The organism is Pusillimonas sp. ANT_WB101, assembly GCF_008369125.1.
Taxonomy (GTDB): Bacteria; Pseudomonadota; Gammaproteobacteria; order Burkholderiales; family Burkholderiaceae_B; genus Allopusillimonas.
Genome location: NZ_VOAY01000002.1, coordinates 514,800 through 627,702, shown reverse-complemented (window position 1 = coordinate 627,702; position 112,903 = coordinate 514,800). Strand labels below are relative to the sequence as shown.

At 55.1% G+C, this 112,903-nt stretch carries 106 protein-coding genes (2 of these 106 only partly in view); 57 read left to right on the top strand and 49 right to left on the bottom strand.

From position 1 onward, the window contains the following. Nucleotides 1-1,463 carry the 3' portion of an MFS transporter gene (locus FQ179_RS11845; RefSeq protein WP_149397481.1) on the top strand. 979 nt of this gene lie to the left of the window's left edge, so 1,463 of the gene's 2,442 nt are visible here — the last part of the coding sequence; the start codon falls outside the window, past its left edge; the stop codon is at nt 1,461-1,463. Here FQ179_RS11845 and alr read toward each other — a convergent pair. Genes alr through FQ179_RS11830 form a run of 3 tightly spaced genes read right to left on the bottom strand, consistent with a single transcriptional unit; the run spans nt 1,453 to nt 4,860 of the window. Further along, nucleotides 1,453-2,613: an alanine racemase gene (gene alr, locus FQ179_RS11840; protein WP_188074593.1), complete on the bottom strand. Its 1,161-nt coding sequence runs from the start codon at nt 2,611-2,613 to the stop codon at nt 1,453-1,455. The genes FQ179_RS11845 and alr overlap by 11 nt on opposite strands. 19 nt (nt 2,614-2,632) lie before the next feature. Further along, entirely contained in the window at nt 2,633-3,070 is a 438-nt protein-coding gene (locus tag FQ179_RS11835) for an ATP-binding protein (protein WP_149397479.1), read from the bottom strand. A gap of 17 nt (nt 3,071-3,087) precedes the next feature. After that, nucleotides 3,088-4,860 carry a solute carrier family 23 protein gene (locus FQ179_RS11830; RefSeq protein WP_149397478.1) on the bottom strand — a complete coding sequence of 591 codons (1,773 nt, stop codon included), beginning with the start codon at nt 4,858-4,860 and terminating at the stop codon, nt 3,088-3,090. A gap of 347 nt (nt 4,861-5,207) precedes the next feature. On the opposite strand from FQ179_RS11830, the gene FQ179_RS11825 reads away from it, so the two are divergent. Both FQ179_RS11825 and FQ179_RS11820 read left to right on the top strand, forming a co-directional pair. Beyond that, entirely contained in the window at nt 5,208-5,564 is a 357-nt protein-coding gene (locus FQ179_RS11825) for an STAS domain-containing protein (RefSeq protein ID WP_149397477.1), read from the top strand. Between the two features lie 41 nt (nt 5,565-5,605). Beyond that, nucleotides 5,606-6,814, top strand: a complete 1,209-nt coding sequence (locus FQ179_RS11820; protein ID WP_149397705.1) for an IS256 family transposase — start codon at nt 5,606-5,608, stop codon at nt 6,812-6,814. Nucleotides 6,815-6,878: 64 nt separating this feature from the next. On the opposite strand, the gene purT is transcribed toward FQ179_RS11820, so the two are convergent. Further along, on the bottom strand, nt 6,879-8,081 hold the full coding sequence (purT, locus tag FQ179_RS11815; RefSeq protein WP_149397476.1) for a formate-dependent phosphoribosylglycinamide formyltransferase: 1,203 nt from the start codon (nt 8,079-8,081) through the stop codon (nt 6,879-6,881). 138 nt (nt 8,082-8,219) lie between these two features. Here purT and FQ179_RS11810 point away from each other — a divergent pair, with 138 nt between their 5' ends. Beyond that, nucleotides 8,220-8,645 carry an OsmC family protein gene (locus FQ179_RS11810; protein ID WP_149397475.1) on the top strand — a complete coding sequence of 142 codons (426 nt, stop codon included), beginning with the start codon at nt 8,220-8,222 and terminating at the stop codon, nt 8,643-8,645. A gap of 120 nt (nt 8,646-8,765) precedes the next feature. Here FQ179_RS11810 and FQ179_RS11805 read toward each other — a convergent pair whose 3' ends face one another. From FQ179_RS11805 to FQ179_RS11795, 3 genes are all read right to left on the bottom strand, one after another. Beyond that, the gene (locus tag FQ179_RS11805; RefSeq protein ID WP_149397474.1) at nt 8,766-9,278 is read right to left on the bottom strand and encodes a thioesterase family protein; all 513 of its coding nucleotides are present in this window, start codon (nt 9,276-9,278) and stop codon (nt 8,766-8,768) included. A gap of 71 nt (nt 9,279-9,349) precedes the next feature. Continuing rightward, the gene (locus tag FQ179_RS11800) at nt 9,350-9,958 is read right to left on the bottom strand and encodes a DNA-3-methyladenine glycosylase (protein WP_188074592.1); all 609 of its coding nucleotides are present in this window, start codon (nt 9,956-9,958) and stop codon (nt 9,350-9,352) included. Nucleotides 9,959-10,041: 83 nt separating this feature from the next. Further along, nucleotides 10,042-10,464, bottom strand: coding sequence for a YchJ family protein (locus FQ179_RS11795; protein ID WP_149397472.1), 423 nt, complete (start codon nt 10,462-10,464; stop codon nt 10,042-10,044). A gap of 13 nt (nt 10,465-10,477) precedes the next feature. Between FQ179_RS11795 and FQ179_RS22310 the strand changes: the two genes are divergently transcribed. Together FQ179_RS22310 and brnQ are read left to right on the top strand one after the other, a co-directional pair. Then, nucleotides 10,478-10,717: a hypothetical protein gene (locus FQ179_RS22310; RefSeq protein WP_188074591.1), complete on the top strand. Its 240-nt coding sequence runs from the start codon at nt 10,478-10,480 to the stop codon at nt 10,715-10,717. A 137-nt stretch (nt 10,718-10,854) separates the two neighbouring features. Beyond that, nucleotides 10,855-12,162, top strand: coding sequence for a branched-chain amino acid transport system II carrier protein (gene brnQ, locus FQ179_RS11790; RefSeq protein WP_149397471.1), 1,308 nt, complete (start codon nt 10,855-10,857; stop codon nt 12,160-12,162). 160 nt (nt 12,163-12,322) lie between these two features. Here brnQ and FQ179_RS11785 read toward each other — a convergent pair whose 3' ends face one another. Next, a complete protein-coding gene (locus FQ179_RS11785; RefSeq protein ID WP_223146250.1) occupies nt 12,323-13,918 on the bottom strand; it encodes a gamma-glutamyltransferase family protein in 1,596 nt (531 codons plus the stop codon). A gap of 315 nt (nt 13,919-14,233) precedes the next feature. Then, nucleotides 14,234-15,733, bottom strand: coding sequence for a helix-turn-helix transcriptional regulator (locus FQ179_RS11780; RefSeq protein ID WP_149397470.1), 1,500 nt, complete (start codon nt 15,731-15,733; stop codon nt 14,234-14,236). A gap of 115 nt (nt 15,734-15,848) precedes the next feature. On the opposite strand from FQ179_RS11780, the gene FQ179_RS11775 reads away from it, so the two are divergent. Further along, nucleotides 15,849-16,175, top strand: a complete 327-nt coding sequence (locus tag FQ179_RS11775; RefSeq protein WP_149397469.1) for a hypothetical protein — start codon at nt 15,849-15,851, stop codon at nt 16,173-16,175. 98 nt (nt 16,176-16,273) lie between these two features. On the opposite strand, the gene FQ179_RS11770 is transcribed toward FQ179_RS11775, so the two are convergent. The 3 genes from FQ179_RS11770 to FQ179_RS11760 all read right to left on the bottom strand — a co-directional run bounded on the left by FQ179_RS11770 (nt 16,274) and on the right by FQ179_RS11760 (nt 18,573). Continuing rightward, on the bottom strand, nt 16,274-16,492 hold the full coding sequence (locus tag FQ179_RS11770) for a dodecin (RefSeq protein WP_149397468.1): 219 nt from the start codon (nt 16,490-16,492) through the stop codon (nt 16,274-16,276). A 61-nt stretch (nt 16,493-16,553) separates the two neighbouring features. Continuing rightward, nucleotides 16,554-17,600 (bottom strand): cyclase family protein, encoded by a 1,047-nt coding sequence (locus tag FQ179_RS11765; RefSeq protein WP_149397467.1) that lies wholly within the window; start codon nt 17,598-17,600, stop codon nt 16,554-16,556. A 67-nt stretch (nt 17,601-17,667) separates the two neighbouring features. Beyond that, a complete protein-coding gene (locus tag FQ179_RS11760; protein WP_149397466.1) occupies nt 17,668-18,573 on the bottom strand; it encodes a LysR family transcriptional regulator in 906 nt (301 codons plus the stop codon). A 127-nt stretch (nt 18,574-18,700) separates the two neighbouring features. Here FQ179_RS11760 and FQ179_RS11755 point away from each other — a divergent pair, with 127 nt between their 5' ends. Beyond that, nucleotides 18,701-19,567, top strand: coding sequence for a pirin family protein (locus tag FQ179_RS11755; RefSeq protein ID WP_149397465.1), 867 nt, complete (start codon nt 18,701-18,703; stop codon nt 19,565-19,567). Nucleotides 19,568-19,595: 28 nt separating this feature from the next. Here FQ179_RS11755 and FQ179_RS11750 read toward each other — a convergent pair whose 3' ends face one another. The 5 genes from FQ179_RS11750 to FQ179_RS11730 are packed head-to-tail and all read right to left on the bottom strand — an operon-like array spanning nt 19,596 to nt 25,110. Next, nucleotides 19,596-20,477 (bottom strand): hypothetical protein, encoded by an 882-nt coding sequence (locus tag FQ179_RS11750; RefSeq protein ID WP_149397464.1) that lies wholly within the window; start codon nt 20,475-20,477, stop codon nt 19,596-19,598. After that, complete coding sequence (locus FQ179_RS11745; RefSeq protein ID WP_149397463.1) at nt 20,461-22,392, bottom strand: iron-containing redox enzyme family protein; 1,932 nt, start codon at nt 22,390-22,392, stop codon at nt 20,461-20,463. The genes FQ179_RS11750 and FQ179_RS11745 overlap by 17 nt, the downstream gene beginning before the upstream one ends. Nucleotides 22,393-22,404: 12 nt before the next feature. After that, nucleotides 22,405-23,364, bottom strand: coding sequence for a fatty acid desaturase (locus FQ179_RS11740; RefSeq protein ID WP_149397462.1), 960 nt, complete (start codon nt 23,362-23,364; stop codon nt 22,405-22,407). An 8-nt stretch (nt 23,365-23,372) separates the two neighbouring features. Continuing rightward, nucleotides 23,373-24,158: a sterol desaturase family protein gene (locus FQ179_RS11735; RefSeq protein ID WP_149397461.1), complete on the bottom strand. Its 786-nt coding sequence runs from the start codon at nt 24,156-24,158 to the stop codon at nt 23,373-23,375. Nucleotides 24,159-24,192: 34 nt separating this feature from the next. Then, nucleotides 24,193-25,110 (bottom strand): LysR family transcriptional regulator, encoded by a 918-nt coding sequence (locus tag FQ179_RS11730; protein WP_149397460.1) that lies wholly within the window; start codon nt 25,108-25,110, stop codon nt 24,193-24,195. Nucleotides 25,111-25,223: 113 nt separating this feature from the next. Between FQ179_RS11730 and FQ179_RS11725 the strand changes: the two genes are divergently transcribed. The 6 genes from FQ179_RS11725 to FQ179_RS11700 all read left to right on the top strand — a co-directional run bounded on the left by FQ179_RS11725 (nt 25,224) and on the right by FQ179_RS11700 (nt 30,339). Then, the gene (locus tag FQ179_RS11725) at nt 25,224-26,222 is read left to right on the top strand and encodes a D-cysteine desulfhydrase (protein ID WP_149397459.1); all 999 of its coding nucleotides are present in this window, start codon (nt 25,224-25,226) and stop codon (nt 26,220-26,222) included. 17 nt (nt 26,223-26,239) lie between these two features. Continuing rightward, nucleotides 26,240-27,139, top strand: coding sequence for an amino acid ABC transporter substrate-binding protein (locus tag FQ179_RS11720; RefSeq protein WP_149397458.1), 900 nt, complete (start codon nt 26,240-26,242; stop codon nt 27,137-27,139). Nucleotides 27,140-27,157: 18 nt separating this feature from the next. Continuing rightward, nucleotides 27,158-27,916: an amino acid ABC transporter permease gene (locus FQ179_RS11715; RefSeq protein WP_149397457.1), complete on the top strand. Its 759-nt coding sequence runs from the start codon at nt 27,158-27,160 to the stop codon at nt 27,914-27,916. Next, complete coding sequence (locus tag FQ179_RS11710; RefSeq protein ID WP_149397456.1) at nt 27,913-28,602, top strand: amino acid ABC transporter permease; 690 nt, start codon at nt 27,913-27,915, stop codon at nt 28,600-28,602. The genes FQ179_RS11715 and FQ179_RS11710 overlap by 4 nt, the downstream gene beginning before the upstream one ends. A 24-nt stretch (nt 28,603-28,626) precedes the next feature. Beyond that, complete coding sequence (locus FQ179_RS11705) at nt 28,627-29,361, top strand: amino acid ABC transporter ATP-binding protein (protein ID WP_149397455.1); 735 nt, start codon at nt 28,627-28,629, stop codon at nt 29,359-29,361. Between the two features lie 249 nt (nt 29,362-29,610). Next, nucleotides 29,611-30,339 carry an aspartate/glutamate racemase family protein gene (locus FQ179_RS11700; protein WP_149397703.1) on the top strand — a complete coding sequence of 243 codons (729 nt, stop codon included), beginning with the start codon at nt 29,611-29,613 and terminating at the stop codon, nt 30,337-30,339. Nucleotides 30,340-30,588: 249 nt separating this feature from the next. Here the strand turns inward: FQ179_RS11700 and FQ179_RS11695 are convergent, their stop codons facing one another. The 5 genes from FQ179_RS11695 to FQ179_RS11675 all read right to left on the bottom strand — a co-directional run bounded on the left by FQ179_RS11695 (nt 30,589) and on the right by FQ179_RS11675 (nt 36,876). Then, complete coding sequence (locus FQ179_RS11695; RefSeq protein ID WP_149397454.1) at nt 30,589-31,611, bottom strand: NADP-dependent oxidoreductase; 1,023 nt, start codon at nt 31,609-31,611, stop codon at nt 30,589-30,591. 153 nt (nt 31,612-31,764) lie between these two features. Next, entirely contained in the window at nt 31,765-34,161 is a 2,397-nt protein-coding gene (locus FQ179_RS11690) for a catalase (protein WP_188074590.1), read from the bottom strand. Nucleotides 34,162-34,269: 108 nt separating this feature from the next. Then, nucleotides 34,270-34,836, bottom strand: coding sequence for a helix-turn-helix domain-containing protein (locus FQ179_RS11685; RefSeq protein WP_370459864.1), 567 nt, complete (start codon nt 34,834-34,836; stop codon nt 34,270-34,272). Nucleotides 34,837-34,927: 91 nt separating this feature from the next. Then, on the bottom strand, nt 34,928-35,710 hold the full coding sequence (locus FQ179_RS11680; protein WP_149397452.1) for an aldolase: 783 nt from the start codon (nt 35,708-35,710) through the stop codon (nt 34,928-34,930). A gap of 197 nt (nt 35,711-35,907) precedes the next feature. Further along, nucleotides 35,908-36,876: a tripartite tricarboxylate transporter substrate binding protein gene (locus tag FQ179_RS11675; protein WP_149397451.1), complete on the bottom strand. Its 969-nt coding sequence runs from the start codon at nt 36,874-36,876 to the stop codon at nt 35,908-35,910. Nucleotides 36,877-36,960: 84 nt separating this feature from the next. Between FQ179_RS11675 and FQ179_RS11670 the strand changes: the two genes are divergently transcribed. The 4 genes from FQ179_RS11670 to FQ179_RS11655 all read left to right on the top strand — a co-directional run bounded on the left by FQ179_RS11670 (nt 36,961) and on the right by FQ179_RS11655 (nt 40,791). After that, nucleotides 36,961-37,824 (top strand): LysR family transcriptional regulator, encoded by an 864-nt coding sequence (locus tag FQ179_RS11670; RefSeq protein WP_255474962.1) that lies wholly within the window; start codon nt 36,961-36,963, stop codon nt 37,822-37,824. Between the two features lie 202 nt (nt 37,825-38,026). Beyond that, nucleotides 38,027-38,830 carry an aldolase gene (locus tag FQ179_RS11665; protein WP_149397449.1) on the top strand — a complete coding sequence of 268 codons (804 nt, stop codon included), beginning with the start codon at nt 38,027-38,029 and terminating at the stop codon, nt 38,828-38,830. A gap of 22 nt (nt 38,831-38,852) precedes the next feature. Further along, a complete protein-coding gene (locus FQ179_RS11660; RefSeq protein ID WP_255474961.1) occupies nt 38,853-40,202 on the top strand; it encodes an MFS transporter in 1,350 nt (449 codons plus the stop codon). Then, a complete protein-coding gene (locus FQ179_RS11655) occupies nt 40,189-40,791 on the top strand; it encodes a 2-hydroxychromene-2-carboxylate isomerase (RefSeq protein ID WP_149397448.1) in 603 nt (200 codons plus the stop codon). The genes FQ179_RS11660 and FQ179_RS11655 overlap by 14 nt, the downstream gene beginning before the upstream one ends. 200 nt (nt 40,792-40,991) lie before the next feature. Here FQ179_RS11655 and FQ179_RS11650 read toward each other — a convergent pair whose 3' ends face one another. The 3 genes from FQ179_RS11650 to FQ179_RS11640 form a co-directional block, all read right to left on the bottom strand. Beyond that, nucleotides 40,992-42,500, bottom strand: coding sequence for a TAXI family TRAP transporter solute-binding subunit (locus tag FQ179_RS11650; RefSeq protein WP_149397447.1), 1,509 nt, complete (start codon nt 42,498-42,500; stop codon nt 40,992-40,994). Nucleotides 42,501-42,502: 2 nt separating this feature from the next. Then, the gene (gene gltS, locus FQ179_RS11645; RefSeq protein ID WP_149397446.1) at nt 42,503-43,693 is read right to left on the bottom strand and encodes a sodium/glutamate symporter; all 1,191 of its coding nucleotides are present in this window, start codon (nt 43,691-43,693) and stop codon (nt 42,503-42,505) included. A 313-nt stretch (nt 43,694-44,006) separates the two neighbouring features. Continuing rightward, the gene (locus tag FQ179_RS11640) at nt 44,007-44,951 is read right to left on the bottom strand and encodes a hypothetical protein (RefSeq protein ID WP_255474960.1); all 945 of its coding nucleotides are present in this window, start codon (nt 44,949-44,951) and stop codon (nt 44,007-44,009) included. A gap of 297 nt (nt 44,952-45,248) precedes the next feature. Between FQ179_RS11640 and FQ179_RS11635 the strand changes: the two genes are divergently transcribed. The 6 genes from FQ179_RS11635 (at nt 45,249) to FQ179_RS11615 (ending at nt 51,086) form a co-directional block, all read left to right on the top strand. Beyond that, the gene (locus FQ179_RS11635) at nt 45,249-45,467 is read left to right on the top strand and encodes a hypothetical protein (RefSeq protein WP_149397445.1); all 219 of its coding nucleotides are present in this window, start codon (nt 45,249-45,251) and stop codon (nt 45,465-45,467) included. A 471-nt stretch (nt 45,468-45,938) separates the two neighbouring features. Further along, nucleotides 45,939-46,106, top strand: coding sequence for a hypothetical protein (locus FQ179_RS22305; RefSeq protein WP_188074589.1), 168 nt, complete (start codon nt 45,939-45,941; stop codon nt 46,104-46,106). Beyond that, nucleotides 46,099-46,923, top strand: a complete 825-nt coding sequence (locus tag FQ179_RS11630) for a DUF3348 domain-containing protein (RefSeq protein WP_370459863.1) — start codon at nt 46,099-46,101, stop codon at nt 46,921-46,923. Before FQ179_RS22305 ends, FQ179_RS11630 begins: the two co-directional genes overlap by 8 nt. Before the next feature lie 5 nt (nt 46,924-46,928). Next, nucleotides 46,929-49,805 carry a DUF802 domain-containing protein gene (locus FQ179_RS11625; protein WP_149397444.1) on the top strand — a complete coding sequence of 959 codons (2,877 nt, stop codon included), beginning with the start codon at nt 46,929-46,931 and terminating at the stop codon, nt 49,803-49,805. After that, nucleotides 49,802-50,548, top strand: coding sequence for an OmpA family protein (locus FQ179_RS11620; RefSeq protein WP_149397443.1), 747 nt, complete (start codon nt 49,802-49,804; stop codon nt 50,546-50,548). Before FQ179_RS11625 ends, FQ179_RS11620 begins: the two co-directional genes overlap by 4 nt. Further along, the gene (locus FQ179_RS11615; protein ID WP_149397442.1) at nt 50,535-51,086 is read left to right on the top strand and encodes a DUF2894 domain-containing protein; all 552 of its coding nucleotides are present in this window, start codon (nt 50,535-50,537) and stop codon (nt 51,084-51,086) included. Before FQ179_RS11620 ends, FQ179_RS11615 begins: the two co-directional genes overlap by 14 nt. A gap of 192 nt (nt 51,087-51,278) precedes the next feature. On the opposite strand, the gene FQ179_RS11610 is transcribed toward FQ179_RS11615, so the two are convergent. Beyond that, a complete protein-coding gene (locus FQ179_RS11610; RefSeq protein WP_149397698.1) occupies nt 51,279-52,055 on the bottom strand; it encodes a biotin/lipoate A/B protein ligase family protein in 777 nt (258 codons plus the stop codon). A gap of 8 nt (nt 52,056-52,063) precedes the next feature. After that, on the bottom strand, nt 52,064-52,375 hold the full coding sequence (locus tag FQ179_RS11605; RefSeq protein WP_149397441.1) for a biotin--protein ligase: 312 nt from the start codon (nt 52,373-52,375) through the stop codon (nt 52,064-52,066). Nucleotides 52,376-52,677: 302 nt separating this feature from the next. Between FQ179_RS11605 and FQ179_RS11600 the strand changes: the two genes are divergently transcribed. Then, complete coding sequence (locus tag FQ179_RS11600) at nt 52,678-53,217, top strand: ureidoglycolate lyase (RefSeq protein ID WP_149397440.1); 540 nt, start codon at nt 52,678-52,680, stop codon at nt 53,215-53,217. A 94-nt stretch (nt 53,218-53,311) separates the two neighbouring features. On the opposite strand, the gene FQ179_RS11595 is transcribed toward FQ179_RS11600, so the two are convergent. Together FQ179_RS11595 and FQ179_RS11590 are read right to left on the bottom strand one after the other, a co-directional pair. Next, nucleotides 53,312-54,256: a PDR/VanB family oxidoreductase gene (locus FQ179_RS11595; RefSeq protein ID WP_149397439.1), complete on the bottom strand. Its 945-nt coding sequence runs from the start codon at nt 54,254-54,256 to the stop codon at nt 53,312-53,314. Between the two features lie 86 nt (nt 54,257-54,342). After that, on the bottom strand, nt 54,343-54,837 hold the full coding sequence (locus FQ179_RS11590; RefSeq protein WP_149397438.1) for an MOSC domain-containing protein: 495 nt from the start codon (nt 54,835-54,837) through the stop codon (nt 54,343-54,345). A 355-nt stretch (nt 54,838-55,192) separates the two neighbouring features. Here FQ179_RS11590 and FQ179_RS11585 point away from each other — a divergent pair, with 355 nt between their 5' ends. Then, nucleotides 55,193-55,795, top strand: a complete 603-nt coding sequence (locus tag FQ179_RS11585; RefSeq protein ID WP_255474959.1) for a glutathione S-transferase family protein — start codon at nt 55,193-55,195, stop codon at nt 55,793-55,795. 113 nt (nt 55,796-55,908) lie between these two features. On the opposite strand, the gene FQ179_RS11580 is transcribed toward FQ179_RS11585, so the two are convergent. Beyond that, entirely contained in the window at nt 55,909-56,382 is a 474-nt protein-coding gene (locus FQ179_RS11580; RefSeq protein WP_149397436.1) for an Lrp/AsnC family transcriptional regulator, read from the bottom strand. A gap of 453 nt (nt 56,383-56,835) precedes the next feature. Further along, complete coding sequence (locus tag FQ179_RS11575) at nt 56,836-57,804, bottom strand: tripartite tricarboxylate transporter substrate binding protein (RefSeq protein ID WP_255474958.1); 969 nt, start codon at nt 57,802-57,804, stop codon at nt 56,836-56,838. A gap of 723 nt (nt 57,805-58,527) precedes the next feature. Here FQ179_RS11575 and FQ179_RS11570 point away from each other — a divergent pair. The 5 genes from FQ179_RS11570 to FQ179_RS11550 are packed head-to-tail and all read left to right on the top strand — an operon-like array spanning nt 58,528 to nt 63,141. Continuing rightward, a complete protein-coding gene (locus FQ179_RS11570) occupies nt 58,528-59,571 on the top strand; it encodes a branched-chain amino acid ABC transporter permease (protein ID WP_223146249.1) in 1,044 nt (347 codons plus the stop codon). A 19-nt stretch (nt 59,572-59,590) separates the two neighbouring features. Beyond that, nucleotides 59,591-60,838 (top strand): ABC transporter substrate-binding protein, encoded by a 1,248-nt coding sequence (locus FQ179_RS11565; RefSeq protein WP_149397435.1) that lies wholly within the window; start codon nt 59,591-59,593, stop codon nt 60,836-60,838. Further along, on the top strand, nt 60,835-61,695 hold the full coding sequence (locus tag FQ179_RS11560; RefSeq protein WP_149397434.1) for a branched-chain amino acid ABC transporter permease: 861 nt from the start codon (nt 60,835-60,837) through the stop codon (nt 61,693-61,695). The genes FQ179_RS11565 and FQ179_RS11560 overlap by 4 nt, the downstream gene beginning before the upstream one ends. After that, nucleotides 61,692-62,450: an ABC transporter ATP-binding protein gene (locus FQ179_RS11555; protein ID WP_149397433.1), complete on the top strand. Its 759-nt coding sequence runs from the start codon at nt 61,692-61,694 to the stop codon at nt 62,448-62,450. The genes FQ179_RS11560 and FQ179_RS11555 overlap by 4 nt, the downstream gene beginning before the upstream one ends. Then, complete coding sequence (locus FQ179_RS11550) at nt 62,440-63,141, top strand: ABC transporter ATP-binding protein (protein ID WP_149397432.1); 702 nt, start codon at nt 62,440-62,442, stop codon at nt 63,139-63,141. The genes FQ179_RS11555 and FQ179_RS11550 overlap by 11 nt, the downstream gene beginning before the upstream one ends. A 90-nt stretch (nt 63,142-63,231) precedes the next feature. Here the strand turns inward: FQ179_RS11550 and FQ179_RS11545 are convergent, their stop codons facing one another. From FQ179_RS11545 to FQ179_RS11530, 4 genes are read right to left on the bottom strand one after another with little or no spacing between them, the layout of a single operon-like run. After that, nucleotides 63,232-64,080, bottom strand: a complete 849-nt coding sequence (locus FQ179_RS11545) for a carbohydrate ABC transporter permease (RefSeq protein ID WP_223146248.1) — start codon at nt 64,078-64,080, stop codon at nt 63,232-63,234. 2 nt (nt 64,081-64,082) lie between these two features. Continuing rightward, entirely contained in the window at nt 64,083-65,003 is a 921-nt protein-coding gene (locus FQ179_RS11540; protein ID WP_255474957.1) for a carbohydrate ABC transporter permease, read from the bottom strand. 3 nt (nt 65,004-65,006) lie between these two features. After that, on the bottom strand, nt 65,007-66,110 hold the full coding sequence (locus FQ179_RS11535) for an ABC transporter ATP-binding protein (RefSeq protein ID WP_149397431.1): 1,104 nt from the start codon (nt 66,108-66,110) through the stop codon (nt 65,007-65,009). A 12-nt stretch (nt 66,111-66,122) separates the two neighbouring features. Next, entirely contained in the window at nt 66,123-67,613 is a 1,491-nt protein-coding gene (locus FQ179_RS11530) for an ABC transporter substrate-binding protein (protein WP_188074588.1), read from the bottom strand. A 291-nt stretch (nt 67,614-67,904) separates the two neighbouring features. Here FQ179_RS11530 and FQ179_RS11525 point away from each other — a divergent pair, with 291 nt between their 5' ends. After that, nucleotides 67,905-68,882, top strand: coding sequence for a tripartite tricarboxylate transporter substrate binding protein (locus FQ179_RS11525; protein WP_149397429.1), 978 nt, complete (start codon nt 67,905-67,907; stop codon nt 68,880-68,882). 177 nt (nt 68,883-69,059) lie between these two features. On the opposite strand, the gene FQ179_RS11520 is transcribed toward FQ179_RS11525, so the two are convergent. After that, nucleotides 69,060-70,958 (bottom strand): SLC13 family permease, encoded by a 1,899-nt coding sequence (locus FQ179_RS11520; RefSeq protein ID WP_149397428.1) that lies wholly within the window; start codon nt 70,956-70,958, stop codon nt 69,060-69,062. Nucleotides 70,959-71,328: 370 nt separating this feature from the next. On the opposite strand from FQ179_RS11520, the gene FQ179_RS11515 reads away from it, so the two are divergent. Next, nucleotides 71,329-72,591 (top strand): FAD/NAD(P)-binding oxidoreductase, encoded by a 1,263-nt coding sequence (locus FQ179_RS11515; protein WP_149397427.1) that lies wholly within the window; start codon nt 71,329-71,331, stop codon nt 72,589-72,591. 12 nt (nt 72,592-72,603) lie between these two features. On the opposite strand, the gene FQ179_RS11510 is transcribed toward FQ179_RS11515, so the two are convergent. After that, nucleotides 72,604-73,287 carry a DUF1971 domain-containing protein gene (locus tag FQ179_RS11510; RefSeq protein ID WP_149397426.1) on the bottom strand — a complete coding sequence of 228 codons (684 nt, stop codon included), beginning with the start codon at nt 73,285-73,287 and terminating at the stop codon, nt 72,604-72,606. Nucleotides 73,288-73,395: 108 nt separating this feature from the next. After that, nucleotides 73,396-74,109 carry a Crp/Fnr family transcriptional regulator gene (locus tag FQ179_RS11505; RefSeq protein ID WP_149397425.1) on the bottom strand — a complete coding sequence of 238 codons (714 nt, stop codon included), beginning with the start codon at nt 74,107-74,109 and terminating at the stop codon, nt 73,396-73,398. Between the two features lie 58 nt (nt 74,110-74,167). Here FQ179_RS11505 and FQ179_RS11500 point away from each other — a divergent pair, with 58 nt between their 5' ends. Genes FQ179_RS11500 through FQ179_RS11490 form a run of 3 tightly spaced genes read left to right on the top strand, consistent with a single transcriptional unit; the run spans nt 74,168 to nt 76,642 of the window. Further along, nucleotides 74,168-75,160: an ABC transporter substrate-binding protein gene (locus FQ179_RS11500; protein ID WP_255474956.1), complete on the top strand. Its 993-nt coding sequence runs from the start codon at nt 74,168-74,170 to the stop codon at nt 75,158-75,160. A gap of 5 nt (nt 75,161-75,165) precedes the next feature. Beyond that, the gene (locus tag FQ179_RS11495) at nt 75,166-75,942 is read left to right on the top strand and encodes an ABC transporter permease (RefSeq protein WP_255474955.1); all 777 of its coding nucleotides are present in this window, start codon (nt 75,166-75,168) and stop codon (nt 75,940-75,942) included. Further along, complete coding sequence (locus tag FQ179_RS11490; protein WP_149397424.1) at nt 75,935-76,642, top strand: ABC transporter ATP-binding protein; 708 nt, start codon at nt 75,935-75,937, stop codon at nt 76,640-76,642. Before FQ179_RS11495 ends, FQ179_RS11490 begins: the two co-directional genes overlap by 8 nt. A gap of 50 nt (nt 76,643-76,692) precedes the next feature. Here FQ179_RS11490 and FQ179_RS11485 read toward each other — a convergent pair whose 3' ends face one another. Then, complete coding sequence (locus FQ179_RS11485; protein WP_149397423.1) at nt 76,693-77,535, bottom strand: IclR family transcriptional regulator; 843 nt, start codon at nt 77,533-77,535, stop codon at nt 76,693-76,695. 111 nt (nt 77,536-77,646) lie between these two features. On the opposite strand from FQ179_RS11485, the gene FQ179_RS11480 reads away from it, so the two are divergent. The 3 genes from FQ179_RS11480 (at nt 77,647) to FQ179_RS11470 (ending at nt 81,804) form a co-directional block, all read left to right on the top strand. Continuing rightward, the gene (locus tag FQ179_RS11480; protein ID WP_149397422.1) at nt 77,647-78,615 is read left to right on the top strand and encodes a tripartite tricarboxylate transporter substrate binding protein; all 969 of its coding nucleotides are present in this window, start codon (nt 77,647-77,649) and stop codon (nt 78,613-78,615) included. Nucleotides 78,616-78,765: 150 nt separating this feature from the next. After that, on the top strand, nt 78,766-80,361 hold the full coding sequence (locus FQ179_RS11475; RefSeq protein ID WP_149397421.1) for a gamma-glutamyltransferase family protein: 1,596 nt from the start codon (nt 78,766-78,768) through the stop codon (nt 80,359-80,361). A 78-nt stretch (nt 80,362-80,439) separates the two neighbouring features. Beyond that, nucleotides 80,440-81,804, top strand: coding sequence for an aspartate aminotransferase family protein (locus tag FQ179_RS11470; RefSeq protein WP_149397420.1), 1,365 nt, complete (start codon nt 80,440-80,442; stop codon nt 81,802-81,804). A 35-nt stretch (nt 81,805-81,839) separates the two neighbouring features. Here FQ179_RS11470 and FQ179_RS11465 read toward each other — a convergent pair whose 3' ends face one another. Then, the gene (locus FQ179_RS11465; RefSeq protein WP_149397419.1) at nt 81,840-82,526 is read right to left on the bottom strand and encodes a GntR family transcriptional regulator; all 687 of its coding nucleotides are present in this window, start codon (nt 82,524-82,526) and stop codon (nt 81,840-81,842) included. A 58-nt stretch (nt 82,527-82,584) separates the two neighbouring features. On the opposite strand from FQ179_RS11465, the gene FQ179_RS11460 reads away from it, so the two are divergent. From FQ179_RS11460 to FQ179_RS11430, 7 genes are all read left to right on the top strand, one after another. Further along, nucleotides 82,585-84,033, top strand: a complete 1,449-nt coding sequence (locus tag FQ179_RS11460; RefSeq protein WP_223146247.1) for an NAD(P)H-dependent oxidoreductase — start codon at nt 82,585-82,587, stop codon at nt 84,031-84,033. Nucleotides 84,034-84,090: 57 nt separating this feature from the next. Then, a complete protein-coding gene (locus FQ179_RS11455) occupies nt 84,091-85,095 on the top strand; it encodes a tripartite tricarboxylate transporter substrate binding protein (RefSeq protein WP_149397418.1) in 1,005 nt (334 codons plus the stop codon). Nucleotides 85,096-85,134: 39 nt separating this feature from the next. Further along, nucleotides 85,135-85,614 (top strand): tripartite tricarboxylate transporter TctB family protein, encoded by a 480-nt coding sequence (locus FQ179_RS11450; protein WP_149397417.1) that lies wholly within the window; start codon nt 85,135-85,137, stop codon nt 85,612-85,614. Between the two features lie 9 nt (nt 85,615-85,623). Beyond that, nucleotides 85,624-87,144: a tripartite tricarboxylate transporter permease gene (locus FQ179_RS11445; RefSeq protein WP_149397416.1), complete on the top strand. Its 1,521-nt coding sequence runs from the start codon at nt 85,624-85,626 to the stop codon at nt 87,142-87,144. Nucleotides 87,145-87,167: 23 nt separating this feature from the next. Continuing rightward, nucleotides 87,168-88,436, top strand: coding sequence for a 3-oxo-tetronate kinase (gene otnK / locus FQ179_RS11440; protein WP_149397415.1), 1,269 nt, complete (start codon nt 87,168-87,170; stop codon nt 88,434-88,436). A 6-nt stretch (nt 88,437-88,442) separates the two neighbouring features. Then, nucleotides 88,443-89,126, top strand: coding sequence for an aldolase (locus FQ179_RS11435; RefSeq protein ID WP_149397414.1), 684 nt, complete (start codon nt 88,443-88,445; stop codon nt 89,124-89,126). Nucleotides 89,127-89,312: 186 nt separating this feature from the next. Further along, nucleotides 89,313-89,717, top strand: coding sequence for a PaaI family thioesterase (locus FQ179_RS11430; RefSeq protein WP_149397413.1), 405 nt, complete (start codon nt 89,313-89,315; stop codon nt 89,715-89,717). Nucleotides 89,718-89,878: 161 nt separating this feature from the next. Here FQ179_RS11430 and FQ179_RS11425 read toward each other — a convergent pair whose 3' ends face one another. Further along, a complete protein-coding gene (locus FQ179_RS11425; protein ID WP_149397412.1) occupies nt 89,879-90,943 on the bottom strand; it encodes a LacI family DNA-binding transcriptional regulator in 1,065 nt (354 codons plus the stop codon). A 103-nt stretch (nt 90,944-91,046) separates the two neighbouring features. On the opposite strand from FQ179_RS11425, the gene FQ179_RS11420 reads away from it, so the two are divergent. The 6 genes from FQ179_RS11420 (at nt 91,047) to FQ179_RS11395 (ending at nt 97,261) form a co-directional block, all read left to right on the top strand. Then, nucleotides 91,047-92,060, top strand: coding sequence for a TRAP transporter substrate-binding protein (locus tag FQ179_RS11420; RefSeq protein WP_149397411.1), 1,014 nt, complete (start codon nt 91,047-91,049; stop codon nt 92,058-92,060). 81 nt (nt 92,061-92,141) lie between these two features. Further along, on the top strand, nt 92,142-92,675 hold the full coding sequence (locus FQ179_RS11415; protein WP_149397410.1) for a TRAP transporter small permease: 534 nt from the start codon (nt 92,142-92,144) through the stop codon (nt 92,673-92,675). Beyond that, nucleotides 92,672-93,952, top strand: a complete 1,281-nt coding sequence (locus FQ179_RS11410) for a TRAP transporter large permease (protein ID WP_223146246.1) — start codon at nt 92,672-92,674, stop codon at nt 93,950-93,952. Before FQ179_RS11415 ends, FQ179_RS11410 begins: the two co-directional genes overlap by 4 nt. A 35-nt stretch (nt 93,953-93,987) precedes the next feature. Continuing rightward, complete coding sequence (locus FQ179_RS11405) at nt 93,988-94,527, top strand: VOC family protein (protein WP_149397409.1); 540 nt, start codon at nt 93,988-93,990, stop codon at nt 94,525-94,527. A 49-nt stretch (nt 94,528-94,576) separates the two neighbouring features. Continuing rightward, nucleotides 94,577-95,842, top strand: coding sequence for a ribulose-bisphosphate carboxylase large subunit family protein (locus FQ179_RS11400; protein ID WP_149397408.1), 1,266 nt, complete (start codon nt 94,577-94,579; stop codon nt 95,840-95,842). A gap of 3 nt (nt 95,843-95,845) precedes the next feature. Continuing rightward, nucleotides 95,846-97,261 carry a four-carbon acid sugar kinase family protein gene (locus FQ179_RS11395; protein ID WP_149397407.1) on the top strand — a complete coding sequence of 472 codons (1,416 nt, stop codon included), beginning with the start codon at nt 95,846-95,848 and terminating at the stop codon, nt 97,259-97,261. Between the two features lie 122 nt (nt 97,262-97,383). Here FQ179_RS11395 and FQ179_RS11390 read toward each other — a convergent pair whose 3' ends face one another. Then, a complete protein-coding gene (locus tag FQ179_RS11390; protein ID WP_149397406.1) occupies nt 97,384-98,829 on the bottom strand; it encodes a deoxyribodipyrimidine photo-lyase in 1,446 nt (481 codons plus the stop codon). A gap of 321 nt (nt 98,830-99,150) precedes the next feature. On the opposite strand from FQ179_RS11390, the gene FQ179_RS11385 reads away from it, so the two are divergent. Together FQ179_RS11385 and FQ179_RS11380 are read left to right on the top strand one after the other, a co-directional pair. After that, nucleotides 99,151-100,008, top strand: coding sequence for an alpha/beta hydrolase (locus FQ179_RS11385; RefSeq protein ID WP_370459871.1), 858 nt, complete (start codon nt 99,151-99,153; stop codon nt 100,006-100,008). Between the two features lie 17 nt (nt 100,009-100,025). Next, nucleotides 100,026-100,703, top strand: coding sequence for a TIGR04283 family arsenosugar biosynthesis glycosyltransferase (locus tag FQ179_RS11380; RefSeq protein ID WP_149397405.1), 678 nt, complete (start codon nt 100,026-100,028; stop codon nt 100,701-100,703). A 22-nt stretch (nt 100,704-100,725) separates the two neighbouring features. Here the strand turns inward: FQ179_RS11380 and FQ179_RS11375 are convergent, their stop codons facing one another. From FQ179_RS11375 to FQ179_RS11350, 6 genes are all read right to left on the bottom strand, one after another. Continuing rightward, the gene (locus FQ179_RS11375; protein WP_149397404.1) at nt 100,726-101,358 is read right to left on the bottom strand and encodes an ATP-binding cassette domain-containing protein; all 633 of its coding nucleotides are present in this window, start codon (nt 101,356-101,358) and stop codon (nt 100,726-100,728) included. A gap of 12 nt (nt 101,359-101,370) precedes the next feature. After that, complete coding sequence (locus tag FQ179_RS11370) at nt 101,371-103,020, bottom strand: ABC transporter permease (RefSeq protein ID WP_149397403.1); 1,650 nt, start codon at nt 103,018-103,020, stop codon at nt 101,371-101,373. Continuing rightward, nucleotides 103,004-104,194: an ABC transporter substrate-binding protein gene (locus FQ179_RS11365; RefSeq protein WP_223146244.1), complete on the bottom strand. Its 1,191-nt coding sequence runs from the start codon at nt 104,192-104,194 to the stop codon at nt 103,004-103,006. The genes FQ179_RS11370 and FQ179_RS11365 overlap by 17 nt, the downstream gene beginning before the upstream one ends. A 187-nt stretch (nt 104,195-104,381) precedes the next feature. Beyond that, the gene (locus tag FQ179_RS11360) at nt 104,382-106,562 is read right to left on the bottom strand and encodes an FAD-dependent oxidoreductase (protein ID WP_188074587.1); all 2,181 of its coding nucleotides are present in this window, start codon (nt 106,560-106,562) and stop codon (nt 104,382-104,384) included. Next, a complete protein-coding gene (locus FQ179_RS11355; protein WP_149397401.1) occupies nt 106,555-107,700 on the bottom strand; it encodes an FAD-dependent oxidoreductase in 1,146 nt (381 codons plus the stop codon). Before FQ179_RS11355 ends, FQ179_RS11360 begins: the two co-directional genes overlap by 8 nt. Beyond that, on the bottom strand, nt 107,697-108,341 hold the full coding sequence (locus FQ179_RS11350; RefSeq protein ID WP_149397400.1) for a TIGR04282 family arsenosugar biosynthesis glycosyltransferase: 645 nt from the start codon (nt 108,339-108,341) through the stop codon (nt 107,697-107,699). Before FQ179_RS11350 ends, FQ179_RS11355 begins: the two co-directional genes overlap by 4 nt. Before the next feature lie 842 nt (nt 108,342-109,183). On the opposite strand from FQ179_RS11350, the gene FQ179_RS11345 reads away from it, so the two are divergent. Beyond that, the gene (locus FQ179_RS11345) at nt 109,184-110,656 is read left to right on the top strand and encodes a SulP family inorganic anion transporter (RefSeq protein WP_188074586.1); all 1,473 of its coding nucleotides are present in this window, start codon (nt 109,184-109,186) and stop codon (nt 110,654-110,656) included. 458 nt (nt 110,657-111,114) lie between these two features. Further along, nucleotides 111,115-111,900 (top strand): MipA/OmpV family protein, encoded by a 786-nt coding sequence (locus tag FQ179_RS11340; RefSeq protein WP_149397399.1) that lies wholly within the window; start codon nt 111,115-111,117, stop codon nt 111,898-111,900. 7 nt (nt 111,901-111,907) lie between these two features. On the opposite strand, the gene FQ179_RS11335 is transcribed toward FQ179_RS11340, so the two are convergent. Beyond that, nucleotides 111,908-112,501 (bottom strand): TetR/AcrR family transcriptional regulator, encoded by a 594-nt coding sequence (locus FQ179_RS11335; protein WP_149397398.1) that lies wholly within the window; start codon nt 112,499-112,501, stop codon nt 111,908-111,910. A 155-nt stretch (nt 112,502-112,656) separates the two neighbouring features. Between FQ179_RS11335 and hdhA the strand changes: the two genes are divergently transcribed. Further along, nucleotides 112,657-112,903, top strand: partial view of a 7-alpha-hydroxysteroid dehydrogenase gene (gene hdhA / locus FQ179_RS11330; protein ID WP_149397397.1) — the start only. It continues 521 nt past the right edge of the window; 247 of the gene's 768 nt are visible here — the first part of the coding sequence; its start codon is at nt 112,657-112,659; the stop codon falls past the right edge of the window.

The following is a 112,903-nucleotide window of genomic DNA, read 5'->3' as shown; positions in this document are numbered from 1 at the left end:
TGCGAGACCCTTTGGTTTTTCCGCTCAGGGCAGACTCTCAAGGCCCTGTCCTGGCCACGCTTCAGATCGGCCTCAATGAAGCGCAGATATCAGCGGGAGTGCGCGCGCGCGTTCTGGATGCGGCAACCGTGGTTGCCGTTGCCATGGTGGTGGCCATAGAGCTTTTGCTTTTGCTTGCTCTGCTCATGGATCGTGCGTTTTCAACGCGCATGTCCGGTAAAAGTGGCGAACCCATAGGGCTGGACGACCAAACCAATGTTGGCGCCCTTGTACGGCCCGTGATGTTCGGATTCTTGTTCGCCATGGCGCTGCCGCTTAGCTTCTTGCCCCTTTATGCAAAGTCTTTACTGACGAGTGTCGAGCCTGACCAGAGCGCAGCGCTGTTGATGGCGCTGCCCATTGCCGTCGAAATGGGTTGCGGCTTGCTGACCGCCTTGTTGGCAGGACGCTTGACGGATAGACGGGGTTGGCAGTGGCCGGTGCTTGCAGGCCTGCTGGTGGCCGTGCTGGGAAATCTGTTTTGTGCGCTGGCGGGCTCATTGGCATGGTTCACCCTTGCCAGGGGGCTGGTGGGGCTGGGGTACGGGCTGACCTGGATGGGCTTGCAAGGCTTTATCGTATTGCGGAGCCCGGCGGCCTATCGCGGCAGAAACATGGCCACGGTCATCGCCGGTCTGTTTGCCGGGCATTTGTCGGGTGCTGCGGTGGGGGCCATGCTGGTGCAACAGGTGGGAGCGGCAGCGGTGTTTGCCATCGGTGCGTTGCTGTTGGTGCTGCCGACGCTGGGTGTCTTTACGTTGATGTGGCCATACCGGCATATGGCGGCGCAAAAAGTGGCTGCCTTTGTGGTGTCGCCCGTGGTGCGCTCCTGGCGGGCAGTGGGCGCTTTGCTGGGTACACGCGACTTTGGCATGCTGCTTGCCGGGTGTGTGATTCCGTTTTCCATTGCCCAGGTGGGTCTGCTGACCTATGCGCTGCCCTTGTATATGGAGGAGCAGGGTGCTACGTCGGCGAGTGTCGGTCGTATTTTGATGCTTTATGGGTTTTGCGTGATTTACATTGGGCCCTGGATGGGCCGCATGGCAGACCGCAGTGCTTATAAAAAACAGTGGATTGTGCTGGGGGGCATTGTGGGAAGCGTGGGGCTGCTCAGCATGTATTTTGCCAACGGTGTACTTGCTGCTGCGGTGGCGGTGGTACTGCTGGCGCTGGCGAGCTGTCTGGCTGGTGGTGCGCAGACCGTGTATATGCTGTCGCTCGATAGCGTGCACCACTACGGTGCCGGTGGTGCGACCAGCGTCATGCGTGCGGCTGACAAGTTCGGCCAGATGCTGGGGCCACTTGCGGTAGGCGGGTTGTTCGCGTCTGTGGGAATATCGGGAGGCCTTGCCGTGACGGGTGCGTTTTATCTATTGGCGACCCTGGCTTTCTTGCTGGTGGCACCCAGGCAGGTCAAGGCATAGCCAGGCGCGGCACGCGCGCTGTAAGTGCTGTACACAGCTGGGCAGGAATGGTATTAGCCTGACGTGCTACGGTTTCTATCGGGAGCTCATGTGTGCCCCACAGGGTCACCATGGCATTGCAGCCGACGTCAGGATGGTCGCTTAAGTCTATGGTGAGTGTGTCCATGGATACCCTGCCGATAATCGTGGCTTTGCGCCCATATACCATGACTTCGCAGCCTTCAGCTAGCCCGCGCGGGTAGCCGTGGGCGTAGCCGCAGCGAACCAGCCCCACGCGTGTTTGCCGGGTAGCCTGAAAACGGCTGTTATAGCCCAGAAACTCGCCCGCCCCCAGAACCTGAATTCCATAAACAGGTGCTTGCAGAACCATGGCGGGCCGCAAGCCCAGATCATGGCCGCTCATGCCATGCAAAGGGCTGATACCGTACACGGCGATGCCGCTGCGTACCCAGTCTGTTGCGGCTGCGGCTGCGGCAGCGTGGTCTGAGAGTAGCGCTGCCGAATTCTCGGTGCATACCGGGCCTGGCATGCCGCAGATCAGCGCCTGAAAGACCTGTCGCTCTTTGCGCAATTGCTCGGCAATTTCGGCGCTGGCATAGTGTTGCAGATGCCCCAGCCCCGCCAGACGGCCCTCGCGCAGGGCCGTCTGCAAAAATGCGTAGGCCTTGCGATAGTCAGTCTGGTCGAAGCCTGCATGGTTCAGGCTTGCTCGAAACCGCAACCATACGTGCGGGGCAAAGCGAGGATTGAGGGCTGCGAGGTGCGCAAGCTGTTCAGCGTGATCGATGATGAGATGCAGCGGATACAGAGCAGGGTCTTTAAGCTCTGCCCGAGTGACCTGGGGGCTCATGGCCAAAATGGGGCCCGTCCAGCCCAAGGCCCGGCAGTGTCGCACGTCGTCGAGCGTGAGTACGGCCAGGCCATCGGCGCTGCACAGACCAGGGTAGGCAAGTTCCAGGGTATGGCCGTAGGCGTCCGCCTTGGCAACCGCCCATATGTGCGGAGCGTGGTTCGACTGGCCTTTGGCAAGCAGTTGGCGCAACCGTGCGATATTGTGCTTGATCGCAAGGTGATCAATCAGTGCGACAGGCGAAGCATGACACGAATAGCTGTCCGCAGTGTTGGTGCAAGTGTGCGTATCGGTGGCCATGGCGTGTGTTTTCTTCCTGTTACTGGCCATTGGCGTCGAGGGCGGCAACCAGGCGCAGATGGTTGTGCTTCTCGGTTCGACGATACTCAATGTCTTGCAGATAATGTCGCATCAGGCGTAGGCCATGGCCCCCAACGGCGGTCTCATCCAGTGAGGTCGCCAGCGGCGGCACCTCTTCCAGCGTTGGGTCAAATGGCAGGCCGTTATCGGTAACTTCGATCAGCAGCGTGTCTTCGGTTTGCAGCACTGTAAGTTCTATGCGGTTGTCAGTATTGTTTTCTCTGCCCTTGAAACCATACTGCACCACATTGGTCAAGGCCTCGTCCAGGCACAGCCCCAGCGTAAACCCTGTTCTAGGAGGCCATTGCTGTTGTATGGCGACCGCTTCAAGCCACGCCAGCGCCTGCGTGACGGTGTTTGGTCCTGATACAAGTGACAACGAAGCAATTGTCTGCATGGGCGTTCTTGGAGAGGTTAGTGGTCAAAATGTAATCGAAGGTAGGCGGTTTTACCGATTGTTCCGCTGCTTACGCGATCTGCCATGCGTTTGAGCAGCACTTCAGGCAGGCCGGCAAGCGCATGGTTCAATGCTTCTTCGAAGGCAGCGCCGTCTATATCCAGCAGGTTGGTGGTATCGGCGGTGGCTTTTGCCACCAGACTCAACGGGTCTCCGGTGTGGATAAGCTCCAGGTCAAGATTGAACTCATCAAAGCCGCCCTGTATGGCCAGCAGTCGACGGCTCGTGTCGGCCTGCAGGGCCTCGGTGGCCTCAAGCGCTGCTGTGGCCGCGCGACGTACGACTTCGCGCCGGGCATTCCAGATGGCGCCTTGTTGCTCTACGAAGCCGATGGCTAGTCGGGCCACATCGGCGGGGGCGATGTCTTGGCTTATTTCGAGTCGCGCGCGCTTCGAGGTGCCCATCTGGAACAGCAGGTTAAGGATGATGGCGGTGAGCCCTGCGACGATAATGCCGTTCTTCATCAAGAACTGTATGCTCTGGGGCGCTTGCTCAGCCAGTTCGGGTACGAACATGGTGCCTATACCCGTAATGAAAGACAGACCTACCAGGAAGATACCGCGCGAATCCATGGCGCGTGAAGCAATCAATTCAATGCCCGAAACGATCAAGTAGGCTGCCGCGTAAAGTTCGACCGCCCCGATGACGGGGGTGGGGATCAGGGTGAGACCTAGCGATACTTTCGGCAGAAAGGCAGCAAGTGCCAGCAGACCGGCGGTGGCCAGCCCTATCCAGCGTGATGTGGAGCGGCTGATGTGTGCCAGGGCGATGTTGGCCGACGACACGGCATTGGGGTACGCGCCCAGCCACGAAGCCAGCAAGTTGCCCAGGCCGTTGGCCCGTATGCCGCTGCCAGCCTTGTTCATGTCAGCGCGGCGCCAATCGGCATCGTTCATTTTCTGCAGCAGGACAACGCTGCCGAAGGTATCAAGCTGGGTCATAAGCGCGAGTAGCGCCACAGCCAACAGCACGCCAGGGTCAAGGTTAAAAGCGGGCATGGGAGGGTGTGGCAGACCGAAGAGGGGTGTGTGTCTCAGCTGCTCGAGGCCGTCAATTTTGTCAAACGTGGCTGTCAGAATGATACCGACGAGCAACCCTGTGAGCAGCGCCAGCAGCTTGGTGCGCTGACTGCCCCAGATTGACATGCCAACGATGACACCCAGTGTGATCAGGCCGATTAAGGTGTCGACCATGTTGATGGCGCCGCTCGTGCCCATGTCGGTGGTGTGCCGCAACGCAGGCGCAACAAGCGACAGCCCTGCCACACAAATGACAATGCCCGCAACGGCGGGAGGAAATACAGAACGCAATCGGGGAATAATATAACCGGCACAGATCGCTACGGCGCCATTAACCACGCCCAGCAAGAACATGCCACCCAGCCCGAACTCCGCCACCACCATCCCCACGATGATAACCAGCAGCGGGTCGGGCATATGCACCAGCAACGCGCCCGCGCCCAAACGCCCACCCCAGGACTGCAGAAAGGTGGAGATTGCCATACCAATAATGGTTGCCGTGACCATGTTGCGCGTCGTTTCTGCGTCCAGGTTTCCTATTTTTGCTGCTGCGAGGACGTAGGCGATCAATGCCAATGCCGTGGCCATATGCTGGAAGGCCAGGCCTCCGAGCGCAGCGCCGGGCACTCTTTCGTCGGCGGCATAAAGCAAATCGGGCGGACGCCTGAGAACGGGCGAGCGGGGAAATGAAATTCTGGAAAGAAAAGACATAGTTATGCTCTGGAAAGAAACCCGAAAGTGATGCCGGAGTAGTTGTTGCCGCTGAAGTGCTTTGCGTGTGTTCTGAAACGATGCGCTAAACGGACAGGCGAGTGGGCTTGATTACACTCTGAAATATGATTTGATACAACATGTGATCTTCCAAATTGCTTGACGCTGTATTGTGTAGGCAGCAAGCGATCTTGTATCTGCAATGTACGTAGTCACAGAGCGTATGCGCCGAAGCAATTTCTTTTGGGTGCAGCTTTCGCGGGATGTCGGTGTGGCAAGTTGGAATAGGCCTTCCATGTTTCCATGCAACCGCTACAATCAATTACTTTTAATGCAACGGTTACTTCATGAGTCTCTCAAGCGAAAAAATCGGCGAGGTTCTGGTGATATCCGCCTCAGGCCAGATCAACAGCGCCAATGCGGCGCAAGTCGAGTCAGGGTTACTGGCCTATGTTGAGCAAGGGGAACGCTTGTGCGCGCTAGATTTAAGCGGCCTTGACTATATCTCCAGCGCTGGCCTGCGTGTTGTTTTAATACTTGCCAGAGGCTTGAAACAAAAATCTGGGCAACTGGTTTTATGCGGCCTGCAGCCTCAAGTGCATGAGGTGTTCGATATTAGCGGGTTTCTATCGATTTTAACGGTGGTTGCCAGCCGTAGTGAGGCGGTAAGCCGGATGGGGGAGCCTGTAAATAAAACTGTGTAAACCGCCTATCATAAAACCCTGCATGGGTAAGGATAGGCATGATGAACAAGAAAGAACTGGAAGCCTTCGCACGCGAGGCGGCAAAAGGCATCAAGACCGAGAAGGATCTGAACGAATTTAGCCAGATGCTGACCAGAATCACGGTCGAGGCGGCTCTGAAGGCCGAGCTCGATGAGCACCTGGGCTACAGGCGGCACGAATCGTCTGAGAACGCCAACAGCCGCAATGGCTACACCACCAAGACCCTGAAGACGGAGGACGGCCAGTTCGATCTGAACACGCCCCGTGATCGCGAGGGCAGCTTTGAGCCGCAGTTGGTGAAAAAGAGCCAGACACGCTTTACCTCGATGGATGACAAGATCCTGAGTCTTTATGCCAAAGGCATGAGTACCCGGGAAATTGTCGCCACGTTCAAGGAGATGTACGACGCCGATATCTCACCGACCCTGATTTCCAGGGTGACCGAAGCGGTCATAGAAGAGGTGGTGCAGTGGCAGTCTCGCCCGCTGGACCCGGTCTATCCTATCGTCTATCTGGACTGCATCGTGGTCAAGATCCGCCAGGACAAGCAGGTGATCAACAAGGCGATTTACCTGGCTCTGGGTGTGAATCTGGATGGCCACAAGGAGCTACTGGGCATGTGGCTCTCCGAGAATGAAGGTGCCAAATTCTGGTTGGGAGTTCTCACTGAGCTGCAAAACCGTGGTGTGAAGGACATCCTCATCGCCTGCGTGGATGGACTCAAGGGCTTTCCCGATGCCATCAGTACCGCGTATCCACAGGCCCAAATACAGCTGTGCATCGTTCACATGGTGCGCAACTCAATGAAGTATGTGCCCTGGAAAGACTACAAGGCTGTGACGGCAGATCTGAAGCGCATTTACCAATCAGCCACGGAGGAAGAGGCGCTGCAGGCGTTGGACCAGTTCGGGCAGCGTTGGGACGAGAAGTACCCGCACATCAGCCGCTCATGGCGCAACCATTGGTCCAATCTGAACACGCTGTTCCGCTACCCCCAGGACATTCGCAAGGCCATTTACACGACGAACGCGATCGAATCACTGAACAGCGTCATCCGCAAAGCCATCCAAAAGCGCAAGCTCTTCCCGACCGACGATTCAGCACGCAAGGTGGTCTATCTGGCGATCATGGATGCATCAAAGAAATGGTCAATGCCGATCCGCAATTGGAAGGCAGCGCTGAACCGGTTTATGATCGAATTCGAGGATCGTATCAGCGACTACGTATAACCCCGGGCGGTTACACAGAATTATTTACACCCTCGGATGGGGGGGTAACCCCGCCCGGCCTTCCTTACGCTTTTTTGCCCTTTACGCAAGCGGCTGCCTGTCGAGCCCGCTGACGCGCGCCGTCGATGTTGTCGTCATACCCAAGCGCTACGCCCATGCGCCGACGCTCATAGCTTTCGGGTTTGCCAAATAGCCTGAGATCGGTCTGCGGCACGCGCATGGCGGCGTCTACGCCATCAAAAACGATGTTCTCTCCGTCGACACCACCATAAATGACAGCACTGGCGCCGGGTGTGCGCAGGCGAGTGTCAACAGGCAGGCCTAAAATGGCACGGGCATGCAGTTCAAACTCGCTTTGCCATTGCGAAATCATGGTGACCAGGCCGGTGTCATGTGGGCGCGGGCTCACTTCGCTAAACCACACCTCTTCGCCTTTAATGAACAACTCTACGCCAAACACGCCTTGCCCACCCAGATTGTCGGTAACGGCCTGGGCAATGTGCTTTGATTGCTGTAGCGCACGCGGGTGCATGGGCTGGGGCTGCCAGCTTTCGATGTAGTCGCCGGCTTCCTGCAGATGACCTATAGGCTCGCAGAAATGCGTTTCAATTTGGCCATCTTCGCCACGGGCGCGTACGGTAAGCAACGTGATCTCGTAATCGAAATCGACAAAACCTTCGACAATAATGCGCCCATGGCTGACGCGCCCGCCCGACATGGCGTATTGCCAGGCGGCTGCCACATCGGCGGGGCCATCAATTTTGCTCTGGCCCTTGCCTGAACTGCTCATGACCGGCTTTACCACGCAGGGGTAGCCTATGCCACCATCGATGGCGGCCTGCAGCGCTTCAAGTGAATCGCAGAACGCATATGGGCTGGTTGGCAGGCTCAGGGTTTCAGCCGCCAGGCTACGTATGCCTTCGCGGTTCATGGTCAGCCGGGTGGCGCGTGCTGTGGGAATCACCCGTGCCAGGCCAGCAGACTCGAGCTCTTCGAGCGCCTCTGTAGCGATGGCTTCGATTTCGGGTACGACGAGATCGGGCTTTTCGGCCTTGATCAGCGCCTTTAACTGGTCAGGGTCGCTCATGGTAATGGTGTGCGCATGATGCGCAACCTGCTGACCGGGAGCATTGGCGTATCGGTCTACGGCGATGGTTTCGACGCCCAGACGCTGCAGCGCAATAATGACTTCTTTGCCAAGCTCGCCAGAGCCCAGCAACATGACGCGGGTAGCCGTCGGAGATAAAGGTGTGCCTAATTTGCTCATGTCGGGGCGCTTGTGCTCATAACAAAGATACTGAATTGTATAGGTTGTAGTTACGGCTTGTAGCCCCGGGGACGAGGCTTATCCGTTATCGTTAGTTTCTGAGCTTTTTTCAACACCAATTGAACAAGAGGAGTCGACATGAGCAAGAAAGCATCTGCAGAATGGAAAGGCGGCATCAAGGACGGCGGCGGCACCATCTCTACCGAGACAGGTGTACTGAAGCAGGCACCCTATGGTTTCAAATCACGGTTTGAGGACGGTAAAGGTACCAACCCTGAAGAGTTGATTGCAGCAGCCCACGCGGGTTGTTTCTCCATGGCATTGTCGCTAATGCTGGGTGAGGCGGGTTTCACCCCTGACCGCATCGCCACGCAGGCCGCCGTAACCATCGAGAAGAAAGATGGCGGTTTTGAAATCACGACCAGCCACCTTACGGTTCAAGCAAGTGTGCCAGGTCTGGATGACGCCCAATTCCAGAAAATTGCGGGTCAGGCCAAAACAGGTTGCCCTGTTTCAAAAGTGCTTAATGCCAAGATCACCATGGAGGCAACGCTGGCAGCCTAAAGTTTGCACAGGCGAAGCGCGCCATGCTTGTGCATCACGAGCCGAGCGTGGCCAACATGTGTGAGCCAGGCATGGGTTGACGTAAACGGGCCGGCGGGCAGGGTTGCCCGCAACGGCCCGTTAAACGGGTTTTTTAGGCCTTAGCAGCGACAGGCGCGATATATGGCGCTCCGGCATGGGTATGGCAGCATGCGCAATGGCGACGGCCTGGAGCTGCTCGGTAATGTCAGCCGGAAATGCCGTAGCACGCCGCGTGCCAAGATCAACATGAACAGAAAGCTGTTCCATGGTCGCGGCCAAATAGCCGTCATCAGTTTGGTATAGCTCCATCAGGCATAGCAAGCGCTTGTGGTCGGCAGCCAGTACGCGTAGCCGCAGCTCAAGGGGTGCATTCACAAGCAGTTCGCGGCGGTAATTTACGGCAATGTCCACGGTGTAGATGCCGCAGTTCGTCGCAGCCGTGTAGCTCTCGCCCACGCCCAACTGGCCCAGCAGCTTGTAACCTGTATGGTCGAATACACCCACGTATTCGGAGGCATTCATGTGGCCATATAAATCAATCCACTCTGGCGAAACGGTGAGTGTTGTGTTGAGCTGGGCGGTGGCGGTGCTTAGGTTTGTTGTCTCTGGCATGGTTGTTTTCGTATAAAGTGTCAGGAAGGGTTCAGAGCCCAACGCTACCACAGCGGGGTTTTGTGCGCTGTTCACTCATCCAGCGATCGCCATAAATACCATGAGGCCACAGACCGGTAGGGTCGCCAACTGTCGCTTACGCCTTCAAGCGTGGCTGTTTCGCCAAAAAGTAGACGCACAGCACGTTGGAGGCCTACATCGTCCAGCGCCAGTACGTCGGGCCGCTTCAGACCAAAAATAAGAAACATCTCAGCAGTCCAGCGCCCAACCCCCGGAAGGTCTGTCAGTGCAGTAATGACGTCTTCATTATTTTGCTGACGCAGGTGGCGAAAGTTGAATCGCCCGTCTTGCAGCCGTTGCGCCAGCTCGGTCATGTAGCGAATTTTTGCCGACGAAAGACCAGCAGTACGCAGCGATTCGGGTGACAGGCTGAGGATGCCGGCAGGCGTAAAGCCTGGAGACAGCGCAATGACGCGTTTTTTTATAGTGCTGGCCGCTCGGGCAGACAACTGCTGGCTAATAATGGAAGATGCCAGTGTCTGGAAAGCGGTATTTCGTCGCCGCAGAATGCCGCAGGGGCCATATCGCTCGACCAGGTGCGCCATGACGCTACATGAGGTGCACAGATGAAGCTCTGCTTCTTCAGATAGCAGCGTTAGCGTGATGGGTTGGACGGGCATGGTTCCATTCCTCCTCATTTCAATCTGTTGCCGCATAGGGTGTGGGAGGCGTCCATTTCATTCTCCTCAATAAGCGCCTTGCTTTACCTCTGCTTTTTTTCTATGAACTCGCCATCGATATACAGCCATTTTTCGTCTTGCCTGATAAAACGGCTGATCTCGTGCATGCGTATTGCCCGACCTGCCAGCCGATGGCGTGCCACAAATTCAACCGTAGCATGGTCATTATCTTGCTGCTTGAAATTTTTGATCTCAAGGCCCAGCCACTTTATATCGGGTGGGTTAGGTTCGAGCATGGTTGGCCGCGTTTGCGGGTGCCAGGTGTCCAGCAGGTAGTCGTGCAGGTCAAGTACAAACGCACTGTAACGTGAGCGCATCAAGGCGCGCGCGTCAGGAGCCTGCAGACGTTGGGCGCCATGATGCCACCGTCCGCAACACTGTTCATAGAGTGATTGGCTGCCACACGGGCACGTTGTCTTCATAAGTGAATGCTCATGACGTTTCATCAGGGTTTTGAGAATGTTTCATCATAATCGTTGGCAGACGTGCAGACGTGCAGACGTGCAGACGGTCAAGAGCAAGGGCAAGGGCAAAAGCAAAAGCAAAGGCAAGAGCAAGAGCAAGGGCAAGAGCAAGGGCAAGGGCAAGGGCAAGGGCAAGGGCAAGGGCAAGGGCAAGGGCAAGGGCAAAAGCAAAGGTAAGAGCAAAGGTAAGAGCAAAGACAAAGAGGCACACGCACAAAGCCCTCGGAGATACTGAAATGCGTGGCGTGAACGCGCTCACATTGCAGCGCAAGTAACTGCAATACGCTAAAGGGCTATGCATGTAGCCATGGTTCTCTGGGATAAAATATCGCGCGCCACCTTTTTGCGGCCGAACTCTACGGTTTTACCCATATGCAAAAACTTTCGCTTCCGGACATTATCGCGCTGGGCTTCATGACATTCGCCCTGTTTCTGGGCGCCGGCAACATCATTTTTCCGCCCATGGTCGGTCAGGCTGCGGGCGAGCATTTCTGGCTGGCGGCCGTTGGTTTTTTGCTGACCGGTGTCGGCTTGCCGTTATTGACTGTTGTCGCACTGGCTCGCGTGGGTGGCGGCATGGACATACTTACCGCCCCTATAGGCCGGGTTGCAGGCACGCTGCTTGGCGTGCTGGTGTACCTGACCATAGGCCCACTTGTGGCCACGCCACGTACTGCCACGGTTTCTTTCGAGGTTGGCTTTGCGCCGTTCGTCGCAAATCACCCCAGCAGCCTGTTTATTTACACCGTTGTTTATTTTTCGCTTGCTCTGCTGGTGTCGCTGTTTCCGGGCAAGCTTATTGATAACGTAGGTAAATACATTACGCCAGCGCTTATTGTGTCGCTGGCTGTTCTGGCGGGCGCGGCGCTACTCTGGCCAATTGGTGGGGCCATGCACAGCGCAGGTCTGTACCAGAGCGCACCGCTATCACAAGGCTTTGTGCAGGGCTACCAAACCATGGACGCATTGGGTGCGTTGGTGTTTGGTATTGTCATTGTTAATGCCATTCGCGACCGCCGGGTTACCGATGCAGGTCTGCAGACACGCTATGCAATTATTGCAGCGCTCATTGCGGCCACTGGCCTTGCTTTGGTTTATCTTTCTTTCATCTACTTGGGTGGCACCAGCGGCAGCATCGCACCGCATGCACACACTGGCGTGCCCATACTTACAGGTTTTGTGCTTCAAACGTTTGGTACTGCTGGTGAAGTGCTGCTGGCGGTCGTCATCACACTTGCGTGCTTCACGACAGCTGTGGGCCTAATTTCGGCGTGTGGCGAGTATTTCAGCAGGCTGTTGCCCGTTTCTTACCGTACCGTGGTTATTGCGCTCAGCCTTGTCAGCCTGGTGGTCGCCAATCAGGGGCTGGCCCAGTTGATCGCGGTTTCGGGGCCCTTGCTTGTAGGCATCTACCCCGTCGCCATCTCGCTGGTTGCATTAAGCCTGCTCTCGGCGTTATGGAGGTCACCTACACGCGTGTTTGTACCGGTTATGCTGGTGGCAGTGGCCATGGGGCTGGCTGACGCATTGCGCGTCGCGGGCGTTCAAGCGTGGGCACCCGCGTGGCTTGAGGCCTTGCCGGGTGCAAGTCTGGGTATGGGGTGGACAGCACCCGTGGTGGTCGCGTTGCTGATTGCGGGTGCTGCAGACAGGTTGTGCGCCAGGCCACGTTCAGCCTGATGTGGCTGCAGGTTAAAGTGGCTTCAGATGGAGGTGGCTGCAGATTGAAGTGGGCATCAGCGCCTGTGCTCTGATGCCCTGCAGCCACGGGGGCGGGGCGCCTATTTAATACCCCAGCCTGTATCCCGGAGCGTCGCCTTGACGCCTGGCAGAGGGCCCTTCAGTAACCCACGGCCTGGCCATCGCGGCGAGGGTCTGACGCGGCAATATAGCCACCATGCTCTTGCCGCATGATCACTTGGGCCGCACCGAACTCAAGGCTGTCATAGGGTTGCATCTCTATGGGTTGGCCGCAGGCCTTTAAGTGCTCGATAACGGCGGTTGGGGTGTGCGCCTCAAGCATGACGATTGGCCCCGCCTCAAGGCGAAACCGTGGTGCATCAATGGCGGCTTGGGGGTTATGCCCCAAATCAACCAGGTGCTGCATCATTTGCACATGGCCTTGTGCCTGCATGTTTCCACCCATAACGCCAAAACTGGCCAGAGCTTGGTTTTTGTGGGTAATAAAGCCAGGAATAATCGTATGAACAGGCCGCTTACCGGGTGCGACCTGGTTGCGATGCCCTGGCCTTAACGAAAAGCTGCGGCCTCGGTTATGCAGCGCGATACCTGTGTCGGGTACGACCACGCCCGACCCAAACCCCTGATAGTTAGACTGAATAAACGAAACCATCATGCCACTGCTATCTGCCGCCGTCAGGTAGACGGTGCCGCCATGGCCAGGTATGCCGGCTGTGGGCGTACATACGGTTGAAGCATTTATTAGCTGCGCACGTCGCCTGAGGTAATCGCGATCCAGCAGTTGGGTTGTCAGGTCGCCCATGCTGATGGGATCACTCACGTGCTCATGCAAATCGGCAAAAGCCAGTTTCATGGCTTCAATAGGCAGGTGGAAGCGATCTGCAGGGTGGTCAGGGCGGGGAGGGTCAAAATTGTCGAGCATGCCCAGTGCCATCAGGGCTGCAATACCCTGACCATTGGGCGGGATCTCGTGCAAGGCGTAGTCGCCGCGATAGGTCATGGATATGGGCTCCACCCAGTCGCAGGTACTGGCAGCGAGGTCTGCCTTGGTAATGGTGCCTCCGGTGCGCGCCGCAAAAGCGGCAATCTTGTCGGCCAGCTCACCTTCGTAAAAATCACGCCCCATGCTTTCTGCAATGCGCTTCAGTGTTTTTGCCTGTGCTTTGAAACGCCAGATTTCGCCTGCGCGGGGAGCCACGCCTGCGGTCAAGAATGCGTCGGCAAAGCCAGGCTGATCTTTGAATTTTTCACCTTGGATAGCCCACTGACGCGCAATCGTCGGCGAGACCGCAAAGCCATGTTCTGCGTACTCAATGGCAGACTCGAACAGACGTGCAAATGGCACGGTGCCAAAACGCTGGGAAAGCTCGATCCATCCTGCAATCTGTCCGGGCACGGTTACCGTGTCCCAACCCATTTCGGGCATGACGTCTTTACCGGCAAAGTGTTCGGGCGTCCAGGCCTGTGGCGATCGACCTGAGGCGTTCAGACCGTGCAGTTTTCCTTGATCCCAGATTAATACAAACGCATCACCGCCAATACCATTCATGACCGGCTCGACAACAGTGAGCGCAATGGCCGTAGCGAGCGCGGCATCCACTGCATTGCCGCCAGCCTGCAAGATTCGCAAGCCGGCCTGTGCGGCAAGCGGCTGGGTTGTGCAGACGGCATTGGCGGCAAGTACCGGCATGCGTCGGCTCATATGGGGGAATTCCCAGAATTGATTGGCAGACATGATGGTTTCTCGGAAAAAGTGGGATATTGATCAGTGCGTACGGGTTTCCAGCTAGAGCTGGCTTGGTGAATAGAATACCAGCCATTTTCGCAGTGCCTGTTAATGCATGGGCAGCAAGGCGGAACAAGGCATAGGGCAGCTCGCTCGCATACAGACCACTATTGGGGCTGTCTTACCGGAAAAGTGGCTAACACTTACGCAAGCCGAGCGACCGCGCGTGTCTAGGTATAGAAACAGACCAGGCAGATCGCTGATTTACGTGCATGAGCTGGGGCCCGCCTCAGGTCGGCCTGACGGGCGCGGACCCTTTACGCATTACGTACGTGGGCTGGTCCCTGATATTTTGCGGCTTGCAAGAAACCCGCGTTCGCGACCCCAGATCACAGCATCGCTGCGTCGGCTGACCCCGATTTTGTTATAAATATTAGCCACGTGATTGCGTACCGTGTTGCGCGACAGCGACAACGCGCTGCTTATTTCGGCGTCGTTATGCCCCTGGCAAATAAGGCCCAGCACTTCGCGTTCGCGAGGCGTTAGCTCAAGCGCTTTCTGCGTATGGGTGTCGTGGGCGGGTTGGCGTACGCGTGCCAGTTGGTCCATGACTTTGCGACTGAACCATGATGTATCTTGCATAACCGCATCCAGCGCCGTCAGCAGTTCGCCTTCTGTATGTTTACGCTCGGTAATGTCCTGTATTACCGCCAGCATGCATGCCTGACCGCCTATGGTGACCAAATCGGCTGACAAAATACAGTCTAGCGTTTCGTCATCTTTAGTACGCATCTGGATATCCACACCTGACAGTCCTGAGTGCTCACCCATGCTCGCCTGAAGCGACGTTATCTGTTGTGGGTGGGGCCAGATGCCCAGCTGGGTTATCTCGCGCGCTTCGGTGTCGCCCCGCTGCAGGCCGGTCATATCAAGAAAGCTGTCATTCACTTCGAGCATCTGCAAGTTTTTCAGATCGCAAAGCAGCATAGGTACGGGTGCCAGCCTGAAGGCAATCGAGAAGCGCTCTTCTGACTGACGCAAGGCCTGTTCGGCCAGCTTGCGAGGTTGCAGATCAATAAAGGTGAACAGCATATAGGGTTCGCTGGCATCTTCCAGTGGTTGGCCTGCTACGATCACATCCTTGCTTGATCCATCTGGAAGCGGGACGGTGCTTTCCATTTGTAAAATAGTCTGGCCTTCGTGAAGATTGGTAATAGCCTGTGACTTGCCGTCTGCGTCAGCGAGTATGTCGAGCTCATAAACCGTGCTGCCCACTACATCTTGATGGCGATAGCCCGTCATGGCCAGAAACCCAGCGTTAACGCGTGTGTAGCGCAAGTCTGAAAGCCGGCAGATAAGCGCAGGTGCAGGGTTGGCATTAAAGGCGCGTTCGAAACGCTGCTCGGCGGCATGCTGTTCCGTCAAATCTTCAATAATTAACACATGAGCCAGCGGCTCGTTTTCGTCATCGTTAAGCGTAATGCCGCGCAGGCGGTGCATGCGCAGTTCGCCCTCGCCTTTGCGCGGCGTGACTTCGACAACGACACCGTCAAACTGTTCTCCACGAGCGAGCCTGAACATGGGGTACTGCGCCCGGGTGAGTTCATGGTGGTTGCGATACTTCAACAACCAGCGCCGAAAGTAGGCCGTTACAGTGTGCCCAAGATCTTCGGTGGAAGCCACCCCATGTATTTTTAGGGCTGACTCATTGGCCCATGAAATGCGTTGGTCGGCCTCAATGAAGATGACACCGTCTATCAGGCCGCCAATAATGCTGCGCAGATGTTGATGTGTAATGCTTGTCGGGCCACTACGCTTGACCATGCGGTCTCCTCTAAAAATACCAGTGCGTCTAGTACGCCAATATCTATTGCGGATGCCAGACACTCTCTAGAATCTGGGCACGATGTATCGATAAACCCTTACAGGGACGCACCTGGTGGACTACAGCGATTTAATAAAACAATTGGGGTCTGGGCTGGGTCGAGAGATTCTGGCGTTTGACTATAGCGAAGAGCTGGGCGGCTGTCTCATTTATTTAGTGACACCTAATGGCTGCACACTTCTGATTCCTGACGAAATCATTGAACACAAGTACGACGATGTGCTCAGCATGCTTCGGGCCAGATTAAAAAATGATAATGCAGGCGTATCGCACGAAATACTGACCGACGTGAATGACGAGCTTGAGTTTATGCCTGCACCCTCTAAAACCACGCTGAACGATGCTGTGCGCGACCAGGTAAAACCTGGCCAGTGCGGATAGTGAGGTCATTCAAGATCGCAAACTCCATGCCGTCCATTTCGCCGAAAGTCGCTGAGGTCACTGAAGCCAATTAAGCTGGTGAGATGATGGCCGCGGGCTCACTGCGCATCATCGAGTCGAAGCCCTATTTTTATCGCCACTTGCCAGTAGGCCACCTTGCCGTCCTTCACATGCCCCCGTGTCTGCATTACTTCAAACCATTCGAGGTTACGCAGCGTGCTTGATGCCCGAGCGATAGCCTGTGAAATGGCATCATCCGAAGAAATCGTGGAAGACCCTACGATTTCGATCTGTTTGTAGACATGGTCATTCTGCATGGTCCGCTCCTTGGTTGGTGAAACACAAAGGCAGCAAGAAGCGGGCCTGAGCTTTACAGGCTTATACCGTGGCAATCGGCGTTACGGGTGAACCGACAGCCCCAGGAAGACGTAATGGCGGGGCGGTGAGGAAAAACCGTGTTCGCTGATGTTGTTTTAGCCAGGTGGCCAGTTCAGTGAGATGCCACAGTTCGGCCAGTGGCAGGCCCAGCTTGAACAGACAGTGATGATGCAGCGGCAGAACAGCGCAGCAGTCGTTTGGAAATGCTGACGGATGTGTCTCCACGGCGTAATTGTCTGCCGCAATCGCTGCAATATTGCTGTCGGTAATCCATTGGCGCAGCCGCGTATCATTGCCATCTAGCGTGGCACACATGTTATGCACTTTCTGCGGGTCGGGGTTTTTCTCCATTTCAAGTAAACATTGGGCAAACTCGGTGTGAATGACCAGAATGTCTCCCGACTCAATTTTTATGTTGTCTTTCTCCATGACCCGCATCAACGTGTCGTAGTCAACGGACTTTGCCTCGCGCCCAAAGTGTCCGGCCAGATCAACCATTACACCTCGGCCCTGTATGCCATGCCGGGCCATGTTTGTGATGTCCAGGGCCTTTGCATTGCTGTGTTTGAGCCCGGTCAGTGATTCTTTGAAACCGTTGTGCTCGTCGTAGTCCATCAAGCCTTCAATGTCTATGTTGGGGCGAAAGCCGTTGTAGTAGACGCGTTCGGCATGGCCGTCGCCGTCAGCATCAAACAGGGCACCCACATGCGCCAGTGAGTCCCATTGGGTCGAGTACTGCAGGCTTAACGTGACTTTGTCGTCGCTGAGTACGTCTCTGGCGCCAGGGTTCAGGCGTGCCAAAGGAAAGTTGGTGTACTGCATGCCGTCCCGCTGTGTGGGGCTTAGCTCGGGTGGATGCCGGCGTATATTGAGTGCGTTACCACCGGGAAAATCAAGTGGTAAAGAAAGGCAAAAGGTGCGGCCTTCTTTAATCTCCAGCGCGGCTTGTCTTACTTTTTCGGGGGTTATCAGGTTCAGGCGCCCCAATTGGTCGTCTGGCCCAAAATCGCCCCAGTTGGATCCTTCAGGCCTGTTTTTCCAGCGCATAGATGCTCCTTTGGTTTATGAGTATTGGTGTTGTGTGTATTGGTAAATTACTCTGTTTTGAGTACCATTACGCCTCTTCCAGCTGTTCAAATTGGCCTGCCAGAAAATCCACCAGCGCCCTCACGGCAGGCAGCATGCCTCGCCTTGAGGCAAACACCACGTGGATAATTTCTGATCTTGGTGCCCACTGGGGCACCACCTGTACCAGTTCACCCTCAGCAAGTGCCTTCTCCATCATCATGCGCGGCAATTGTGCGACCCCTATGCCTGCCATGGCGGCAGACCTGAGCGCGAACATGCTTTGTGTGATTAAACGGGGTGAATGGCGTATGGCGGCGTGCGCGCCGTCAGGCCCTTTCAGGTCCCAGATATACTCTTGTGCGGGCAAGCCCAGAGCCAGGCTGGGAAGCTGTGCCAGACCAATTGGGGCATGTGGCGTGCCATATTGCTTCAGGAAAGCAGGGCTGGCCACCAGACACTGAACCCGGTCAGCCAGTACCCGCATGACAAGTTCGCTGTCTTCAATCGGTGCAGGTCGCACGCGAATGGCCAGATCAACGCCTTCGCCCAGTACATCAACGCGCCGGTTGGTTTCTTCGAGATGAATGTGTACGCGGGGGAAGCTGGCCATAAAGGCCGAAATCATGTCGGCCACGCGCGCCTCCAGCAATGCCACAGGGCAGGTGAGGCGAACAATGCCGCACGGCTCTGCGTGGGTAAGCGCAATGGCTTCTTCGGCAGCATCGGCTTCAACCAGCATGGCTTTGCAGTGATCGTAATAGGTATTGCCTATATCCGTGACGGAGAAGCGGCGGGTTGAGCGCTGTATCAATCTCACCCCCAGGCGCTCTTCCAGCAGTGCAACACGCCGACTAAGCTTGGATTTGGGTACGCCCAGTGCTCGCCCCGCCGGTGCAAAGCCGCCGTGGTCCACAACCTGCACGTAGTAATAAAGATCGTTTAAGTCTCGCATAATGCGCTCATTGTTCATGAAATAGGACGCTGCAGGCAAATAATACGGTCTACCGCGGGTATTGTTACGCAAGTATGATGGTTTTCATGCAGACAGGGTATGGCCCTGTGCTAACGGAGAAATCATCATGAAGAAAATCAGCGGCGTATACAGTGCACCCCGCCCCCATTGGGTGGGTGATGGGTTTCCCGTGCGCTCCATGTTCAGTTATGACAGCCATGGTGCACCCATGAGCCCGTTTTTGTTGCTGGATCATGCTGGCCCTGCTAATTTCGAGCCGGCCAGCCGCCCGCGCGGTGTGGGGCAACATCCGCATCGAGGTTTCGAGACAGTGACCATTGTGTACGAAGGCGAGGTTGCCCATCGAGATTCGACCGGAGCCGGAGGCCTGATTGGGCCGGGGGACGTGCAGTGGATGACGGCAGCAAGCGGTATATTGCACGAAGAGTTTCACTCACAGGCATTTACCGAGAAGGGCGGCGCGCTGGAGATGGTGCAGCTATGGGTTAACTTGCCGGCAAAAGACAAGATGGCAAATCCTGGTTATCAGACTTTGCTTGATGCTGATATTCCATCGGTCAACTTGCCCGAAGATGCTGGCCGGGTGCGTGTCATCGCAGGCGAGTATCTGGGGCATCGGGGGCCGGCGCGTACGTTTACCCCCATGGACGTGCTGGATGTGCGATTGCATCAGGGCAGTAAAACAGGCTTTGATACGCGGGATGGCTACACCGTGGCGCTTGTGGTGTTGCATGGCACTGTCATGGTAAATGGCGACACAGTAGTGCGAGGCGGCCAGTTTGTGCTGTTTCATCGTGAGGGGCAGGGTATTGAGGTTGAAGCCAATAGCGATGCCACCATGCTTTTACTGTCAGGTGAACCTATCGAAGAGCCTATCGCGGGGTATGGGCCGTTCGTGATGAACAGCCAGGTGGAAATCGAGCAGGCAATTAATGATTTTCGCAGCGGGCATTTTGGAGAAATTCCCACCTGAGTCGGGCCGGCGCACTGCGGTGCGCCGGTTACGCAATTGGTTGCGCCGCATCGTTTTTCATCTGCGTCAGCAACGCATGCAGCATTTCCGACGACAAGCCGTGCAGCACCAGTCTGTGCCCGGCACGCAAGGTTGAAAGCGGTATGAGGGGGTGGCTGTTGTTGACCAGAATAAGATGTTGTGGCGCCTGAAGAATCTGGGCTGTGTAAATGCCTATGGTTTCGTCAAGCTGCAATGAGTTTGCTGCACGCCAGAAATCGTTGTCGGTCAGTAGCAATTGATAGACCGGGGTAAACAGCTCGATGGCGCTTTGCAGGTCGAGTACGTTGCTGCGTTTGTTGGGAAAAGATTGCAAACTCACATCGGGCTCGTGAATCATCGAAAAATCAACCTGTGCGGGTGGGCCCATTAGCTTGTCCGCATTGCGCAATGCCTGATTCAGACGGATTACAAAGTTGAACAGATTAAGGTCGTGTTTGACGAAGACGTGGTCGCGCAAATCGTCCAGCGTGTGAGGCGTTAACGGGTTCGTGGAAATGGGCACAGGTGAGTTGGCGGCAATAAATGCCAGTATCTGTGAGCCCAGATGAAAGTGCCGCATGATGAGCCAGTTGGCCTCGGGGCGTACAAAGCGTTTCAGGCCCCAGACCAAGATGCGGTGCAGCAGGCCTGAGTGCGACCAGCGTTTGGGCAACACGGTCTTGATAACTTGTATAAGAATAATCAGCACCCTGCAAATGGGCCGCAGAAACGGCAGCAGATACTGGCGCGACCTCGAGCTTGAATCATTCAGCCAGGCGGTCTTTACCTCGTCGGGCAGAGGTGTGCTGCGATCCAAATATAAAGCCAGCCAGGGGCTGGGGTCTTCGGGGTTGTGCGTGCCAAACGCGTGATCAGGAGTTGGTTGCATTGTTGTCGTTCTCTTTGACGTGCTGAAACTGCATCAGATAAAGGGCGGCGGTGCGTCGGGCGGTGTTGACGATGGCGCGTTCGGCTTTGCCAGAGTCATCGCATTCAAGCGCAATGCTTACAGCAGTCAGCCAGCGTGCCAAATGATGCTCATCGTTATGCCCGTGGTATTCAAGAAAGCGGAAGGCGTCGGGTGGCAGTGACAGGCTGGTCTTCAAAAGCGGCAGTAGCGCCGGCACGATACGCTGGCCAGTACCCTCAATAATATAAATAGCCCCCAGCAGCCCTATGGGGTCGGGGTTCGCAGCCATGGCATGCAGGTAGGCATTAAGCGCCTCACCGCCGGGGTTGCGGCGCAGATCGTCAACGCTGTCGGCGGTTCCGCCAGCCTTTTTGTAATCATCGAACAGTATCTTGAAATCATCCTGCTCTTCACCGGCGTGTAGGGTAATCAGTGCTGCCAGTGGACCGTAGGTGTCTGACAGCGATGCAGTCGCCTCGCGCATCCATCGTGTTCCTTCCCGAACCTGGGGAATCCAGCTTTCCATCCAGCTTATGTAATCATTGGTCTGAAACCGCCGCTCACGCAGCGTGTGTACAAGTGGCGTGCGCCACACTCTTGACCGGTAGTCATGCCAGATTGCTGCCAGCTCGGTCAGCAGCGAGCTAAGGCCTTCGGGTGCGTGTTCAGGATCATGCGGCGGGGCAATGCCCTGGGCATCCAGCGTTTGTTCAGACACCGTCTGGCGAAGGCCGCGCACGGTCGTGACAGGCGTGTCGGTCGTGTCGGCTTCCACTTCCAACAACATATAGGCCGTGGTAAATCGCCCTGATTCAGGCACATAGCAAAGAATCTGTTCGCCGGGCGTGAGTGTGCGGGTTTCCAGAAATTCAGCCAGCATAACCATAATCGAGGCCGCACCCGTATTGCCGCGCCATGCCAGGTTGCTGAACCAATATTCTTTGGGGATGGCAAGCCCTGCCTTGCCCATGAGGTCTTCAACAACGGGTATGAACTTCTCGGACGAGTAGTGACACAGAAAATGGCGAATGCGGGTGGGGTCTACCCATTTGTCTCGTACCAGCTGCACATACTCATGGATGCCGATGTCAAACAGATGTGGCAGCAGGCGGATGTCTTGGCGCAGCGCGAGTGCACCGTCTGCTTCGGCATCTTTCCATGAGGGGTAGTCAAGATGACTGCGCGCGCGATCCTCGGTAAGGCCCAGCTGCATGCAGACCGGGTAGTCGCCGGAAAATGACTTTTGGTGCACCCATTTAAGGCGCAGCCTAAGGCCGTTGGCGGTGCGGCCAGGCGTGTCGGCGTTGCCCAGCAATACAGCGCCAGCGCCATCGGACAGCATCCAGCGCAAAAAATGCGAGTCAAAATCGGCATCATAGTCGCGCGCCGTAAAGCGTGACTGGCGAAACATTCGCGACGGCATCTCGCTGGCCACGGCCAGGCCAGCCTGGTGTCCGCCAAGCTCAATGCCTTGCGCAACCGCTTGAATAGCGCCGACGCCAGCCGCGCATATGCCGTGCACCGATACCGTTTCCAGCGGTGGCGCTGCTAGCTCGCCCTGAATCATATTGGCAAAGCCGGGCATCAGCGCATCGCCGCCCGAAGATCCGCTGGCCAGCATGCCTACACTGCCAAGACCCAGCCCGGCCTTTTGCAGGCAGGCCCTGATTGCTTCCGCAGCCATCCCTGCGTTTGAAATTGTCGGGTTACCTTCTGTGTCGATGGCGTAGTAGCGCTGCTGTATGCCGTTCTCTGACAATATGCGCTGCTTGATGCGGCGTGACATGCGGTTAAGCGGCGCAATGAACGCGTCCATGTGCTCATTGTCGACGGGGTCACCCGGCATGAAATAAGCGGCGTTTTTCAGGTAGACACGGTCAAAGGCGATAGGCATAGGCGAGGCTTTTCAGGAAGATCTAAATGAGGTGGAAGTGTCTTCGTTGCGCCGAGGCACGGACGAAGCCATGAGGGGCACACTGCGATATTTTCGGCGGATTGCCCCCATGATGAACACGCGAGCCATATAGGGCAACAGCCCCGGCTCGTTCAACTGGGGTGTTACACGCTGGCGATAGTATTGCCAGTGCAGGCCAGTAAGTGCAGACCAGTGTGCCCGTGAATGCTGGTGGTGGGCCGTGTGCAGGCCAATATTGAACAGCAGGGGGTTTACCAGCCCCTCAAAATTGCGGGCGTAATTCAGCATGGGCTGACCACGCAGGCTTTCAGGCGAGCCGTCGGCGTGCGCGTGCTGCAGATAATTGGTAACGAGTAACCAGTGCAGGCCATGCAGTTGCGGGATAATCACGTACAGCAGGCCTTTTTGCACATCAATGGCCAGCACGGTGGCCCACAACCCCAGCCAGGCGCCATACTGCAGCATGCAGTAGCGCCAGACGCCAGGGTAATGACGTCGCATGCGCACTAGCCACGAAAATACTGTCGGATAAAGCACACGCGCTGCCTGAAAAGGATGCACCAAGTAGCCATAAAGATGGTTGGTGTCGCCGCCGGTAAATCGATAAGTGCGGGCCACGTCATGCTCACCATGCTTGTAGCGGTGGTGGTTGGTGCAATGCGTAGGCCAGAACACAAAACTCGGGTGGCCCTGACACAGGGTGATGTAAAAGTCGGTGATGCGGTTTGCTGTGCGTCCCTGCCACATACGTAAATGGGTGTGGTTGTGGTGAATGACCCCCACGCCCAGCGTAAGAAACAGCTGTAAGGCATACAAAGGCCACGAAAACCCATGCAACCATTGCCAGATGATCAGTGCGGGGAAGGCGGCCAGATAGGCCAGGCTTTGCCAGTCTTGCACGTGCCGCAAACGCAAAAACCGCCTGTTACGGCCAACGAGCGTGGAAGCCATGGCCATAATTAGTGCGGCCCTGCCTGTGCGGATGGTCGGTGCTCAAATGCATCAAGGCGAGACTGCGCCGCATCAGCCTTGAGCCGAGTACCAAACAGCCGGTCCATAAACGTAAACTGAAAACCGAAGTTTCCGTTGTAACAGGCATGATGCAAATGATGGCGTCGGCTTGCGGCAAACCAGTGTGAGTACGACACGCGTGGGAAAAAATCGTAGTTGGAATGACCAATGCAGTTAAAGAACAGGCTGAACAGTGGTACAGAAAGCAGCGACCAGAAGCTGAAGTCATGCACCACCATGGGCAGCAAAATAACATTGCCAAGCATTAGCGCTTCGACCGGATGAAAGGCGTAGGTGGAAAAAGGCGTGACAACGATAGTGCGGTGATGGGGCAGGTGAAAACGCCGCAGCCATTTGGTGTGCAGCAGGCGGTGGTTAACCCAGAAGTGCACGTCATTCCATGCCATCAGGGCCAGTATTTCGAGCACAATCTGTGTGGCACTGGCACTGGCATTGGGGGCAAGCGTTGCCCAGCCCAGTTGTATGAAGCCCCACGGAAAGATCATCCCCAGACCAAAGATAAGTATGGACAGGCCTGACAGGGTAAGTTCGCGCCGCAATTGACCGGGCCCAAGTGGGCGAGGATCAAGAGGGCGCCCCACGCCAAGCGCTGGCAGCACATAATGGGTAAGTAACCACGTCGTGCAACCAAACAGAATATAAATGCCGCTAAAAAATGCCAGGCCCCATAACATGACCTCGCCTGCAGACAACGATGTAAATACTTCGCTCACGCTTATCACGACCACTTAATAATCACCAGGGATGCTAGCACACGCTGTCTGGTTCGTTATTGAACAGTTGCCACACCCGCTCCATGGCTTTCGGATCAGAAGGCTGCATGCCGCGATACAGCCCCAGCTCAAGTCTCACACTCTTAAGGCCACCGGCCAGTGTTGTCAGTGTGCCGGCTTTCAGCTCACGCTGCACCAGGCTTGCAGGCAGCCATGCCATGCCAAGCCCTGCCAGCACCATTTCTTTTATGCCCGCTAGAAAGACAGACTCGTGTACAAGTTCTACATGACAGCGCTGGGCGAGCGCAGCAACGCACTCTTTGTACATGATGCGGCCCAGAAAGCTGTCAGGTGGAAACCCCAGTAATCTCAGCAAGGCGCCCCTGCGTGGCACGTGCAAAGACTTGCCATTGGCGGCGAGCGCGCTGACGGGAACGAAGGTTTCTGCTCCCATGGGCAGGCGAATGCTGTTGGGAAAAGAAGAGAGCAGCAAGTTGTCTGGTTCTTCCATGCACAACAACAGGTCGGCATGGCCTTCCATGAAAAGCGTAACGCAGTCATCGCGGTTTTCGGAGCGCACATTGAAATCAATGCGCGGCTGTTGTTCATCGGCTGTCACCCGTTTGATGAGCGGAGGAAGATGCGTCATGGTTAGCGAGTGCTGGGTAACAAGTAATACGCGTGCGGTGCTCTGGCTCTGGGCGCGGATGCGGCTGCGTAACTGATGCAGATCGTGAAGTAATCGCCGGAACTCCCCGATATGTTGCTGCGCTGCAGGAGTTAGCTGCATGGGAGTTACCCGGCGGTCTACCAACTGAACATCGAGCCAGGTTTCAAGCAGTTGTATGCGGCGCGAAAAGGCGGGTTGTGTAATGTTACGCAGCGCCGCCGCCCTTGAAAAATTGCCTGCTTCCGCCAGCGTGAGCAGGTCTTCCAGCCAGGCGAGTTTCATTGTTGTCTCCAGCGTTATGCAAAAAAAGCATGAGCCTCCAAGAATATAGTATTGGGCAAAGCCTGTGTGTGTGAGTACGATAAAAAAACACTTATCGATCAGGAGCTTGTGCCATGCAGTTTGCAGCCTTTCCTCGTGTACGTCTGGGCCATTTTCCTACGCCATTAGAGCCCATGCCTCGTCTTAGTGCCCATCTTGGTGGCCCCAACCTGTTTATCAAACGTGATGATTGCACTGGCCTCGCGACGGGTGGCAACAAAACCCGCAAGCTGGAGTTTCTGGTGGCTGAGGCGCTTGCTCAGGGCGCCGATACGCTGATCACACAGGGGGCGGTGCAGTCTAACCATGCCAGACAAACGGTTGCGGCTGCCGCGTATGTAGGCATGCAGGCCAAAATTCTTCTTGAACAGCGTGTGCCACATGCCACTGATGAATATGAGTGGTCTGGCAATGTGCTGCTCGATCAACTGCTGGGGGGTGAGATTGTCGCCAAGTTGCCGGCCGGTACAGACATGGCTGCTGAAATGGAAAAGCTGGCGCAAGCCCTGCGTGATGACGGCAAAAAGCCTTACATCATTCCAGGAGGGGGCTCCAACCCCGTTGGCGCGCTCGGTTATGTAGCCTGTGCGCATGAATTGCTGCAACAAGCCTATGAGACTGGGTTACGCATGGATCATGTTGTTCATGCTACCGGCAGTACAGGCACGCAGGCTGGCCTGGTTGTAGGCTTTCGTGGCAGCAACAGCGGTGTGCCGGTTTATGGCGTTAGCGTGCGCGCGCCTAAAGATAAACAGGAGGAAAATGTCTGGAAGCTGGTGCGGGCCACGGCAGACTACATGGGGTTACCAGCCAGTGCAGTAGAGCGGGCCGATGTGGTGGCCAACTCTGATTATGTGGGAGACGGCTACGGCATACCCACTGAATCCATGATCGAGGCGCTGCGGCTTACGGCCCAGCTAGAAGGGATATTGCTTGATCCGGTGTATTCCGGAAAAGGCATGGCGGGTCTGATAGGGTTGATCCGTGCAGGGCATTTCAAAAAAGATGAAAACGTGGTCTTCATACATACCGGCGGTTCCGTTGGCCTGTATGGCTACCGAGAGATTTTCTAAAGACAGGAGACAAATTCATGAAAAAATCCACCATTGCACTATTTACGACTGTCGCGGTCGTTGCCTCGGCACCCACGTGGGCAGATGGCCGTCTGGACAAAATAAAGTCGACCGGTGAAATCTCATTAGGGCACCGCGACTCTTCTATTCCTTTTTCTTACCTGGATGACAACCAGAAGCCCATCGGGTATTCCATGGATATCTGCCATGAAATCGTACAGGCAGTTGAGAAGAAACTGGGCATGAAAGACATAAAGGTTAAGCTCGTACCAGTAACCTCGTCCACGCGTATTCCCTTACTGGCCAATGGCACGGTTGACCTTAACTGTGGCTCTTCTACCAACACCAAAGAGCGACAGGCACAGGTGGCATTTGCCCCGACCACATTTGTGACGGCAACCCGCTTTGTTTCCAAGAAATCTTCTGACCTGAAGAATCTTAATGATCTCAAGGGCAAGACTGTCGTCTCGACGGCCGGCACCAGCAATATTCGCTGGGTCACAGATGCCAACGACAAAGAGAAGCTGGGCATGAATATTATTCCCGCCAAAGATCACGCCGAGGCCTTGCTAACGGTAAACAGTGGCCGTGCTGCAGCGTTCTTCATGGACGACATCCTGCTGGCCGGGCTGGTTGCCACCTCACATGATCCAGCGGCCTGGGTAATTAGCAAAGACGCTTATACCATCGAGCCTTACGCCATCATGGAACCCAAGGGTGACCCAGATTTCAAGAAGGTGGTCGACGACACCATAATTGGCATGATGAAAGATGGTCAGCTTGATGCCTTGTACAAAAAATGGTTTGAGTCGCCTGTACCACCCAAGAACGTCAACCTGAACTGGCCAATGAGCGATCAGCTCAAGAAGGCGATTGCCACCCCCACTGACTCGCCTGATCCAGAAGTCTATCGCTAGCGCGTTGCAGGAAGGCGCATGAACTACAACTGGAACTGGCATGTTTTGCTGGAGACAGCGCCCGGAGGCGGAACTTATCTTGAAAGCCTCCTGGGTGGGCTGGCCTGGACAATAGGTACAGCGATTCTGTCGTGGGCTCTGGCTTTAAGCATGGGCACGCTGGTAGGCGTGGCGCGCACCACGCGTATTGCGTGGCTGCGCGCTGTGGGAACAGCCTATGTTGAGATATTTCGCAATGTGCCGCTGCTGGTACAGATGTTTTTGTGGTATTTCGTCATGCCGGAACTGGTGCCCCTGGAGTTGGGTAATGCCATCAAGCAGATCCCGCCTCCATGGGGTATTTTTATACCTGCGGTGTTGTGCCTGGGCTTTTACACCTCTTCTCGGGTGGCCGAGCAGGTCAGGGCGGGCATAGAATCTTTGCCGCCTGGCCAGCGTATGGCGGGCACGGCATTGGGGCTCAAACCATGGGAAGTTTACTGGCACATCTTGCTGCCGACGGCATTCCGCGTCATTTTGCCGCCGCTGTCGTCCGAGATGCTCAATCTCATTAAGAACACATCTGTGGCCTTTACGATAGGCTTGTTTGAACTGGTAGGGGCGGCCCGTTCCGTGCAAGAGTTCAGCTTTCAGGTGTTTGAGACGTTCGCCGTGGCGACCTTGTTTTACCTGGTGCTCAATCTTGTTGTCGTGTATGGCATGTCATTGATAGAGCGACGCCTTGCCGTGCCAGGGTTCATGGGCCCAGCGGTCACAATTACTGCGGGGCCGCCATGAGTGAATTTGATTTTGACGTCATACAGCGATCATGGGTGTATCTGTTTCGCGATGGCATGACCTTTACGTTGAAACTGACCTTCTTGTCGACCATGGGCGGGCTGTTTCTGGGCACCTTATTGGCTTTGTGTCGCGTGGCAGCCGTCAAGCCGTTTTCCACCCTGGCGGCGGTCTATGTAAACCTGTTGCGCGCGCTACCTCTGATCCTGGTGATTTTCTGGTTTTATTTTTTGATGCCGTATATAGGTGCCTGGTTAACGGGTGCTGACCGACCTGTTTCTGTGGGTGGCTTTACCTCTGCACTGATCACTTTTACGTTATTTGAGGCTGCCTATTTTTGTGAAATTATGCGTGCAGGCATACAGTCTGTGCCGCGAGGCCAAGTGGCTGCCGGGTATGCGTTGGGCTTTACCTACTGGCAGGTCATGCTCCACGTCGTGCTTCCGCAGGCCTTCCGCAATATGACGCCTGTTCTGTTGACGCAGGTTATCGTGCTGTTTCAGGATACTTCGCTGGTCTATGTGCTTTCGCTAACCGATTTTCTGGGTGCCGCCGTGAAGGTGGCGCAGAGAGACGGCAGGCTGATTGAAATGTATATGTTTGTCGCGGTCGTGTATTTTATTATGAGCTATGCGGCATCCTTGCTGGTGCGCTACCTGCGCCGACGCACCGCCATCGTGACATGAACGACCGCTTATGCAGGAGACTAAATGATTGAAATCAAGGATGTCAGCAAGTGGTATGGGCACACCCAGGTGCTTGATGGCTGCAGCACCCAGGTCGCCGATGGTGAAGTGGTGGTGGTGTGCGGCCCCTCAGGTTCGGGCAAATCTACCTTGATCAAAACCGTTAATGGTTTGGAGCCGTTTCAAAAGGGAGAGATCCTGGTTGACGGCGTGTCGGTGGGCGCCAAAACCACCAATCTGCCCAAGCTTCGCGCCAGCATAGGCATGGTGTTTCAAAGCTTTGAACTGTTTCCGCATCTTAGCGTCATGAAAAACCTGTCTATCGCACAGCAGAAGGTGCTGGGGCGCAGTGCTCAGGAAGCCGGCAGCCGCGCCGAAACACTGCTCGCGCGTGTAGGGCTTGCAGCCCACCGTGACAAATTCCCCGGCCAGCTTTCGGGTGGGCAGCAACAGCGGGTTGCCATTGCGCGGGCGCTGGCCATGGACCCCGTCGCCATGCTTTTTGATGAACCCACATCAGCGTTGGACCCTGAAATGGTTACCGAGGTGCTCGATGTAATGGTAGATCTGGCCAGTGAGGGCATGACCATGATGGTGGTGACGCACGAAATGGGCTTTGCCCGCAAAGTGGCTGATCGCGTCATTTTCATGGACGTTGGCAAAATTGTTGAAGACTGCAGTAAAGACGCGTTTTTCGGGCAACTTGAAGAAAGATCAGAGCGCGCGCAGCTGTTTCTTTCCAAGATACTTCCACACTAAGCCGGCTGTCTGCTTTTCACCAGGTTACTTCTCCACCGAGCCTGCAAGATGTTTCTTTCCTGAATGCAGCCACAATCAGCGTATGGCCTTTTTTCCCAAGATATTTCTGCAGGGAGTTTGAGCGGCTGCATGGACTTCAGAACATCACCCGTTCAAAGCTGTATGGGCAGTGTGTATTCAAGTGGCAGCCGCGCCGGAAGGGGCGGCGTTTTGTCTAGCACGTGAGCTAATCTTTATGGAGCGTAAATGATGGCGGGGCAGCAGTTCGAAGGGCGGTTTCTTGGCGTTCTGGGTGGAATGGGGCCTATGGCGAGTGCAACATTTATGGCGCGGCTTACTGCATTAAAGCGTGCGTCTACCGAACAAGAACACATACCTGCCATACTCTGGAGTGACCCACGCGTACCGGGGCGGCCTGAGGGCTATGCAAAACGTGGCCCTGATCCCTTACCCTGGATGATTAACGGCTTGCATTGTCTTGAGCGGGCGGGGGCCAAAGCCATGGTGATCCCCTGTAATACCGCCCATCTTTGGTATGACGACATGGCGGCTGCCATAGGGGTGCCTATTTTGCATATTGTGGGCGCGGTAGTTGCCGATCTACGTCGGCAAGGCGTGAACAAGGGCCCGGTAGGGATCATGGCTACCGAAACCACCCTGAAGCTCAGGCTGTATCAGCGTCAGCTTGAAGCGCTAGGTTATGACTGTCTGGTGCTGGATGCTGATTTGCACGCAAAGTATTGTGCCGATCCTATTGCATTGGTGAAAGAAAATCGCTTTGATGAGGCTCTGGGCCCCGTTGTTGATGGTGTGAATGTGCTCAAAAGCCAGGGCGCAGAGGCTGTGGTATTGGCCTGTACCGAGCTGCCGCTTGCCCTACCTTTAGGCCAGCGTGCTGATTTGAGCGTTGTTGTAAGTGATTCGATTGATGCGCTGGCCCTGACAGCAATTGACTGGTACGAGGGGCGCGGCGGGTGAGTGGCAAGCGGCCCCCCGCACTGGCACTACCGCCTCGTGCTAAATGAAATAATGCTGATCTGATCTGGCGATCATAGGCACGTTTTTCATAACGGAACCTCTTTTTACGTTACCTTAACTTCGTGTCCAGTTTTTCGTCGCCTGTTAAAACCGCCCCCAAGATAATGCGCCCCCTCTTTTTGAGGGGGGAGTTCAATTTGGATGAGCTCATCTTGGTGCTAGGTTAGCTGTGCTCTTGGTCCAAGATGATTAATCGTCAGTAAGCTTTACAATTAGTTTGCCGAAATTCTTGCCTTCAAGCAGCCCCATAAACGCTTCAGGTGCGTTTTCCAGCCCTTGAACTATATCTTCTTTAAAGCGTACCCGTCCTTCACTAATCCAGGTGGAGACCTCTTCCAAAAATAAAGGCCGCTGCTCCACAAACTCTCTTTGGATAAAGCCACGCAGGGTCAGGCTTTTTGATAGCACTTGGCGCATGGTGGCGGGCAGATGGTCGGGGCCGGAAGTATCAGCGCTGTTGTATTGCGCGATCAGCCCGCAAACGGGCACGCGGGCAAACTCATTGAGCAGGGGCAGCACAGCCTGCCACACGGCGCCGCCGACGTTCTCGTAATACACGTCAATGCCGTGAGGGCAGGCATGCGCAAGCTGTTCGGCAAAGTCTGGGGCCTTGTGATCTATGGCTACGTCAAAACCCAGCTCATCCTTCAGAAAGGCACATTTTTCGGGTCCGCCAGCGATGCCGACCGCGCGCGCACCCTTGATTTTGGCGATCTGCCCAACCATGGAACCTACGGGCCCGGTGGCGGCGGCGACGACAACGGTTTCCCCAGCCTGGGGCTTGCCGATATTGCGCAGGCCAGCATAAGCGGTAAACCCGGGCATGCCCATGACACCAAGGGCTGTCGTTATTGGTTTGAAGCGCTGATCAAGCACGGTTAGGCCCTTTCCATCAGACACCATGTGGCTGCGCCAGCCCGATCGCGAAAGCACGATGTCGTTTTCCTTAAAGCTGTCATTGCGCGAAGAAACCACGCGCGCAATGCTTTCACCTTCCATGACACCGTCGACGGGCGTTGGCGGCGAATACGATTTGCGATCATCCATGCGACCACGCATGTAGGGGTCAAGTGATAGATACTGCACTTGAAGCAGAAGCTCGCCATCGTTGATCTCGGGCAGTGTCACTTCTTCAAGACGAAAGTCGGAAGGCTCCGGCCGGCCCTTGGGGCGGGCTGCGAGGACGATCTGGCGGGATAGTTGCTGAGCCATGAAACCTCTCTGTAATGATGACATGAATGCGTGGCGGCCGGCAGGGCACACCTTCAACTTGAGTGTACCCTTTGACCGCCGACCGCCGACCGCCGACCGCCGACCGCCGGCCGCCATCTCCGGCTCTCGCCCCTGGCCTTTCCTTTAAAGGGCCTATAACTTAGCTTGCGCTACCTCCCGCTCGAAATGCCTGTGCTTGGCCAGTGCCTCCATAAATTGTTTCGCCGCTGCGGCCGCGTCACCGTCCATCACGAGCAAGCCTGCGTCGTGCTTGCTGTTCAGATCGATTCCCGCCTTCTCCAACAGCGTCGCGGCGCTACCCATTGCAAGTATCGTTTTGCAGTGACGGTATTGATCGTGCACGAAATCGCGCGCGAGGTCGTTCTTGGCAAGTGTTTTGATCGCTTCGTCGCCGTCTGGCAATACCAGGCCGTCAAACAATACGCCAGGCTGATTTTCCAACGAGGCATCAGCATCAATGTGTTCACCTTCTGCGGTGGCAGTCGGGCCGATACGCGGGCCTACAAATCGCACGACAGCGCCTTGATTCTGCAAGGACTTGGCGATTTCCCAGGCCACGGTGCCATTGCTGCCCGGCGCAATCATGATGGCTACTTTTCGCGTACGTATGCCGCCGTCGCCAGGCCGGGCAGTAAGCGACAGGCTAGGTGATTGCTCTATCTCTGGAGAAGGAGGTGTTTCGAGCGCCTTGGGCATGGCATCGGGCAAGGTCATTCCCAGTCCGTCGGCAACCTTGCTGGCCAACTCTTCCGACGCATTGCGCAGCATGGAAACTACACGCTCACGTACGGCTGCAACGGTTACCTTGCTAAGTTCGAAGCGGAAGGCGTCCGCGATATGCTGTTGCTCGAACGGAGCTTGGCTTTCATAAAACAGTCGTGCCTGGTTGAAATGCTCGGCAAATCGTTCAGGCTTGCCGCGCACTTCATCCTGTTCTACCGGCTCGGGAAAGGATACAAACCCCGCCGTCCCGGCCTGAAACGGACAGCCGCCACCCAGAGAGTTGGGTTCGTACGCGACGCGTCCGCGATGGATGGCTTGCCGGTGCATGCCGTCGCGCTGATTGTTATGTACGGGGGCGAGCGGCGCATTAATGGGTAATTCGTGAAAGTTTGGCCCACCCAACCGCGAGATCTGCGTGTCTATATATGAATGGATACGCCCCGCCAACAGCGGATCATTGGAGAAATCAATACCCGGTACAACATGCGCGGCACAGAAGGCCACTTGTTCGGTTTCTGCGAAGAAATTGTCTGGGTTGCGATTAAGCACAATACGACCTACAGGCTTTACCGGCACAAGCTCCTCAGGCACAAGCTTGGTGGCGTCCAGCACGTCGAAGCTGTACTTTTCTGCGTCTTCCTCGGTAAAAATTTGTACGCCCAATTCCCATTCAGGGTATTCGCCCGCGTCAATGGCTTCCCACAGGTCGCGCCGGTTAAAATCGGGGTCAGCACCGGAGATCTTGACCGCTTCATCCCAGACCAGAGAGTGGGTGCCTAGTTTTGGGCTCCAGTGAAACTTCACAAATACCGATTCTCCCGCATCGTTCACAAACCGGAACGTATGTACGCCAAACCCCTGCATCATGCGAAAACTGCGCGGGATCGCACGATCAGACATTTGCCACATCAGCATATGGGTTGACTCAGGCATCAGCGACACAAAATCCCAGAAAGTATCGTGCGCTGATGCCGCTTGCGGCATGGCGTGGTGGGGTTCAGGCTTTACTGCATGGACGAGATCCGGAAACTTCATGGCATCTTGTATAAAAAAGACCGGCATATTGTTGCCGACAAGATCCCAGTTGCCTTCGTCTGTATAAAACTTGATCGCAAAACCTCGCACATCACGTGCGGTATCTTTTGAGCCTCGTTCGCCGGCGACGGTTGAAATCCGAATAAACAAGGGTGTAATTTTTCCCTTCTCGGCAAAAATCGATGCGCGGGTATAGCGCGTGAGTGGCTCGTAACACTCAAAATAGCCATGCGCCCCTGAGCCGCGAGCGTGAACGACTCGCTCTGGAATGCGCTCGTGATCAAAATGGGTCAGCTTTTCACGCAGGATGAAGTCTTTCAGAAGCGCTGGTCCACGTAAGCCGGCCTTGAGCGAGTTCTGGTTGTCGGAGACTGCCACGCCCTGGTTGGTGGTGAGTGTCTGCCCTGCAGAGTCTGCCCGTACGCGGTTGAGCGACCCGCCTGCCGCATTGACGCCCGGTTTTGCCGCTTTGCCATATTTTGACGTCTCGTTTTCTTCGGAAAGCGTGCTTGCCAGTGCCTCACGGGTGGCTGGCGACGTAGCGCCCTGTACGGGCGACAACGCGTTGTCATGGCCGTGTTCATTGGGTTTGGTGGGGTTGTATGGCATTTCTTTTGCCATGCGGGCGGTATCACTCGCCTTGCTGACTGCGGGGTCGGTGTTGGAGGGGTCGGGAGGCAGGGCGGGGCCACTGTCCGTGTTTTTGAAGGCGCTGTCTGCTGCCTGCGGATTTGCGCCTGTGTCTTTGCCGGGGGTTGGCTTTTTTGACATGCTGATCTCCTGGTCTGGCGGGTGTTTGCGGGCGCTGCTCGCATTGCAAAAAGCAATGGGCCGCCCGCGAGTTTCAGATAGGAGCCTGTAGCAAGTGGTGGGCCTGAGTTAGTGGGACTTGGATGCCACTACCAGGACTTCAGCGTTTTCTTTGCTGGTTGTGTGTAGTTGGTGCGGTAGTTCAGAGTCGAAATAGACTGAGTCGCCTGCGCTCAAATCAAAAGATTTGCTACCGACTGTAAAGTGCACGCTGCCTTTCAGGATAAACATGAATTCTTCACCGCGGTGAGGAAACGCTACAGGACGTGCTGCATTTTTTCGAGGGGGATGAACGATGAACGGATCCATCGCCTTGAGTAGTCTTTTTCCGGCGATGGCCTCATAGCGATAGCCATCTTCGTTGCCATGCCGGGTTAGCGGCTCGCGCTCGGCCTGGCGCACAACGCTGACTGAGTCATCTTCGCCGTCTTCTGAGCTTCCGATAAGCCGGGAGACGCCAATGCCGTATGCGTCTGCCAGCTTAAGTACAGTAGAGATTGAGGGCTCGCTCAGACCTCGTTCGAGCTTTGAGAGGTAGCTCTTTGTGAGACCAGTTTGTTCACCCAGTTTTTCAAGTGAGAGATTATGTTGGCGACGAAGGGCGCGCAGCCGGTGTGGCAGGTCTTCCATAAGCATGGCGTCTGTTTTTTTTTGGTGAAGGTAGTAGTCTTTCGCATTCTACCTCTACGCACAAAAATAGCGTTCAAGACCACCTTCTGCCGGGGCTTTAGTTCAATACGTCGGAGTGGTTGCGCAGAGCTTTGCGTACCAAATACTCAAAGCCTACCTGGGAGCGGCGCGGCCGCAGCAGCCAATCATGGGCTTCTCGTCCCAGTTCAGGAGCAATGGGCTTTATGGTGCCAGCCGACATAGCCAGTATCTGCATTTTTGCAGCGCGCTCGAACTGTACAGCAAGCACACACGCCTCTTCGACGCTTTGGGCGGCAATCAGCATGCCATGGTGGGCGAGCAAAATAGCCCGCTTGTCGCCAAGCGCCTTTGCAATAATGTCTCCCTCTTCATTACCCACGGGTACTCCGGGCCACTTTTCGAGGAAGGCACAATCGTCATACAGAGAGCAGTTGTCCATATGTGAAACCTGTAGCGGTGTCTCAAGCATGGACAGTGACGCCGTGTACAAGGGATGAGTATGAACAATGCAGTTCACATCCTCTCGAGCACGGTAAACCCATGAATGAAAGCGGTTGGCAGGGTTGGCCATGCCTTCGCCATCAAGCACATTGAGGTCTTCGTCAACTTTCAGGATATTTGAAACAGTGATCTCGTCGAAGCCAACGCCCAGTTGCTGCGTGTAGTAGGTACCGGGTACATCACCTCGAGCGGTGATCTGACCAGCCAATCCGGAGTCGTGGCCACCGTCAAACAAAATGCGACATGTCAACGCAACTTTTTCCCGCAGCGAGCGCTCAGTAATATCGAATTTTTGTTGCATCTGCGCTTGCGCACGCGAGATCAGTTCGGATTTGCTCAAGTTCATGGTGTCGGACATACGAAAGCCTTTTGTAGAGAAACAGTTTGATGCGGGTAAACGGCGTGCTGGGAAAAGTGACGAGCGACACCCGCGTTGTCTGTAGGTTTCGCTCGCCGAAGCCAGGTGTTTTTCAATGAAGTAAGGACAGGCTGAGCTTCCATGCGATTACGCGTTTCACAGAGCTCACGGCAGAATCAGCCAGAGTGATGCCCGCCTTACTGCTGAATAGAAATATTGGCTTCCTTTACGATGCGTTCCCATTTGCTGCGCTCTTCTGTGATGAAGCGGTTGTATTCACTTTCGCTGCCGGTATAAACCTCTGTACCTTGATTGTTCAGGGTCTTTTGGAAGTTCTCATCTGCCAGAGCCTTACGCAGCGCTTTTTGCAATACAGCCACCACGTCATCCGGCGTACCGGCCGGTACGTAAAGTGCGTTCCATGAACTAATCTTCACTTCTGCCTGCCCAGCCTCGGCAGTAGTCGGAACATCAGGTGCAGCAGGCGACCGGTTCTCTGCAGCCAACGCCAGGGGGATGAGTTTGCCGCTTCGTACGTGAGGCATTACCACCGGGATTGCATCCATTACCAGATCAGTCTGATCTCCGGCCGTGGCATTTACCGCCTCACCGCCGCTTTTGAAAGGTACGTGGACCATGTCGATTCCGGCTGTAAGCTTCAACAGCTCAACGCCTAGCTGTGGTGAACTGCCGACGCCGGCAGAACCAAAGTTGAGTTGTCCTGGTTTTTCTTTCGCAAAGGCGACAAACTCTTCCATGGTTTTCGGGCCGAGTGTGCTGCGTATAGCGGCAACATAAGGTGAACCAGAGATCATGCCGACGGGTACAAATTCATCAGGGTTGTAATTGAGCTCTTTCATGATCAACCGGTTGACCACTTGTGTGCCTACAGTGCCCAAGAAGACGGTGTAGCCATCGGGTTTCGCGATAGAGAGCTGATAAGCACCAATTGCTCCGCCGGCTCCCGCTTTGTTCTCCACCACAATAGTTTCATCCAAGACCTGGCCCATTTTTTGGGCTAGCTGTCGGGCAATGATGTCCGTAATGCCGCCAGCGCCAAACGGCACGATCATTTTCACTGGTCCAGCAGGGTACTGGGCTGCAATCGATGTTGCGGTTGCTGCCATCAATGCCGCTGCTATACCCAAGCGTTTTATAAACATCATGTCTCACTCCTTTATATTGTGAACCTTCAAGTTGCGACTATAATTTCATATAGGACACTTTGTGTCAAATAGGAAATTGATTCCATGGATCGACAGCTTCGTTACTTTCTCAAGATTGCCGAGCATTCTTCACTATCCAAGGCTGCAGATGAGCTGGATGTGAGTCAGTCAGGGCTTAGCCGGCAGCTCAGCGCACTGGAGGCTGAACTCGGTCATGCCTTGTTTTCGCGTACTGGTCGTGGCGTGGCATTAACTGAAGTGGGGAAGAAATTGCTGGAGGGAATTCAGCGCCCATACGGGCAGGTTGATGCAATTATTGATGCGCTGAAAGAGCATGAGGGGGTTGTGGAAGGTAGCCTGAAAGTGGCAACCATCCATACGCTTAGTCAATATTTTGCCTCTGAACTGCTGTCCAGATTTGTGGCCCAGCATAGGCGCGTAAACCTTTCTGTATTGGCCCGCAGTTCACCCGACGTGGTGGAGCTTGTCGAGAAAGGACGTGCCGATATTGGCTTTGTTTACGACTCAGCAGTCTCAACGCCCGTGCTGGACTCCGTGCCTTTGTTCGATGATCGCATGTGCTTCGTGGTTAAAAAACAGGGTGGCCATCACCCGGCCATAGATTTGCTTGAAGAGAGGCCTGCCCTGGTGGGTTTTCCACAGCATTACGCACTGAGAAAAATGTTGATTAGCGCGGGGCTGGATGATCTTGTGGTCGCTGAAGCCAACACCATTGATGGCATGCTCAGACTCGTGTCGCTGGGCATAGGAGGATGCGTGCTGCCAGAACACACGTCTGATCGTCTGTTGGCGGAGGGCGGGCTGGTTAAGTTGGCCATTGCTAGCCCCTCATTGCAACGCCGGGTGGTTGCTGTCGTGCGCAATACATCGTCGGTGCCGGTCTTTGCCCGCCAATTACTCGAAATGGCCCGAAACTTCACCGCGTAATACACGTGTGCTGGCGCTCCCTGCCGGTCGTTCTTGCTGACCCATTTGTCTTATATTTTCGCTTCTGCATAACAGCTATGACTTGTGCTGCATGGCTTGCGGCGCAGTGCGTTCGTAGAATTGATTTGCATCAGATTCGAAGGAGACCTTCTCGGCAATGCAGCCGGGAACGTCCACGTGTTGCCACATAAAGGAGTGAAAAATGGATACGCAGTTACGCGCAAAAGAATATTTTGATGAACGGGCTACAAAGGAGATGCGTCAGCATTTTAGGCCGGTGCAGCGTTCGGTGCAGGAGTCGTTGTCTTATACCTGTCGTATCCTGGCTGCGACAGGCCAGGAAGCAGGCTTGGCGGGACAGATAAGCGCACGCTCTGAGCGGCCGGGAGCATACTGGACCTTGCGGTTTGGCCTGGGCTTTGATGAAGCAACCCCCGATGACTTTATCGAAGTCGATTCAGACCTGAACACCCTGACAGGCGAAGGCATGGCCAATCCGGCAACGCGCTTTCATTTGTGGGTGTACGACGCACGCCCTGACGTGAACGCGATTGTGCATGCGCATTCGCCTTGGGTGTCTGCGCTGGTGGCGGCACGTCAACCATTGGTTGTCGCTCAAATGGACATGACACCCTTTTATAACGATTGTGCGTTTCTGGCCGACTGGCCCGGCGTGCCTATCGCGGATCAGGAGGGTGTGTTGATTTCTGAGGCGCTGGGTGGCAAACGCTCCATCATTCTTGCTCACCATGGTTACCTGACGGTTGGCGATTGTGTTGAGGAAGCAACCTATCTTTCGGTGTATCTGGAACGGGCAGTGCGCATGCAAATGCGTGCGCGGGTCTATGGAGACTTGACGCCGGTACCGGGACATCTGGCCCAAGAGGCGCATGATTATCTGTTAAAGCCTTCCATCGTGAAGGGCACGTTCGATTACTGGTGTCGTCAGGTCGACAGGGATGCACCTCTGGCATCTGAAAACACTCAACAATCCGCGCGCGCCTAGCCGCTTCTAAAGGGAGGAGACAATGTCCAATCAAAAATTTCCCGCCGGGAAGAAAATGTCATCTGACACACGTCGTTATGTGACTGCAGGTCTGGCCAGTATGGTGGGCACCACCATAGAATGGTACGATTTTTTTCTATACGGCACCGCTGCCGCACTCATATTCAACAAGATTTTCTTCCCTGAGTTTGATCCGTTGATGGGCACACTCGCGGCCTTTGCAACCTATTCGGTCGGCTTCTTTGCACGCCCTATAGGTGGCATTCTCTTTGGGCATTTTGGCGACAGAATAGGCCGAAAGACTATGCTTATGTTGGCGTTATGGATGATGGGTATTCCTACCATTCTTATTGGCCTCATACCGTCGTATGACAGCATAGGTTACTGGGCCGCCGTCTTGCTTGTGCTGATGCGTTTTTTCCAGGGCATTGCTGTGGGTGGCGAGTGGGGAGGCGCTGTGCTGATGGCCGTGGAGCATGCTCCCGAAGGCAAGAAGGGTTTCTTTGGAAGCCTGCCGCAGGCGGGTGTTGCACCGGGGCTGATTCTTTCGTCGCTTGCCATGGGCTTGGTATCCAGTTTGCCTGAAGAGGATATGCTTTCCTGGGGTTGGCGCATTCCCTTTCTTGCAAGTGTGGTTTTGCTGCTCGTTGGCTGGTACATACGTGCGCGGGTGACAGAATCGCCTGACTTCGAGAAAATGCAAAAAGCGGGCAAGCAGGCCAAAGTGCCTATCATGGTTGTGCTTAAAGAGCACCCCAAAGACGTACTGGTCGTGATAGGAGGCCGTTTAGCCGAAGTGACCTGGTTCTACACCGTGGTGACATTTGCGCTCACCTATGCGACAGGTACGCTGGGTATCGAGAAAACGGTCGTGCTTGATGCAATTATTTGGGGTGCGCTGCTTTCATTTTTTACTATGCCACTGTTTGGCATCCTCGGTGACCGCATTGGTCATAAGTGGGTGTTCATGGCAGGAACCGTCGGTATTGCGCTGTTCAGTTCCTACTTCTTCGATTTACTGGGCATGCGTGCAGAAGGCTATATAACTGTCGCCATGGTTGTTGCAATTGGCGTCGTCTATGCAGCACTCTATGGGCCAGAGGGCAGCCTGTTCTCCAACCAGTTCCCGCCCGAGGTGCGCTATAGCGGCATTTCTCTTGCTGTGCAGGTTTCAGGTGCGATAGGGGGTGGCATTGCACCGCTCATGGCAACCTGGCTGTTAAGTGTTGGAGACGGCAGGCCAGATTACATCGTCTGGTATCTGTGTGGCTTGGGCGCTGTGGCTTTTGTGAGCGCAGCATTGATGCGGTCAAACCCCATTGTTACACCAGCCTCGCAAACCTTTCAGGCAACCGTTCATGAAGTCAATTGATTACTATTTCTGGATAAACTCTGACTGGGCGTGTCTGGGGGCTGATCGGCTGGAAGCGATTGCCCGTCGCCATCATGTACTCATTAACTATAAGCCAATCGATTTGATTGACGTGTATTCTCGTACTGGCGGTATCCCGTTGGGAGAGCGTTCGTTACAGCGTCGGGCCTATCGGGAGGCGGAGCTTAATCGATGGATGAAGCGACTGAACATATCGTTAAATGTCACCCCCCGCTATATGTGTCCGGATGCAGAGTTAGCATCGCGTTACACCATAGCAGCCGAAAAGCTTGGTCACTCTGTAGCGCCACTGTATAGAGGCATACTGCATGCTCAGTGGTGTGCTGAACAAGACATATCCCAGGCAGACGTTATTCTTCAAGTCGCGAAAAATATTGATCTGCCTGCAAATGAGATCATGAACTTCGCTTTATCGGATGAAATGGGCGACGTGTATCGCGCCTACACAGATGACGCGGTTGAGCATGGTGTGTTTGGTTCGCCGACCTATATATTTCAGGGTGAGGTGTTCTGGGGACAAGACAGGCTGGATTTCTTGCAAGAGGCAATTGCAGCGGCTACGGTCTAGGAAGACAAAGGTCAGACACGGGGCAGGCAGCCGCCCGCTCCGTGCTTGTTTAGAGGCTGCCATGCAGATCAAAGTGGGACCACAACACAACAAGTACCACATGGGACGGCTGGGTTTCTACATAGATCGATAGCCCCCAAAAGCGTACGACGCGATTCCTGCGCGAGTATGTATAAAGACCCTGTCGACCAACTTTTTATTTATTCCTCCAGTTTTTCTCGCGGACCGGTATCCGCTCCGTCCTTGGCCGCAAGGCCTTCCAGCACTTTGGCCGCCGCCACGTGCATGGGTACAGAAAGCCCGACCCGGCTGGTGGCCACCGAAATTTGAGCGCCCTGTGTGCTGCCGAGTGCAGAGTAATCGGTACCCTTCTCGAAAATTCGTCTTGTCAGCGAGGCGATCTCAGCATCGGAAAATGCAGTGTCTGTCAGCAGTAATGCTGCTGTCGCAATGGTTTGCACATCGGTTGTCTGACTGACATACGTACCTTTTTGGATGGTGAAGGGAAAATAGCCTTTTTTCTCTTCGGTCAGCGCGCTAATGGCTTTGGCGTCCAGAGACAGCATTCGCAAAGGCATGTCGATGAGCGAATCGCGCACGCTGTCGGCCGGTGTGCCGATAACCTGCAGCACGGCGTCGGTTTCATTCTGTTGCAACGCGAGCAGGGCACCATTGATGCTGAATTCCAACGGCTCAATGTCGGCAAGTGCGATGCCGTGGGCCTGCAGCACACGAATTGCCGTAGTGCGCGAGGCCGCGCCGATTTGACCTATGGCAACGCGCTTTCTGCGCAGGTCTGCAATCGAATTCAGTTTGCTGTCGGCCCGCACCAATACGTGCAATGGCTCTGGGTAAAGGCTGGTCACGCCACGCAGCGCAATATGCGGGCCCTGGCCTGCGAAGGCGCCGGTGCCTTCATAGGCATCCAGAGCGGCATCGCCCTGAGCCAGGGCGAGTGACACCTTGCCTGAGCGCAGCAGGCGCAGATTTTCTTCGCCGCCTCGGGTAATAAGTGGCACGGCGCGCGAACCCATGCCACTGAACAGAGCGCGGGCAACACGCAGGTATTGACCATGCTCAGCCCCCGCCGCAATGGCATACCCATTTGACGCGCGTGCCAGGCGCGCCCTTATGCTTGCCTGTGCAGCGGCCAGTTCTTCTTCGATGGCGGCGTATTGCTCTGGTGAGGTGTCACGGGGGAAAGCCTCTACCACTTTGCGCAAGGCTGTCAGCATGGCACCGGTGCGCTCGGGTGTTGAGGCGAGCACACCCGGGGCAACGGGTGGCTGATAGCCTGCGGGCATCACGGCCTGCCAGGTGCCGGCTTCCTGGCGATAAAGAACCGTACCGTGGGCACGGATAATGTCGTTGGCTTTGTTGCCACCTGACCGAATGCCCTCTATGCCTTTAGGCCCCGCGCCCAGCGCCGAAACCAAGCCGGCCACGCCGGGTGCATTCCAGGCGGCAAAGTCAATGTCGCGAGTAAGCTGCAACTCGGCGTCAAAGTAAACGATTCGCCGTTCTTCACCGGCAGGGGCTTTGGTATCGGCCTGTGAGCCGCGTCGCTCAATGGTGTGGAGCTTGACGGAACCGTCTGGCAGCGCTTGTGCGAGACGGTGTTCGACGCTCTCGCGCACTAGGTCGGCGTCGGGCCCGCTGCCGCAGGCCGCCAGCAATACCAATAGCAGACAGGCAAGAAATGCTTTCATCGTCAGCCTCCGACGAAAGGCAAGGCCAGCATGCCGGTAAGTATCAGCGCGTTCATAATGTCTACGAAAAATGCGCCGGCTAGCGGAACGATAAGATAACTGGTGGGAGCAGGGCCATGTTTCGCGGTAATGGCCTGCATGTTTGCCATGGCCGTTGCCGTGGCGCCCATGTTAAAGCCTACAAAGGCTGACGACGTTACAGCGGCTTCATAGTCGCGGCCCATAAACCGGAAGCATATAAACACGACATAAAGGACGAGCGTGGCGATCTGGACCAGAATGATGAGCAGGAAAGGCCCGGCAGACAGGGCAACATCTACAAGGTTGAGCGTCATCATGGTCATGACCAGAAACAGCGACAGGCACACGTTAGCCGTCAGGTCAGCGGCGCGGTCGTCGAACCGCAGGCCGGCAAAAGGCAGCAGATTGCGGATGGCAATGCCGATTAGCATGCACCACAGAAAGGCCGGAATCGTGATGGCACCTTCAGAGAACAGATGAGCCAGCCACTGGCCTGCGATGACGGCGGTAAATATGCCGGCCAGAGTGCCCAGCACTGCCGTCGTGCTGAGAGGCGCCGGGGTTTCGACAAATTTGTGAGTTTCAGAAGCGGTCTCTGCTGTTGATTGCAGCTTGTACCGTTTGATCAGAAATTGAGCAATGGGGCCGCCTATCAGACCACCCACAATCAATCCAGTAGTAGCGATGGTCATGCTTAATTCCATGACCATTTGCAGATTGTTCATCTCTGCAAAGCGGTCGGCGTAAGCAGCGCCCGTGCCATGACCTCCGATCAGCGTAATAGACCCCGCTATCAGACCAAAAATAGGGTGCAGGTCTAACAGTTTTGCCATGCCAATGCCTACGGCATTTTGCAGCACGATAAAAGGAAACAGCAGTAGCAGCAGGGTCAGCAGAGCTTTGCCACCACGCTTGAGCTGTCGAAGGTCAGCGCACATTCCCACCCCACCAAAGAACATCAGCAGAAAAACTGGCTTAATATTTTGGTCGAAGCTGAACTGGAAGTCGGCCGTGGCCAATAGAATTGCTGCGATGATCGCAAAAACAAGACCACCTGTGATGGGGTCTGGGATGCTGTAACGTGCAAGGAATGAGATTTTGCGGTTAGCAACTGTTCCGACAAGTAGCATGCCGATGGCGGCAAGCAATGAGGTGAGCGGGTCGAAACTCATACGTCTTTCTTTGCTTCCGTTGATGATTGTGGCAGTTTATCCCGTCTTTGCCTCTAACGGTTTTTTTGAGAAGCAGGGCGCTGGCTGCATAGGGCCAGCGCCCGTTACAGGCTAATGCAAGAAGAGCGCGAGAAGGATGATGATGGGAATAGGCACACCCAGAAAAAACAGCAGAAGTGATCTCATGGTAATAATCCTTTTATATGCATTGTTTTGATGCGTAGGTTGCAGCAAGTGGGCCCCCAGTGCGCATTTGTGCCGGTTCGTCTAGAGCGGCTCAGACGCGCATGTGCCCGAATTTCTTTAGGGTGGCTCAGGCGCGCATGTGTACTGGCTCGTCGATAAAGGCCGCATCGCGACGACGGCCGCCCCAAATGGCTGCCAGGCTGGCAAAGAATGCACCGCATAACAGCGACACAAACACCCAAAGTGCAGCAATGGCAGCGGCCTTGCGGGCTGTGTCTGCAGCTTCCTGAGTCTTTGTTTTCAACGCTTCGGCTTCTTGTTGCGCTTGCTTGTAAAGCTTGTCAATACGCGCCTCGGCCTCCGCTTGCGTCAAACCTGTCTGTTGCGCAATGGCGCCACTCAGGTATTTCTTGTCGTCTGCACTCAACTCGCCAGTGCTAAGACTGCGCATCAAGATTGTAGAAGCCTCACGATGGCGTTGATCAGCATTCTCTGTCGTGGACGACGGGTTCTCAGACCTGAACAGCGCGTCGGTGAAGTAGTCAAGAGGGTTGCTAGCTTTAGCGTCATTGGCGCTGGCAGCAGCCCCTGTTGCCATGGCAGTGACGGAAGTCGACGCAACACTGCTTGCCGCCTTAACACCAGAGCCCAAAAGGCCACCAACGGCCGAACCCAGAAATGCAGCGGTTACCAGCGTAGCCACCGCCCAACTCAACATCCCGTGTGCGGTATCACGGAAATACACTTCGTCTGTATGGATGTAGGTCCACTTGGTCCGCAGTCGGCCTGCAATATACCCGCCCATGCCAGACGCAATAATCTGCGTTAGCGCAAGCCATACGGCGGTGGAAATGGTGATGGTTGTGGCGCTTAAACCTTCGCCGGCCCAGGGTGAGATGGATGAGAACCCCAGGCCCACGCCGAGCATGAGCAAAATAAGTGCTAGGGCTGCAGCGGTCGCTGCACCCGCAAAGACTGCGGCCCATGACACGCCGCTGATATTGCCCGCATGGATCCCCGGCGGTTGCGCGTAAGGCCTGGTGCCTACGGCGAGGGTGTCTGATTCTGTCATTGTTGCTCCAGTCTTAGTATTGATGTACGAGTTGATTTGACCGAGGTCGCGCAGCATCAAGCAATTATCGTACCCGCAAGGGTGTCCGGTCGAAGAGCCCAAGGCAAACAGACGAGTTTGCGTGCCGCGTGATGGCCTGATTCAATTCGAATACAAATGAGTGCTTGGCGGCATCGCTCTGGAGAAGAGGCATTTATATAACAACGATGCTACACTCGGGCGGTCCATTGGGACGACGACGCGGGCAGTATCCGTGCCGCCCGCGCCTTTTAAATAAAAGAAAAATTGGGGGCAACCATGGTCTACGTTATTCAGCTTCTCGCTGCCATCCTCATTGGCACAGCAATTGGCGCCGCGCTTAGTCCGCGCAACAATATTCTTCTCTTTGGTTCACTGATCGCCATTGCGCTGGGGGTGGTGACACTTATCACCGGGTCATGGGTGTCGCTGGCTATTGGCACTGTCGTGGCGCTCGCCTCGCAGGGTATGCAACGCGACAACTACAAGGCTGCGTAAAAGAGAGTTTGCCAGGCTAGGGCCTGCCGACCTCCGGTTGCCTGCTGGTCTGTAGCTGGTGCCGCGAAAAGGCTGGCCAGCCACACATCTTTAGCTAAAAGTGCTCCCGACGCATCCAGCCTGGCTCTCGCATATAGTTGCTCAGCAGGTGGCGGCCGCCGCCGTGCGGTCCTGTGCGTGGATGGGTACCCCGACGCGTTAGCGTTGTTCTGTGCATGCTAAAGAAGACGACGTGCAAACAAGAAGATATTGACTGTGCGTTGGCAATGCATTGTTTGGTGACATGCTCTGGCAAACGGGACCATTTATCTCCTGGGGTTCTTTGTCGCTGAAGGGGCATCACCGTGCTGTGGTGTTTAAACCATTGTTGATTTGCTTCAGATCAAGAATAGGAAACCTTGACCGCCAGGGGTTTGAGCCCGATGGTAGGCTGTAGATATCAGAGCCATCTGCTCAATAAAGAGAATAACTATGTTTTTGCATAACACGACGCTCTTGGTTGTTTTTGTGCTGGGCGTCATTTTTACACTGATCGGTTTTGGGTTTCGCGACCGCAATCCTGGCGTGATCTTGATGGGTATCGGCTTTCTCGCCACCTTATTTGTGGTGATCCAGAAGGCTATCGTAACGTTTGGCTGACCGGTTAAGGCGCGAAAACGCCCATCACCGTGTAAACTCACAGGTTTTTGACCCTCACGGTATGGTGCAAGAACCGCCTCGGCGCACAGGTTTCAGCGGCCCCCCGCTCGTTCGCCTGCTTGCTCGCCTGACAGACACCACGTTTTACGAGCCCCGGCAAGACGTTCCCAATCGGCTCAGCCAATGGCTGGGCTGGGCTGACGCCATTGCGCTGTCTTCTGCGCTGAAGGGCAACTCTTCTTCTGTGCCATCCGGGTTGCAGCCACCGGCCGAAGCAGGAAAAATCGAATATGACCGGGTTCGTGCCGCACTCGAACTGGCCATTACGGGCAACGAAAGGCCAGCGACGGCGCAGCAAGAAGCCAGGTTGCGAGCCGCTGCCCGGCGTGGCCCCACTGCTTCGACGGCGGTGGTCGACTATGCAAGCTACCGCCGTCGTTACGTGTTACTGCAGCAATCCATGGAAAGCAGCATTGCCACGTTACGTGGCAGATTGCGAACCTTGTTGGCCTCCATCTCGCCCCAGGCAGCTCGCCTTGCCGTTGTGGATGCCGCGATGGAGCAGGCGTTGAGCGAACGTGAATTCGTGCTGTTTGCAGACATCCCCAAGTCACTTGAAGCACACTTCGAGCGGCTGCGTAACGGCGCAGAGCAGACCATACCGGCAACCGGTGGGCCTTCTTCCCCTTCCGTAGGGCCTACCGAATGGCTGACTGTGTTTAAGCAAGATATGCAGCGTGTCCTGTTTGCCGAGCTAGATACCCGTTTACAGCCTGTCGAGGCGCTTCTGGCAGCCTTGCACGAAGGTAAAACCTGAATATTATGAATCGACTCCTTCATTTTCTTATTTTTATTGCCGGGCTGGCCGCAGTGTTCTGGATCGGCACGCACTACGTCGCTTCAAACCCTCTGGCTCTGGCTGTTACCGCGCTGATTGGCGTGGTGTACCTGGTTGGTGCAATTGAGCTTTACCGTTATCGCCAGGCAAGTGACAGATTCACAGCGGCACTCGAAGGCCTGACGGAAAGTGTAAGCGCTCTGGACGACTGGGTGGTTCGTTTGCCTTCCAGCCTGCGAAATGCCGTGCGGTTGCGTGTCGAAGGTGAGCGTGTGGGCCTGCCCGGGCCGGCGCTTACCCCCTATTTGGTTGGTCTGCTGGTTCTTCTTGGCATGTTGGGTACGTTTCTGGGTATGGTGGCTACGCTGCGTGGTACCGGGTTGGCGCTTGAAAGCGCCACAGACCTTCAAGCCATCCGCGCGTCGCTTTCTGCTCCGGTCAAAGGGCTGGGTTTTGCCTTTGGCACTTCGGTGGCAGGGGTGGCAACCTCTGCCATGCTGGGTTTGCTGTCAGCCTTGAGCCGGCGCGACCGAGTCAAAGCCGCCCAACTGCTTGATACCAAAATTGCGACAACGTTGCGACCTTATTCCTTGGCACACCAACGCGAAGAGCGCTTAAGGCTGTTGCAGCGCCAAGCCGATACCCTGCCCGCTGTGGTTGATCAGATGCAGGCCATGATGGTTGCCCTGGCTCAGCACAGTAAAACACTGGTCGAGCAGTTGTCCGCCAGTCAGGAGGCCTTTCATAGCAAGGCGGAAGCCACCTATACGCGCCTGGCAACGTCCGTGGAGCAATCGCTGCGCGATGGTATTGCCGAAGGTGCGCGGGCGGCTGGGTCGGCCATTCAGCCCGTGGCAGAGTCCACCATGAGCCTTCTCGTTCTAGAAAATGCGGCCTTGCACGAATCGGTCCGGCAGGCAGTGCAGCAGCAGCTTGATGGCATGGCGGTGCAGGCCGAGGGTACGGCCTCCAAAGTGGCAGATATCTGGGAAACTTCACTTCAAGCGCATCAACAAACAAACGCCAGTCTCGCCAGCGAACTGCGCGCCTCATTTGAAACGGCCGCAGGAGCATTTGGGCAGCGTTCCGACCATCTTTTTGAAAGCATTTCTGAGCGTCTGGCCGGTGTGGCTGAAACCCTGTCGCAGGCGTGGCAGCAAGGGCTGTTGCACCATGAGCGCAGCAGCGAGAAACTGGCCAGTGATAATCAGCAGGCCCTGGCCTCTGCCACGGACGCGTTACGACAGCATGCCGAATCGCTGGCTTTAGCGATGACACAATCACACGGTGACCTGAAAGCGCAGTTGGCGTCTCAAGACGCGCAGCGGCTTGCGGCTTGGGTCGATACGCTGTCAGAGATGACATCGGCACTGCGTGGGGAGTGGGAGCAGGCCACATCACATACTGAGAGCAGACAGCAACAAATTTGCGACGCATTGGCCCAGACCGCCAGCCAAATCTCCACTGAAACAAAATCAAATGCCACGGCAACCATGGCCGAGATCAGCCGCCTGGTTGAAGCGGCTGCCGAAGCCCCCAAAGCGGCTGCAGCACTTCAGGAAACCCTGGTCGCGCAAGATCAACAACGTTTGCAGGCATGGACAGAGTCGCTCGCCAGCACGGCTGCTACGCTGCGTGAGCAATGGGAGCAGGCCGGTTCGCATACGGCCAACCATCAACAGAAGATCTGTGAAACCTTGATCCAGACGGCCAGCGAGATCTCTGCGCAGACCAAATCCAATGCCACGGCAACCATGGCCGAGATCAGCCGTCTGGTTGAGGCGGCTGCCGAAGCCCCCAAAGCGGCGGCGGCACTTCAGGAAACCCTGGTCGCGCAAGATCAACAACGTTTGCAGGCATGGACAGATTCGCTCGCCAGCACGGCTGCTACGCTGCGTGAGCAATGGGAGCAGGCCGGTTCGCATACGGCCAACCATCAACAGAAAATCTGCGAAACCTTGATCCAGACGGCCAGCGAGATCTCTGCGCAGACCAAATCCAATGCCACGGCAACCATGGCCGAGATTAGCCGCTTGGTTGAAGCAGCTGCCGAAGCCCCCAAAGCGGCGGCGGCACTTCAGGAAACCCTGGCAGAGCAAGATCAGCAGCGCTTGCAGGCATGGACGGATTCACTTGCCAGCACGGCTGCTACGCTGCGTGAGCAATGGGAGCAGGCCGGTTCGCATACGGCCAACCATCAACAGCAAATTTGCGACGCTCTGGCTCAGACTGCGCTTGATATTTCCCGAGAAACCAAGGCCAATGCCGACGCGACGATTGCTGAAATTTCCAAGCTGCTGCAGGCCGCATCAGAAGCACCTCAAGCCGCCGCCGATGTAGTGACCGAGGTGCGGCAGAAACTGTCTGACAGCCTTGCTCGCGATACCGCCATGCTGGAAGAGCGCGGCCGTTTGCTGGAGACCGTGGGTACCTTGCTCGATGCCGTCAACCATGCCGCTTCTGAGCAACGCAGTGCGGTTGATGCGCTGGTCACGACCTCAGCCGACATGCTTGATCGCGTCAGCTCGCAATTTACCGATCATGTTCAAACTGAAAGCGGCAAGCTCACCGGCGTTGCTGCCCAAGTGTCAGGCAGTGCGGCCGATGTAGCCATGATGGCCGAAACCTTTAGTGCGGCTGTGCAGAAGTTTGGTGAGTCGAACGTGTCATTGCAGGCGCATTTGGAACGTATCGAAGCCGCTCTGGAAAAATCCACGACCCGCAGCGATGAGCAGTTAGCCTACTACGTGGCACAGGCTCGTGAGGTTATTGACCTGAGCATGCTGTCTCAAAAGCAGATTATCGAAGAACTCCAACAACTGGCTGGTGGCCGCGTGCCCGCCAGCGCTGATGCCACATGAGCGAGCATCTTGATGAGGGCGTGGAGCCTGCCGCGCCTGTCTGGGCGGTGTTTGGCGACTTAATGTCTGTGCTGCTGGGCGCATTTGTGCTCGTGCTGGTCGGCGTGATCGGTGTCCAGCTTGAGCTTTCTGCCCGGCTTGAAAACGAGATTACGCAACGACAGGAAGAAACCCAGCGTCGCAAATCACTGGAAGAAGCGCTGGCCCGGCAAATTGCCGAAGGCAGCGTTACGCTGACCGATGGCCGCATTGGCATCAGCGGCAGCGTGCTGTTTGCACTGAACTCTGCCGGGCTGCAGGCAGAAGGCCGTGAAGTACTCAACAGCCTGGTCGAGCCGCTCAAGGCCTATCTCGAGACCCATGACGAGGTACTGATGATTAGCGGGTTTACCGATGACAGACCGATCCATGAGGGCAATCTGCGTTTTTCCGATAATTGGGATCTGTCGGCACAGCGCGCATTGACTGTCACGCGCGCACTGATTGAGGAAGGTGTTCCATCGGCCAGCGTGTTTGCTGCAGCCTTCGGCCCGGAGCAACCTGTCAGTTCAAACGATGACGAAGAAGGGCGGGCAAAGAACCGGCGGGTGGAGATCTCGCCGGTGCCCAAGCTGACGGCGAAGGCAGTCGCTGATCAGGTAGAAGGAAAGAAGCCGGTTGACGCAGCTGTGCCAACTGACACAGCGCTGCCGGTCGCTGCATCACCGTCGGCCCAAGCAGAGACGGCGCATGGCAATCCCTAAAAATAAAGATGCCACTGATCACAAGGGCAAACAGGATGGCAGCTCTATTCGCAATGTGTTTTCTACGCCTACAGACGGCGCTTCGCCTGACGACCTGAAAGACACGCGTACATCGCCAACTGTGCTGCCGCCCGCGCAACCAGGGCCTGTGGCCGAACTACTTGCCTACCTCAACAACCAGTCAGTGGCTGGCAAAGCCCAAGCCTGGCAGCAGGGTGACGCCTCATCAGCCCTCTCTTACCCCGAACTGCCGGCAATCGATTACTTCCAGAAAACCTGGGAGCGCCTTCGTACACGGCGTCAATTACAGACATCGCAGGAGCAGGTGCCCGACAATGCTGGCCCGTTGAATTCGAGCAATCTGGTGCATCGATCATTGTCTCTGATGCGTGAAGTTTCGCCAGGCTACCTGCAGCACTTTCTTACCTATGTAGATACGCTGTCGTGGCTGGAAGAAACCGACGCTTCGGAAGAACCAGCTGGCAAAGGCAGCAAGCTCAGAGCAGGGAAAGCGGCGAAAACACCACGAAGTCGGTAAGGCGCTTCGTCCGTCCAGCTTTATGTTTTTGACGAGGGCGCCGGCCGGATTTCCGCTATCTGCTTTGTCAGAGCATTTTTGCCCCTGCTCTGTACCTGGGCTAAGTTTTTCAAATTTGCTGTCAGGCCGTTTGCTGCTTGGCGTTTCCTATTCCCCATGGCGCAGGGAATATGCATCAGCCTTTGTGTGTACTCAGGGCACCTTATGACGCCACGCCTCAGTGCCGAATTTCTCTTCAATAAGTCGGTCGGCAGCAGCCAGTTCGGCTGGCAATAAGCCACCATCCTGCAAGCCATGCAGCCGTCGGAACGTAGCAATAATTTGCTGAATAATGGCTGCCCGTGGCAAACCTGTTTGGCTGCGTAGCGGGTCAACACGTTTGGCGGCCGACGTAGTACCTTTGTCAGAGAGTTTTTCTCGCCCGATGCGCAAGACCTGCAGCATCTTGTTTACGTCAATGTCGTACGCCATGGTCACATGGTGCAGCACGGCCCCACCACGATGTGCCTGCGCTGCGCCGCCGATCTTTCCGCCCTCGGACGTAATGTCGTTCAATGGCTTGTACCAGGCCTTGATGCCAAGCTCGTTCAGTGCCTCAAGCACTGACGCGTCCATGTACGCATACGCATCGCGAAAGCTCATTCCGGCAATGAGTGACTTCGGCGCATAAATGGAATAGGTAATGGTGTTGCCAGGTTCGATAAACATGGCACCACCGCCGGTGATGCGGCGCACAACCTCAATGTCATGTTGTTGTGCTGCTTCGATGTCGACTTCGTTTTTTACTGACTGAAAGATGCCGATGACAACAGCCGATGATGCCCATTCCCAAATCCGAAACGTTGGCGCGCGACGCCCGGCTGCAACTTCTTCCAGCAGCACCTGATCGAGCGCCATGTGTTGTTGCGGCGATTGGGGTGATGTGTGCACCAATTGCCAATTATGGTCGTTCCAGCCCGTGCGTGTGATTTCGTTGCTCATGCCAGTGCCCTCTGTACAACGACTGCAACGCCTGCGGCCGTGATGCCGAACATCATTACGTCTGATCCAATGACGGCATTGATGGCCTGTTCCAGTTGCGCCTGAGTAACGTCGTGAGGCAATCCATTGAGCGCTGCATTCATGGCCTCCAGGGTTTCAGGTGGTTCCAGAAAAAAGTCACCCGACAACTGCACATTGCTCAGGCAACCCTCTACAACCTGCAGGTCTACGACGACCAGCTTGCCTTCAGGGATCTTGTATTCACCATGACGCGCCGATGCGTCAGTGGGCTTGTCGGATGTATTCATGGGCGATTCGTAATTGTGTTTGAGAGGGGCTTATAGTCTACTACCAGTCATTTCGCGCACGCCGTATTCGCCACGGTCGTTACGGGGGCTTTAGCAGGAAGCCAGATGGATTGCCTGATTAAAGAAAAACGATATAGTGGACGATGTTTTTTTCGTAGACTGGTTGATCGTTAAAGAATTGAGCTCAATGACTGACAACCCGCGCGCCCAGTTGGTGGCGGGCACTGTGCGGTGTCGGCCTGGGCCTACCAACTTGGTGCTGCGGGTGTGTGTCATTGCCGCTGACGCAAAAAGGAGAAGTCATGGCAGTGATGCCGCAGTTGAATATTAGAAAGCTCGAGCCAAATGCATTCGCCGACTATGGCTTTATGCTCGGAGGGCCTGTCCCTGAAATGGGTGGTCTGACGCCTGCGTTCAGTAACGAAGCCACCGACTTCTGGCAAGAACATGTTTTCAGCACCGGGCAGGGGGGCGAGACCGAAATTTTGTGGGTTAACTACAGAAGTCAGGAGAAGCGCATTTCAAGCCTCGAGGTGCATGTGCTGACCGAGCAGGCGATTATCCCGTTAACTGCCCGCATCATCCATATTGTTGCGCTCAGTGCCAGTGATGGCAGCCCCGACCTTTCAAGTGTGGCTGCCTTTGAAGTGCCAGTGGGTCAGGGTGTTTGCATGCGCCCTGGTTGTTGGCATGCGACTAGGGTGCAGGGCGGGCAGGCCACCTGCGTCATGTTGACGCGACGCTCGACAACGGCTGACCTGATCAGTCATTTGACGTCTGACAGCGATGCATCAGAAAGCCGAATCGTTGGTGTGCCTGAGCATGTTCTTGTTTTTGAATAAGCTGGGTGCAACGCGTAAGATTAAACCGATCACACTTCCTTGGGCCACGCACTCAGCAACAAAGGCTTTAGCGCGGCAATTATATTGTCGTTGCCTAAAGGTTCAGCACCAGCGTTTCGCTATTGCAACCGCCGACGCACGTCATAAACTGATTTCTGCGGTCGGCGGGGCTAAGGCACAGGTCGTTATGGATGGGTTCGCCTTCCAGCCATTCAACTTTGCAAGCTCCGCAGACTCCACCCAGACATGAAGACTGAACCGCGACGCCGGCCTGTTCCAGCGCCTCCAGTGCCGTAGTGCCTACAGGCACGGCAACGGTCTTGCCCGATTTTTTCAACACCAGCGAATAGGCGTTTACCAATGGTGGGCGCTCGGGAGGTACAAAAAACTCTTTGCTGACGTTGGCTGAATCCCAATGCTGCACGGCGTCATCGAAGTCGCCCATCATACGCAGAGGACCGCAGCAAAGAGCGTACGTGTCTTCGTGCGGGTCTGGCAAAAGCATGGGAATCGTTTTGCATGCATTGGCGCGGTCGTGCAGCACGATTTGCCCATATCGTCCCAGTTGTGCCAGTGTGGATTGTAACGGTGGCACGTCACGGTAGAACAAGTGTAATTGATAGGAAATGCGCAGACGATCAAATTGATACATCATGGCGATAAAGGGGGTGACGCCAATGCCGCCTGCTACCAAAACGTATTTCTGGCCGTCGCGAATCAACGGAAATGTATTGCGTGGCAGTGAGACATCAATAAAATCACCCACTTGCAATTCATTATGGATGTATTTTGACCCGCCTCGGCCTTGATGATCTATCTTTACGGCTACCTGGTATTGATGCTGGTTTTCAGGGTCTCCGCATAGTGAATAAGCGCGTGTCAGATTGTTGTGCAGATACAGATCAATGTGGGACCCTGGGGTTGCAGGGGGCAACTCCCACCCGTCAGGGTCCCGCAACGATAGCAGCCGCACGCCAGCTGAGTCGGATATATCGCTGACTATGGTTGTAATGTATCGGATCGGGCGCTTAGGTGCCATGATAAAAATGTCTTTTGATGTCTGTGATTGGCCAGTTGATGTACGGTGTAGTGGCGATACGGTTTATAGCGAAATCGCGTGGCCTGCTATTCAGCCGGTTTTACCGTGTCGCCGACGTGCACAACGGCGCTTTGCAGAATCCGGCAATTCAACCCTGATCGATGAAGCATGGGGTTGAAAATAGATTTTCCGGTAAGTTCTTCGATGTGTTTGCAAGGCGTGGACAGGCGCATGGCTTCAAGCAATACATCACCGACCCAAAACTGTTTTCCGACCAGATGGTTCAAGGGCACACCCTGCACCGTTATATTGCGACGGTGCTCATGGGGTTGTAGTTCTATACCGTAGTCGCGTTTCAGGGCTTCAAGCGTTTCCAGTTCAAACAGTGTTACCTGGCGCCCCTCTTCAGGCTTGTCAGAGTAGTAACCCAGCTCATTGGCATAGCGGTCTCCTTCGATGCCTTTTCCGGCAATCAGCGTCAGCGTATCAAACGAACGCATGGGCAGGTAAGCACGCGGACAACTACACAAGTGTGTGACAGTGCCATGCCAGGATGTTGGGGAAAGAGGTTGAGTGCTCATCGTGAACCTTTTACTGTTACTCAAGTAAACTAATGTATGCCATAAGTGTCTTGTAGGACACTTAGTGTCGTAAAGTCAAGTAATGATTGATAAATTGAGGATTGGCATATCTCCTATGCAATTTATACAAACAAACTGTGTTTGGCTGTGCATAGTAATTATTGATAAAAAGTGTCTTGTTTGACGTGGTGTGTCATGTTGGATACGATTTGTTCTCACTAAACCACATTGTTCACAGAAGAGAATTGTTCTGCATCAACTTGCTCAAGGTTTTTGCACCCTGTGGTTAATGTAGTTTCGTTTATTTCACACATTGCCCGTTGGAGGGAAATAGATGCCCCATACCGCTGAGCCCTTGGAATTGATCGATACACCCCGCTCGGGCAATGCCTGGAAAGTGCGGCTGTTGTGCGGTTATCTTGACGTGGCCATAAGGCGACATCCGATGTCGATTATTGATGGCGATTTAAATACCGCCGAGTTTGCGCAGAAGAGTCCTTTGCAGCAAGTTCCGGTACTCAAGACCCGTGAAGGCGAATGGTTGGCTGAATCTGCTGCAATTCTTTGGTATTTGGCCAAAGGCACGTCTTTTCTTCCCGAAGATGCATTAGTGCAGGGCAGGATCGTTTTCTGGCTCATCTTTGAGCAAACGCAGCACATGGTGAATTTTGCTCAACCTCGCCTGCAGATTAATTTGCGCAAGCTGCGCGAGGTTAATGATCCTGGCATGATTGCCTATCGCACTGCTGGTCATCACGCGCTGCGCATCATGGAGCGGCAATTGGCGCAAACGTCGTTCTTGGCGGGCGGCGGTCCGACTATCGCTGATGTCGCACTGTTCCCTTACACGTTTATGGCGGATGAAGGAGGGTACGAGTTGACTTCCTTTCCGCATATCAATGCGTGGTTGAGCCGTATGCAAGCGCTCCCAGGTTTTGCGCCGATTGTTTCTGCTTAAAGATATTACCGATAACACTACGCATAAGGCCCAGCGGGTTACCTCAAATTTCCCCACGCAGGACTTTGGGGAGTTTGAAGTGGCCAACGGGGACTCAAACCGACATCCCAACCCTAGTAATGATCCAGCGGCATAGCCGTCGTATATTTGATTTCTTCCATGCAAAAGCTGGAGCTGACATCGTAAAGATCAACAGTGCGGATCAGTTTTTTGTAGACGCGGTCAAAGCCTGCAATATCCGGCACAACCACTTTCAGTAAATAATCTGTTTCGCCGGCAAGCCTGTAAAACTCCACCACTTCCGGAAAGGCCGAAACGCCTTGGGCAAATTCATCTAGCCATTGGGGCTCGTGACGATTGGTGCGTATAGAAACAAAAACCGTTATTCCGGCATCAATTTTGTGCCGGTCCAGCAAACACACTTGCCGTTTGATGACGCCTGACTGCTGCAAACGCTGAATGCGCTTCCAGCACGCCGTGGTCGATAAATGCACCTGATTGGCGATTTCGGCAATAGGCTGGGTGGCGTCATGCTGCAAAATAGCCAGAATGGCGCGATCTTTGTTGTCGAGAGATTTTTCTGTCATTTTCTGGCTCGGATATGTTGTCTGCCAAACCATCCTCGTTTAGGATTGCTCTGGCGGATTTATTTCGTTAATTGTGCCCAAACCAGAAATTATCTCAAGTTTAGTGCCAGCTACGGTAAATATTAATTGCCAATTAGCTATGCCGCCCGCATTCCGGTTAGCCGCGAAATTTACCTAAATACATGTGGTGATCATGCGATGGCGCCGTCGCGGGCAGCAATACCAAACGCAGAACCTGGTTGTTGTTACTGACAACCTGCCTTCGGGCTTGGTTCTTCCACAACGCACCTGGGGCTTCGTTTTAAGGTTGTGTAGAAAATCTATCGCCCAGACCAAGTTTAACGGGCATTTTGATTAATTTTTCGCCTGGAATAACAGGGCGACACTAGCCGAAAAAAAAGCCCACGCGATTGGCCGTTAAGCCATTTAGCGTGGGCAGGTTTGCTCCAGTGTTTACTGGTTCAGACCCATACTCTGAACAAGATCTTTCTCTGAAGCAAATGTTTTCTTGGCGAACGCGGCATAGTCAGTGTGATTCATGTATTGCATTCTCACACCATACTGACCGAGTGCGTTGATAAAGGCAGGGTCTTCCATGGCGCTTTTTACAGCGTCATCCAGTTTCTGCACAATATCTTGGGGCAAGCCGGCAGGGCCGCCGAGGCCAAGCGGTGAAGGCACAACAACAGGCCAGCCGGCCTCAGTCACCGTAGGCACATCGGCAAACGCCTCAGGGCGCACATCTGCGGCCGTGGCCAAGACGCGCACCTTACCCGCCTGCATCATGGGGATAACAACGTTGGTCAGTACCGACACCTTAAGATGCCCACCCAACAAAGCAGTGATGGCTTCAGCATCACTCTTGAAGGGGATGTGTGTCGCTTTAAAACCAGCCGCGTTGCTAAGCTGCACCATGGCTACCTGATTGCCCGAGTACTGGCCCGGTGTCGAAAAATCAAGATCGCCGGGGTTGGCCTTGGCATACTTGACCATGTCTTCCAGGGTTTTGAACGACGAATCCGCTGCAACCGTAAATGCAAAGTCATACGTGGAAAATGCCGCAATGTATGTCAAGTCTTTGATTGGGTCGTAACGGGTCTTCTGAAGGTAAGGCTGACGGAAGATGCCAACCGGCGTAAGCGCAAGCCGGTAGCCGTCAGGCTTGGTAGAGACCATTTCGTTGGCACCCATCGAGCCGGCTGCGCCCGGCTTGTTCTCGACCACAATGGTCTGCCCGAGCGCCTTTCCCATACCTTCAGCAAGTGCACGACCGATGATATCGGTAGTGCCGCCTGCCGCGTAAGGCACGATAAGTGTTATCGGCTTATTTGGGTAATCGCTTTGCGCATTCGCGACGCCTGTCGCGCCAACGCCGAGTGCAAACACGGCAGACATCACTACTGACTGTGCAAACTTTTTCATCTGTGGTCCCTTGTAACGGTGTCATTGCCGGGCCACGCATCGCAAGATGCAGCACCGGTCAATATAAGCAATATCAAACGAGTTTCATCGAGATTTCGCCATACGAATTGTTTGTCTGATGAACAGAATTACGCCATGGCTTTTTACGCTGCATTATAGGAACAGTTGCAGAATGGCAAGGTTTTGCAGGGGTTTGTGGTTCGCTGTGCGAAACAAACACGCGCTGCGGCCAACTGCTGGGTGGTCAGGAGGTACGGCTTATCGAGTTTTTAATAGTGCAGCTACATTCTTACGATATCTTTATCTTGCCGGGGCCGGCATCGTAGGGCCTTTTCTTCAAGATAGTCCGGGTAATAGATGGATGATGGTGTTGTAAGCAGCGTTTTTTTCAGCGAGACGATATAACGACCATGTGTGCAAATTTAAAAATAAAAAATAGCTCGTGATTTATTTTTTGTGCCTATCTTCATGATATTTTCACCTAACGTCGGTGTAAATAGCCATACCTATAAGTAAACAGGGGGCTGTCAGGTATTAGGGGTTTATGCCCAGGCTCATTGTGAAATGTGGGTTTTGAGTATGCGTCGGTGGCTTAGCAGCATGTACTTCCCTTGGCTGGCCATCTACCATTTAAATGTAAATTTCTCACCGCGATATTAGGGTGAGTGATTCAGCGGGCGACCAAAAAAATAAAAATACGCTAGTCATAAAGGAGGGAGGTAGATGAGTAATCAGGTCATGACCGACATTACGTCGAGCTCATGCGGAAAGTTGGCCAGGCAGCGGCTGCGCATCGTATGGGCGGTAGTGTTTGCGAGCCTGCTAGCTTATCCCCTGTTGGTTCCTGATTTCTGGGTGGTCAGCGTTGGTGCCCAGTCCCTTATCCTGGGGATGATCGCTCTGAGTCTGACTTTTCTGGCTGCTTACGGTGGCATGGTTTCACTGGCGCAGATGGCGGTTGCCGGTGTTGCCGGTTACACCCTGGCCATCCTCAGTAGTCACTCTGCCAATGTGGGTGTAGAGGTTGTTCCCTGGCCGGTAGCGCTATTGCTTGGAATGCTTGCAGGCATTGTTGCAGGTCTGGTCATAGGGGCCATTGCCGTGCGCAGTCGCGGAATTTATCTGCTGATGAGTACGTTGGCCATCTCCATGATTTTTTATTATTTGGCACAGCAGAACACCACGGTTTTGTATGGTTTTGACGGCATACGCGGCATAGCGATTCCAACCATTATGGGTGCATCGCTCAGAGAGCCCAGCGTCTTCTACTATCTTTGTCTGGCTGTTGCTGGCCTTGCCTACCTGATGGTTGTGCATCTGGTCCGTACGCCTTTCGGGCTGGCGCTGCAAGGGGCCCGTGACGATGAACAACGCATGCGTTCGCTTGGTTTCCGGGTAACCCTTCATCAGGTAGCCGCTTTCGGCGTTGCGGGTTTGCTGGCGTCTCTGGGCGGCATACTCAACCTTTGGTATCAGGGCGGGATCTCGCCAGGTTCCATCGGCATGACCTCGACGATTGGCATTCTGATTATGGCGGTCATTGGCGGCCTTAGCCATCCGCGGGGTGCATTCATCGGCGCGCTGGCGTACGTGCTGATTCAAACCTTTGCTGTTGACATCGTGGGAGCCAATCGCTTCAACACGCTGATCGGCAGTGTGTTTCTCATTATTGTCATGCTTTCGCCCGATGGTCTGGCGGGCGTGTGGCGCAGGCTTTTTACACGGCGGGTTTCGGAAAAGGCCTTGCCGTCGGTTACATCGTCATAGAACTATAAGGAGGAGAGTCATGTCTACAAAGGTTTTGGTGAAATTGGCGGTTTCGCTGGCGTTGTCCAGCACCCTGGTCGCGCAGGCAAGTGCACAGGAAACCATTCGCATCGGAGGGCTGGCAACGCTGGATGGGCCGTTTGCGGTGCTTGGGCAGGAGGCATTTCGTGCAATGGAACTGGCGTTTGAAGAGGCCGGTAATGAAGTCGCGGGCAAGAAAATCGTGTGGGTGCGTGAATCTTCCGATGGCCGTCCGGATGTCGCCCTGACCAAGGCGCGCAAGCTCATTGAGCAAGATAAGGTCGATATTCTGATTGGCCCTGTGTCGGGTGGCGAAGGGCTGGCAGTGAAGGAGTATGCCAAGTCGGTGCCAGGTCACACCTTTGTCAACGGCTTTTCGGCGGCTCAGGAAACCACACTGGTTTCGCCCGCTGACAACTTCTTCCGCTTCAGCACCGATGGCGCTCAGTGGCAGGCAGGTCTGGGTAATTATGTGTACGACGACAAAGGCTATCGCAAGGTGGCAGTCGTGTCTGGAGATTATTCGTTTGGCTACACCCAGGTGCTGGGCTTTATGAACGAGTTTTGCGCCAAGGGCGGCAAGGTGCCGGAGAAAGTCTGGGTACCCAACGGCACCAAGGACTTTAGTTCGGCTATTGCCCGTATCCCTGAGGATGTCGATGCTGTTTATGTGATGCTGGGCGGTGCTGATGCGGTTAACTTCCTCAGCCAGTATTACCAGACGGGCACAGACACGCCTCTTATCGCCGGTTCTAATACGGTAGAGCAAACCGTGCTGAGCACCAAGGGGCCATTCACGCGATACCTGGAAGGGATTCCCTCTGCGCACATGGTGGCCGACGGTCTGGATGACCCCGCCTACAAGGCATACGTAGAAACGTATAAAAAACGCTTCCCTGATGGCTTGTCGGCACCTTCCGCGCCTTATTACGGGTACTACGTGGCCACCAAGGCCGTGCTCACGGCGCTAAATGAAGTTGATGGTGATCTGTCTGACGGCCAGAAGAAGTTTCAGCAGGCTTTGGCTAAAGTAAAACTGGATACTGCATTCGGTCCTGTTGAGCTTGATGAAAACCGACAGGCAATTGCCAACATCTATGTTACCGAGGTAGCACGTAACGAAGACGGTAAGCTTTACAACAAAATGGTGCGCAAGATCGAAGCTGTGGATCAGGTGTTGGGTCAGAACCGTGCCGAGTTCGTGGCACGTGGTGTGCCTAGCAGAGATTATCCTGCTTGCCCATGAAGCCGTTTCTGTTGACGATGCTAAATGGCATCACGCTGGCGGCGTTGTATTTTATCGTCGCCAGCGGCTTCACGATTATTTTTGGCATGATGCGCGTGGTCAATATGGCGCATGGGTCGATCTATCTGTTAGGCGCCTATATTGGCTATAGCGTGGCTGCCGCCAGCGAAAGCTGGCTACTGGGCATAGCCGGCGCTGCATTGGGTAGCGCGGTGGCCGGGGTAATTATGCATCGCGTTTTCCTCGATCGTTATCAAGGTCAGGATCTGCGGCAAGCATTAATAACCATTGGCCTGTCTATTGTTATTGCCGATCTGCTACTGGCTGGCTATGGTGGTCTTACTTATCAGCTCGATATACCTGATGTTTTATTCGGAGGCGTACGCCTGCCGCTGGTTGGTGGCTATTCGCTCTTCAGGCTAGTTTTGATTGGTTTTGCAATCATGGTCTACATCGTTTTGTGGCTGCTTATCCAACGCACACGTTTCGGCATGATTATCCGGGCAGCTGTGGATGATCGGCACATGTTGGCCGCCACTGGGGTTAACGTGCCGCTGGTATCCACGGCGGTCTTTGCTCTCGCCGCCGGGTTGGTTGGCATGGCGGGCGTAATCGGCGGGTCGGCGCTTTCTATTGCGCCAGGCGACGACGTGCATTACTTATTGTCGTCGCTGGTCGTCGTTATTGTTGGTGGCATGGGCAACCTCAAGGGCGCGGCTGTGGGGGCGTTGCTGATAGGGTTGGCGGAACAGATCGGTTTGGCGTACTTGCCAACATACTCCGCCGTTATTTCTTTTGTCATTATGGTTGCCGTGCTGGCGTATCGACCATATGGTTTGTTCGGGCGGCCCGCATGACGGTAGTACTTCATGTCGAAAATATATGCGCCACGTTCGGCTCGTTGCGGGCCGTGCGCGATGTTACGCTGCAGGCCAGTACGGGTGAACGCCTGATTGTTCTGGGTACAAATGGTGCAGGCAAAAGCACTCTTTTCAACCTAATTGCTGGCGATATTTTGCCGACCAGTGGTCATATACACTGGCGCGGGCAACCTATCCAAACACTCTCCGCACATGAGCGCACGCGCTTGGGTATCTCGCGTAGCTATCAGACATCACGTGTGATGCATGGCCTGAGTGTGGCCGACAACATGTATCTCGCCGTGCAGGGTGTGAAGACAGGCCGTTTTGGCTTGCGTGTGCCGGAGTTTAATCACCCCTGGCGGCAAAAAGGGCGAGATACGTTGGCGCTGGTCAATCTTGCAGGCATGGATGATGAGCTTGCAAGCAATCTGTCTCACGGAGAGCGGCGTCAGCTTGAGATCGCAATGGCACTGGCCAGCGATCCTCATATGCTGCTGCTTGATGAGCCGGCCGCTGGTCTTTCGCCCGGCGAGCGTCCAGGTTTGGTGGCTTTGCTGCGTTCATTACCGCGAGATGTCACCATCATTATGATTGAACACGATATGGACGTTGCGTTACAGGTAGCAGACAGAGTGATGGTCATGAATGAAGGTGAGGTCGTGTTCCAGGGCACACCTGCCGAAACGGCGGCCAGTTCGCTGGTCAGGTCGCTATATCTGGGTTATACCGGAGACGCCAATGCTGCTTGAAATTCAGGGCCTTGAAGTGCATTACGGATCAGTGCGAGCGTTGCACGGTGCTGATTTGGTGCTAGGCGACAGGCCGCTCGCTGTTGTTGGGCGTAATGGTATGGGCAAAACCACGTTATGCCACGGCATTATGGGGTTGGCTAAGGTTACTGCCGGCACGATTACCCTGGATGGCATTCCACTCCAGGGGCTGCCACCGCACCGTATCGCCGCCCACGGTATCGCCTTGGTGCCACAGGGGCGTCGGCTTTTTCAGTCATTGAGTGTTGATGAGCACCTCAAGCTGGCACAACGTGGCCAGGGTGCATGGACGCGCGAGCGTATTTATGACACTTTTCCCCGTCTGGCTGAGCGGCGGCGCAATATGGGAAACGAACTGTCGGGCGGAGAGCAGCAAATGGTTGCTATTGCTCGCGCCTTGCTGGCTAATCCTCGTTTAATCATCATGGACGAGCCCACAGAGGGGCTGGCGCCGCTGATGGTTGAACAGGTCATTAAGGTATTGCAGAGTCTGGTACACGAAGGTAATGCACTGCTGCTGGTCGAGCAGAATCTGGGCGTGGCGCTTGCCGTTGCGGATGAGGTCGCAGTGATGGTTAATGGCGTTTTTGAGCGTCGCCTCAACGCCAATATATTGCGGGAAGATCCTGATTTACAGCAGCGCTTGCTGGGTGTCGCCACGCAGGCCTGATAGTGGCGCGATAAGTCGCAGGTTGTGCAGCTATGCGTCAAACCAGCGTCAAGTTGATTCAGGCGCGCTGAGGGCAGCATCCACACATATTCAATCACGCGCCACAGCCGTCAACCCCGCAACCAGATGGTCAATAAAGAAGGTGTACAGCACTGCAATCGGCACACTTGCGATTAGTGCGCCCGCGAGCAGCGGTCCCCAGTGATACACGTCGCCGCGTATAAGTTCTGTAGGCACGGCAATGCTAATGGTCTTGCTGGCAGAGTGCGTGATAAATGCCAGTGCATAGATGAACTCGCTGGTTGAGAGCGTAAAGGCAAATACCACTACTGTCATCAGGCCAGGGACCGCCAAAGGCAAAACCACATGAATAAACGCGCCAAAGCGGCCATGGCCGTCAATCATGGCTTGCTCCTCAATGTCTCGCGATATGCCTTTGAAAAACCCCATTAACAGCCACGTACAGAACGGTACGGTAAAGGTTGGGTAGGCGACCACCAGTGCCCATAATGAATTCTGCAGACCGAGAAACGCGATAACTTTGGAGAAAGGAATAAACAGCAGCGTAGGTGGAACCAGATAACTGAGGAAAATGCCTATGCCTAGTGTTTCTCCCCAGCTACCGGCAATGCGTGCCAGCCCGTACGCAGCAGGCACCGACAGAACCAGCGTGATGACGACCACCGCCAGCCCCACCAAAGCGGTATTCACCATCCACTGCACAAATTGAGTCTGTTCAAATAATAGTTTGATGTTGGCCAGCGTTGGCGAGCCGGAGAACCAGAAGGGGTTGGCCTCGGGCGAAAATATGGCGCTCTGTGTTTTGAAGCTGGTGATCAGCATGATGTAAAAAGGCAGGGCCGAAAATATGACGAATAAGGCGGTGGCCAGATACAGCCCGACACGGCGGCTGGCCTTTGCAGCGGTCATGGCTGGCATGGTCAGATCTCCCGCCGACGGATAACCGTCAAAATAAGCACAGAGACGGCAGCCAGCACCGGCAGCAGGAACACAGCCGTGGCAGCGCCCATGCCCAACGACCCACCCTGTACACCTGTGAAGAACGCCAATGAGGGCAAGACTTGTGTTGCATTGGCAGGCCCGCCTCGGGTCAGAATAAACACCGTCACGATGTCCGAAAATACAAAGACGAACGTAAACAGAACCGTCACGCCGAACACCGGTATCAGCATGGGCAGCGTCACATGGAACATACGCCTGAAATAGCCAGCACCGTCAATTTCTGATTGCTCCAGAATATCTCGTGGAACACCGTTCAGACCCGCCAAAATAATGACCGTGCCCAGCGGTAGCAGGCGCCAGACATTAACCATAATGATGGAGAACAGAGCCAGGCCGCTGCGGCCCAGCCAGAAGGCGTTGTCATAGTCCCCAAAAAGCGCGCCGGGGTGCCCCAGCAGACCCATGCCGCGCAGCACCCAGTCAATTGGGCTAAACGTGGAGTCCAGCATCCAGAGCCAGGCGATGGCACTCAGCGATGCGGGTGCGGTCCAGGGCAGCAGAATCAAAAAACGTATTAACCACTTACCACGCGTGGGGCGCGCCAGCAGCTCAGCCTGTACGGTACCCAGCGCCAGCACGCCAATCAGCGTGGCGGTTGTGATCAAAAACGTATTGCTGACGGCCTGCATGAAGTCTGGCGTCTGCAGCAACGTGGTGAAATTTCTCAGGCCGACAAAGCGCATGACTGGGCTGCCGGTGGTGACATCGTTGAGGCTGTAAATAATGGCGAGCACAATAGGAATGCCCAACAGCAGCACTATGTACAGAATTGCAGGCAGTACCATGGCCATAGCCAGCAGCGTGTCCCGCTGGTTCAGGCTGAGTGTTCGGTGCGCCATGGCTTATACCTCTGCGCGCGGAACACTGCGCGTGTCAGCAGGCACCTCTTTGCCCGTGTTGGACTGCACTGGATGAGGCACGCGGGTGTCTGAAGCGATGCGCTGGCCTGTTTGTGCGTCAAAGCGGCGTATCAGCTGATCGGGCACGTAGAATGTGCGGGTCTGCCCGGCAGCAAGTTGCTTTACCAGGCGCTCAGGCATTCTCAGAATGATATCGGTACGTGTGGGGATGGCGGCGCAATAGATGAGTGCATCGGCACCCAGATATTCAATCTGCTGGATTTCTACAGGCAGCGGGTAGTGTTGCGCAGGTAGACCACCTTCGGGCAGCCAGGCGTCTTCGGCATGAAAGCCCAGCAAGCAGTTGCTGTCAGGAATTAGGTTCATGGGCGGCGAACCCATGAACTGCGCTACAAAAGTATTGGCCGGTTCGTGATAGATTTCGTGCGGCGTTCCGAGTTGCTCGATCTTGCCATGGTTCATGACGGCGACGCGATGGCCCAGGCCCATGGCTTCGACCTGATCATGGGTTACGTACAGGGTTGTGACGCCGGTTTGGTCATGCAGCCGCTTGAACTCGCGGCGGGCCGAATGACGCAGTTTGGCATCGAGGTTAGACAGGGGTTCGTCCATCAGGAATAAGCTGGGTGTGCGTACCAGTGCTCGAGCCAGGGCCACGCGTTGCCGCTCGCCACCTGATAGCTCTCGTGGTTTGCGCTTAAGTAGCCGTTCGATGCCGAACAGTTGCGCCGCCCACATAACCTTTTCCTGAATTTGTGTGGCCGACAGATGTACGGTCTCCAGAGGAAAGGAAATATTCTTTGCCACGGTTTTGTGAGGGTAAAGCGCGTAGCTCTGGAAAACCATGGCAATATTGCGCTGTCGTGGCGGTTGTTCATTGGCCAGCTTGCCATCGATGTGGATGGTGCCGCTGCTGGGGCGCTCCAGCCCGGCGATGGTGCGCATCAGCGTGGTCTTGCCCGAACCCGAGGCGCCCAGAAGCACCAGGAATTCACCATCAGGCATGTCCAGACTGACGTCATCAACTGCTTTTACCCTGCCACGATCATACGTGGTGCTCAGGTGTTCAATGCTGAGGCTGGCCATTATGGGTTCCGCCTATGTCGACACCTTGCCGCCGATTAAGCCACGGCTTCGCCATTGGCCGTAGATGAGCTCTATCTGACGCACAGCCTGGTCCACGGCTTGTTCCGCAGTCAGGTCTTCGCGTGCGGCTTTGGCCATCATATTGGGCAGAATAAACGTGTTGAACACTTCGCCCACGGCCGGGTTGGAATACCCAGGATGCCCGAGATTGGTCGTCCATTTTGTTGCCGTCGTCAGACTGGCCAGTTTGCCATCGGCCTCTCCGTCAAGGCGGAATGGGTCGTGTGCAAACCAGGCATCGTTAAGGTTTTTCAGCGTGCCCGCGCCGTCGACCGCCTTGTAGCCCCGATCTCCTTTAGGTATTGGCGTCCCAAAGTAACTTGGTGAGTTGTACAGCTTGCTTTGGTACATGGCCTGGTCGTAATTTTCGGCCAGATGCAAAATAAACCGTTTAGCCAGGTCTTCGCGTGCTTTCGCAAATTTGGGGATGATGTAGTTGTAGAGCACGTGGACGTTGGCCCAGCGATCGCCGTGCGGCCCTGCCAGCGGTCCCGTGAAATACACGTCTTTGGCGATGTCTGGTTTGCTCTGCTGAGCTGAGCGGTAAGCCGAAATCGAGTTCACGATATACGATGCCTTGCCAGCGATCAGGTCCTGGTTGTTGGAGGCGGCATTCCAGGCAAATACGGCGGGTGTCATGGCGCGGTGGTACAGGTCGCTCATGTACTTGACCGATTCGATAGCCAGTTTTCGATTGTTGCCTTGCCCCAGAATGACGTTGTCGTTCTCGTCCTGAACCGATGCCCCCCACGACCACAAGATGGACCGGGCCACCATGTTTGAGTCCAGTTCCTGCGACATGCCAATGCCGACCTGTACTCCTTGCTCTTTATGGATTTTTTCACCAATATCGAGCAGTTGCTGGTAAGTGTCGGGGCCGTTTTCCATACCTGCTTTTTGCCATAACGAGCGACGATAATCGCCGCAGTCTATGGTCCAGCCGTGGCAAAACGCATACCATGACTTCACGATGGGGTTGTAGGAAACTCGCCGTATAACGCCGAAAATCTCGCCAAACTGTTGGGCAGCCTGTTCGTTGACATCGGCCATGTCCAGCACGTTGGGCGTGAACTGTGCTGCCTCGGGGCCAAGTTCAATAATGTCGTGCCCCGAATTGGCGGACATCTCTGAGGTAGTTGTCGTGACAAGATCACCGATGTTGATGTGGTCCACAACAACCTCAACGCCATTGGCTTCGCCCCATGCCTTGGCAAAACCGTCAAACCAGGTGTCATAGGTAGGAACGAAGTGGCTCCATTGCAAGATCTTCAGTGTTTTGTCGGCCGCGTATGCGTTGCGCAGATGAAACCACGGAGCGCCGATGGCGGCCAGACCAGCCAGCCCCCCTGCCTGAAGTACACGGCGTCGGGAGGTTGAATGGAGTGTGGTGGAACGAGAAAGTGTGGGACGGCCCGTTTGTGGGTCAAACAGCTGATGCGACATGACCTGCCTCCTGTGTGGATAGGAAGGGGCGGTCGTCAGGGTTGCAATGTATCGGCGGCACACCCCCATTATGGGAATGCAGCTGCGTAGCGGTCGCGGCCAACCTGGCACGTCACGCAAAGTAGTGGTTCAAGTCTATCAGCGTGTGCTGGTTTCGGAAACACTTATTGTCATCGTTTTCGGGATTTGTTTTGTGTGCTGACAGGGGGCTGAATGTTGCCCGACGATCTACATTCACATGATTGTTTGAGTATGATCTTCAGTTCTAACTAAAACACACTGGAGACATTCATGTTAAAGACAACCCTACTTGCGTCCGCGTTACTGGCTGCTTATCTTTCGCCAGTGGTAGCAAGCGCGGCAGATACCTCAACGAGCTTTCCTTCGGAATCGATCAGGTTCATCGTTCCTTATGCGCCGGGTGGCACAACGGACCTGGTGGCTCGTACTGTTGGCAAGAAAGTATCTGAAGAGCTGGGTCAGTCGGTAATTGTTGAGAACAAGCCAGGGGCGGGTGGCAATATCGGCATGGCACAAGTGGCGCAGGCGAAGCCGGATGGGTACACCGTTGGTATGGGTGCTATCTCGACGAACGCCGTGAACCCACATCTCTATAAAGAGATGAAGTTTGATCCGACCAAAGACTTTACACCTATCGTCATGCTCGGCAAGTCGACGATTGTGCTGGAGGTAAACCCTTCGGTGCCCGTCAATAACCTGCAAGAGTTTGTCGATTACGCCAAGCAGAACCCTGGGTTGATCTATGGCGCTGCGGGTACGGGTACATCGATGCATTTGGCTGGTGTACTGTTCGGGCAAATGACTGATACGAAACTGGAGCATGTGGCCTATAAAGGCAGTGCGCCGGCATTGACAGACATGTTGGGTGGGCAGATCCAGGTAATGTTCGACAATCTTCCTGCGTCGTTGCCACATATCAAAGCTGGCAAGCTCAAGGCACTTGCAGTGGCAGGGTCCAAGCGTAATCCTCAACTTCCCGAGGTGCCAACGATAGCGGAAGCTGGCGTAGCAGGGTATGCGGTAGATCCGTGGTTTGCCTTGTACGGGCCGGCGGGTATGTCCCCCGACGTTGTTGCCAAGCTGAACCAGGCTTTCGGAAACGCCCTTGAGTCTGACGAGGTGAAAACGGTGCTGGAGAATGCGGGCTTCAGCCCCGAGCGGTCTACTTCAGAAGCTTTAGCGCAACTGTCTGACTCAGAATATAAGCGCTGGGGTGAAATCGTTGAGGCGGCGAAGCTAAAAATGTAATGCAGTTGGGCACGGGGCCGCAAGGCTATGTTACGTGTGAATTTTGATATGCCTGTTTGAGCGGCCACACGGCCAACTTGCGTTGACCGCATGACGTGGCGGGGCCAGCAATGCTGGCCCTTTTCGTGCATTAAACGCTTTGGCCTAATTGCGGACGTGCATTACGCACGCTCTTAATCAAAGCGGCCACACCAGCAAAAGCATGGGTATTGCAATAAGCGTTACGACGATTTCCAGCGGCAGACCCATGCGCCAGTAATCGCCGAAACGGAACCCGCCAGGGCCGAGAATAAGGGTATTGTTCTGGTGCCCGATAGGCGTAAGAAACGCAGCTGAAGCGCCGATCGCAACCGCCATTAAAAATGGGTCTGCACTGACGTTGAGCTGGTTCGCCGAGCTGATGGCAATGGGGCACATGATAGCGGCCGTGGCGGCATTGTTGATGACGTCAGACATAAACATGGTGACCACCAACACCAAGCTTAACGCGACAATGGCATTGCCTTGCGCCACGTTGTTCATGAGCAGTTCGGCGACGAGCTTGGCAGCCCCTGTGTCTTCTGTGGCCTGTGCTACAGGCAGCAGGGCGGCCAGCAGCACAATCACAGGCCAGTCTACGGCCTCATACATTTTGCGCAGCGGCAGCACGCGAAACAGCATCAGCAACACGACGCCCAGCAAAAAGCTGATGGCGGCTGGCAATATGTTGAACGCCGTGACGCCGATGGCAATGGCCATGGCTGTGCACGCCATGATCATTTTTTTTCGGTCGGGTGCGCGTAGTGCGCGGGTGGCCAGCGGCGCGCATCCGGCATTGGCGGCAAACTCTGAAATCAGATCGCCGGGGCCCTGCATAAGCAGCACATCGCCATGGCGTAGTGCAGTATGCCGCACACGGCTTTGAATCCGCGCCCCTTGACGTGAAATCGCAAGCAGGTTGATGCCAAAGCGCTCGCGCAGGTTCAGGTCGCTGGCGCTGCGGCTGAGCAGACTTGACCCAGGCAGTACAACCAGCTCGACCAGTTCAGCATCATCAAGCTCAACTGAACGTTCAATTTTCTTTTCCTGTTCTTCCTGTTCTTTCTGCTCTTTCTGCTCTTTCGTCATGCTGTCGGCAGTGTCATCGTCGCCCGTTTGATCCTGTTTTTTCTTTTCCTTTTCTTTTTCTTCTTCATCGTCGTCATCAATTGGCGTTGCCCCAAAGACAAGCCCCAGGCTGTCCAGTGCCTTGGCCAGCGTTTCTGGGTCAGCTTCGATCAGGACAAGATCACCTTCGCGCAAAGGCCCCGCCGTGTGGGGTGCCGTTAGTCTGATTTCATGGCGCACTAAACTGATGATCTGGGCGTCTGCACCTTCAAGCTCGGCTTCGGCTTCGCGTAACGACATGCCGATGGCCTTGGAGTTAGCCGCAACCCGTGCCTCAGTAAGATAGGCACCTGTGTCGAAGGAGTCTGCCCCGGCGCGTTCTCGAGAAGGAACAATGCGCCAGCCAATCAATGCAATGAACAGCACACCGCCTGCTGCCACCGTGAGGCCTACCGGCGTGAAGGCAAACATGTCAAACGCGCCCTCACCCATCTGCCGGCGAAAGCCAGACACAATTAGGTTGGATGGGGTGCCTATCAACGTGGTCATCCCGCCCAGTATTGTGCCGAAGGCGAGCGGCATCAGAATTTTGCCGGGTGCCAGATTTTGTCGTTGTGCGATCTGCAAGGCTATGGGCATTAATAAAGCCAGTGCGCCCACGTTGTTCATGAAGCTCGACAGAACGACTGAAAGAGAAACCAACGCCGCAATGGTAATGGTGGGGCCTGCCTTGGTGGGCAACAGGCGTTCGGCCAACATATCTACCACGCCGGTTTGCAAAAGCGCGCTGCTTAATATCAGCACACAGGCCACGGTGATGACGGCAGGGTGCGCAAAACCGGTAAACGCTTCATCGGCTGGCACCAGCCCGACCAGGACACTTGCCAGCAGTGCGGTGGCAGCCACAATGTCATGGCGCCAGCGCCCATATAAAAACAGGCACAGGGTCGCAGCCAGAATGGCCAGTATCATCCATTGGGGTTGCGTCATTGATTACAGCCTGTCAGGTGGATGGTCGAGATGAGTGTTGACATTTTTGCTTCCCGCTTTTTGACAATAGCGCACAGCGTACAACAAATATTAATTGTGCAAGTGGCTGCGCCATTGTGCCGCGAGTTGGCGTCTGGTTTCTTCCGTACGCCCTGCGTGGCATTAAGACGTTGCGGAAAAATTCGGCGCTTGGCAAGCTGGTATGGCATATGTAAATTGCTGATTCATTGTTCCATGGGGGCGACATGGTAACTAGAATGACTGCTGCTGTTTTTTTGTTTATTCAGATGGCTATCGTGGCCTGCTGGGCGTGCCTTGCGTGAATGCCGCCAGCGTCGACCGTCTAGCTAAACCTTACTTGAGGCAGGTCATGAGCACTACACAGTCCTTGGTTCGCAGACACACCGTCGTCATTGTGGGTGCGGGAGCCGGAGGCATCGCGGTCGCGGCTAAATTGCGGCGGGCAGATCCAAGGGTGGATGTTGTCATTGTGGATCCGGCAGAGCATCACTATTACCAGCCCGCCTGGACGCTTGTGGGCGGCGGCGCCTATGCGCCTGAAGCGACGCGGCGTAGCTTGGCGAGTTGCCTGCCTGCAGGAGTCGCGCATGTGGCTGCTGCGGTTACTTCATTTTTGCCTGATGAAAACCAAATTGAGTGCGAAGACGGCACTCGGCTGGGGTATGAGTATCTTGTCGTTGCTGCAGGTATTCAGACCAACTGGGATGCCATCGAGGGCCTTTCCGAAGCGTTGGGCAAAAACGGCGTAACCAGTAACTATCGTTATGATCTTGCGCCCTATACGTGGCAACTGGTGCGTGAGTTTACGGGTGGCACCGCCGTATTTACCCAGCCCGCAGGGGCGGTCAAGTGCCCAGGGGCACCGCAGAAAGCCCTGTATCTTTCAGCTGATCATTTTCGCCGCAAGGGTGTAGAGGCGGTGGTTCAGTTCAGGTCAGGTGCTGCATCAGTATTTGGCGTGCCGTTCTATGCCGAGGCACTCGATAAGGTCATGGACGGCTATTCTGCACAAAAGCATTTCAGTCAGAATCTTGTTCAGGTGCGGGGTGCCGAGAAAGTCGCCGTGTTTGAATCGGTAATTAACGGCGCGACCGTGCGCGAAGAAGTGGCATACGATTTGCTGCATGTTGTACCGCCACAAAGTGCGCCTGACTTCATACGCAACAGCGAACTGGCTGACGGGGCAGGGTGGCTGGATGTCGACAAGCACACGCTCAGGCATGTGCGTCATGCCAATGTCTTTGGGTTGGGTGACTGCACTTCTACACCCAACAGCAAGACGGCCGCTGCCATCAAGAGCCAGGCACCTGTACTTGTTGGCAACTTGCTGCAGTCATTGCGCGGGCAGAGCCAGAGCGCCTCGTACGATGGTTATGCTGCATGCCCGCTTACTACTTCGCGAGGTCGGGTGCTGCTGGCCGAGTTTACCTATGGCGGCACTGTAAGCCCCAGCTTCCCTGCCGACCCGCGTGTGCCACGCCGGTTTTACTGGTGGCTGAAGCGTTCTTTTATGCCCTGGTTTTACTGGAATGTTCTGCTGAAAGGGCGCGGCATACCGATTACGCACAAAACGCGCACTTACCCTGTAGGGGTTGCGTCGGCGCAGCGCTAGCGGCCAGCTGCGTTAACGTGGTGCCCTGTAAAACTCGATTTGAAAGCTGCCCGGCAATTCGAACGCCACATAATGCGGCACGTCGGGTTCTATGACAACACACTGCCCAGCTGTCAAAACAACCTGGGTGGCGGGTTCGGTAGCAAGTGTAAATCGCAATACGCCCGACTCAACCCGTAGCAGGCCCCAAGTGCCGGAGCGCGTCATGTGTGAGGTGGTAAGCGCTTTGGGAAGGTTGTCGGGCGTGAAAACCGGAGACTGGCCGTAGCGTTCAAGGCCGGGGGGAAGGGTATCAGGTAGGGTAGGCATAGGTGTTCTCGATTGGTAGACCTGCCACAACTTGGCAGCGATGCGTTGGGCGATGGGGTCTGCAGCTTTTTGGAGTGCTGGATGCTGAAGATCGGACGTGGTGGTGTGAAAAAGAGCCAGCCATCGCTCGAAAAGCGGCCAGCTTAGGCCGGGCAGTGCCGCATGCCGGGCAATGGGCGCGCCCTTGAACCGGCGGGTGCCAAGCAATAGCGCAGACCAGAAATCGCACAGCGTGTTCAGATGGGCTTCCCAGTTTTCTACATGATGCTCAAAGATGGGGCCGAGCTGTTCATCGGCGCGTACCCGGCCGTAGAACAAAAACACCAGCTGCCGGATATCGGCTTCAGTATAGGCGGGCTTGGGTGTTTGGCTTGATTCAGCGTGCATGGGTAAACCCTATTCAAAAAGCAGGAGGGTATTCTGGCTGCACAGTTACTTAGCGCCAATGACCTTTGTCGTGTTGTGGATTAGGATACGCAACTTTCGGGCGTATCGTCAGAAAGGCCGCTGTGCCAGTGATGCCAAGCGCTGCAGCTGCGACAGATCGTGTAGCTTCCAGTCGCAACGCCGGCCGGTCACGTAACCCCTGGCCTGCCACTCGGTAAACAACCGGCTCAGCGTCTCGGCACGCATGCCCAGATGCGCGGCCAGTTGTCGCTGATTGAGCGGCAGCTGTACGGTAGTGCCCTGGCGTTCTTTAAGCTGCAGCAAGTAATTGGCGAGCCGTTCGGCCGCCGAGCTTGAGGTGATCCAATCTACCTTGTTTACCTGACCATACAGCGCGCTGCTCAAGCCCGCCAGCATGCTCATGGCGAGTGCTGGCTGGCTTTGGCACGCCTGATGCAGGCTGCTGCGCTGAAGGCGAAAAAGCCGGCAGGCGGTACGGGCCCTGGCCCACATGGGATAACGCCCGTGGGGCATAAACATGGCCGCCTCGGCCACCAGCTGCCCCGGCTCGAACACATGAAACACCCGCTCGTCGCCGTGGTGGCTGTAGCGAAACACTTCAACTTCGCCGCTTTCCAGTAGCAAGTACGATCTTGCCTCGTCGCCTTCGCGAAAAAGTATGTCTCCGGGCATTGCCTCTCTGGCCTGCGCACCTTGCGCCATGAGCCCGGCAATTGCGGCGTCAAGGCCAGCCATAAGACGGTGCTGTAACAGGAGCGATACAGTCGCGGCCTCTTCGGGTAGCATGTTGACTTTAGTCATGGCGTCTATTCGGTGGAAGTGAGAGAATTTTTGTTTAATAATAATTCTCATTTACTTAATGTTCAAATCTAATCTGCTCAGCAGGGCGTACGTAAGCGGCGCTCTGCTTTTTTTTATGCTCGTGTCTGTCGTGCAGGCGGCACTGCCTTATGCCACGCTGACGCTGGCCGGGCCCGGTGCTGTTGTCAGCTATCCGCTGTTGCACATGGTAGAAACCAATGCACTCAAAGAGTACGCACAGCAGGTTCAATTTCGTCTATGGCAAAGCCCTGATCAGCTGCGTGTACTGCTAGCCAAAAAAGAAATTGATTTCAGCGCCGTGCCCAGCAATCTGCCTGCACTAATGTATAACCGGGGCGATCCCGTTAAATTGCTCAATATCTCGGTATGGGGCATTTTGTGGCTGGTTAGCCGAGACCCTAATGTAAAGGGGTTTGAAGACCTGGGCGGCCAAGAGCTACTTGTGCCTTTTCAGCGTGATCTGCCGGCCGTCCTGCTAGACACGCTGCTTCAGGCACACAAGCAAAAGGGCGGTGAGCCCGTGCGTTTGCGCCGCACGCGCGACGCTCAAGACGCTATTGCACTCATGTTAACCGGCCAGGGCAAACACGCTTTGCTTGTCGAACCCACGGCATCACTGCTGCTGTGGCGCGCTGAGCAACAGGGCACCATTGCCCTGCACCGCGTGCAAAGTCTTGAAGACGCCTGGCGCGACGCTTTCCCCACTCGTGCCGAACTGCCACAGGCCGGTATTATGGCTAACTCTCATATCGCGAAAGATACCGAGCTCAGTCATGCAGTCGAGCGCGCTTATGCCGCTTCTGCCGCATGGTGTAAGTCCAACACGCAAGCTTGTGCACAAATGGTGCACCGGTACATCCCGCACCTTCCTGTGCCGGCCATTGAAACGGCAATACGCGTTACCCGGCTCGACAGCCGTCCTGCAAGCGAGGTTAGGCCACAGCTTGAAGCGCTTTACGGGTTGCTGGGCGAACAGTACCCCCAGGCCATAGGTGGCCGCCTGCCTGATGCCGGGTTTTACGGGCCATGAACGTAGTGTCCAATTCTGACGGCGTGGGCCGCACCTCACGGTTATGGAGCGTCCTGGGTGTGCTGCTGCTGCTCGCCGGCTGGCAAGCAAGCGCCGTCTACATGGGGCCGATGCTCATGGCCACGCCGCTAGAAACACTTAAAGCTATCCCCCGCCTGTTGGCCAGCGATCATTTTCTGCCTAACGCGGGCGACAGTCTGCTGCGTATTGGTATTGGTGTAAGCACAGGCTGCACCATAGGCCTTGCCCTGGGCATACTGGCAGGCCACAAACCGCGGGTGCGCGGGCTGCTTGAGCCAGTGCGGTGGCTGCTCATGGCTATACCGCCTGTTGTGGTCGTCGTTATGGCCATGCTGTGGTTTGGCTTGGGTTCTTCCATGGTTATTTTTATGACGGTGCTCATGATGGCACCTGGCATGTATGTCAATACGGTAAAAGGCATGATGCAGGTTGATCGCAATCTCATCGAAATGACGCATATGTACCGCTATGGGTTTTGGCGACGGCTGCGTCATTTGTACATGCCTGCACTCACTGCGCCGCTGACGGCCGCTTTGCTTATTGCCACGTGTGGCGGCGTGCGGCTGGTCGTTATGGCCGAAGTGCTGGGCGCAGAAAGTGGTGCAGGTTATGCTCTGGCCAATGCCCGCAGTACGTTTGACAGTGCAGAACTCTATGCCTGGGTCGCACTGATTCTGCTGCTGGTGGCCGTGCTTGAGTTTGCCTTGCTGCAGCCTTTGCAGCGCCACCTTGGAAAATGGCAGGAGCCCAGTCATGCTTGAGCTTAACAACATCACCCTGCATTTTGGGTCTTTGGCTGTGCTTCGGGGCATCGACCTCCAACTGAAACCAGGGCAGCGTCTGGGTTTGCTCGGCCCCAGCGGCGCAGGCAAGAGTACGCTGCTGCGTCTGGCCGCCGGGTTGCTCAAGCCCACGTCGGGTACGTTAAGCAATAGCTATCGTCATCCCTTGCTGGTATTTCAGGAGCCTAGGCTGCTGCCTTGGCGCCGCATTATTGAAAACATCGAGATACCATTGCGGGCGGCGGGTTGCCATGCAGACGAGGCACGCACGCGTGCGATGTATTGGTTAAAGCAGGTTGAGCTTGACGCGTTCGCGCAAGCATGGCCCCGAGAACTATCGGGCGGCATGGCGCAGCGGGCTTCACTGGCGCGTGCCTTTGCCTTGCAACCTGACTTGCTGTTGCTTGATGAACCCTTCAGCGCCCTTGACCCTGCCTTGCGTACGACGCTGGCTGCCTTGTGTCGTCGCTGCCTCGACGAAACTGGCGCCACCATGCTTTGCATCAGCCATCACCCACATGAGCTCGTAGAACTCACCGATAGCTGTTTGTTGCTCGAAAACGGCTATGTGCAGCGCTTTGATATAGACCCTGCAGCGGGGGCACAAGGTCGCAGTGAGACGGCTGATCTTTTATACCGGCGGTTGCTCCAACATGAAGCATTGGTCGCAGTTGGCTGACTATTCGCGCTTGTGTTGCCCAGCCAGCCCGCTTAGGTCGTGTAGCGCGGTCAGTCTGTAAACCCCGGAAGCGAGAGGCGGGCAACCACGTCTTTCAGGCTGGCCGAAATCTCGCTACGCAAATGAGGCTCCGGCAATATGCCTTCAGGACCGCCGCAACTGAGTACGAACGTACCTTCGCCAGTAATGGCGTTAAACGGGGCAGCTACAGCATTGATGCCCGGCTGCCAGTCACCTATGCCGTAACAGCACCCGTTTGCAGCGAATTCTGTGTTGGCTTTTGCCAATATGGCCAGCATATCTGCAGGCGCGTCCAGCGTTGGCAGCAAGGCATCTTGCTGAGCTTTGGGCAAGCTGGCCAAATACGTGCGACCCATGGTGCTGTTCATGCCGACGCGGTAGCCTACGGGCAAGCGCAGGTAAAGCGCGACGGAACCATGTACAGCATCTATGTATGTCATTGACTTTCCATCAAAGGCACCGAGAGCCACCGCTGCGCCGGTGGCCTGTGCAAGCTCTTCCATAAGCGGCCTGGCTACCTGGCGAACCTCGAGGCTGGCAAGACAGCCAAAGCCCAACGCAAGCACACCATAATCTGGCCAGTAGCGGCCTGATTCCCGGTCATAGCGCAAATAACCCAGTGTCATCAGCGTGTAAACGATACGGCTGACCGTTGATTTTGGCAGGCCCGTGAGCTCGGCTAATTCGAGATTTCCGAGTGACTTGACGTCAGGGGTGAAGCATCGCAACACGTCAAGCCCGCGCGCCAATGCCTCGACGAAATGAGGCGAAGCGGGGTCACCTTGGGTGGTGGCACGCTTGCGGCGAGCTGGGCGCCGTGCGGTACCCATCTCTTCTTGTTGCTTGGTGCCAATATCGGAAAGCGATTGCATTTGTCGTGCGCAGCCTTTATATTTGGGTGAGGAAAAAAGGAATTGAATTCCATTCTACGGAATTCAACTAAGAAAGTCATCCCCCTGTCATATATAAATCAGGAGACAAACATGTTCAGAGCAGGTTTTACGGTTTTTTCTGCGGCCTTACTCATTGCGTCAGCCAGTGCTGTTGGTGCTGAAGGTTTTCCGAATCGTGCTGTCACAATGGTGACACCGTTTCCGGCCGGCGGTGCCACCGACGGGTTGGCCCGCACCCTCGCTGAGCATATGGGAAAGACCCTGGGGCAGCCTGTGGTGGTCGAGAACCGCGCGGGTGCGGCAACAACGATTGGCGCATCGTATGTGGTCAGGTCTCAGCCCGATGGCTACACCATTTTGCTTGCCACGAACTCAACGCTGGTCACTAATCGTTTTCTTTTCAAGAGCCTATCGTACGATCCGGATGCCTTTGTACCTATAGGTATGATAGGAATCGGCCCCATGGTCTTGCTCAGCACCAAAAAAGACGGCTTTGGCTCGCTTGAGGATGTCGTGGCAGCGGCCAAGAAAAAGCCCGGTGCGTTGACGATCGCATCATTTGGCACAGGTACGTCGTCGCATCTTGCGGCAGAATATTTCCAGCAACTCGCTGATATCAAGCTGCTGCACGTTCCATTTAAGGGTTCGACACAGGCTCTGCCACAGGTCATTAGCGGTGATGTTGACCTGTTTTTCGATATGGTGTCCACCGGCATGCCGCAAGTGGAATCCGATAAGGTGGATGTTCAGGCCATTACCAGCAAGCAGCGTATGTCAACGCTGCCAAAGTTGCGCACGGTTGCCGAGTCGGGCTATCCCGGTTTCGACTTGACAGCCTGGTTTACGTTGGTTGCGCCGCCTGGGACGCCTGCAGGCGAAACGCGTCTGCTGGGCGACGCGCTTAAGGCTGCACTGGCGGATGAAAAGGTGAAGCAACGCATGCTTGTGATGGGTATCGAACCTTCTGACGGTAGCGTAGAAGCGTTGAACCAACAGATAAAACAGGAAATCCCCATTATTAAATCCTTGGTCGAGCAGGCGGGCATCGTTGTTCAGTAGATCGCGTTGACGGTTGGGGGCCCCTGGTCAGGAGTATCCGATGATCGGTTCCCGTCTTTTTTCAGCCCATGTGGTCTTGCAGTCTGGCTCAATTTTCGTTGTGCCCGTTCGTCAGTAAAACCTTCACCTTAAATACGTAGAGAAGTCATTATGTCAGCCCATCCATATTGGCAGTTTCCCCACATGAGTCGTCGTACGCCAGTGCTTGCCGCCAATGTGGTCAGTACGACGCAGCCTTTGGCTGCTCAGGCTGGCCTGCGCATGCTTCTGGCTGGCGGCAACGCTGTCGACGCTGCTCTTGCGACAGCAATTACCTTAACGGTCGTTGAACCCGTCATGAATGGTATTGGGGGTGATGCCTTCGCCCTCATTTGGGACAAAGGGACGTTGCACGCGCTGAATGCCTCAGGACGTGCGCCGCAGGCCTGGACGCCAGACTATTTTCATGGAAAGTCTGCAATGCCTGATCTCGGTTGGGGCACAGTGACCGTTCCTGGACAAGTCGCGGGGTGGGTAGAGTTGTCGCGTCGTTTCGGCAAGCTGCCTTTTCGGGATTTGTTCGAGCCCGCCATTGCCTACGCTGAAAATGGCTTTGCCGTGTCGCCGACAATCGCGCGGCAGTGGGCGGCTCAGGCGCTATTGCTTAAAGATCAGCCGGGTTACGCTCAGGCATTTTTGCCGACAGGTGCCGCACCGCAGGCCGGCGATATATGGCGCTTTCCAGCGCAGGCGCGCACGTTGGAACTTATTGCGACAACGGGTGGGAAAGCGTTTTACGAAGGCGAACTGGCTGAACGTATGGCCAATTTCTCTGCGGAAACAGGTGGTGCACTTACCCGCGCTGATCTTGCCGCAAACCGTTGCGACTGGGTGGACCCATTGTCCATGAGTTACCGCGGTGACTATATGCTGCATGAACTTCCGCCTAATGGGCAGGGAATCGCAGCCTTGATGGCGCTGGGCATGCTTGATACGTTTGACCCGCCGCGCGCAAACGCCCCTTCGTCGTTGTTCAACCTTCCCATCGAGGCGATGAAGCTTGCATTCGCCGACTTGCATGAGCACGTGGGCGATCCAATAGGCATGGGTGAACTGGCTGCCCAGCTTCTTGATAAAGATTATCTGCGCCGCCGTGCTGCGCTGATAGATCCGCGCAAAGCTTCAGTGCCCACAGCAGGTCTGCCAGGGCACGGGGGGACGGTCTATTTGACTGCCGCCGATGCTGATGGAATGATGGTTTCGTACATTCAGTCCAACTATCATGGCTTTGGGTCGGGTGTCGTTGTGCCGGACACGGGTATCGCCTTGCACAACCGTGGTCGTAGCTTTTCGCTTGTGCCAGGCCATCGTAACCAAGTGGCGCCGGGCAAGCGTCCAATGCATACAATTATTCCAGCCTTTGTGACACGTAATGGTGAGCCCTACGCCAGCTTTGGCGTAATGGGCGGAAATATGCAGGCACAAGGCCACGTGCAAATGATGCAACAATTGGTCGACCTGGGACACAACCCCCAGACTGCTGTGGATGCGCCTCGTTTCAGAGTCGAGAGCGGACCTAGGGTGATGCTGGAAGACCACACTCCGGCGGTAGTGGTGGAGGCTTTGCGTGCAGCGGGGCACAATATTGCTATGCAGCCAGGCGACAGCCTGGACTTTGGTGCTGCCCAGGTTATCGTGAGGCAATCCCATGGCGGCTACATCGCCGCGTCCGACCCCAGGCGGGACGGCCAGGCGGTAGGGTATTGACCGATAACTGCCCAGCTGTAAAAAAGGGTGCTATGAACCCGCCTTCCTTATTTCTGGCCTTCAGTTAAGAGCAATGACATGAACACACTCAGCGATAATCAAAACCGCGACATCCACTATCACATGCATCCGTATACCAATGCGGTTAAACATCAGCAGATCGGCCCCCGTGTCATCGAGCGTGGTGAAGGCATTTATGTGTACGATGATCAGGGCCGCAAGTACATTGAAGGCATGGCTGGGCTGTGGAGCGTGGCCGTAGGCTTTAATGAGCAACGCTTGGTGGCTGCTGCGACGCGGCAGATGAGCAAGCTGCCGTTCTACCATACTTTTACCCACAAAACGCATACCCCCTCTATAGAGCTGGCCGAAAAGCTTGTGCAGCTTACGAAAGGTCGTATGAACACGGCCTTTTTCACTAACTCGGGCTCGGAGGCGAACGACACCGTCATCAAGATGGTGTGGTACTACAACAATGCGCTGGGCCGAACCCAGAAAAAGAAAATTATTGCGCGTAACAGAGGCTACCACGGTGTTACGGTTGCCTCGGCCAGCCTTACGGGCCTGGCGCCCAACCACCGAGGCTTCGATCTGCCTCTGCCACAAATGAAGCATGTTACCTGCCCCCATTTTTACCGCGAGGGTAGGCCGGGCGAGACCGAAGATGACTTTGCCACCCGCTTGGCTGAAGAGCTTGAAGCCTTAATCTTGAGTGAAGGGCCGGATACGGTAGCGGCGTTTATTGGTGAACCTGTCATGGGTGCCGGCGGCGTCATTGTGCCTCCTGAAACCTACTGGGCCAAAATTCAGCAGGTATGCCGAAAATACGATGTGCTGATTGTGGCGGACGAGGTTATAACTGGCTTTGGCCGCCTGGGCTATATGTTTGGCTCCGACCGGTTTGGCATAGAGCCAGATATCATGGTTTTGTCCAAACAGATTACGTCTTCCTATCTGCCGTTGGCAGCTGTGCTGCTTAGTGAGCCCGTGCAGTCAGTGATTGCACGCTATACGGGTGAACTTGGAACCTTTGGCCATGGTTACACCACCAGTGGTCACCCCGTTGCCACGGCCGTTGCGCTGGAGAACATTCGCATCATCGAAGAAAATGGCCTGGTAGAAAATGCTGCCCGTGTCGGCGAGGTTTTGCAGTCATCGCTGCGTGCACTAAGTGATCATCCGCTGGTGGGTGAGGTGCGTGGCACAGGGTTGATTGCCGCTGTGGAGCTGGTTGCTGACAAGGCTACGCGCAAGCCATTTGATCCTGTGGGCAAGGCAGGCGCATTGCTTGTGGAGCGGGCCCATGAACACGGGCTAATCGTGCGCGGCATCCAGGATAGTATTGCTTTTTGCCCGCCGCTTATCATTACCGAAGAGCAGGTGCGCGACATGGTGGGTCGCTTCGTGGATACGCTCGAAGAGGTGCAGGGTCAGCTTGTCTGAGCGAAGGCGGGGCTAGCCCGCTTTCAGCGCTGCGGTTACTTCAATTCGGTCGCCAGCAACTCGCGTGTCACATCCCATCCCTTGCTGTGATGGGCACGTAAAAGCTCGCGCAATAGCAGCCCGTCGCGACGGCAGAGGGCTTCGATAATTTGCTCGTGCTCAGTTACCGCTTGCTCCCAACGAGCGTGTTCAATATTGCCCGCATATCGATATCGACGTATATGCAGCGATTCTGCCCTGTATATGCGTGACAGTGCCTCATTGTGTGCGCCGTCGACAATAAGTTGATGTATCTGCTGATTGATCTGGAAGTAAGACATCAAGTCTTGCTGTTGAAACGACACCAACATTTGATGGTGTAACGTTTTTATTTCTTCCATTTCAGGCGCGGTAATTCGGGCGCAGCTGGCCACTGCGGCAATACTTTCAAGGCCAATTAATACTTCCATTGCAGAATCGATGTGCTTCATAGAGAGGCGCGTAACAAACGCGCCGCGATTCGGCGTCAGGTCAATTAAGCCCTCAGAGGCGAGAATCTTGAGCGCTTCCCGTAGCGGCGTACGTGACAAGTCTTGGTGCTCTTCTAATACCGAACGTTCCGAAATGCGCTGACCGGGCTTCAAAACCCCAGAGACAATCAGTTCGCGCAGCCGCGTTACGGCTGACAACGTACGTGTGCCCCGGGCTGTGCTTGTAACTTCTGGAAGAGTTTTGTTTTCCATGTATTTTATATTTGCATGCAATGTATAGTATTTATAGGGTTTTCACTAACATTTGTTGATGTTTTTGTTTATTATTGCATGCAATAATTCGCCTAGTCATTTTCAAAATAATAAGTATATGAACTTTCACACATATTTCTCCAGTATCGCTAAGCCCGTCAACGCATGCATCGTGGGTAGTGGCGGCTTTGGCCGCAGTTTCCTGGCCCAGGGAATGCGCACTCCTCTGCTGAATTGCCGTGTGGCTGTTGATGTGAGTGCTGAGGTCGTGGTGCATGCCATGACCCAGATCGGCATCGCGGAGGATCAAATAAGGGTCTGCGAGACGCCTGAGTCGGCATTACAGGCCTGGCATGATGGCTGTTATGTTGCCACATCAGATCTGGTGAATTTGTTGGGTCTACCTCTGGATATTGTGGTTGAGGCGACGGGCAACCCAGAAGCGGGTGCGAGATACGCCAAGATGGCGTTGGATGCGGGCTTTCATCTGGCGCTAGTGTCGAAAGAAGTCGACAGCGTTGTAGGCCCAGGCTTGGCTCACATGGCCAGACAGAAGGGGCTTGTTATGACGCCAGTTGATGGTGATCAACCCAGCCTGTTGATTGGTCTGATTACTTGGGCGCAGGTAATGGGCTTTGAAATAATTGCTGCGGGCAAGGCGAGTGAGTACGACTTTGTCTACGATCATGAAACCGGCGCGATGAGCAGCAACGGTATGGTTGTCGGCCTGCCGATGTTCAAATCTTTTTGGTCGTTAGACGCCGAAGATCCGCGCACCACCATAAAAGCTCGCGCTAAGGCATGTCATCAACTGCCGCAGCGCGCCGTCCCTGATTTCTGTGAAATGCAGGTAGTGTCCAGCGCAACGGGTTTTGTTCCTGACACTCCCGAATTTCATGTGCCGATTTTGCGCATCTCTGAAGTGCCAGAGTTGCTCAGACCTGTAAGTGAAGGCGGTGTGCTGGCGGCAAGCGGCAAGCTGGAACTGTTTCACTGTCTGCGAAAAGCCGATGAGTTGAGTTTTGCTGGTGGCGTGTTCGTCGTGATTCGCTGCCATGATGCAGCCACTTGGTCTCTGCTTGCCGGCAAGGGGCATGTCGTTAGTGATGATCAGAAGACCGCGCTCATGTATATACCGCGCCACCTGCTCGGTCTTGAAGCAGCAATTAGTGTGCTTGAGGCTGCTGGTCTTGGCGTTTCGAGTGGTGGGGTTGATCCCAAGCCCACACTCGACCTGGTCGGTAAGGCCACAGAGTTTTTGCCGGCCGGCACTGTCTTGAAAATGGGCGGACATCATCATTCGATTGAGAAAGTGTCGCCTCTTTTAGTGGAGGGAGCAGCACTGGCTGATGATCGCCCTGCGCCATTTTATTTAATTGCAAATTGCCGCTTGAGCCGTGATGTACGAAAGGGGCAGTTTATTTGCATTGGAGATGTCGAGATCGACACCTCGTCAGTACTTTTTCAATTGAGAAGTTATCAAGATACGGTTTTTTTTGCCAGCTAATAACTGTGTGAGCTAGCCACAAACACACCCACAAGAAAGTTACCCATAGGAGCAAACATGAAATTTCTATCAAAGAAGTCTGCATTGGTTTTTGCCATGGCTGCAGGTTGTTTAGTATCGGGCGTTAGCGCCGCCTGGGAGCCCACAAAGTCGGTTGAGTTTATTGCTTCGGCGGGCGCAGGGGGCGGAACCGACCAGTTTGCGCGCATTGTCCAGTCAATTATTCAAAAATACAAACTGAATTCAACGCCGGTTATCGTTTCGAATAAGGGAGGTGGTGCTGGTACTGAAGCCTTTGTTTACGGCGAGGGCATCCATAGTGATCCGCACAAACTGATCTTTTCCACTAATTTGGCATGGCTTATGCCCATGATCACGAAGGTGGGCTACAAAATTGAAGACATGACCCCACTTGCCACAATGGCTGCAGATGAGTTTGTGCTCTGGACGTCGACATCGGCTCCGTACAAAACCGCTGAAGAATTGCTGGTTGCAGCCAAAGAGAAAAAGGCCGCATTCAAGTTTGGCGGAGCGCAGTCCAAAGACACTGATCATATTTTGACGCGCAAAATTGAAGATGCGACAGGCATCAACGTAACCTACATCCCGTTCAAATCTGGCGGCGAAGCGGCAGTGCAGTTAGCCGGCGGTCACGTGGACGCCAACACCAACAACCCGGGTGAAAATGCCTCTTACTGGAAAGCCGATAAAGTACGCCCATTATGCGTATTCGCCTCCAAGCCTTTGGCTAACACAGACAAAATCAACAAAGATACTTCGTGGGCAGATATTCCATTGTGCAAAGACTCAGGCATCAGCATTGACAGCTTTAATATGCCACGTACAGTGTGGATGGCCGGAGGCGTTAAGCCAGAAGAGGTCGCCTACTATGTTGAGCTACTTAAGAAGGTTACTGAGAAGCCAGAGTGGAAAGCGTGGCTTGCCCGTGGCGTGCAATCAGAGTTTTTTCAGACAGGTGATGCTCTTAATGCCTATATAAAGAAAGATGCGGCGGAGCACCATACCTTGTTCTCAAAGAATGAGTGGTTAGTTAAAAACTGATCTGATTTATTGATCAACAGATACGGGTAAACAGCAAGTATGTCATTGACAGACCGACGCACGATGGAGCTCGCAACCGTAGTAGCCATCGCTTTTTTTGGGGGCGTCATCGTTGCGGGCAGCCTACAGTTAGATACGGGATGGGCCGCGGAGACTGGGCCTCAATCAGGATATCTGCCTCTAAGACTGGGTATTGCATTGTGCGCTGTCAGTGTTTTGCTGTTTCTCGGTATTCTGCGCCAGCCGGGGCAAGCGGTGTTTGTGACGCGTGAGCAGTTCAAACTGACGCTTGCTGTCTTCCTACCGACAGCCGTACTTGTTGGGTCGATGTCTTATCTGGGCTGTTACGCGCCATCTTGGGTTTATCTGCTTTATATGGTGAAAGTTCAGGGACGAAACTCTTGGGGCAAGTCTCTGCTGCTTGCCAGCATTATTATTATTGCGTTTTATCTGGTCTTCGATCTGTGGTTCAAGGTTGATCTGGCCAAGGGGCCAGTAGAGTCCTTCCTGGGGCTGTAAGGAACTCACATGACAGACTTAAGTTTATTGTGGTCGGGCTTTGAAACAGCACTGACTTTTCACCATATTCTCCTGATGGTGGGTGGCGTATTACTTGGCATCCTGGTAGGGGTGCTGCCAGGACTGGGTGCGCCCAATGGTGTCACGCTTTTGCTACCACTGACATTCACCATGGAGCCTGTCAGTGCCATCATCCTGTTGTCATCGATGTATTGGGGAGCGTTGTTTGGGGGCTCAACAACGTCAATTTTATTTAATATTCCGGGTGAGCCTTCATCTGTCGCCACTACCTTCGATGGCCATCCTATGGCCAAAAATGGTCGTACAGAAGAGGCATTGTCAACGGCCTTTCTGTCAGCAGGGTTTGGGGCATTTACTGGCGTTGTCCTGGTTACTCTTATCGCCAATGTCGTTGCCGATTTTGCACTGCGGTTTGGGCCAGCTGAATATTTTGCTATCTTTTTGCTCACATTCTGCAGCTATGTCGGCATGAGTGGTGGTAGGCCGCTTAAAACCATTGTTTCGGTTTTAATTGGGCTCATATTGACCGCAGTGGGTATGGATACTGTATCGGGCGAGCTACGTCTCACGTATGGCACAACCTCGCTCATCAACGGTGTTTCATATCTTGCTGCAGTTATCGGTCTTTTCGGTATTGGCGAGCTCTTGGTTACGGTTGAAGAGGGGCTTGAGTTTAACGGGCTTAAAGCCAAAATGAACTTTCGCATAGTTTGGCGTACTTTCTTGGGCATGCCAAAACACGCGGTGGTTCTTGTTCGCTCGACATTGATCGGTTGTTGGATGGGCATTACGCCGGGTGGGCCAACTGCGGCATCGTTTATGTCCTATGGTATCGCCAGACGCTTCTCGCGCAATCCTGAAAACTTTGGCAAGGGAGAGCCAGCCGGCGTTGTCGCCCCTGAGGCTGCCGACCACTCGGCTGGTGTATCGGCCTTGCTGCCTATGCTATCGTTGGGAATACCCGGCTCCGCCACTGCAGCCGTCATGATGGGCGGCCTTATGATATGGGGACTTCAACCTGGCCCCATGCTATTCATTGAACAGCCAGATTTTGTATGGGGCCTGATTGCATCCATGTATATCGCCAATATTGTGGCGGTAGTGCTCGTGCTGACAACGATTCCATTTTTTGCGTCTATTTTAAAAGCGCCATTTTCAATTATCGGCCCGATCATCATCGTGGTATGTCTTGTGGGTGCTTACACTATTGCTGACCGTATGCTGGATGTTTATCTCGCATTGATCTTCGGTGTGGTGGGCTATGTGTTCAAGAAGCTTGATTATCCGATTGCACCGCTCATTTTGGCGATGGTATTGGGCGACAAAATGGAAGACGCTTTCAGGCAGGCGTTGCTATCGTCTCAAGGTTCCTTCTCGATCTTTTTCAGCAATGGGCTTGTTACAACGCTTATGGTATTAGCAGCTCTGCTGGCGTGCTGGGGCCTGCTCCCAAGGATTCGATTCAAACGCAAGAACGTACCGCTTCCCCTGCCTGAAAATGGCAAATAATTCGAGACTACTTGGGGTTTGGCATGAGCATTAAGCTAGGTTGCATAGCAGACGATTTCACGGGGGCCACTGACCTGGCAAATAATCTGGTGCAGGCAGGTATGCGTGTTTTACAGGCCATAGGCATACCTTCGGGCCCGCCCCCAGTTGACGTTGATGCCGTGGTCATTGCGCTGAAGTCGCGTACTGAAGCAACTGATGTTGCCGTCAGCGAAACACTCGAGGGCCTCAGGTGGCTGCAGGAGCAGGGTGCGCAACAGATTTATTTCAAGTATTGCTCTACCTTCGACAGTACAGCACAGGGCAACATCGGCCCGGTTACTGAAGCGCTGATGGACGCGCTTGGCACTGATTTTACGATTGCCACGCCGGCCTTCCCCGACAATAACCGTACGGTGTTCAAAGGTTACCTTTTCGTCGGTGATGTGCTGCTACACGAAAGTGGCATGCGCAACCATCCGCTTACGCCCATGACAGATTCTAATTTGGTGCGAGTGATGCAGTCGCAATGTCGCCGTAAAGTCGGTCTCATTGATTACAGCGACGTAAGTCGAGGTGTAGAGGCGATTCGGCATCGTATGCAGGCGTTGCGCGCGGAGGGCGTGAGTATTGCCATCGTCGATGCGGTCAGCAATGATGATTTGCTCAGTATTGGTGAGGCGGTCAAAGGCCTGTCCTTGGTTACCGCAGGTTCGGGTGTGGCAATTGGCTTGCCCCAAAACTTTAATCTTTCAGCAAATAATCAGGCTGCTGCCCTGCCGGCAGCGCAAGGTTATCAGGCTATTGTTTCTGGCAGTTGTTCGGTTGCAACCAACAATCAGGTGGCTGCATTTATGCGTGCGGGTTATCAGGCGTTTGCTCTGGATCCTGTACAAATTGCCTCGGGCAAAGATGTGGCCAGTACGATGCTGGAACGCATACTTCCGGCACTAGCACAGGGGCCAGTTTTGGTCTATTCAACTTCAGATCCGAAAACGGTCAGCCAGGTGCAGAGCCAGTTTGGTGCTGCACCTATTGGTGCTCAGGTGGAAGCGACCATTGCTAATATCGCCGTTGGCATGGTGCATGCTGGTGTTGGTCAACTTATCGTCGCGGGAGGTGAAACCTCTGGCGCATGTGTTAAGGCACTGGGCATTACGCAAATGCAAATTGGGCCCCAGATCGATCCGGGAGTGCCTTGGTGTTATGCCCTTACCGGTGTGGATGGTGGCAAGGGCGTGCACATTACATTGAAATCAGGCAACTTTGGTTCAGAAGATTTTTTTATTAAAGCGTTTTCCAGGATAGCGTGATTAGTCATGAATGAAAGCCAGGCGCGTGAAGAAATTTGCAGGGTAGGCAAAAGCCTGTTTGATCGGGGCTATGTACATGCCACAGCGGGCAATATCAGTGTGCGTCTTGATGACGGCTTCCTCATTACGCCCACCGACGCATGCCTGGGCTTTCTTGATCCGGCCACGTTGCCCAAGCTCGATAGAAACGGCCACCATGTTAGTGGTGCCAAGCCAAGCAAAACCATCGTGCTTCATCAGCGTATTTATGGCGCGGCACGTGCATTCGATGCCGATACAGCGTGTGTAATCCACACACATAGTCATGCCTGCACGAGTTTGTCGCTCCAGCACGGTGACATAAAGCTGGATTCTGAACTTATTCCAGCTCTCACCCCTTATTTTGTGATGAAAGTGGGGCATGTACCGCTTATTGCTTATCATCGCCCGGGTGCCACAGAGGCAGCCGAGCTAGTTGAACAGGCTATCCTCAGGTATGGCCACCGTGGCGTGCCCATACGTGCCGTCATGCTCGAGAGGCTTGGGCCCAACGTATGGCACAACTCGGCCGCTGCTGCCATGGCAACGCTCGAAGAGCTTGAGGAGACGGCACGACTTTGGCTGCACTGCAAACAGTTAAAAGATGTGCCTGCACCGCTTGACGCGACCCAATTGCAGGAACTCAGAATTACGTTCGGCGCCCGCTGGTAAGTCATAAAACATGCGTCAGATCTAGAGCGACTAGCATTTCGTCCACTGGCAGTTGCGCGCAGCCATATTGCATGTTGATGGTCGCGGTGTCTAATACTGGATATTGACGCTATACCTTAGTCATGAGCGAGGCATGCAACGTTATAGTGGGCATTACGCACATGACTGATACGGAACGCACATAATATGGACATTGATCTTTCGGGCTGGCGCGAGCACAAGCTAGGCGGATTAATGGGCGCGGTAGGCCCATTGTTTAGCAAAAAAGTTGATGGTGGCTGGCAATATGGCTTGGTGGCAAGCGACAACCATTTGAATGCAGCAGGCTTGGTTCATGGTGGCACCATTACAGCCTTGCTGGATCAGGCGTTAAGTGCGCTGGCGTGGCACCATGCCGGCAAGACGCCTTGCGTTACAGTTCAGCTCAACAGCAGTTTTTTAGATGCGGCCCGCTGCGGTGAACTTTTGATCGCCACAGGCAGAGTGGTGCGGGCAACCCGGTCTATGGTTTTTATGGTGGGCGAAGTAATGGTAGAAGAGTGCACCATTGCAACGTGCCAGGGCATTTTCAAGATTGTTCGCGAACCATGAGCTTTTAGGTGTGGCTTACGGCGCTTCGCGCGCGAAGCGCTATGACCCAAGCCACTCGCGATGGGGTGGGTGGTGTGGCCCTAACAGCGAGAGCACACACGCGGTATTGAGCATAAGGTTCTATAGCCCTAACCCGAGCCGTAGCCCGAGCCCGAGCCGGATCACGGCAGGTTTTCACTAAAAATAACGCTGATCTGCGTAGGCTCAATGCCGGTCATGGGTTCCAGACCGTCACGTACATTGGCAAAGATGCGTACTGTGTTCACTACGGTTTGATGCAGGTTTTGATTAAGCAGCGCATCCATAGACCCATCGATAAGCAGGGCGCGTGTGTCGGGGGTAAGGCCGTGGCCAATAAAAATAATGTTTTGATCACGCCCGGCTTCTTTCATTGCCTTGGCCACGCCATCTGAGGCACCGCCAATGTTATAGATGCCCACCAGGTCGGGGTATTGTTCCAGCAACAGGCGCGACTGACGATAGTTGGTGGCCGCATCGTCCCTGCCTTCGCGCAGCCCGACCAGGTCAAGCGCCGGAAATTTTTCTTCAAGAATGTGCTGGAAGCCCATTTCGCGCTCTTCATGGCCGCGGTAATAACGGCTGCCAGCGATCATTGCCACCTTGCCGGCTCGCGGGCCAACAAAGCGACCCATAAGCAGACCGGCACTGCGCCCTGCTGCGCGGTTATCCAGCCCCACATAGGCTTTACGCGCCGCGCGAGACAGGTCAGAGATCAGCGTGACCGTGTGTACCCCACGTTCGGCCAGGATGTTTACGGCTTCGCGAACCACAGGGTGTTCCAGCGCCATGAAGGCGATACCGTCGGCGTGTTTGCTTTCGCGCAGCAGTGTTTCGGCCAGTTTCTGGGGATCAAAGCCGTCCACATAACGGCTACGACAATGCACGTTGTAGCGATCCAGCTGTTCGTGAGCAGAGCCCGCATAATCACCCAGCATGTTCAGATAGCGATTCATGCCTGAAGGAAGCAAAAACATCACCCGCATGGCGGGTGCCTGCGTGGCCTTGTAGAGGTCGCTGTCGGGCAAGTAGCCCTGTTCTGCTGCCGTTTTGAGTACACGCTGTGCGGTAGCGGCCCGCACACCTGGCCTGCCATTGAGCACGCGATCAACAGTGGCTGTTGAAACACCTGCCTGTCGGGCGATGCTGGCGATGCTGGCACGTGCATCGCTTGATGTCGTTGGATTGTTTTCTTCTATATTTAACATCAAAATCCATCATGAGATTTGATTGACCTTCTCGGCCAGTATAGGCCAAAATATCAGCAATTATCCAGTATAAATACATCAATTAAAATCAAGGAGACATCAAATGTTTAAGCTGCTGAACGTCGTTCCGCATAAAGCATTGCGCGCGGCAACCGTCTTGGCCATGTGTGCAATTGCACCACTCGCTCTGTCCAAAACACTAGAGCTGCGTTACGGTCACATGAACTCACCCAGCAGTGTTGCTGGCCTGCAAGCCCAGATGTTTGCAGACAAGGTAAAGCAATACACCAATGGTGAAGTGGTCATTAAGGTGTACCCATCTTCGCAGTTGGGAAAAATGCAGGAAATGGCTGAAGCGACCTCAACCGGCGTCATTGCCTTGTCTCACAACACGGCTGGCGGAACGGGCTCACTCTATGAGCCGTTTGCGGCGCTGGACACCCCTTACCTGTATCGCGATGTAGACCATCTGATGAAGGTGACGGCTCCCGAGTCACCGGTTATGAAATCACTGAGCAAGGGGTTAATCGAAGCCGCAGGTGTACGCCCTTTGTATGCCTATTATTTTGGTACACGTAACCTGACAGCCAACAAGGCCGTCAAGCAGCCGTCGGATTTGGCTGGCGAAAAGATCAGAGCGCTGCCGTTTCCCATTTACATGACGGCGGTTGAAGCGTTGGGTGCCGTGCCCGTGCCTGTAGATTGGTCGGAGGTTCCTACCGCGCTGGCGACCGGCCAGGTATCGGGGCAGGAAAACCCCGTAGACGTCGTGCTAAACAGTAAGCTGTACGAAGCGCAATCCCACCTCATGATGACCCGTCACATTATTAACCCGCAAGTCATCATCATGAACGAGCGTGTGTGGCAAAAGCTGACTGACGAGCAGCGCGCTGCTTTTGAGCGCTCTGCCACGGAAACCAGAACCAAAGCCACAGAAATGGTCCAGTCTCTGGAGCAGGAACAACTGGCCAAGCTGAAAGAGCTGAAGATGACCGTCATCGACGAGCAAGATGGTCTGCAGATGGATGCATTTCGCGAAAGGGCACACAAACTGGTCAGCGAGCGTTTTGACGGCAAGTTTGGTGACCTTTACAAGCAGATCGCCGATATCAAGTAAACGGGCGGAAGCCATACAGGCTTCCCGCTGCGGCTTTGCTTCTCCTGGCTGTTGGCAGAAGCGCGTTCTGGAATCTTACCCATGACCAAGACTCACAATCCGTCCCCGGCGGGGGCGGTGCTCGTGCTTGAGCAGGCCTGTTGCTGGTTTGAGCGTATCGCCATTGCCATGCTTTTGTTTACAACCTTTCTGGTAGTACTCCAGGTATTTGCCCGCAACGTGCTGCAGATCGGCTTACCCTGGGCTGATGAGCTTGCGCGCTACGGCGGCCTGGGTATTGTTTATCTGGCGATTCCGTTGCTGTTGCTGCGCGGTGGGCATATCTCGGTTGATCTTATCAGCAGTCGGGTGCAGGGTCGCCTGGGGCGTGGGCTTAAGCTGTTCAATGAGTTAATGATTCTGGGCTTTTGCGGCTTCTTTCTGGCTGGTGGTTATCAGTTTCTGCTGAAGGCCGGCAAGTTCGTCACCCCCGCATTGCGTATGCCCAATCTCGTGTTTTACCTGCCTGCCATGCTGGGCATTGCACTGTTCACGTTGGTCGCGATCCTGAGATTCTGGCGTGTACTTTCGAACCAAGATCCTGTTGCGGGCGCCGCGAAAGGGCCCACGCCATGATGAGTCTGAGCATATTGGTGCTGTTCTTGGTGATCATGCTCTTGGGCGTGCCCATTGCCGTCTCCATGGCGGTATCGGCGGGTATTGTGCTGTGGTGGTTTGAGCTTCCACTGTCTGTGCTGGCTCAGCGCATGGTCAATGCGCTGGACTCCACGCCCCTTTTGGCTGTACCCATGTTTATCTTTGCGGCAAGCCTGTTCAATGCCTCGGGGATAACAGGCCATTTGTTTGACTTGGTTCGCCTGCTGGTCGGACGTATTCGTGGTGGGTTGGGCCATGTCTCTGTGCTTACCAGCCTGATCTTCTCTGGTATGTCTGGCGCAGCCCTTGCCGACATTGGTGCGCTGGGTGGCACGCAGATGCGCCTGATGCGCGAACAAGGGTATAGCGGCGAGTTCGCGGCCGGCATCACGATGGCGTCGGCGACGATAGGCCCTATTTTTCCACCAAGCATTCCTTTGATTATTTTTGCTTCGGCTGCAGACGTGTCAGCAGTGAAGTTGTTGCTCGCCGGTGTTATTCCTGGCCTGATCATCACCTTGCTTCTGATGGCGCAGATTGCTTATATGGCGCGGCGCCAGAATCTGCCGCGTGACACGATTGAAGTCAGTCTGGCAATCCTGGGGCGCAAGGCTGTAGTGGCTTTTCCGGCTTTGTGTGCACCGCTGATCTTGATTGGTGGGCTGGTTAGCGGTTTGTTCGGCCCAACCGAAGTGGCAGGCATAACCGTTGTGTACGCCTTGTTTCTGGGGTTTGTGGTGTATCGCCAATTGACGTGGCGTCTGGTTATCAGGGCGGCGCGGGAAACAGTGCATTCGACCGCCAGCGTGCTGTTCATTGTGGGTGCAGCCGCCTTGTTTGCCTGGGTGCTGACGATTGATCAGGTACCCATGCTGGCCAGCGAGTTTCTGCTGCATCTTTCTGATAACCCGGTCGCGCTGCTGTTAATTGTGAACGTGCTGTTATTGATCGTAGGCATGTTTATGGAGTCGATTGCAGCCATCTTGATACTCGCGCCCATTTTGGCGCCAGCGCTGCTGGCGGCTGGTGTGGACCCGGTTCAGTTGGGTGTAGTCATGGTGTTGAACCTGATGATTGGCCTGTTGACGCCGCCAGTAGGCATGAGCCTTTACATGGTCAGCATTGTGGCGCGTATGCCTTTGCATCGCGTGATTGCCGGCACCTTGCCATTTTTTATTCCCCTGATTCTATCGCTGCTGGTGGTGACATTGGTGCCCGATGTCTCGCTGTGGCTACCTAACTTGTTTATGCGTTGAGAGAACGACGCAGTTGTTTAACTGGAGTAAATCAGATGAGTCGTTTCTTTGGCGAAATCCGGCAGCTTGGTTATGTTGTGAAGGATATCGAAGCCGCTATGGAATACTGGAGCACAACCCTGGGTGTTGGCCCGTGGTACTACAACCCACGTGTGCCGATTGAGAACTACCAGTACAAAGGGCAAGAATACGAGCCACATAACTCGGTGGCGCTGGCCAATTCTGGGCCACTGCAGGTTGAACTGATTCAGACACGCAATGACGTTCCGTCCATGTATCGTGATTTCCAGCAAGCGGGCAACACAGGACTGCAGCATGTGGCCTACTGGACGCAACGCTACGACGACGATCTGGAGCGGCTTCTTGCGCAGGGTTTCAAGCCTGTGATGAGTGGCGAAGTGGGCAAGAACGGGCGCTTCATCTACTTTGATACCGAGTACCACCCTGGCACCGTCATCGAGTTGTCTGAAGTGGCCGGTCCCAAGGGCAAACTGTTTGACCTTATTCGCAACGCGTCGGAACAATGGGATGGCAGCGACCCGGTGCGTCCCTTTCCTGACCTGGCCACGCTGTAATGGTGGCGCGGCTGGTCTGTCTGTTGAATCTGTTGCTGTGGAAGACGTTATGAATGCCGATGTTTACGTAGCCGAGTATCTTGTCGAGTCGCCCCTGGATCCGGAGCGCGTCGCAGAAATAATGGCTGGAGAGCAATCTTGTGGCACGTTTACCCGTGTTCAGGGCGAAACTGACCTCTTGCGCCAGCGTGCCAGGGCAGTTGTGCAGAGCGTCCAGGTGCTGTCACAGAGCGACAGGCCATCGTTGCCAAATGCCTGGCTGGAGCGTAAAGGGGTTAAGGGGCCATGGCAGCAGTTTAAGGTGCGCATTGGGTTCCCCGTGGCCAATGTAGGCAATAACCTACCTACGCTGGCGGCAACGGTGGCGGGTAACTTATATGATCTGGGCGAGGTGACTGGCCTGCGCCTGGAGTCGCTGCTTTTGTCGGCTGAGTACCGCAAGACTTTTGACATGCCGCGCGTGGGGCTTGCCGGTACGCGTGTAGCGGCGGGTGTGGCAAATGGCCCGCTGATAGGCACCATTATCAAGCCTAATGTTGGCCTGTCTGCGAAGCAAACGGCTGAGCTGGTGCAACAGCTTTGTGAGGCAGGCGTCGACTTCATCAAAGACGATGAGATCTGCGCCAACCCCATGCATGCGCCGCTGGCCGAACGCGTGCCTGCCGTCATGAAGACTATACGTGAACACCAGGAGCGCACTGGCAAGCATGTGATGATGGCCTTTAACATTAGCGACGAGCTGGATGCCATGCGTGCACACGCCGATCTGGTAGAGCGTGAAGGTGGTAGCTGTGTAATGGCCAGCCTTAACAGTTGTGGCATGTCAGCAGTTCAAAGCTTACGTCGCAGTACGCCTTTAGCCCTGCATGGGCACCGCAACGGTTATGGTGCGTTTTCACGGCACCCGTTGTTGGGCATATCGTTTCAGGCATATCAAACGCTTTGGCGTCTGGCTGGGGTCGATCACATGCACGTTCACGGGCTGCAGGGCAAGTTTGCACAATCGGATGAAGAAGTAATTGAGTCGGCGCGCGATTGCCTCCAGCCACTGGCGCCAGGGCTGAAAGACGAGGTCATGCCTGCATTTTCCTCTGGACAATGGGCCGGTACCGTACCAGCGACTTACGCCGCAGCGGGTGAAAACTTGCTGTTTATGTCAGGCGGCGGCATTCTTGGCCATCCTGATGGCCCCGCGGCAGGGGTGGCTAGCCTGCGCCAGGCGTGGGACGCCGCACGCAACGGTGTGTCACAAGAACAGTATGCCAAGACTGCTCCCGAACTGCAGCGCGCACTAGATTTTTTTGGTTCCAAATAGCATATGGCGTTCAAGCTTGCCTTTTACGCCGACGATTTTACGGGGGCTACCGACACGCTCGCGACACTGGCACGCCAAGGCCAGCGTGCCATGCTGTTTTTGCGTGTGCCCAGTGATCAGGAGCTCGCGCACGCCGGGCCTTTGGATTGCGTAGGCATAGCCGGTGCTGCCAGATCCATGCAAAACCAGGATCAAACGGCTGAGCTTGAGGCGGTAGCCGCCTACCTGAAGGGCACGGGCGCACCCGTCATCCATTACAAAACGTGCTCCACGTTTGATAGTTCGGCGCAGGTTGGCAGCATAGGGCTGGCGGTACGTGTTCTGCGCAAAAATCTGAAGACGGGTGGCTTTACGCCTATTGTGGGCGGGCAACCTAATCTGGGCAGATATTGCGTGTTCAGCAATCTGTTTGCTGCTTTCCAGACGGGTGCAGAGGCTTTTCGTATTGATCGTCACCCGACCATGAGCTGCCACCCTGTCACCCCTATGGGCGAGGCTGATCTTCGACACCATCTGGCAGAGCAGGGGCTCGCTGAAATAAGTGCAGTTCAGTATCCTTCTTATGAAAAATCAGATGAGGCACTTGATGAACAGGTGGACGCTGCAATAACGCAGGGGCCTGATGGCGTGCTTTTTGACGTGGCATGCCCGGCGCACTTGCCTGTTATTGGGCGCCAGATCTGGCAGCGGGCACTGCGCAGTCAGACTTTGGCTGTCGGCCCAAGCAGCGTGGCGCAGGCGTTGCTGGCGCATTGGCAGGCCATGGCGCCGGAGGGTGCGGCGCGTGTTTCGCCTGAAGAGGACGGGCAGTTGTTGGGCTCTTCGTGTGCCAATGCCCCGAGTTTGGGTGCTGCATCTGATCAGAACCAGACCGCGCAGGGTGCAGAGACGGCTGGCCCAGTGTTAGTGTTGTCGGGGAGTATGTCTCCCCTGACCGCCAGGCAAATTGAAGTTGCCACGTCTTATCTGCATATTCCCATACCTGTTGCAGACCTGCTTGGCGCGGGCTCACAGGCTCGGGCTGGCATCGTCAAACGTATTAAGCAGGGCTTGCAGGCGGGCCGCAATGTGCTGGCGCATCTTGTTCATGCTGAGCAGGCTTCTTCAGCAGACCAAGCCGTTGATCCCGCCACGCTGGCAAGGGCCAGTGGCTCACTGCTTGCCGAGGTTTTGCAGACGCAACGCCCAGCACGGTTGGGTCTTGCCGGTGGTGACACCTCCAGTCTTGCTATTCTTTCGCTGGATGTATGGGGGCTAACTTACATTGGCCAGATAGACCCGGGCGTTGCGCTGTGCCGGTTGCATTCCAACCAGGCGTCGCTGGACGGTCTGGATGTCATGCTCAAAGGCGGGCAAATGGGGTCGTTGGGTGTGTTTGAGAAGCTGGCGAAGAAAGCGGATACTTACTTGAAAGGGTAGTTATTGCCTGCTTTTACTCAACATTGACGGAGTGTTTTGTGACACTTTGATGCAGCGTAAAAATAGAATGAAAAACACTCAGCGTGCTAATTAGTTGCTGTTTGAAATTAAGCGGATTGGCGTCACGTCGATCCCGACACATCATAGCGGGCAAGCGCTACCTTGCGCGCAGACTGGTGATTTACGATAGGTTTGGGGTAACTGTCGCCCAGCTTTATCTTGGCGGCAATAAGGGCGTTTTCTTTGGCCAGCCAGGGTGCATGGATGTCTTTGTTTGAAAGCCCGGCAACTTCAGGCACATACCGTCGAATAAAATCACCTTGCGCATCAAATTTTTGCGACTGCGCGACAGGGTTGAATATGCGAAAGTAGGGTTGTGCGTCACAGCCAGTTGATGCTGCCCATTGCCAGCCACCATTGTTGGCAGCCAGATCAAAATCATTAAGTTGCCGGGCAAAATACTGCTCGCCGCGTCGCCAGTCTATGCCCAGATCTTTGGTTAAAAAGCTCGCAACAATCATGCGCAATCGATTATGCATGTAGCCGGTCTGGTTTAATTGGCGCATGGCGGCGTCCACAATGGGGTAGCCGGTCTGGCCGCTGCACCATGCTTCAAAGTCCACATCTGCATCGGCGCCTGACTCCCACTCTATGGCGTCGTACTCCGCTCGGAACGCATGGTCTGTGACGTGTGGAAAATGATGAAGAATCATGAAATAAAAATCGCGCCAAATCAGCTCGCTCAGCCAGGTCGTTGCGCCGGCGCTGCCCGACTGCATGGCCGGGTAGGCTGCTCTGACCAGCGCGCGCAGCGATATGGTGCCAAAACGCAGATGAACCGACAAATAGCTTGGCCCTTTTGCTGCCGGGAAATCACGGCGTTCTTGATAAGCGTCCATGCGCGGTAAAAAATCAGCGAACAGCGCTTGGGCACCCTCGCTTCCTGCGGATACGGGCACGGGTTGTGCTGAGCGGGTAAAGCCCATGTCTTCCAGCGAGGGGCGTGCAAGGAGGTTGGACGGTACAGGCTCCAGCTTGCTTAACAGAGGTTCATTGGCAACCGCATCTATATGAACCGGCCGCAGGGCCCTTAGCCATGCATTTTTATAGGCGGTAAACACGCGATATGGCTTGCCCTGGCCGTTCAGGATCTCGCTCATTTCGAAAATAACCTGGTCTTTGAGCAGAACAAGTTCACTGCCTTCACGCTTTAGCCCGTCGGCCACCGCAGCGTCACGCACCTGTGCTTGAGGCTCGTAGTCGCGTACGGCAAATACAGCGTCTACGTTCAGACCTTTTGCCAGTTCTGGAATGACTTGATGTGCAGCGCCATAGCGAACAATAAGCCCTGCGCCGGCTTGCTGCAGTTTGTGGTCAAGCTCGGTAATGCAGTCATCGATGAATGTGACACGTCGGTCGGTCGCAGGAAGCGTCGACAAAATATCTGAATCAAACACGAAAACGCATGACACCCTGCGGCATTGGCGTAGCGCTTGATGCAACGCCGCATTGTCTTCAATGCGCAGGTCACGCCGAAACCACATTAGCCCGTGTTCGAATTGGTGCATTTCCCGGCCTCTTGAATGGGGATTCGATCGTATCACTGAACGTAGCGAACTTGCACCACGTTTCATACCGTATGTTTAACGGCGGTCTTATTTGGCAACGCGCTAACATCATGCCGTCATCGGCCTACGCAAGGCTGAAATATTTATCTGGTGAACGTGTGTTTCTATCGCTTGCGTTTTGCCGCCGGGGTGCGGATGATGGAGAACTAAGGATAAATAAACGCATTACCGTCAGGTGCGGCTGCCTGTTGTCTCGATGTTGAGCCTTTCACTGTGGTTGCTGAATTGACCTCCATACACTATATAACTTACGCCGCCGCAGTGTTATTGCTGTTATTGATAGTGTTGGCCGCATTTTCGCCGCTCACTGTTCTCAATGCACTTGCGTGGAGTGATACCAAAAACAGGGCGGTGAATAATCTTTCTTATGGTAGCGAAGCGCGGCAGAAGCTCGATATCTACATGCCTGTAAACAGCGAGCTACCACCCGATGTCGTGGTGTTTTTCTATGGTGGAAACTGGAATAGCGGTTCGCGAAAACGATATGGTTTTGTCGGTAAAGCACTGGCAACGCGCGGTATCATGACGGTAGTTGCCGATTATCGGCTGTCTCCTCACGTGGCTTATCCGGCCTTTGTTGAAGATGCGGCGCAGGCTGTGGCGTGGACGCTTAAACACATAGACGAGTACGGTGGTAACGCCAAAAAGGTATTTGTGGCGGGTTACAGCGCAGGGGCTTACAACGCAGCAATGGTAGCGCTAGACCCGCGCTGGCTTGCAAAACATGGCGTAAGCCCTGCCGCATTGCAAGGCTGGATTGGCATTGCCGGCCCTTATGATTTCTTGCCTATTACCACTGAGTCGACCAAACCAGCCTTTCTTTATCCTGATACGCCTGTTGATTCGCAGCCTGTCAGGCATGTTTCTGCAAAATCTCCGCCGGCGCTACTAATCACTGGTACGGCGGATAAGGTGGTAGACCCTGCCAGAAACTCGCAAGCACTCGCTGCACATCTGCGTGCAGTCAATGTGATGGTGCAATATATTGGCTTGGATGGCATAGGGCATAGCCTGCCGGTTGGCGCGTTCGCGCCCTTGTTGAGATCATATTTTCCTGTGCTCGACGAGGTAAGTGGTTTTGTGTTGCGTACCTCTGCCGGCCGCTCGGGTGTGTATTAGTCTGAGATTTGTTCACTATGCAACTGTCCGTGGTTATTCCAGTTTTGAACGAAGCAGAACATCTCGCACGATTGTGTCAACAGATACGATCACTGGTAAACGCTGGGTGTGAGGTAGTTGTTGCCGACGGTGGCAGTAGTGATGCCTCACTTGCATTGGCAACAGAGCCGGGTGTGCGCTGGCTCTCTGCGACGCGGGGGCGTGCCAGTCAGATGAACGCGGGCGCCACCATGGCGAGCAGCGAGGTTATTCTTTTCTTGCACGCAGATACCTACTTGCCAGATACAGCGATTGCTGACATTGCCTCAGCCATGGCAGGCCCGGGCGCATGTTGGGGCCGCTTCGATGTTGTTATTGCTGGGCGCAGTCGTTTGTTGCCTGTTATCGCCGCGATGATGAACCTGCGCTCGCGCTTTAGTGGCATTGTTACGGGAGATCAGGCTGTGTTTGTCCGGCGTGATGTGTTCTCCCAAGTGGGCGGGTTTCCGCAGCAAGACTTGATGGAAGATATCGAGTTGTCATTGCGCTTACGCAAACGCAGTCGCCCCGTAAACCTGCGTACAAAGGTGGTGACCTCAGGCCGTCGCTGGGACGACAACGGTGCATGCAAAACCATTTTATTGATGTGGCACCTGCGCCTGCTCTACAGGCTAGGCACCCCAGCCGCAGAATTGGCGAAACGGTATCGCCGGTGAGCCTTAGGGCGTTGCATCAATGCTAATCGCGTGTAAGCATGGTAAGCGCCCCTGATTCGGGTGTGTCATCGCTGTCATGCGTCACTAGAATAGCGGGTATGGCTTGCCGGGCTATCCACTCGAAAACAAACGTCCTGAACTGCGTTCGTAGGGTGCTGTCCAGTTTGGAAAATGGCTCATCCAGCAACACTGCGCGGGGCTCGGCGATGAGTGCGCGTGCAACGCTAACGCGGGCGCGCTGGCCGCCCGATAGCGAAGCCGGGTCACGTTGGTGAAAGCCAGACAAGCCAATGTGTTCTAGCATCTCGTCCACACGCTGACGCCGTGCACTGACCCCAATGATGCTGTTTGGCAGGGCAAAGGCGAGATTGCGGCCCACACTCATATGCGGAAACAACAGATCGTCCTGAAACAGAATCCCAATGCGGCGCTGCTCAACAGGCAGGTCAAGCACGGGCTCGCCTTCCAGTAATAGGGCTCCTGAATAACGGAAACTGTTGTTTGTTTCGCCAATCATCCAGTTCAGGATGGTAGATTTTCCAGAACCTGAGGGCCCCATAATGGTGTGCACGTGGCCAGCACCGACAGAAAAGCTCAGCGGCCCAACAAGTCGTTGCTCGGCGTGATGAATGGTCAGGTCACAGACTTCAAGCATGGAGGGTTCCTTTCATTGCATACCCTTGCGCCCGCGCGCGTAGCGGCGTGAAACAAGCACGGCCAGCAAAAACACAAGTAAAGGCAGCAGCATTTGCAGAGACGACTGCACAGCAAGCATGCGACGGTCTCCGCCCGCGCTCAGGGCGACAGCCTCTGTAGTAACCGTCGCAAAACGGCCCGCTCCGGCAAACAGCGTCGGCAGATACTGGGCGACACTGACAGAGAACCCTATGGCTGTTGCTGCAAGAATAGGCCGCAGCAGCATCGGCCATTTTACGTTTATACAGGCTTGCCAGCGTGAATGACCCAATGCCCGTGCGGTGGTGACGATGCGCGGGTCAAAGGTGCGATAGGGCCCGCTCAATGTGATCAGCATATATGGGAATACCCAGGCCAGATGGCTCCAGATCACGCCGGCTGATGTGCCATCCAGATTCAATCGCAACAGCACGCTGTATTGGGCTGCGGCCAGTGGCAAAGCGGGAAGCAGTAGCGGCGCATAGATGAGTGCACCAATGCGGGACGGGCCCCACTCCAGCCAGATCAGCGTCAGCGGTAACAGCAGCACCACACATGCAAGTGCCAGCCATAAGGTTGTGAACAAGGGGTTCAGATCGGCGGATATCCAGTTAGACAGCGTCCACTGGGCTGGCAATACCGAGGGGAAAAACCATGTTTGGCTGAAAGACCACAGCAGCAAGGGTATGCCAGGAAGTATGCCGAGTAAAAAAGCCAGCCGCACTGTGGCTCGCTGGAAGCGCGGCGCTCTGCGGCCAGGCTTTCTATGCCCTTTTGGGTAGGGTGCCCACCGACGTAGGCCTTTCCAGGCTAGCCGCACGAGCAGCACGCAGATCAACATCAGGCCGGCCAGCAACACGGCACCTATTGTGCCTTGCGCCACATGTTGCGGATTGGGGTCAGTCAGCCATTGCCAGGTCAGCACGGCCAGTGTTGGAGGTGTGGTCGGGCCGAGCACCAAAGCCATATCAACCACAGATAACCCATAGGCTAGCACCGCCATCAGGGGCCATGCCAATTTGGGTAATATCTGCGGAAGCAGCACGCGCACCCATGCTTGCATACGCCCGTAACCCAGGCTGCGGGCAATGGTCATTTGGCGAACAATGTCTTGTTCACCTAGCGTTACCGCCAGCATCCACAGTAAAAACCAGCTTTCTTTGATGGCCAGGGCTATCATCAGCGTGAGGCCCTGGGCATCTTGCACGGTGACCCATTGTGGTGGTGCATCCCAACCCAGCATGGTGGCCAGAAGTCGGGCTACCCACCCAGTGGGTGCAACCAGCAGGGCAACGCCAATGGCAAAGGCCGCATGGGGGAATGCGAGCAGCACAGGCAAACGCAGGCGTAGATACGACCAGGCCGGGCCAGGGTATGCCATCATGATGATTGCTGTTGCGAGCACCATCGCCAGGGCCGTGCCGCCAAGTGCCGTCAAAAGGGTTCGCTGTGTTGCCACCATAAGTTGTGGGTCGCCCAGAGCGCCCAGCCATGCGCTGGCTTGCAAAGCCGGTGCCAGAAACCAGGAGAAGCCCGCCAGCATAGGAACAATGACGAGTGCGGCGCCCGCTACAGCAACAACGCGCCACATGTCGTCTTGATGACCTTGCCGCTGGCGGAACCGTCTAGTTTCCTGACCCATAACGCGCCAGCCATGCGTTTTCCAGCGCCTCGGTCCAACTGGCGTCAGGCTCGGACAACGTAGGAATAGCGCCCGCCTGTGCGCCCGCCGTTAGTTTTTCGAAATTAGCTTGTGCGGGCGACAAGGCCGAGACCTTTAGCACGGTGGCGTCCCCCCAGACTTCAGGGTCTGCCTTGTGCGCCTGTGCACGGGGTGACAGCATAAAATTGGCCACGACTTTCGCTGCGGCACTGAATTTGGCGTTATAGGGAATCGCGAGAAAATGCACGTTTCCTATCATCCCGCGGCGAAATCCAAACCCATAAATGCCAGGAGGGACCCGATGCTGGGCAACCAGGTTTGCCCCTTCGTTGGGGTTGAAGGTAATGGATATCAGCAATTCGCCGTCTGCCAGCATTCTGGTCATTTGCGCTGCGCTGGTCGGAAACGCCTTGCCTTCACGCCATAAGAAAGGGTGCAGGCGATCCAGGTAAGCCCAGAGTGCTGGCAGATTGCGCGCAAGGGCTTCAGGGGTAGTAGGCTGCTTCAGGTCTTGCGGCGCAGGTGCCAACGTCAGTAGCAATTGTTTGAGAAACGTGGTGCCGTGAAAGGCGGGGGGCTTGGGATAAGTAACGCGCCCGGGATGCTTTTGGGCAAACGCCAGCAAATCTTGGGGCGACTCGGGCGGCGAGGGGACTTTATTGCGGTAGGCCAAAAACGTTAAGCGCGCCTCACCCCAAGGTGCTTCCAGACCATCAGTAGGAACAGAAAAGTCTTGCCTCACGGGCTTGGAGGTGTCGACGTACTGCCAGTTTGGTAATTGTTCTGCCCATGGGCCCAACAGCAAGTGTTCAGATTTGAGTCGCTTGAAATTTTCACCATTAATCCATACCAGGTCGACCGACCCGTCTTTGTCTCGCCCAGCTCGTTTTTCGGCCTCAATGCGCTGAACCACCTCGGCCGTATCGGCGACCTTGACGTGTATGAGTTGCACGTCGGCCAGGCGTTTGATTTCTTTGCCCACCCATGCAATATAGTTGTTGGTGCTTTCATCGCCGCCCCAGGCGTTGAAATAAACGGTTTGCCCGCGTGCTTCGCTTTCAATATCGGCCCACGACGCGTGCGCTATGCCCGGCAGCAGAGCCGCCAATACATACAGCGCCACCACGGCATACCTGGTAGCCATTGAACTCATTTTACATTGCAGGTTCACAGTAAAGCCTCCAGATTCTCGCACTCGATAACGACACGATGTACGATATCGGTGCGAGGTAATGGTCGACACGGTCGCGCACGTGACTGTAACGCCCGCGACAGCATGACGGGCTGGTCTGAGTAATGGTTTTCGGAAATCAGCATGCGCTCCTTGCGCTGAAAATGGCTTAGCGGCGACGCCAGTCGTGGTAACGCCTCATTATTGCAAGAATACGCCGGGGAGCATGTTGGCGTTTCCATTCACCCGCGACGAACTTGTTTGCTTCTGCCATTGTGGGGTAAATGTGTATGGTGCCAAGGATTTTATTAAGCCCCAGCCCATGTTTCATGGCCAGCACAAACTCTGCCATCAGCTCTGCTGCATGTGCGCCAACAATGGTTACACCCAAAATGCGATCTTTGCCCGGAACCGTGAGCACCTTCACGAAGCCAAGGGCTGTATCGTCTGTAATGGCACGATCGAGTTCATCAAGGTTGTAGCGGGTAACCTCGACAGATATACCTTTGTCGGCCGCCTCTTGTTCATTTAGCCCCAGGCGTGCTACTTCTGGATCCACAAATGTAGCCCATGGGACGATGCGGTAATCGACGGGGTAGCGTTTGAACCCGCCGAACAAGGCATTGACGCAGGCATACCAGGCTTGATGAGCGGCCATATGCGTAAACTGGTAAGGCCCTGCCACGTCTCCAACCGCGTAGATGTTGGGGTAGCACGTTTCGAGGTACTGGTTTACCTGCACGGTGCCGTTTGTTTCTATGCCCAGTTCTTCAAGGCCATACCCGGTAAGCCTGGCCTTGCGGCCTACGGCACATAGCAACTGGTCAAATGGCACGCGCTCGACCTGACCGTCTTGTCGCTGAATCAGCAGGTATTTGCCCGAGTCGTCGTGTAAACATTCCACGGCCTTGGTATCGGTTAGGATGTCGACACCGTCGGCCTTCAGGCTAGCCTGAACCAAAGCAGCCACCTCATCGTCTTCACGTGACAGCAATCGTTGCCCTGCCTCTATCTGTGTCACCTGTGAGCCAAGACGGGCAAATGCCTGTGCCAGTTCACAGCCTATGGGGCCACCACCCAATACGATCAGGCGAGGTGGCGGCGCATCCAGTTCAGCAAATCGAGCCCATACGGTATCGCTGGTAACAAAGCCAGAGTTTTCTATGCCAGAAATAGATGGCACCACGGGTTCGGCACCGGCCGCAATGATAATGCTGCGCGCTGTCAGGTTCTGTGTAGCGCCGTCGGGCAAGGTGATGGATACCGTCCAGGGGTCCTGAAGCTTGGCGTAGCCGTCAATAACGTCCACACCCAGCGCGTTATAGCGTTCTGGGCTGTCATGAGGCGCGATGCGGGCGACCGCCTGGTGCACCCGCTGCATCACAGCCTTGAATGACACCGTGGGTGCGGGCTCGGTCAGCAGGCCTGTTGCGGTGGCCTGGTTGATCTGATGCGCTGTTCTTGCCGCCTGAATTAGCGTTTTGCTGGGTACGCAGCCATAGTTCAGGCAGTCACCACCCATTTTGTGGGATTCAATGAGTGTGACGCGCGCCTTGACTGTTGCGGCGATGTACGCCGAAACCAGCCCTCCCGACCCGCCGCCAATAACAATAAGATTGCAGTCGAATTTTTTTGGCTTGTGCCAGGGTTTGTAGGCTTTTCGCGGTGCGAGACGCCGGACCACGAACCGAGCAATAAGCGGAAACAGCGCGAGCAAAGAAAACGAGATCAATAGTGTCGGTGAGTACACTTCAGACAGACTTTGGATGCCTGCCAACTGCGTGCCCGCGTTTACATAAAGTATAGTCGCAGGCAACATTCCGATCTGACTTACCCAGTAATACGTGCGGGCAGGCAAATTGGTGAGTCCCATCACCAAATTAATGACGAAGAACGGAAACACCGGCAGCAGCCGTAAACCGAATAAGTAGGCCGCACCATCCCTTTCCACGCCTTCATTGATAGCTTTGAGCCGGCTTGCAAATCTTGACTGTATGGTGTCTCGCAGCACGTAGCGGGCTACAAGCATGGCAACGAGCGCACCCAGGGTTGACGCGAACGAAACAATCAGCGTGCCTGCGACCACCCCGAATACAGCGCCCGCCGCGAGCGTGAGTATGGTCGCGCCGGGTACTGACAGCCCAGTTACCACTACATACACGGCGAAAAAGCCTGCAGTCAGCACCCATGGAGAATCGTGACGCAACTGTGCAAGATAGTGTTGGCTGTTCTTGAGTGTTTCCAGTGTCAGGGCACGATGCAGGCCGGTCGCAAAAAATGCGACGATGCACGTCACCAGCCCGACTACGATGAAAACTCTAAGCAGCAGGCGGGAATGGGGGTTACTCATGAAGAGAAGACTGTTGGTTGGGTGCAGGGTGGGGGAAACGCTTCATATAACGAGTGTCTATGAACTGCTTCCAGAGGTAAGCCCATGCGCCACTGGCCCACAGTGGGCCCCAGCTCAGCATGGCCCGCTTTGCGGGCAAGGTAATAAGGTAAAGCGTGCGCTTTTGAGGTTTCCAGGCTTTTAGTGGGCGGGAGCCCATGGTGTCATACAGGCTTTCTGTCAGTGCCTGGCCAGCACGTACGGCGTAAACGCCTGACTTACCTGGTTGGTCTGGGTGTGCGCTGACATCTCCGGCCGCAAAGACAAAGTGGTGTGACACACTGCGCAGGTATCTGTCGACACGCACATAACCCGCGTTGTCGATTGCCAGGCCAGAATCGCCTAACCAGGGGGAGGGGGATGCGCCAGCAGCCAGAGCACAGAAGTTCGCAGGCCGGCGAGTGCCATCGTCTAATTGGGCAAAGCCTTCAGATGCGCTGATTACGCGACGTGTCGGGATATAGTCGATTTTATGGCGATGAAGCAGGCTAACAATGCTTTTACGCAGTTTGGTTGGGAAGCCTCCTGAGAGCGGTCTCTCATCACTGCCCACAAGCGTGGTTGAAACCTTGTTCAGCCCCGCGCCGTCCAGTCGGTCACGCATAGCCAGCACCAGTTCGGTGCCTCCAGCACCAGCGCCGGCCACCAGCACCGATAAGTCTGCAGATGCCGCAGCAGCACGGGCAACAAAGGCTTCCCACGCGTCATAAAAACATTCTGCGGGTTTAATCGGGACAAAGGTGGAATGCTCGCTGCGCTCAATGGATAGTTGTGGGCCGGAGCCAATGTTCAGGCTGACCCAAGTAAATGGGAACTGCTCATCGTTTTCGGTAATCGCTGTGCGGTGCTTGAGGTCTAGTTCTGAACATGTCTGTGGAACCCATTCGACATCAACCTGCGCACAGAGCTCAGCCAGATCGATCGAGGCCTGTTGCAACGAAAACCGGCCTGCGACCAACCCAGGCAGCATGCCTGTGTAGACTTGTCGCGGGCTGGACGACATTAGCGTGATACGTACATCGTGTACCGGGCGCCGGCGCAATTGATCCAGTACTTCAAGATGGGCGTGACCACCGCCTATTAATAGTAGACGTTTCATGTGAAGGCATTGTCCACAGTGATTTCCGCCAGCAACTTCGCGGCCAGAGCGGGAAACGCTTCCCGCAGTTTGATCAGGTCTTCAGGACGATCCACATCCCATAGCGGCTCGTACTCAATAGCCTGCAGATCCAAATTTTGAATTGTTGCGCGTGTCTGGGCTAGCACCTCGGCGCTGCTCCACGTAATGTCCTGGAAAACCTCGGGTCGAGGCTGGCGCAGACCTATCAATACATAGCCGCCATCCAATGCAGGCGTTAGCACAACCTGCGCCCCCGCCTTGAGATCAGCGGCGGCCCGGCGCAGATGTTGGGCGGTGATGCCCGGGCAGTCTGTGCCAATAATAAGTTGCGGCGATGCTTGCTCGCACGCATAGGCCATGCGTTGGCCCAGATTTTGCCCCTGCTGAACGGCAATTGCAAAGCCGTGGCGATGACATTGCTCGATGATGTGCGGGTCGGTTACCAGCGGCCAGGTCCAGAGTGTTACCGCCTCAAAGCTAGCCTCGTGGGCAAGGGTTAGCGTGTGCGCAACCATACGTGCGTGCAGGCGCGCGGCTGCATCTAGCCCAATCGCGGGTGCCAGCCGTGTCTTGACGTGCCCCGAGATCGGTGCTTTGGCGAAAATGCCCAGATTGATCATGGTCTCGTCATTTGTTGTGGTTGCGCCATGCGTAGATTCCAGTTGTTAGCGGTGACGGGTGCGACACCACCGAGGTTGACGAGTACCACGAGACATCCCGCCTATAACGTTAGCGTTAACGATACATGATACGGGCGTTGTCGGGGGCCCTAACGACCCTCGCGGAATCGTCGAGCCCCCAGGATCGCCAGCATGTGCAAGATCATCAACCACAAACGCTGCCGATGCCTTTGATGCACCAATGAGCCCAGTCTGCCAAGTGCCCCAATGCCCCAATGCCCCAGGTGCCCCAATGCCCCAATGCCCCAAGTGCCCCAATGCCCCAATGCCCCAAGTGCCCCAAGTGCCCCAAGTGCCCACGATACCAGCGATGCCCGCTAGGCCAGCAATACTCAATAATTTGTTATTGCTGCACCGCCGCATTAACGCTAAAATGCTGAGTTCGCGCCAAGTTAGCGCGTTGGTCAATCACCCCGCCGGAGCCTCCTCCCTTGTAAGCGCATTTTCGTTGCGAGCCTAGGTTTAACTTCATCGTGCCCGCACGCGCTTGCACTTTTCATAGATTGCGTTACACGCAACCCGCACCGCTTACGGTACGAGCGGCATGCTGACTGCCAGACGCACTTGAACCAGACAGATGGCCGCGCATTGCCGCGTGCCTTGATGGAATACACACCGGATGGCCGCGCACTGCTGCTTGTCTTGATAGGATAAGTACCGGATGGCCGCCCATTGGCGTCTGTCTTGACGGAATACTCACCCGATGGCCGCATTGCCGCGTGCCTTGACGGAACACATACCAGATGGCCGCATATTGCCGGCCGTGATGACGGAATACATACATGATGCAATCTCTTCGCCAAGACTGGTTTTCCAATGTCAGAGGCGATGTCCTGGCAGGTCTTGTTGTTGCGCTCGCGCTTATCCCTGAAGCCATCGCTTTCTCTATTATTGCGGGCGTTGACCCCAAGATAGGGCTTTACGCTGCATTCAGCATGGCCACAGTCATTGCTTTTGCTGGGGGTCGGCCAGGAATGATCTCTGCTGCCACTGGAGCCATGGCGCTAGTGATGGTCATGCTGGTGAAAGAACACGGCCTGCAATATCTGCTTGCCGCCACCTTGCTGACGGGCGTACTTCAGATAGGGGCTGGCCTGCTCAGGCTGGGCACACTCATGCGATTTGTGTCGCGCTCGGTTATCACGGGCTTTGTTAATGCACTCGCCATCCTTATTTTTATGGCTCAACTGCCTGAGCTGACCAATGTAAGCTGGCATGTGTACGCCATGGCGGCGGCGGGGCTGGGCATTATTTATCTTTTCCCCTATATCACCCGGGCCATTCCGTCGCCCTTAGTGGCCATCGTCGTGTTGACCTTTGTTTCCATTGCTTTGGGTCTTGATATTCGCACCGTGGGCGACATGGGCGAATTGCCCAGCACCCTGCCTGTGTTCTTGCTGCCTGACATACCACTCAATCTCGAAACGCTGAAAATCATTTTTCCGGTTTCCATGACGCTGGCTGTGGTTGGCTTGCTCGAGTCTATGATGACAGCGGCCATTGTTGACGACATGACCGACACGACCAGCGATAAAAATCGCGAGTGTGTGGGGCAAGGCATTGCAAATATAACAACAGGGTTTCTGGGCGGTATGGCGGGCTGCGCCATGATAGGCCAGTCGGTCATAAACGTGAAATCAGGCGGGCGTGGCCGTCTTTCTACGCTGGTTGCTGGCGTGTTCTTGTTGTTAATGGTGGTGTTTATGGGCGATTGGGTTGCCCGCATACCCATGGCTGCGCTGGTCGCGGTCATGATCATGGTATCCATTGGCACCTTCAGCTGGGCGTCGCTGCGTAATCTGCGCGGGCACCCAAAAAGCTCCAGCGTCGTCATGATTTCTACGGTAATTGTGGTGCTCGCCACGCATGATCTGGCTAAAGGGGTGTTGGTTGGCGTGCTGCTGTCAGGGGTGTTTTTCGCCCATAAGGTGGGTCGACTTCTGAGTATTAAGTCTGAGGCCACGGACGGCGGCCAATCTCGTGTTTACCGCATCCGCGGGCAGGTATTTTTTGTTTCTGCGGAGCAGTTCATTAGCGCCTTTGATTTCAAAGAAGACATTAAAAAGGTCTGCCTGGATGTCAGCCACGCCCATTTTTGGGACATTACCGCAGTCGGTGCACTGGACAAGGTTGTGGATAAATTTCGTCGTGCCGGCGTTGAAGTAGAAGTTATGGGCCTGAATGAGGCCAGCACAACCATGGTGGACCGATTCGCAACCCATAGAAAAGCGGTGCGTGTTGAAGTCTTATCCTGAAACAGCGGACCAGCCAGGTCAATTGACGCTGGCTGGTCGCTAAGACTTAAATCGAACTGAGTTTTGTGATGGATTCCAATGGGTGCATACCAGCGCCTCATCATGGCCCTATCAAGTAAAGCTTAATAATGACCCGGCCTGGAGCCGGGTTTTTTATTTTCTTTGAGTCTGAAAGTCTCAAGCTGTCGCCGTAGTTTCGAGGACTCCAGAGCCAGATACTTTGCGCCCAACATTGTGAATAAAAAGGATGCAGTGCTATGCATTTCCACAGAAAGACGAGCCTGTTGAAGGGCTTTTTCCCTTGAGTGCGTCAGAGAAAGCAGCAGCACTATACAAGGACTGCATAGTCTCACCGATCATCCCATTCTCTGCAATAAGATGCGTATACGCATCTTGACTTTAAAGAGGCTCGCCATTAAGATGCGTCTCTGCATCTTATTGTGAATTTGGAGTCTTGAATGAACTGTTTTACCCCCTTCCTCGGCCGATCGCGTGGCAGCTCTGCGCGGCGAGGGCTCGCTTTGGTCACACTCTGCCTGATGGCCTCGGGAGGCGCGCATGCCGAACAAGACGACCGAATCAAGATCGGAGCAGGGGTTGCAGTTACACCCACGTATCAGGGTTCGAGTTCGCATCGATTACGTGCGGTACCCCTGATCGACATTAAGAAGGGGCGGATATTTGCCCGTACCGATGAAGGCATAGGCTTAAATATTATCGAGACGCCTGCTATCACCATGGGTGCAGGCCTGAATCTGATGCAGGGTTACAGAAGTGGCGACGTGCCACATGGCATCGGCAAGTTGTCTGATGCGGTGGGTGCGCGGGTGTTTATGTCTACCAATGTTGCTGGAGCCAAATTGCGCCTGTCAGCAACCCAGGCACTAAATGAAAATTCGCGCGGCCTGGTTGTCGTGGCGCGTGCGTCATACCCTTATGCGGTGACCAGTCAACTGATGCTGGTTCCCAGTGTTGCCGTCAGCTGGGCCAATGAAAAGTATATGGGCAGCTACTTTGGCGTGGATTCGGGGCAGTCTGCACGTTCAGGTCGGTCTCAATATCACCCATCAGCGGGCTTCAAAGACGTCTCGATGCGCGTAGCCGTCAATTATTCGCTTAACAAAAGCTGGAGCATTACGGGGGCGGTGGGTGCCAGCTCGCTTCTGGACAAGGCTGCAGACAGCCCAATTGTTGAGAAAAAAACACAGCTGCATGCTGTGGCAGGTGTCGCTTATACGTTTTGAGACGGTTTCAACGAGATCGCACCAGCGGCAACAAAAGTGCGTCTACCCAAGTAACCCGCAGGGTTTTGGGTGGTGCCTTTCCGTTTATCAAAATGTAGTGCCCGATAAGGTCACTCAACAATGACTCAATCGCTGGGATGAGTTTTTCTGTGTCGATCTCGTCACGCTTTGCAGCACGGTGCAGAATCAGCTTGAGGCTGTCGGCTCTTCCCGCGATAAACCTATGCCGCAACTCAGGAGCTGAAGGGTAGCTTTCGCGAAAGCTTGTGTCCGACAGCATGGAGAAAATTATGTTGATGATTGGAGCGAGGTCACTGACTTGATCCAGATAATCAAGAAGCTCTGTACGAACGTTGCCACGTTCAGGCACGTTAATAGGCTTTATTGCCAGCTGATGGCTTACCGCTGCCACGGCAAGCGTCGCCTTGCCATTCCAGCGACGGGCGAGTACAGGGCGGCTGGTGGATGCGGCTGCTGCGACGGATTCCATCGTCAGGCCCGCATACCCGCGCTTGAGTAGCTCGGCCCAAGCGACTTCGATAATTGCATTTTCGAGTTCGGCATCGCGACGCCGTTTTTTCGAAGAAGTGGGTATAGGCATATTAATCTGTTAAGACACGGTTACGGGCCATAGTATGGAAGAAAGGCCCGAGAAGCTATCTCAAGGCCTGATTATTGCTGACTGCGTTCAGTATGGCTCTGAGTGTTGGTACATCAAGCGGTAGATCTTGTTCATTTATTTAAAGGCATTCTAATATGTATGATTCTGCCAATTTCAAATTAAACGGTCAGGTAGCCCTTATTACGGGTGCGGGAGCGGGTATTGGTCGCGCAATCGCCGAAACCTTTGCAGCTGCCGGGGCTGCCGTTATGGTCAGTGATCTTAATGTTGAGTCAGCGCAGTCAGTTGCCACGGCCATACAGGCGCAAGGTGGCAGGGCTGAAGCCATGGCCTGCGACGTAACCAAAGAAGAAGACCTGGTGCGGTTGGTCGAAGAAACCG

What these genes read in the sequence shown, in the direction of transcription:
- FQ179_RS11480 (WP_149397422.1), top strand. Translation starts at nt 77,647, where the DNA reads ATGTTCAGAGCAGGTTTTACGGTTTTTTCTGCGGCCTTACTCATTGCG.
- FQ179_RS11465 (WP_149397419.1), bottom strand. Translation starts at nt 82,526, where the DNA reads ATGGAAAACAAAACTCTTCCAGAAGTTACAAGCACAGCCCGGGGCACA.
- otnK (WP_149397415.1), top strand. Translation starts at nt 87,168, where the DNA reads ATGAGCATTAAGCTAGGTTGCATAGCAGACGATTTCACGGGGGCCACT.
- FQ179_RS11555 (WP_149397433.1), top strand. Translation starts at nt 61,692, where the DNA reads ATGACGGTAGTACTTCATGTCGAAAATATATGCGCCACGTTCGGCTCG.
- FQ179_RS11420 (WP_149397411.1), top strand. Translation starts at nt 91,047, where the DNA reads ATGTTTAAGCTGCTGAACGTCGTTCCGCATAAAGCATTGCGCGCGGCA.
- FQ179_RS11400 (WP_149397408.1), top strand. Translation starts at nt 94,577, where the DNA reads ATGAATGCCGATGTTTACGTAGCCGAGTATCTTGTCGAGTCGCCCCTG.
- FQ179_RS11755 (WP_149397465.1), top strand. Translation starts at nt 18,701, where the DNA reads ATGAAGAAAATCAGCGGCGTATACAGTGCACCCCGCCCCCATTGGGTG.
- FQ179_RS11715 (WP_149397457.1), top strand. Translation starts at nt 27,158, where the DNA reads ATGAACTACAACTGGAACTGGCATGTTTTGCTGGAGACAGCGCCCGGA.
- FQ179_RS11520 (WP_149397428.1), bottom strand. Translation starts at nt 70,958, where the DNA reads ATGACGCAACCCCAATGGATGATACTGGCCATTCTGGCTGCGACCCTG.
- FQ179_RS11700 (WP_149397703.1), top strand. Translation starts at nt 29,611, where the DNA reads ATGGCGGGGCAGCAGTTCGAAGGGCGGTTTCTTGGCGTTCTGGGTGGA.
- FQ179_RS11380 (WP_149397405.1), top strand. Translation starts at nt 100,026, where the DNA reads ATGCAACTGTCCGTGGTTATTCCAGTTTTGAACGAAGCAGAACATCTC.
- FQ179_RS11625 (WP_149397444.1), top strand. Translation starts at nt 46,929, where the DNA reads ATGAATCGACTCCTTCATTTTCTTATTTTTATTGCCGGGCTGGCCGCA.
- FQ179_RS11525 (WP_149397429.1), top strand. Translation starts at nt 67,905, where the DNA reads ATGTTAAAGACAACCCTACTTGCGTCCGCGTTACTGGCTGCTTATCTT.
- FQ179_RS11710 (WP_149397456.1), top strand. Translation starts at nt 27,913, where the DNA reads ATGAGTGAATTTGATTTTGACGTCATACAGCGATCATGGGTGTATCTG.
- FQ179_RS11360 (WP_188074587.1), bottom strand. Translation starts at nt 106,562, where the DNA reads ATGAGTAACCCCCATTCCCGCCTGCTGCTTAGAGTTTTCATCGTAGTC.
- FQ179_RS11600 (WP_149397440.1), top strand. Translation starts at nt 52,678, where the DNA reads ATGGCAGTGATGCCGCAGTTGAATATTAGAAAGCTCGAGCCAAATGCA.
- FQ179_RS11595 (WP_149397439.1), bottom strand. Translation starts at nt 54,256, where the DNA reads ATGGCACCTAAGCGCCCGATCCGATACATTACAACCATAGTCAGCGAT.
- FQ179_RS11750 (WP_149397464.1), bottom strand. Translation starts at nt 20,477, where the DNA reads ATGCAACCAACTCCTGATCACGCGTTTGGCACGCACAACCCCGAAGAC.
- FQ179_RS11475 (WP_149397421.1), top strand. Translation starts at nt 78,766, where the DNA reads ATGTCAGCCCATCCATATTGGCAGTTTCCCCACATGAGTCGTCGTACG.
- FQ179_RS11570 (WP_223146249.1), top strand. Translation starts at nt 58,528, where the DNA reads ATGAGTAATCAGGTCATGACCGACATTACGTCGAGCTCATGCGGAAAG.
- FQ179_RS11505 (WP_149397425.1), bottom strand. Translation starts at nt 74,109, where the DNA reads ATGACTAAAGTCAACATGCTACCCGAAGAGGCCGCGACTGTATCGCTC.
- FQ179_RS11530 (WP_188074588.1), bottom strand. Translation starts at nt 67,613, where the DNA reads ATGTCGCATCAGCTGTTTGACCCACAAACGGGCCGTCCCACACTTTCT.
- FQ179_RS11345 (WP_188074586.1), top strand. Translation starts at nt 109,184, where the DNA reads ATGATGCAATCTCTTCGCCAAGACTGGTTTTCCAATGTCAGAGGCGAT.
- FQ179_RS11825 (WP_149397477.1), top strand. Translation starts at nt 5,208, where the DNA reads ATGAGTCTCTCAAGCGAAAAAATCGGCGAGGTTCTGGTGATATCCGCC.
- FQ179_RS11490 (WP_149397424.1), top strand. Translation starts at nt 75,935, where the DNA reads ATGCTTGAGCTTAACAACATCACCCTGCATTTTGGGTCTTTGGCTGTG.
- FQ179_RS11725 (WP_149397459.1), top strand. Translation starts at nt 25,224, where the DNA reads ATGCAGTTTGCAGCCTTTCCTCGTGTACGTCTGGGCCATTTTCCTACG.
- FQ179_RS11730 (WP_149397460.1), bottom strand. Translation starts at nt 25,110, where the DNA reads ATGAAACTCGCCTGGCTGGAAGACCTGCTCACGCTGGCGGAAGCAGGC.
- FQ179_RS11510 (WP_149397426.1), bottom strand. Translation starts at nt 73,287, where the DNA reads ATGCACGCTGAATCAAGCCAAACACCCAAGCCCGCCTATACTGAAGCC.
- FQ179_RS11650 (WP_149397447.1), bottom strand. Translation starts at nt 42,500, where the DNA reads ATGAAAGCATTTCTTGCCTGTCTGCTATTGGTATTGCTGGCGGCCTGC.
- FQ179_RS11705 (WP_149397455.1), top strand. Translation starts at nt 28,627, where the DNA reads ATGATTGAAATCAAGGATGTCAGCAAGTGGTATGGGCACACCCAGGTG.
- FQ179_RS11615 (WP_149397442.1), top strand. Translation starts at nt 50,535, where the DNA reads ATGGCAATCCCTAAAAATAAAGATGCCACTGATCACAAGGGCAAACAG.
- FQ179_RS11375 (WP_149397404.1), bottom strand. Translation starts at nt 101,358, where the DNA reads ATGCTTGAAGTCTGTGACCTGACCATTCATCACGCCGAGCAACGACTT.
- gltS (WP_149397446.1), bottom strand. Translation starts at nt 43,693, where the DNA reads ATGAGTTTCGACCCGCTCACCTCATTGCTTGCCGCCATCGGCATGCTA.
- FQ179_RS11695 (WP_149397454.1), bottom strand. Translation starts at nt 31,611, where the DNA reads ATGGCTCAGCAACTATCCCGCCAGATCGTCCTCGCAGCCCGCCCCAAG.
- FQ179_RS11565 (WP_149397435.1), top strand. Translation starts at nt 59,591, where the DNA reads ATGTCTACAAAGGTTTTGGTGAAATTGGCGGTTTCGCTGGCGTTGTCC.
- FQ179_RS11410 (WP_223146246.1), top strand. Translation starts at nt 92,672, where the DNA reads ATGATGAGTCTGAGCATATTGGTGCTGTTCTTGGTGATCATGCTCTTG.
- FQ179_RS11830 (WP_149397478.1), bottom strand. Translation starts at nt 4,860, where the DNA reads ATGTCTTTTCTTTCCAGAATTTCATTTCCCCGCTCGCCCGTTCTCAGG.
- FQ179_RS11365 (WP_223146244.1), bottom strand. Translation starts at nt 104,194, where the DNA reads ATGAGTTCAATGGCTACCAGGTATGCCGTGGTGGCGCTGTATGTATTG.
- FQ179_RS11675 (WP_149397451.1), bottom strand. Translation starts at nt 36,876, where the DNA reads ATGATGTTTATAAAACGCTTGGGTATAGCAGCGGCATTGATGGCAGCA.
- FQ179_RS11635 (WP_149397445.1), top strand. Translation starts at nt 45,249, where the DNA reads ATGGTCTACGTTATTCAGCTTCTCGCTGCCATCCTCATTGGCACAGCA.
- FQ179_RS11430 (WP_149397413.1), top strand. Translation starts at nt 89,313, where the DNA reads ATGGACATTGATCTTTCGGGCTGGCGCGAGCACAAGCTAGGCGGATTA.
- FQ179_RS11720 (WP_149397458.1), top strand. Translation starts at nt 26,240, where the DNA reads ATGAAAAAATCCACCATTGCACTATTTACGACTGTCGCGGTCGTTGCC.
- FQ179_RS11765 (WP_149397467.1), bottom strand. Translation starts at nt 17,600, where the DNA reads ATGCGCTGGAAAAACAGGCCTGAAGGATCCAACTGGGGCGATTTTGGG.
- FQ179_RS22310 (WP_188074591.1), top strand. Translation starts at nt 10,478, where the DNA reads ATGTTTCATCATAATCGTTGGCAGACGTGCAGACGTGCAGACGTGCAG.
- FQ179_RS11500 (WP_255474956.1), top strand. Translation starts at nt 74,168, where the DNA reads ATGTTCAAATCTAATCTGCTCAGCAGGGCGTACGTAAGCGGCGCTCTG.
- FQ179_RS11535 (WP_149397431.1), bottom strand. Translation starts at nt 66,110, where the DNA reads ATGGCCAGCCTCAGCATTGAACACCTGAGCACCACGTATGATCGTGGC.
- FQ179_RS11575 (WP_255474958.1), bottom strand. Translation starts at nt 57,804, where the DNA reads ATGAAAAAGTTTGCACAGTCAGTAGTGATGTCTGCCGTGTTTGCACTC.
- alr (WP_188074593.1), bottom strand. Translation starts at nt 2,613, where the DNA reads ATGGCCACCGATACGCACACTTGCACCAACACTGCGGACAGCTATTCG.
- FQ179_RS11770 (WP_149397468.1), bottom strand. Translation starts at nt 16,492, where the DNA reads ATGCAGAATGACCATGTCTACAAACAGATCGAAATCGTAGGGTCTTCC.
- FQ179_RS11470 (WP_149397420.1), top strand. Translation starts at nt 80,440, where the DNA reads ATGAACACACTCAGCGATAATCAAAACCGCGACATCCACTATCACATG.
- FQ179_RS11665 (WP_149397449.1), top strand. Translation starts at nt 38,027, where the DNA reads ATGGATACGCAGTTACGCGCAAAAGAATATTTTGATGAACGGGCTACA.
- FQ179_RS11350 (WP_149397400.1), bottom strand. Translation starts at nt 108,341, where the DNA reads ATGATCAATCTGGGCATTTTCGCCAAAGCACCGATCTCGGGGCACGTC.
- FQ179_RS11355 (WP_149397401.1), bottom strand. Translation starts at nt 107,700, where the DNA reads ATGAAACGTCTACTATTAATAGGCGGTGGTCACGCCCATCTTGAAGTA.
- FQ179_RS11335 (WP_149397398.1), bottom strand. Translation starts at nt 112,501, where the DNA reads ATGCCTATACCCACTTCTTCGAAAAAACGGCGTCGCGATGCCGAACTC.
- FQ179_RS11580 (WP_149397436.1), bottom strand. Translation starts at nt 56,382, where the DNA reads ATGACAGAAAAATCTCTCGACAACAAAGATCGCGCCATTCTGGCTATT.
- FQ179_RS11655 (WP_149397448.1), top strand. Translation starts at nt 40,189, where the DNA reads ATGAAGTCAATTGATTACTATTTCTGGATAAACTCTGACTGGGCGTGT.
- FQ179_RS11810 (WP_149397475.1), top strand. Translation starts at nt 8,220, where the DNA reads ATGAGCAAGAAAGCATCTGCAGAATGGAAAGGCGGCATCAAGGACGGC.
- FQ179_RS11540 (WP_255474957.1), bottom strand. Translation starts at nt 65,003, where the DNA reads ATGGCGCACCGAACACTCAGCCTGAACCAGCGGGACACGCTGCTGGCT.
- FQ179_RS11485 (WP_149397423.1), bottom strand. Translation starts at nt 77,535, where the DNA reads ATGCAATCGCTTTCCGATATTGGCACCAAGCAACAAGAAGAGATGGGT.
- FQ179_RS11390 (WP_149397406.1), bottom strand. Translation starts at nt 98,829, where the DNA reads ATGCACCAATTCGAACACGGGCTAATGTGGTTTCGGCGTGACCTGCGC.
- FQ179_RS11795 (WP_149397472.1), bottom strand. Translation starts at nt 10,464, where the DNA reads ATGAAACGTCATGAGCATTCACTTATGAAGACAACGTGCCCGTGTGGC.
- FQ179_RS11425 (WP_149397412.1), bottom strand. Translation starts at nt 90,943, where the DNA reads ATGTTAAATATAGAAGAAAACAATCCAACGACATCAAGCGATGCACGT.
- FQ179_RS11740 (WP_149397462.1), bottom strand. Translation starts at nt 23,364, where the DNA reads ATGGCTTCCACGCTCGTTGGCCGTAACAGGCGGTTTTTGCGTTTGCGG.
- FQ179_RS11820 (WP_149397705.1), top strand. Translation starts at nt 5,606, where the DNA reads ATGAACAAGAAAGAACTGGAAGCCTTCGCACGCGAGGCGGCAAAAGGC.
- FQ179_RS11455 (WP_149397418.1), top strand. Translation starts at nt 84,091, where the DNA reads ATGAAATTTCTATCAAAGAAGTCTGCATTGGTTTTTGCCATGGCTGCA.
- FQ179_RS11640 (WP_255474960.1), bottom strand. Translation starts at nt 44,951, where the DNA reads ATGACAGAATCAGACACCCTCGCCGTAGGCACCAGGCCTTACGCGCAA.
- FQ179_RS11670 (WP_255474962.1), top strand. Translation starts at nt 36,961, where the DNA reads ATGGATCGACAGCTTCGTTACTTTCTCAAGATTGCCGAGCATTCTTCA.
- FQ179_RS11785 (WP_223146250.1), bottom strand. Translation starts at nt 13,918, where the DNA reads ATGTCTGCCAATCAATTCTGGGAATTCCCCCATATGAGCCGACGCATG.
- FQ179_RS11460 (WP_223146247.1), top strand. Translation starts at nt 82,585, where the DNA reads ATGTTTTTGTTTATTATTGCATGCAATAATTCGCCTAGTCATTTTCAA.
- FQ179_RS11445 (WP_149397416.1), top strand. Translation starts at nt 85,624, where the DNA reads ATGACAGACTTAAGTTTATTGTGGTCGGGCTTTGAAACAGCACTGACT.
- FQ179_RS11450 (WP_149397417.1), top strand. Translation starts at nt 85,135, where the DNA reads ATGTCATTGACAGACCGACGCACGATGGAGCTCGCAACCGTAGTAGCC.
- FQ179_RS11370 (WP_149397403.1), bottom strand. Translation starts at nt 103,020, where the DNA reads ATGGGTCAGGAAACTAGACGGTTCCGCCAGCGGCAAGGTCATCAAGAC.
- FQ179_RS11780 (WP_149397470.1), bottom strand. Translation starts at nt 15,733, where the DNA reads ATGGTCAAGCGTAGTGGCCCGACAAGCATTACACATCAACATCTGCGC.
- FQ179_RS11550 (WP_149397432.1), top strand. Translation starts at nt 62,440, where the DNA reads ATGCTGCTTGAAATTCAGGGCCTTGAAGTGCATTACGGATCAGTGCGA.
- FQ179_RS11515 (WP_149397427.1), top strand. Translation starts at nt 71,329, where the DNA reads ATGAGCACTACACAGTCCTTGGTTCGCAGACACACCGTCGTCATTGTG.
- FQ179_RS11435 (WP_149397414.1), top strand. Translation starts at nt 88,443, where the DNA reads ATGAATGAAAGCCAGGCGCGTGAAGAAATTTGCAGGGTAGGCAAAAGC.
- FQ179_RS11680 (WP_149397452.1), bottom strand. Translation starts at nt 35,710, where the DNA reads ATGTCCGACACCATGAACTTGAGCAAATCCGAACTGATCTCGCGTGCG.
- FQ179_RS11620 (WP_149397443.1), top strand. Translation starts at nt 49,802, where the DNA reads ATGAGCGAGCATCTTGATGAGGGCGTGGAGCCTGCCGCGCCTGTCTGG.
- purT (WP_149397476.1), bottom strand. Translation starts at nt 8,081, where the DNA reads ATGAGCAAATTAGGCACACCTTTATCTCCGACGGCTACCCGCGTCATG.
- FQ179_RS11760 (WP_149397466.1), bottom strand. Translation starts at nt 18,573, where the DNA reads ATGCGAGACTTAAACGATCTTTATTACTACGTGCAGGTTGTGGACCAC.
- FQ179_RS11560 (WP_149397434.1), top strand. Translation starts at nt 60,835, where the DNA reads ATGAAGCCGTTTCTGTTGACGATGCTAAATGGCATCACGCTGGCGGCG.
- FQ179_RS11690 (WP_188074590.1), bottom strand. Translation starts at nt 34,161, where the DNA reads ATGTCAAAAAAGCCAACCCCCGGCAAAGACACAGGCGCAAATCCGCAG.
- FQ179_RS11805 (WP_149397474.1), bottom strand. Translation starts at nt 9,278, where the DNA reads ATGCCAGAGACAACAAACCTAAGCACCGCCACCGCCCAGCTCAACACA.
- FQ179_RS11660 (WP_255474961.1), top strand. Translation starts at nt 38,853, where the DNA reads ATGTCCAATCAAAAATTTCCCGCCGGGAAGAAAATGTCATCTGACACA.
- FQ179_RS11590 (WP_149397438.1), bottom strand. Translation starts at nt 54,837, where the DNA reads ATGAGCACTCAACCTCTTTCCCCAACATCCTGGCATGGCACTGTCACA.
- FQ179_RS11835 (WP_149397479.1), bottom strand. Translation starts at nt 3,070, where the DNA reads ATGCAGACAATTGCTTCGTTGTCACTTGTATCAGGACCAAACACCGTC.
- FQ179_RS11395 (WP_149397407.1), top strand. Translation starts at nt 95,846, where the DNA reads ATGGCGTTCAAGCTTGCCTTTTACGCCGACGATTTTACGGGGGCTACC.
- FQ179_RS11340 (WP_149397399.1), top strand. Translation starts at nt 111,115, where the DNA reads ATGAACTGTTTTACCCCCTTCCTCGGCCGATCGCGTGGCAGCTCTGCG.
- FQ179_RS11745 (WP_149397463.1), bottom strand. Translation starts at nt 22,392, where the DNA reads ATGCCTATCGCCTTTGACCGTGTCTACCTGAAAAACGCCGCTTATTTC.
- FQ179_RS11405 (WP_149397409.1), top strand. Translation starts at nt 93,988, where the DNA reads ATGAGTCGTTTCTTTGGCGAAATCCGGCAGCTTGGTTATGTTGTGAAG.
- FQ179_RS11545 (WP_223146248.1), bottom strand. Translation starts at nt 64,080, where the DNA reads ATGCCAGCCATGACCGCTGCAAAGGCCAGCCGCCGTGTCGGGCTGTAT.
- FQ179_RS22305 (WP_188074589.1), top strand. Translation starts at nt 45,939, where the DNA reads ATGTTTTTGCATAACACGACGCTCTTGGTTGTTTTTGTGCTGGGCGTC.
- FQ179_RS11415 (WP_149397410.1), top strand. Translation starts at nt 92,142, where the DNA reads ATGACCAAGACTCACAATCCGTCCCCGGCGGGGGCGGTGCTCGTGCTT.
- FQ179_RS11605 (WP_149397441.1), bottom strand. Translation starts at nt 52,375, where the DNA reads ATGAATACATCCGACAAGCCCACTGACGCATCGGCGCGTCATGGTGAA.
- FQ179_RS11685 (WP_370459864.1), bottom strand. Translation starts at nt 34,836, where the DNA reads ATGCTTATGGAAGACCTGCCACACCGGCTGCGCGCCCTTCGTCGCCAA.
- FQ179_RS11800 (WP_188074592.1), bottom strand. Translation starts at nt 9,958, where the DNA reads ATGCCCGTCCAACCCATCACGCTAACGCTGCTATCTGAAGAAGCAGAG.
- brnQ (WP_149397471.1), top strand. Translation starts at nt 10,855, where the DNA reads ATGCAAAAACTTTCGCTTCCGGACATTATCGCGCTGGGCTTCATGACA.